Source organism: Williamsia sp. R60 (assembly GCF_054063855.1).
The window spans coordinates 1-115,343 of sequence record NZ_JBSSGR010000004.1; the positions used below are offsets into that span (position 1 = coordinate 1).

Annotated in this window: 102 protein-coding genes, 6 tRNA genes and 1 rRNA gene (1 of these 109 running past the window's edge); 75 read left to right on the forward strand and 34 right to left on the reverse strand. The window is 64.8% G+C overall.

Annotated features, from left to right (window positions below):
• Both rrf and glsA read left to right on the forward strand, forming a co-directional pair.
• Positions 1-89 (forward strand): 5S ribosomal RNA (gene rrf / locus ACVWY6_RS18910); the annotation flags it as partial.
• A 103-nt stretch (positions 90-192) separates the two neighbouring features.
• The gene (gene glsA / locus ACVWY6_RS18915; protein ID WP_457540228.1) at positions 193-1,587 is read left to right on the forward strand and encodes a glutaminase A; all 1,395 of its coding nucleotides are present in this window, start codon (positions 193-195) and stop codon (positions 1,585-1,587) included.
• Here the strand turns inward: glsA and ACVWY6_RS18920 are convergent.
• On the reverse strand, positions 1,584-2,084 hold the full coding sequence (locus tag ACVWY6_RS18920; protein WP_084248569.1) for an NUDIX domain-containing protein: 501 nt from the start codon (positions 2,082-2,084) through the stop codon (positions 1,584-1,586). The genes glsA and ACVWY6_RS18920 overlap by 4 nt on opposite strands.
• Positions 2,085-2,203: 119 nt before the next feature.
• Here ACVWY6_RS18920 and nucS point away from each other — a divergent pair, with 119 nt between their 5' ends.
• Positions 2,204-2,884 carry an endonuclease NucS gene (gene nucS / locus ACVWY6_RS18925; RefSeq protein ID WP_062801296.1) on the forward strand — a complete coding sequence of 227 codons (681 nt, stop codon included), beginning with the start codon at positions 2,204-2,206 and terminating at the stop codon, positions 2,882-2,884.
• 13 nt (positions 2,885-2,897) lie between these two features.
• On the forward strand, positions 2,898-3,140 hold the full coding sequence (locus ACVWY6_RS18930) for an ATP/GTP-binding protein (protein ID WP_457540231.1): 243 nt from the start codon (positions 2,898-2,900) through the stop codon (positions 3,138-3,140).
• A 54-nt stretch (positions 3,141-3,194) separates the two neighbouring features.
• Here ACVWY6_RS18930 and ACVWY6_RS18935 read toward each other — a convergent pair whose 3' ends face one another.
• Positions 3,195-4,235: a hypothetical protein gene (locus ACVWY6_RS18935; RefSeq protein ID WP_457540233.1), complete on the reverse strand. Its 1,041-nt coding sequence runs from the start codon at positions 4,233-4,235 to the stop codon at positions 3,195-3,197.
• A gap of 133 nt (positions 4,236-4,368) precedes the next feature.
• Positions 4,369-4,848 (reverse strand): methylmalonyl-CoA epimerase, encoded by a 480-nt coding sequence (mce, locus tag ACVWY6_RS18940; protein ID WP_030163870.1) that lies wholly within the window; start codon positions 4,846-4,848, stop codon positions 4,369-4,371.
• A 68-nt stretch (positions 4,849-4,916) separates the two neighbouring features.
• Between mce and ACVWY6_RS18945 the strand changes: the two genes are divergently transcribed.
• The 4 genes from ACVWY6_RS18945 to trxA all read left to right on the forward strand — a co-directional run bounded on the left by ACVWY6_RS18945 (position 4,917) and on the right by trxA (position 8,688).
• Complete coding sequence (locus ACVWY6_RS18945) at positions 4,917-6,104, forward strand: acetyl-CoA C-acetyltransferase (RefSeq protein ID WP_030163868.1); 1,188 nt, start codon at positions 4,917-4,919, stop codon at positions 6,102-6,104.
• Positions 6,101-6,436: a DUF3817 domain-containing protein gene (locus tag ACVWY6_RS18950; protein WP_116915606.1), complete on the forward strand. Its 336-nt coding sequence runs from the start codon at positions 6,101-6,103 to the stop codon at positions 6,434-6,436. The genes ACVWY6_RS18945 and ACVWY6_RS18950 overlap by 4 nt, the downstream gene beginning before the upstream one ends.
• A 50-nt stretch (positions 6,437-6,486) precedes the next feature.
• Positions 6,487-7,689, forward strand: a complete 1,203-nt coding sequence (locus ACVWY6_RS18955; RefSeq protein ID WP_457541141.1) for an MFS transporter — start codon at positions 6,487-6,489, stop codon at positions 7,687-7,689.
• A gap of 69 nt (positions 7,690-7,758) precedes the next feature.
• Positions 7,759-8,688: a thioredoxin gene (gene trxA / locus ACVWY6_RS18960; protein WP_062801275.1), complete on the forward strand. Its 930-nt coding sequence runs from the start codon at positions 7,759-7,761 to the stop codon at positions 8,686-8,688.
• A 66-nt stretch (positions 8,689-8,754) separates the two neighbouring features.
• On the opposite strand, the gene ACVWY6_RS18965 is transcribed toward trxA, so the two are convergent.
• From ACVWY6_RS18965 to ACVWY6_RS18990, 6 genes are all read right to left on the reverse strand, one after another.
• Positions 8,755-10,212, reverse strand: coding sequence for a hypothetical protein (locus tag ACVWY6_RS18965; protein WP_457540236.1), 1,458 nt, complete (start codon positions 10,210-10,212; stop codon positions 8,755-8,757).
• A 28-nt stretch (positions 10,213-10,240) separates the two neighbouring features.
• Entirely contained in the window at positions 10,241-12,469 is a 2,229-nt protein-coding gene (gene glgB, locus ACVWY6_RS18970; protein WP_457540238.1) for a 1,4-alpha-glucan branching protein GlgB, read from the reverse strand.
• The gene (locus tag ACVWY6_RS18975) at positions 12,466-14,472 is read right to left on the reverse strand and encodes a maltotransferase domain-containing protein (RefSeq protein WP_457541143.1); all 2,007 of its coding nucleotides are present in this window, start codon (positions 14,470-14,472) and stop codon (positions 12,466-12,468) included. The genes glgB and ACVWY6_RS18975 overlap by 4 nt, the downstream gene beginning before the upstream one ends.
• A gap of 105 nt (positions 14,473-14,577) precedes the next feature.
• The gene (locus ACVWY6_RS18980) at positions 14,578-16,656 is read right to left on the reverse strand and encodes an ATP-dependent DNA helicase (protein WP_457540240.1); all 2,079 of its coding nucleotides are present in this window, start codon (positions 16,654-16,656) and stop codon (positions 14,578-14,580) included.
• A gap of 43 nt (positions 16,657-16,699) precedes the next feature.
• The gene (locus ACVWY6_RS18985) at positions 16,700-17,296 is read right to left on the reverse strand and encodes an isochorismatase family protein (protein WP_247208436.1); all 597 of its coding nucleotides are present in this window, start codon (positions 17,294-17,296) and stop codon (positions 16,700-16,702) included.
• Positions 17,297-17,306: 10 nt separating this feature from the next.
• Entirely contained in the window at positions 17,307-18,608 is a 1,302-nt protein-coding gene (locus ACVWY6_RS18990; protein ID WP_062801268.1) for a nicotinate phosphoribosyltransferase, read from the reverse strand.
• Between the two features lie 33 nt (positions 18,609-18,641).
• On the opposite strand from ACVWY6_RS18990, the gene clpS reads away from it, so the two are divergent.
• The 11 genes from clpS to ACVWY6_RS19045 all read left to right on the forward strand — a co-directional run bounded on the left by clpS (position 18,642) and on the right by ACVWY6_RS19045 (position 26,257).
• Entirely contained in the window at positions 18,642-18,977 is a 336-nt protein-coding gene (clpS, locus tag ACVWY6_RS18995) for an ATP-dependent Clp protease adapter ClpS (RefSeq protein WP_099385040.1), read from the forward strand.
• A 5-nt stretch (positions 18,978-18,982) separates the two neighbouring features.
• Entirely contained in the window at positions 18,983-19,564 is a 582-nt protein-coding gene (aosR, locus tag ACVWY6_RS19000) for an oxidative stress transcriptional regulator AosR (RefSeq protein WP_457540241.1), read from the forward strand.
• 33 nt (positions 19,565-19,597) lie between these two features.
• A complete protein-coding gene (locus ACVWY6_RS19005) occupies positions 19,598-20,692 on the forward strand; it encodes a P1 family peptidase (protein WP_457540243.1) in 1,095 nt (364 codons plus the stop codon).
• Between the two features lie 25 nt (positions 20,693-20,717).
• On the forward strand, positions 20,718-21,128 hold the full coding sequence (locus ACVWY6_RS19010) for a Mov34/MPN/PAD-1 family protein (protein WP_457540245.1): 411 nt from the start codon (positions 20,718-20,720) through the stop codon (positions 21,126-21,128).
• 50 nt (positions 21,129-21,178) lie between these two features.
• Positions 21,179-21,451, forward strand: coding sequence for a MoaD/ThiS family protein (locus tag ACVWY6_RS19015; RefSeq protein WP_023960627.1), 273 nt, complete (start codon positions 21,179-21,181; stop codon positions 21,449-21,451).
• A 10-nt stretch (positions 21,452-21,461) separates the two neighbouring features.
• Positions 21,462-22,433, forward strand: coding sequence for a PLP-dependent cysteine synthase family protein (locus tag ACVWY6_RS19020; protein WP_457540247.1), 972 nt, complete (start codon positions 21,462-21,464; stop codon positions 22,431-22,433).
• A gap of 24 nt (positions 22,434-22,457) precedes the next feature.
• Positions 22,458-23,171 carry a rhomboid family intramembrane serine protease gene (locus tag ACVWY6_RS19025; protein WP_457540249.1) on the forward strand — a complete coding sequence of 238 codons (714 nt, stop codon included), beginning with the start codon at positions 22,458-22,460 and terminating at the stop codon, positions 23,169-23,171.
• The gene (gene murI / locus ACVWY6_RS19030) at positions 23,168-23,968 is read left to right on the forward strand and encodes a glutamate racemase (RefSeq protein ID WP_062801263.1); all 801 of its coding nucleotides are present in this window, start codon (positions 23,168-23,170) and stop codon (positions 23,966-23,968) included. The genes ACVWY6_RS19025 and murI overlap by 4 nt, the downstream gene beginning before the upstream one ends.
• Positions 23,969-24,016: 48 nt before the next feature.
• Entirely contained in the window at positions 24,017-24,781 is a 765-nt protein-coding gene (locus ACVWY6_RS19035; RefSeq protein ID WP_116915597.1) for a cyclic nucleotide-degrading phosphodiesterase, read from the forward strand.
• 73 nt (positions 24,782-24,854) lie between these two features.
• Positions 24,855-25,640 (forward strand): ribonuclease PH, encoded by a 786-nt coding sequence (gene rph / locus ACVWY6_RS19040; protein ID WP_030163832.1) that lies wholly within the window; start codon positions 24,855-24,857, stop codon positions 25,638-25,640.
• A complete protein-coding gene (locus ACVWY6_RS19045) occupies positions 25,640-26,257 on the forward strand; it encodes a non-canonical purine NTP pyrophosphatase (protein WP_457540251.1) in 618 nt (205 codons plus the stop codon). The genes rph and ACVWY6_RS19045 overlap by 1 nt, the downstream gene beginning before the upstream one ends.
• An 18-nt stretch (positions 26,258-26,275) precedes the next feature.
• Here the strand turns inward: ACVWY6_RS19045 and ACVWY6_RS19050 are convergent, their stop codons facing one another.
• Entirely contained in the window at positions 26,276-26,632 is a 357-nt protein-coding gene (locus tag ACVWY6_RS19050; protein ID WP_023960620.1) for a DUF3817 domain-containing protein, read from the reverse strand.
• Entirely contained in the window at positions 26,629-27,081 is a 453-nt protein-coding gene (locus ACVWY6_RS19055; protein ID WP_457540253.1) for a transcriptional regulator, read from the reverse strand. The genes ACVWY6_RS19050 and ACVWY6_RS19055 overlap by 4 nt, the downstream gene beginning before the upstream one ends.
• A 59-nt stretch (positions 27,082-27,140) precedes the next feature.
• Between ACVWY6_RS19055 and ACVWY6_RS19060 the strand changes: the two genes are divergently transcribed.
• From ACVWY6_RS19060 to ACVWY6_RS19080, 5 genes are all read left to right on the forward strand, one after another.
• A tRNA-Leu gene (locus ACVWY6_RS19060) sits at positions 27,141-27,225 on the forward strand.
• Positions 27,226-28,003: 778 nt separating this feature from the next.
• Positions 28,004-28,294, forward strand: coding sequence for a hypothetical protein (locus ACVWY6_RS19065; RefSeq protein ID WP_457540255.1), 291 nt, complete (start codon positions 28,004-28,006; stop codon positions 28,292-28,294).
• Between the two features lie 140 nt (positions 28,295-28,434).
• A complete protein-coding gene (locus ACVWY6_RS19070) occupies positions 28,435-28,761 on the forward strand; it encodes a hypothetical protein (RefSeq protein ID WP_030163825.1) in 327 nt (108 codons plus the stop codon).
• Positions 28,762-28,816: 55 nt separating this feature from the next.
• Positions 28,817-29,776, forward strand: a complete 960-nt coding sequence (locus ACVWY6_RS19075; protein ID WP_457540258.1) for a serine hydrolase — start codon at positions 28,817-28,819, stop codon at positions 29,774-29,776.
• 169 nt (positions 29,777-29,945) lie between these two features.
• Positions 29,946-30,113 (forward strand): hypothetical protein, encoded by a 168-nt coding sequence (locus ACVWY6_RS19080; protein WP_457540260.1) that lies wholly within the window; start codon positions 29,946-29,948, stop codon positions 30,111-30,113.
• Positions 30,114-30,220: 107 nt separating this feature from the next.
• Here the strand turns inward: ACVWY6_RS19080 and ACVWY6_RS19085 are convergent, their stop codons facing one another.
• On the reverse strand, positions 30,221-32,011 hold the full coding sequence (locus ACVWY6_RS19085) for an AMP-dependent synthetase/ligase (protein ID WP_062801250.1): 1,791 nt from the start codon (positions 32,009-32,011) through the stop codon (positions 30,221-30,223).
• Positions 32,012-32,198: 187 nt separating this feature from the next.
• On the opposite strand from ACVWY6_RS19085, the gene ACVWY6_RS19090 reads away from it, so the two are divergent.
• From ACVWY6_RS19090 to ACVWY6_RS19100, 3 genes are all read left to right on the forward strand, one after another.
• The gene (locus tag ACVWY6_RS19090; protein ID WP_031332837.1) at positions 32,199-33,977 is read left to right on the forward strand and encodes a DEAD/DEAH box helicase; all 1,779 of its coding nucleotides are present in this window, start codon (positions 32,199-32,201) and stop codon (positions 33,975-33,977) included.
• Positions 33,978-34,202: 225 nt separating this feature from the next.
• A complete protein-coding gene (locus tag ACVWY6_RS19095) occupies positions 34,203-34,544 on the forward strand; it encodes a rhodanese-like domain-containing protein (RefSeq protein ID WP_457540263.1) in 342 nt (113 codons plus the stop codon).
• Between the two features lie 127 nt (positions 34,545-34,671).
• The gene (locus ACVWY6_RS19100) at positions 34,672-38,835 is read left to right on the forward strand and encodes an AAA domain-containing protein (RefSeq protein ID WP_457540264.1); all 4,164 of its coding nucleotides are present in this window, start codon (positions 34,672-34,674) and stop codon (positions 38,833-38,835) included.
• Here the strand turns inward: ACVWY6_RS19100 and ACVWY6_RS19105 are convergent.
• Both ACVWY6_RS19105 and ACVWY6_RS19110 read right to left on the reverse strand, forming a co-directional pair.
• On the reverse strand, positions 38,832-39,602 hold the full coding sequence (locus ACVWY6_RS19105) for an SIR2 family NAD-dependent protein deacylase (protein ID WP_457540266.1): 771 nt from the start codon (positions 39,600-39,602) through the stop codon (positions 38,832-38,834). The two genes, ACVWY6_RS19100 and ACVWY6_RS19105, sit on opposite strands and share 4 nt — an antisense overlap.
• On the reverse strand, positions 39,595-40,029 hold the full coding sequence (locus tag ACVWY6_RS19110) for an HIT family protein (RefSeq protein ID WP_457540268.1): 435 nt from the start codon (positions 40,027-40,029) through the stop codon (positions 39,595-39,597). The genes ACVWY6_RS19105 and ACVWY6_RS19110 overlap by 8 nt, the downstream gene beginning before the upstream one ends.
• Before the next feature lie 456 nt (positions 40,030-40,485).
• On the opposite strand from ACVWY6_RS19110, the gene ACVWY6_RS19115 reads away from it, so the two are divergent.
• Complete coding sequence (locus ACVWY6_RS19115; RefSeq protein WP_457540269.1) at positions 40,486-49,707, forward strand: fatty acid synthase subunit beta domain-containing protein; 9,222 nt, start codon at positions 40,486-40,488, stop codon at positions 49,705-49,707.
• Positions 49,704-50,114 (forward strand): holo-ACP synthase AcpS, encoded by a 411-nt coding sequence (gene acpS / locus ACVWY6_RS19120; RefSeq protein ID WP_062797664.1) that lies wholly within the window; start codon positions 49,704-49,706, stop codon positions 50,112-50,114. The genes ACVWY6_RS19115 and acpS overlap by 4 nt, the downstream gene beginning before the upstream one ends.
• 16 nt (positions 50,115-50,130) lie before the next feature.
• Here acpS and ACVWY6_RS19125 read toward each other — a convergent pair whose 3' ends face one another.
• Positions 50,131-50,829 carry a TetR/AcrR family transcriptional regulator gene (locus ACVWY6_RS19125; protein WP_084248217.1) on the reverse strand — a complete coding sequence of 233 codons (699 nt, stop codon included), beginning with the start codon at positions 50,827-50,829 and terminating at the stop codon, positions 50,131-50,133.
• Between the two features lie 18 nt (positions 50,830-50,847).
• Entirely contained in the window at positions 50,848-51,321 is a 474-nt protein-coding gene (gene bcp, locus ACVWY6_RS19130) for a thioredoxin-dependent thiol peroxidase (RefSeq protein ID WP_023960487.1), read from the reverse strand.
• 144 nt (positions 51,322-51,465) lie between these two features.
• Here bcp and ACVWY6_RS19135 point away from each other — a divergent pair, with 144 nt between their 5' ends.
• A complete protein-coding gene (locus ACVWY6_RS19135; protein ID WP_099385042.1) occupies positions 51,466-51,687 on the forward strand; it encodes a DUF3618 domain-containing protein in 222 nt (73 codons plus the stop codon).
• A gap of 22 nt (positions 51,688-51,709) precedes the next feature.
• On the opposite strand, the gene ACVWY6_RS19140 is transcribed toward ACVWY6_RS19135, so the two are convergent.
• Positions 51,710-53,119, reverse strand: a complete 1,410-nt coding sequence (locus ACVWY6_RS19140; protein WP_457540272.1) for a chloride channel protein — start codon at positions 53,117-53,119, stop codon at positions 51,710-51,712.
• A gap of 148 nt (positions 53,120-53,267) precedes the next feature.
• A tRNA-Lys gene (locus ACVWY6_RS19145) sits at positions 53,268-53,340 on the reverse strand.
• A 235-nt stretch (positions 53,341-53,575) separates the two neighbouring features.
• Here ACVWY6_RS19145 and ACVWY6_RS19150 point away from each other — a divergent pair.
• Positions 53,576-54,754 (forward strand): L,D-transpeptidase, encoded by a 1,179-nt coding sequence (locus ACVWY6_RS19150; RefSeq protein WP_457540273.1) that lies wholly within the window; start codon positions 53,576-53,578, stop codon positions 54,752-54,754.
• Between the two features lie 466 nt (positions 54,755-55,220).
• Here ACVWY6_RS19150 and ACVWY6_RS19155 read toward each other — a convergent pair.
• The 7 genes from ACVWY6_RS19155 to ACVWY6_RS19185 all read right to left on the reverse strand — a co-directional run bounded on the left by ACVWY6_RS19155 (position 55,221) and on the right by ACVWY6_RS19185 (position 60,544).
• Positions 55,221-55,296, reverse strand: a tRNA-His gene (locus tag ACVWY6_RS19155).
• An 85-nt stretch (positions 55,297-55,381) separates the two neighbouring features.
• Positions 55,382-55,981 carry an oligoribonuclease gene (gene orn, locus ACVWY6_RS19160; RefSeq protein WP_023960479.1) on the reverse strand — a complete coding sequence of 200 codons (600 nt, stop codon included), beginning with the start codon at positions 55,979-55,981 and terminating at the stop codon, positions 55,382-55,384.
• Between the two features lie 63 nt (positions 55,982-56,044).
• Positions 56,045-56,848 carry a mycolate reductase gene (gene cmrA, locus ACVWY6_RS19165; RefSeq protein WP_457540276.1) on the reverse strand — a complete coding sequence of 268 codons (804 nt, stop codon included), beginning with the start codon at positions 56,846-56,848 and terminating at the stop codon, positions 56,045-56,047.
• A 27-nt stretch (positions 56,849-56,875) separates the two neighbouring features.
• Positions 56,876-57,382 (reverse strand): nitroreductase family deazaflavin-dependent oxidoreductase, encoded by a 507-nt coding sequence (locus ACVWY6_RS19170; protein WP_457540278.1) that lies wholly within the window; start codon positions 57,380-57,382, stop codon positions 56,876-56,878.
• A gap of 24 nt (positions 57,383-57,406) precedes the next feature.
• On the reverse strand, positions 57,407-59,452 hold the full coding sequence (locus ACVWY6_RS19175) for an oxidoreductase (protein ID WP_457540280.1): 2,046 nt from the start codon (positions 59,450-59,452) through the stop codon (positions 57,407-57,409).
• A gap of 41 nt (positions 59,453-59,493) precedes the next feature.
• The gene (locus ACVWY6_RS19180) at positions 59,494-60,051 is read right to left on the reverse strand and encodes a PadR family transcriptional regulator (RefSeq protein WP_030163788.1); all 558 of its coding nucleotides are present in this window, start codon (positions 60,049-60,051) and stop codon (positions 59,494-59,496) included.
• A 94-nt stretch (positions 60,052-60,145) separates the two neighbouring features.
• Positions 60,146-60,544: a DUF6188 family protein gene (locus ACVWY6_RS19185; RefSeq protein ID WP_457540283.1), complete on the reverse strand. Its 399-nt coding sequence runs from the start codon at positions 60,542-60,544 to the stop codon at positions 60,146-60,148.
• 101 nt (positions 60,545-60,645) lie between these two features.
• Between ACVWY6_RS19185 and ACVWY6_RS19190 the strand changes: the two genes are divergently transcribed.
• The 15 genes from ACVWY6_RS19190 (at position 60,646) to ACVWY6_RS19260 (ending at position 72,067) form a co-directional block, all read left to right on the forward strand.
• Positions 60,646-62,010 (forward strand): hypothetical protein, encoded by a 1,365-nt coding sequence (locus tag ACVWY6_RS19190; RefSeq protein ID WP_457540285.1) that lies wholly within the window; start codon positions 60,646-60,648, stop codon positions 62,008-62,010.
• A 197-nt stretch (positions 62,011-62,207) separates the two neighbouring features.
• On the forward strand, positions 62,208-63,308 hold the full coding sequence (locus ACVWY6_RS19195) for a tyrosine-type recombinase/integrase (RefSeq protein WP_457540287.1): 1,101 nt from the start codon (positions 62,208-62,210) through the stop codon (positions 63,306-63,308).
• Between the two features lie 234 nt (positions 63,309-63,542).
• Positions 63,543-63,731 carry a helix-turn-helix domain-containing protein gene (locus tag ACVWY6_RS19200; RefSeq protein ID WP_457540289.1) on the forward strand — a complete coding sequence of 63 codons (189 nt, stop codon included), beginning with the start codon at positions 63,543-63,545 and terminating at the stop codon, positions 63,729-63,731.
• 99 nt (positions 63,732-63,830) lie between these two features.
• On the forward strand, positions 63,831-65,090 hold the full coding sequence (locus ACVWY6_RS19205; protein WP_457540291.1) for a helicase RepA family protein: 1,260 nt from the start codon (positions 63,831-63,833) through the stop codon (positions 65,088-65,090).
• 243 nt (positions 65,091-65,333) lie between these two features.
• Complete coding sequence (locus ACVWY6_RS19210) at positions 65,334-65,567, forward strand: hypothetical protein (RefSeq protein ID WP_457540293.1); 234 nt, start codon at positions 65,334-65,336, stop codon at positions 65,565-65,567.
• A 285-nt stretch (positions 65,568-65,852) separates the two neighbouring features.
• Positions 65,853-66,119, forward strand: coding sequence for a hypothetical protein (locus ACVWY6_RS19215; protein WP_457540295.1), 267 nt, complete (start codon positions 65,853-65,855; stop codon positions 66,117-66,119).
• Positions 66,085-66,648, forward strand: a complete 564-nt coding sequence (locus ACVWY6_RS19220) for an HNH endonuclease signature motif containing protein (protein WP_457540297.1) — start codon at positions 66,085-66,087, stop codon at positions 66,646-66,648. The genes ACVWY6_RS19215 and ACVWY6_RS19220 overlap by 35 nt, the downstream gene beginning before the upstream one ends.
• Positions 66,645-68,120, forward strand: coding sequence for a terminase large subunit domain-containing protein (locus tag ACVWY6_RS19225; RefSeq protein ID WP_457540299.1), 1,476 nt, complete (start codon positions 66,645-66,647; stop codon positions 68,118-68,120). The genes ACVWY6_RS19220 and ACVWY6_RS19225 overlap by 4 nt, the downstream gene beginning before the upstream one ends.
• A gap of 12 nt (positions 68,121-68,132) precedes the next feature.
• Positions 68,133-69,488, forward strand: a complete 1,356-nt coding sequence (locus ACVWY6_RS19230) for a phage portal protein (RefSeq protein ID WP_457540301.1) — start codon at positions 68,133-68,135, stop codon at positions 69,486-69,488.
• Positions 69,485-70,003 carry a hypothetical protein gene (locus ACVWY6_RS19235; RefSeq protein WP_457540303.1) on the forward strand — a complete coding sequence of 173 codons (519 nt, stop codon included), beginning with the start codon at positions 69,485-69,487 and terminating at the stop codon, positions 70,001-70,003. Before ACVWY6_RS19230 ends, ACVWY6_RS19235 begins: the two co-directional genes overlap by 4 nt.
• 14 nt (positions 70,004-70,017) lie before the next feature.
• Complete coding sequence (locus ACVWY6_RS19240; protein ID WP_457540305.1) at positions 70,018-70,176, forward strand: hypothetical protein; 159 nt, start codon at positions 70,018-70,020, stop codon at positions 70,174-70,176.
• Between the two features lie 9 nt (positions 70,177-70,185).
• Positions 70,186-70,362, forward strand: coding sequence for a hypothetical protein (locus ACVWY6_RS19245; RefSeq protein WP_457540307.1), 177 nt, complete (start codon positions 70,186-70,188; stop codon positions 70,360-70,362).
• A gap of 137 nt (positions 70,363-70,499) precedes the next feature.
• Positions 70,500-71,330, forward strand: a complete 831-nt coding sequence (locus ACVWY6_RS19250; RefSeq protein WP_457540309.1) for a phage major capsid protein — start codon at positions 70,500-70,502, stop codon at positions 71,328-71,330.
• Positions 71,331-71,411: 81 nt separating this feature from the next.
• A complete protein-coding gene (locus ACVWY6_RS19255; protein ID WP_457540311.1) occupies positions 71,412-71,750 on the forward strand; it encodes a hypothetical protein in 339 nt (112 codons plus the stop codon).
• Positions 71,751-71,761: 11 nt separating this feature from the next.
• Positions 71,762-72,067, forward strand: a complete 306-nt coding sequence (locus ACVWY6_RS19260; protein ID WP_457540313.1) for a hypothetical protein — start codon at positions 71,762-71,764, stop codon at positions 72,065-72,067.
• Positions 72,068-72,190: 123 nt separating this feature from the next.
• On the opposite strand, the gene ACVWY6_RS19265 is transcribed toward ACVWY6_RS19260, so the two are convergent.
• Positions 72,191-72,264: transfer RNA gene (locus tag ACVWY6_RS19265), tRNA-Arg, on the reverse strand.
• A gap of 89 nt (positions 72,265-72,353) precedes the next feature.
• On the opposite strand from ACVWY6_RS19265, the gene ACVWY6_RS19270 reads away from it, so the two are divergent.
• The 5 genes from ACVWY6_RS19270 to ACVWY6_RS19290 all read left to right on the forward strand — a co-directional run bounded on the left by ACVWY6_RS19270 (position 72,354) and on the right by ACVWY6_RS19290 (position 82,488).
• Positions 72,354-74,480: a cytochrome c oxidase assembly protein gene (locus tag ACVWY6_RS19270; protein WP_457540314.1), complete on the forward strand. Its 2,127-nt coding sequence runs from the start codon at positions 72,354-72,356 to the stop codon at positions 74,478-74,480.
• A 141-nt stretch (positions 74,481-74,621) separates the two neighbouring features.
• Positions 74,622-75,065: a single-stranded DNA-binding protein gene (locus ACVWY6_RS19275; protein ID WP_062798492.1), complete on the forward strand. Its 444-nt coding sequence runs from the start codon at positions 74,622-74,624 to the stop codon at positions 75,063-75,065.
• A gap of 157 nt (positions 75,066-75,222) precedes the next feature.
• On the forward strand, positions 75,223-76,896 hold the full coding sequence (gene ettA / locus ACVWY6_RS19280) for an energy-dependent translational throttle protein EttA (RefSeq protein ID WP_030163760.1): 1,674 nt from the start codon (positions 75,223-75,225) through the stop codon (positions 76,894-76,896).
• Between the two features lie 52 nt (positions 76,897-76,948).
• On the forward strand, positions 76,949-81,796 hold the full coding sequence (locus tag ACVWY6_RS19285) for an NAD-glutamate dehydrogenase (RefSeq protein ID WP_457540317.1): 4,848 nt from the start codon (positions 76,949-76,951) through the stop codon (positions 81,794-81,796).
• Entirely contained in the window at positions 81,796-82,488 is a 693-nt protein-coding gene (locus ACVWY6_RS19290) for a hypothetical protein (protein WP_030163757.1), read from the forward strand. The genes ACVWY6_RS19285 and ACVWY6_RS19290 overlap by 1 nt, the downstream gene beginning before the upstream one ends.
• 15 nt (positions 82,489-82,503) lie before the next feature.
• On the opposite strand, the gene ACVWY6_RS19295 is transcribed toward ACVWY6_RS19290, so the two are convergent.
• Together ACVWY6_RS19295 and ACVWY6_RS19300 are read right to left on the reverse strand one after the other, a co-directional pair.
• Positions 82,504-84,087, reverse strand: coding sequence for a glycoside hydrolase family 13 protein (locus tag ACVWY6_RS19295; RefSeq protein ID WP_457541146.1), 1,584 nt, complete (start codon positions 84,085-84,087; stop codon positions 82,504-82,506).
• Between the two features lie 129 nt (positions 84,088-84,216).
• Positions 84,217-84,669: a globin gene (locus ACVWY6_RS19300; RefSeq protein WP_051721101.1), complete on the reverse strand. Its 453-nt coding sequence runs from the start codon at positions 84,667-84,669 to the stop codon at positions 84,217-84,219.
• Positions 84,670-84,823: 154 nt separating this feature from the next.
• Here ACVWY6_RS19300 and ACVWY6_RS19305 point away from each other — a divergent pair, with 154 nt between their 5' ends.
• The 3 genes from ACVWY6_RS19305 to ACVWY6_RS19315 all read left to right on the forward strand — a co-directional run bounded on the left by ACVWY6_RS19305 (position 84,824) and on the right by ACVWY6_RS19315 (position 86,300).
• On the forward strand, positions 84,824-85,495 hold the full coding sequence (locus ACVWY6_RS19305) for an HNH endonuclease (RefSeq protein WP_030163752.1): 672 nt from the start codon (positions 84,824-84,826) through the stop codon (positions 85,493-85,495).
• 93 nt (positions 85,496-85,588) lie between these two features.
• Positions 85,589-85,840, forward strand: coding sequence for an aa3-type cytochrome oxidase subunit CtaJ (gene ctaJ / locus ACVWY6_RS19310; RefSeq protein WP_023960425.1), 252 nt, complete (start codon positions 85,589-85,591; stop codon positions 85,838-85,840).
• Positions 85,827-86,300: a DUF5130 family protein gene (locus ACVWY6_RS19315; RefSeq protein WP_030163749.1), complete on the forward strand. Its 474-nt coding sequence runs from the start codon at positions 85,827-85,829 to the stop codon at positions 86,298-86,300. Before ctaJ ends, ACVWY6_RS19315 begins: the two co-directional genes overlap by 14 nt.
• Before the next feature lie 87 nt (positions 86,301-86,387).
• On the opposite strand, the gene pepN is transcribed toward ACVWY6_RS19315, so the two are convergent.
• Entirely contained in the window at positions 86,388-88,955 is a 2,568-nt protein-coding gene (gene pepN, locus ACVWY6_RS19320; RefSeq protein ID WP_457540321.1) for an aminopeptidase N, read from the reverse strand.
• 170 nt (positions 88,956-89,125) lie between these two features.
• On the opposite strand from pepN, the gene ACVWY6_RS19325 reads away from it, so the two are divergent.
• Complete coding sequence (locus ACVWY6_RS19325) at positions 89,126-89,737, forward strand: mycothiol-dependent nitroreductase Rv2466c family protein (RefSeq protein WP_062797686.1); 612 nt, start codon at positions 89,126-89,128, stop codon at positions 89,735-89,737.
• On the opposite strand, the gene ACVWY6_RS19330 is transcribed toward ACVWY6_RS19325, so the two are convergent.
• Complete coding sequence (locus ACVWY6_RS19330) at positions 89,725-90,771, reverse strand: M48 family metallopeptidase (protein ID WP_457541148.1); 1,047 nt, start codon at positions 90,769-90,771, stop codon at positions 89,725-89,727. The two genes, ACVWY6_RS19325 and ACVWY6_RS19330, sit on opposite strands and share 13 nt — an antisense overlap.
• A gap of 88 nt (positions 90,772-90,859) precedes the next feature.
• On the opposite strand from ACVWY6_RS19330, the gene ACVWY6_RS19335 reads away from it, so the two are divergent.
• The 4 genes from ACVWY6_RS19335 to sthA all read left to right on the forward strand — a co-directional run bounded on the left by ACVWY6_RS19335 (position 90,860) and on the right by sthA (position 94,601).
• Positions 90,860-91,333 (forward strand): ribose-5-phosphate isomerase, encoded by a 474-nt coding sequence (locus tag ACVWY6_RS19335; protein WP_030163741.1) that lies wholly within the window; start codon positions 90,860-90,862, stop codon positions 91,331-91,333.
• Positions 91,334-91,348: 15 nt separating this feature from the next.
• On the forward strand, positions 91,349-92,146 hold the full coding sequence (locus ACVWY6_RS19340) for an Fpg/Nei family DNA glycosylase (protein WP_457540324.1): 798 nt from the start codon (positions 91,349-91,351) through the stop codon (positions 92,144-92,146).
• Between the two features lie 64 nt (positions 92,147-92,210).
• Positions 92,211-93,059, forward strand: a complete 849-nt coding sequence (locus ACVWY6_RS19345; protein WP_457540326.1) for a PE-PPE domain-containing protein — start codon at positions 92,211-92,213, stop codon at positions 93,057-93,059.
• A gap of 105 nt (positions 93,060-93,164) precedes the next feature.
• Positions 93,165-94,601 carry a Si-specific NAD(P)(+) transhydrogenase gene (sthA, locus tag ACVWY6_RS19350; protein ID WP_437424538.1) on the forward strand — a complete coding sequence of 479 codons (1,437 nt, stop codon included), beginning with the start codon at positions 93,165-93,167 and terminating at the stop codon, positions 94,599-94,601.
• Positions 94,602-94,666: 65 nt separating this feature from the next.
• Here the strand turns inward: sthA and ACVWY6_RS19355 are convergent, their stop codons facing one another.
• A complete protein-coding gene (locus tag ACVWY6_RS19355; protein ID WP_457540328.1) occupies positions 94,667-95,344 on the reverse strand; it encodes a L,D-transpeptidase in 678 nt (225 codons plus the stop codon).
• 259 nt (positions 95,345-95,603) lie between these two features.
• Positions 95,604-95,677 (reverse strand) — tRNA-Gly (locus tag ACVWY6_RS19360).
• 180 nt (positions 95,678-95,857) lie between these two features.
• Here ACVWY6_RS19360 and ACVWY6_RS19365 point away from each other — a divergent pair.
• The 5 genes from ACVWY6_RS19365 to clpX all read left to right on the forward strand — a co-directional run bounded on the left by ACVWY6_RS19365 (position 95,858) and on the right by clpX (position 100,281).
• A tRNA-Pro gene (locus ACVWY6_RS19365) sits at positions 95,858-95,931 on the forward strand.
• 31 nt (positions 95,932-95,962) lie between these two features.
• A complete protein-coding gene (gene tig, locus ACVWY6_RS19370; RefSeq protein ID WP_030163732.1) occupies positions 95,963-97,327 on the forward strand; it encodes a trigger factor in 1,365 nt (454 codons plus the stop codon).
• A gap of 161 nt (positions 97,328-97,488) precedes the next feature.
• On the forward strand, positions 97,489-98,097 hold the full coding sequence (locus ACVWY6_RS19375; protein WP_023960405.1) for an ATP-dependent Clp protease proteolytic subunit: 609 nt from the start codon (positions 97,489-97,491) through the stop codon (positions 98,095-98,097).
• A gap of 73 nt (positions 98,098-98,170) precedes the next feature.
• The gene (locus tag ACVWY6_RS19380; RefSeq protein WP_023960403.1) at positions 98,171-98,800 is read left to right on the forward strand and encodes an ATP-dependent Clp protease proteolytic subunit; all 630 of its coding nucleotides are present in this window, start codon (positions 98,171-98,173) and stop codon (positions 98,798-98,800) included.
• A gap of 203 nt (positions 98,801-99,003) precedes the next feature.
• Entirely contained in the window at positions 99,004-100,281 is a 1,278-nt protein-coding gene (gene clpX / locus ACVWY6_RS19385) for an ATP-dependent Clp protease ATP-binding subunit ClpX (RefSeq protein WP_023960401.1), read from the forward strand.
• 9 nt (positions 100,282-100,290) lie between these two features.
• Here clpX and fdhD read toward each other — a convergent pair whose 3' ends face one another.
• Positions 100,291-101,112 carry a formate dehydrogenase accessory sulfurtransferase FdhD gene (fdhD, locus tag ACVWY6_RS19390; RefSeq protein WP_062797696.1) on the reverse strand — a complete coding sequence of 274 codons (822 nt, stop codon included), beginning with the start codon at positions 101,110-101,112 and terminating at the stop codon, positions 100,291-100,293.
• Between the two features lie 67 nt (positions 101,113-101,179).
• On the opposite strand from fdhD, the gene mobA reads away from it, so the two are divergent.
• The 11 genes from mobA to proB all read left to right on the forward strand — a co-directional run bounded on the left by mobA (position 101,180) and on the right by proB (position 114,595).
• Positions 101,180-101,809, forward strand: coding sequence for a molybdenum cofactor guanylyltransferase (gene mobA / locus ACVWY6_RS19395; RefSeq protein ID WP_457541150.1), 630 nt, complete (start codon positions 101,180-101,182; stop codon positions 101,807-101,809).
• Positions 101,810-101,861: 52 nt separating this feature from the next.
• Positions 101,862-104,537: a valine--tRNA ligase gene (locus tag ACVWY6_RS19400; RefSeq protein ID WP_457540332.1), complete on the forward strand. Its 2,676-nt coding sequence runs from the start codon at positions 101,862-101,864 to the stop codon at positions 104,535-104,537.
• Complete coding sequence (folC, locus tag ACVWY6_RS19405; RefSeq protein WP_030163724.1) at positions 104,534-105,946, forward strand: bifunctional tetrahydrofolate synthase/dihydrofolate synthase; 1,413 nt, start codon at positions 104,534-104,536, stop codon at positions 105,944-105,946. Before ACVWY6_RS19400 ends, folC begins: the two co-directional genes overlap by 4 nt.
• Positions 105,943-106,359: a DUF4233 domain-containing protein gene (locus ACVWY6_RS19410; RefSeq protein ID WP_030163723.1), complete on the forward strand. Its 417-nt coding sequence runs from the start codon at positions 105,943-105,945 to the stop codon at positions 106,357-106,359. The genes folC and ACVWY6_RS19410 overlap by 4 nt, the downstream gene beginning before the upstream one ends.
• 139 nt (positions 106,360-106,498) lie before the next feature.
• Positions 106,499-106,885 (forward strand): hypothetical protein, encoded by a 387-nt coding sequence (locus ACVWY6_RS19415; RefSeq protein WP_457540335.1) that lies wholly within the window; start codon positions 106,499-106,501, stop codon positions 106,883-106,885.
• A 35-nt stretch (positions 106,886-106,920) separates the two neighbouring features.
• The gene (gene ndk / locus ACVWY6_RS19420; RefSeq protein ID WP_030163720.1) at positions 106,921-107,334 is read left to right on the forward strand and encodes a nucleoside-diphosphate kinase; all 414 of its coding nucleotides are present in this window, start codon (positions 106,921-106,923) and stop codon (positions 107,332-107,334) included.
• 343 nt (positions 107,335-107,677) lie between these two features.
• On the forward strand, positions 107,678-111,154 hold the full coding sequence (locus ACVWY6_RS19425; protein ID WP_457540337.1) for an Rne/Rng family ribonuclease: 3,477 nt from the start codon (positions 107,678-107,680) through the stop codon (positions 111,152-111,154).
• Positions 111,155-111,327: 173 nt separating this feature from the next.
• The gene (gene rplU, locus ACVWY6_RS19430) at positions 111,328-111,639 is read left to right on the forward strand and encodes a 50S ribosomal protein L21 (RefSeq protein ID WP_023960383.1); all 312 of its coding nucleotides are present in this window, start codon (positions 111,328-111,330) and stop codon (positions 111,637-111,639) included.
• 31 nt (positions 111,640-111,670) lie between these two features.
• Positions 111,671-111,934: a 50S ribosomal protein L27 gene (gene rpmA, locus ACVWY6_RS19435; RefSeq protein ID WP_023960381.1), complete on the forward strand. Its 264-nt coding sequence runs from the start codon at positions 111,671-111,673 to the stop codon at positions 111,932-111,934.
• Positions 111,935-112,029: 95 nt separating this feature from the next.
• Positions 112,030-113,499, forward strand: coding sequence for a GTPase ObgE (obgE, locus tag ACVWY6_RS19440; protein ID WP_457540340.1), 1,470 nt, complete (start codon positions 112,030-112,032; stop codon positions 113,497-113,499).
• On the forward strand, positions 113,492-114,595 hold the full coding sequence (gene proB / locus ACVWY6_RS19445; protein WP_457540342.1) for a glutamate 5-kinase: 1,104 nt from the start codon (positions 113,492-113,494) through the stop codon (positions 114,593-114,595). The genes obgE and proB overlap by 8 nt, the downstream gene beginning before the upstream one ends.
• Here the strand turns inward: proB and ACVWY6_RS19450 are convergent.
• Positions 114,551-115,343, reverse strand: the 3' portion of a protein-coding gene (locus ACVWY6_RS19450) for a Sir2 family NAD-dependent protein deacetylase (RefSeq protein ID WP_457540344.1). The gene runs 122 nt beyond the window's last position; 793 of the gene's 915 nt are visible here — the last part of the coding sequence; the start codon falls outside the window, past its right edge — the gene reads right to left on this strand; it ends in the stop codon at positions 114,551-114,553. The two genes, proB and ACVWY6_RS19450, sit on opposite strands and share 45 nt — an antisense overlap.

The window sequence follows — 115,343 nt, forward strand, 5'->3', positions numbered from 1 at the left end:
CCGGCCCCATTCCGAACCCGGAAGCTAAGCCCTCCAGCGCCAATGGTACTGCACCCTAATCAGTGTGGGAGAGTAGGACACCGCCGAACACAACTTACTGAAGCCCCCCGCTAACGCGGGGGGCTTCAGTGCTTTCTGGGTAGATCGACGTCGAGCAGGCTCCGTGGAGGCGGTCTTTGCTTAGATGAGTCCATGGCATCCCTGGTCACCGGTCCGTCGCTGGTCGAGTCTTATCTCCAGCACATCCACAGTTCGTGCTACGCCGTCGGGGGCGGCGAGCTGGCGGATTACATCCCAGAACTGGCCCAGGTGGACCCGAATCGGTTCGGGCTGTCCCTGGCGCTGCATGATGGCTACGTCTACTCGATCGCCGACGCGGATATCGGTTTCACCATCCAGTCGGTGTCGAAACCGCTCACGTACGCGCTTGCGTTGACCCACAAGGGTTTTGATGCAGTCGACGAACGAATCGGTGTCGAACCGTCCGGTGAAGCGTTCAACGAGATCAGCGTGGATTCTCGTCGACGGCCGAGGAATCCGATGATCAATGCCGGGGCCATCCTCTCCGCTTCGCTGCTTCTGGAGACTCAACCGGACGTGGACAAGGCGTTCACCGAGCTACTCGAGTTCTACTCGGCGTGCGCAGGCAGGCAGCTCGCGCTCGACGCCTACGTCTACGCGTCCGAGATGCGAACCGGCGCACGCAACAGGGCGATCGCCTATATGTTGCAGAGTTTCGGCATGCTCCGGGCCGCGCCCGAGGACGCGATCGACCTGTACTTCAGGCAGTGCTCGTTGATCGTGACGACCGACGACCTCGCGACGATCGGGGGAACGCTTGCCAACGGCGGCGTCAATCCGCGTACGGGTCGACGGGCAGTAGGGCAGGCGGTTGTCCAGCGGGTCCTGAGTGTGATGACCACCTGCGGAATGTACGACGGAGCTGGCGACTGGGTGACCACCGTCGGACTTCCTGCGAAAAGCGGTGTCGGGGGCGGAATCATGGCTGTCTTGCCCGGACAGTTGGGGATCGGTGTCTACTCGCCTCTGCTCGATGAGCACGGCAACAGCGTCAGGGGAGTGAGCGCATGCAAGCGTTTGTCGTCCGACCTCGGTCTGCACATGTTCAACGTCGCTCGGGAGAGTCGGGTGACCATCCGGTCGTTCTATTCGGCACGCGAGATCGACATCGTGTCCGACAGGTCCGACCATGAACGGCGATATCTGAACGGGCAACGGGATCGCATCCGGATATACGAGCTCCAGGGTGACCTGACCTTCTCGGGCACGGAGAGCGTACTGAGGCGACTACGTGCTGCAGTCGCGGAGTTCGATGTCGCCATCCTGGACATGAGCCGCGTCGATCACGTGGACCAGGTATCCCGCTCGATGTTCTCCGGTGCCAGCGAGAACATCAACGGAGCCGCGCGGACGGCAGTGATCGTCGATCCCGACGGAGTCGTGGTACGGCGCAATGCGCACGTCGCCGAGCCGAGTCCTGGCGCGGAGTATGTGGTGACCACGATGAGAGAGGCAATCACGCGAGCGGAAGACTTCCTGCTGAAGGTCGCGGTCGACCGTACCTAGATGGTCGCGTCCCCGGAATCGTGCAGAGACAGCAACGTGAGTGCCGCGAGAGTCTGCCCATCGCAGATCTGGCCGGCTCTCACCGCTGTCCGGACCTCGGCGACCGTCCACCATCGCGCGTCCATGTCCTGCTCTTCGTGCTCTCGTGCGGCTTCTCCCGTGTGTAAGCCCTCGGCGAGAAACACCACTTGCCGCTGACTGCTGAATCCTGGCGCCACGTCCAACACACCGATCTGGGTGAGACTGTCGGCCACCAGACCTGTCTCTTCCGCCAGCTCGCGAACAGCCAGATCCGGCGGCGGAACGTGTGCTCGATCGGGTGCGGTACCCGCGGGGAACTCCCAACGTCGCGCCCCCACCGCGTACCGGAATTGTTCGACGAGAAAAAGCCGGTCGCCGTCCCGTGGGATCACCACAACGCCTGTCGGCTTGTCGACCACGCTGTAGATCCCAGGACTCCCGTCGGCTCGGAGTATCTGATCCTCTCTCAACGACATCCAGGGGTTGGCATAGATCTCCGAGGAGGAGACTCGTTTGATCGACACAAGGACCACAATATGGCCGACCCCGGCACGGCGTGGAGGACGTGCGCTCGTGCGCGCCTAAGGTGGACGTCGTGCGTCTAGTTATCGCGACATGCCAGGTGGACTATGTGGGCCGGTTGACAGCCCATCTGCCGATGGCCCGTCGACTCCTGCTGATCAAATCCGACGGCTCGGTGAGCATCCATGCCGACGACCGTGCGTACAAGCCACTCAACTGGATGAGCCCGCCGTGCTGGCTGGTGGAGGAAGATCCCGCCACCTCTGAAGGGCCGCGGCTGTGGGTGGTGACCAACAAAGCCGGTGAAGAGCTCCGGATCACCATCACCGACATCGAGCACGATTCCAGTCATGAACTGGGTGTCGACCCTGGTCTGGTGAAGGATGGCGTTGAGGCGCACCTGCAGGAGCTTCTGGCTGAGCATGTGGAGACGCTCGGCAGCGGGTACTCCCTGGTGCGGCGCGAGTACATGACCGCGATCGGGCCGGTCGATCTGCTGTGCCGGGACGCCGACGGTGTGTCGGTGGCAGTGGAGATCAAACGCCGCGGGGAAATCGATGGCGTCGAACAACTGACCCGCTATCTGGAGCTGATGAATCGCGACCCTCTACTGGCTCCCGTGCAAGGGGTGTTCGCTGCCCAGCAGATCAAGCCGCAAGCGCGGACGCTGGCAACCGATCGCGGAATACGCTGCGTCACACTCGATTACGACAAACTCCGGGGGACCGAGAGTACCGAGTTCCGGCTGTTCTAGGACGGGCGCAACGGTGCTGGAGCGGATCGAACCCGGGCCTGACGGCACCGACTATTACGTGCGGCCCATCTCCGGGCAACGTGCGGTCAAGGACTATCGCTGCCCACACTGCAGTCAGGTGATCTTCATGGGAACACCCCACGTGGTCGCGTGGCCGGTCGACGACTACGGCGGGCCAGATCGCATCGATGACCGCCGCCACTGGCACACCGGATGCTGGCGCAGACGCATCCACAGGCGGCGTCCAAACAGGTGAAGAGGAGTGGTCGGGAAAGTCACCTTGGCCCGACCTCGTCAGCCGTCGCGGTGATCAGCGGTAGGAGGCGCTGACCGTGTCGTTGTCGGCGGCCGCGGCCTCGTCTGTGTCGCCATCGTGCTCGGCTGCATCGATGGTGTCCGCGGGCACTTCCGAATCCCGTTCGCCGGCAGCTTTATTCGGCTGATCGAGCCGCGCGTTCTCGGACAGGTCCTTGTTGAGCAGGCCCTTGGTGTCCGGGTCGAGTAGTTGAGGCTCGTTCTCGACCTCGGCGAGTAGCTGTGGCACATCGTCGAGCTGACTTCGCACCTCGGCGAGTTGCGCCAGCATGCGAGCGCGCAGTGTTCGGATCTGCTCGGTGACTTCCTGTGCCCGAGTGATCCTTTCGGTGGCCGCCGAGGCCGCGCGTTGTCGGGTGCTCTCCGCTTCTGCTCGCGCGGTGTCCAAACGCTCTTTTGCCTCGGCCTTGCTGGTGGCTTCGAGCTGCTTCGCCTGCTCCAGGGCTTCCTTGCGGCGGGCGGCCATCGTGGTGTCGAAATCTTCTTGGATGCGCTCGCGATTGCTCTGCGCGCGGGCATCGAGTTCCTCGGCCTTGGCTTTGGCGTCGGCGAGGATGCGCGCCGCCTCCTCGTGCGCGGCATGCATGGTCGTCTCGTGCTCGGCGTTCATCGCCTCGCGACGCTCGTTCATCTCCTGCGTCTGCCTGGCAATCTCCTGGCGGTGCTCTTCGGCTTCTTGCCTGGCTATCGAGAGAGTCTCTGCCGCTTCGGCTTCCGATCGTGCCCGGATCTCCGACGCCTCGTCGGACGCAAGTCGCAACATGCTCGAGACGCGCTCGCTCATTCCCTGCACCGTGGTCGGGGGTACCGAGAGCTTGTTCACCTCACGGCGGAGCTCTTCGATCTCCTCGCGCGCGAGTTCCAAGTTGTCGGCAAGTTCGCGCGCATTCGCGGTGGCAGCGTCACGATCTGCGGCTATGACTCGCATCTCGGCGTCGAAACGACGAAAGAAGTCGATGACCTGATCACGGTCGTAACCGCGCATGACCGTGGCAAAAGGCAGTCCGGACGCAGATGTGGCCTCGTGAGATGGCATGGCCGCAATTTTACGCTGCACGGGCGCCAAAGCGGTTCAAGCCGGTGGACAGCATGAACTGTGTTACCGCACTGCAACGCTGGGCTACTGCCGGCCAGATGCACCAGCCGTGAAGGTGAGGAACGGGGCCGACTCAGTGAGCGGCTGCAGGCTCCACCAGTTCGAGGAGGACACCACCGGCATCCTTGGGATGGATGAAGTTGATGCGAGAGTTCGCGGTGCCGCGGCGGGGTGCGTCGTAGAGCACCCGCAACCCGTTGGCGACGAGCCGCCGGGTGACCTCTTCGACATCGGTGACGCGCACGGCCATCTGCTGCAAACCTGGGCCGTTACGGTCGATGAACTTGGCGATGGTGGACGTCTCGTCGATGGGGGAGAGCAGCTGGATCAGAGCGTGCGACTTCTCGGCGCCTGCAGGCCCGACCATCGCTTCGACGACGCCCTGGGCTTCGTTCGTCTCCTCGTGCAGGCACACCAGGCCCAGGTTGTCGAGATACCAGGCCTTGGCCGCCTCGAGGTCGGGGACGGCGATACCTACATGGTCGATCGCGGTGACCAGTTCGCCGATGGATGTCAGTACCGCTGACTGGGGGTTCTGTTCCGGAGCACTCATGGTCTAAAGGTAGCGTTGTGAGTGGTTGCGCCACCATTCAGCCAGCTTTGACGAGAGGTCAGAAGTAGATGTCGACATCGGTAATAGTATCCGGAGCCCGTACCCCGATCGGACGATTGATGGGTTCGCTCAAGGATTTCAGCGCAGTGGACCTGGGCGCGATCGCCATCCGCGGCGCCCTGGAAAAGGCCAAGGTTCCTGCCTCCGAGGTCGAGTACGTGATCATGGGTCAGGTCCTGGGTGCCGGAGCCGGGCAGATGCCCGCCAAGCAGACGGCCGTCAAAGCCGGTATCGGCTGGGACGTCCCGGCCCTGTCCATCAACAAGATGTGCCTGTCGGGCATCGACGCGATCGCACTGGCCGATCAACTGATCCGCGCCGGTGAGTTCGATTGCGTGGTGGCCGGTGGCCAGGAGTCGATGACCCAGGCGCCGCACATCCTCCCGGGTAGCCGTGGTGGGTTCAAGTACGGCAACACCGAGCTGGTCGACCACATGGCTTTCGACGGCCTCCACGATCCGTTCACCGATCAGCCGATGGGCGCGCTGACCGAGCAGCAGAACGACGTCGAGTCGTTCACCCGCGAACAGCAGGACGCGTACGCGGCAGAATCCCACCAGCGTGCGGCCGCGGCCTGGAAGAACGGCCTCTTCGCCGACGAGGTGGTCCCGGTGAGCATCCCGCAGCGCAAGGGCGATCCGATCGAGTTCGCCGAGGACGAGGGCATTCGCGCGGACACCACCGCAGATTCGCTCGCTCGGTTGCGTCCGGCGTTCCGTAAGGACGGCACGATCACCGCAGGCAACTCGTCGCAGATCTCGGACGGTGCCGCGGCGGTCGTGGTGATGAGCAAAGACAAGGCAACCGAGCTGGGACTGGAGTGGCTGGCCGAGATCGGGCCCCACGGCGTGGTCGCCGGACCGGATTCCACGCTGCAGCACCAGCCGTCGCGGGCCATCCTGAAAGCCTGTAAGCGTGCCGGCATCGAACCTGCCGACCTCGATCTCGTCGAGATCAACGAGGCGTTCGCCGCAGTGGGCCTGGCGGCCACCGCCGAGCTGGGGCTCAGTGACGACAAGGTCAACGTCAACGGCGGTGCGATCGCCTTCGGTCACCCGATCGGTGTGTCCGGCGCCCGGATCACCCTGCACCTTGCCTTCGAACTGGCCCGCCGCGGCGGCGGCACCGGGGTCGCAGCGCTCTGCGGAGCCGGCGGCCAGGGTGACGCTCTGATCATCAAGGTGCCCGCGAAATGATCTCCACCGACCTCACCGCAAAGATTTTCCGTGTCGTCGCCATCGCAGAGGCCGTGACCTGGCTGGCCCTGCTGATCGCCATGTTCTTCAAATGGGTCCTCGGCCATGAAGAGGCGGTCGCCATTCCGGGTATGACGCACGGGGTGGTCTTCGTGGCCTACATCGTGGTTGCCTTGTTCACCGCATGGCGCCTGCGGTGGAGCCTGGTCACGACCGGCCTGGCCCTCGTTGCGAGCATCCCGCCGTTCGGAACCCTGATCTTCGAGATCTGGGCGAAGCGGAACGGGCATCTCGACGGGACCGACGCCCCGACCCGGGCCGCCACCTCCTGACAACGCATACCGCCGCCACGGCGCACGCGTCACGTGCCGTGCGCGTGGCGGTGTCCGGCATCTTTGCCCTGAACGGCTTGTTGGCATCGATGTGGGTCGCCCACATCCCGGTGATCCAGGACCGGACGGGTGTCGACAACGCGACTCTCGGTGGGCTGTTGCTGGCGTTGGGCGCATCGGCGTTTGTCGGCATGCAGCTGCTCGGACCGCTGATCGACCGTTTCGGCTCGCGAGGACCCACTGTGATCAGCGCGATCGCGTTGGCTGTTGCGATCGTTCTGCCGGGGCTGGCCACCGGACCGATCACCCTCGCGGCGGCAATGGTGATGTTCGGATTCTGCAATGGTGCCCTCGATGTCTCCATGAACACGCAGGCCGTGCTCATCGAACGGATCTACGGCCGCCCGATCATGTCCTCGATCCACGGGTTCTTCTCGATCGGTGGACTGATCGGCTCAGGGGTGGTTGCCGCCACCCTGGCAGTGGACGTGCCCCTGCTGGCCACGTTGGGGACTTGCTGCGCATTGGCGATCTGTTGCGCTCTGCTGTTGTCGAACACCCTGATCACCGGCTACGCCGACGAAGAGCCAGGCGAACCCGGCGAGACAGAGAACGCCGCGGCGTCGCGGCGGCCGTGGGGAAGGATCGCCCTGCTGGCCGCGGTTGCTTTCGGTCTGATGCTGGCCGAAGGAACCGCCTACGACTGGAGTGCGCTGTACCTGGTGGAACGATACGACCAGCCCGAGGCCATCGGAGCAATCGCGTTCGGCGCGTTCAGCGCCACGATGGTGGTCGGGCGGTTCTCGGCGGACACGGTGAGTGCGCGGCTGGGGCCGGTTGCGGTGGTGCGCCTGGGGTCTGCGATCGCCATGGTCGGTATGACGTTGGTGATCTGTTCGCCGACACCGGTGCTCAGTGTCATCGGATGGGCGATCTTCGGCCTCGGAGTGGCAGGCGGGGTGCCGCAGCTGTTCACTGCGGCCGGCAACATCTCCAGCCGGTCCAGCGGCCAGACCATCTCACTGGTTGTCGGGTGCGGGTACGTCGGAATGCTGGCCGGACCCGCGGTGATCGGTCCGGTGAGCAGTTGGTTCTCTCTCGGCACCGCACTCTGGATCGCTGCAGCCGGCATGGCGTTCGCGTTCGTGGCGGCGCCGGTGGTCCGACCGCGTGCCGGTGACGCCGGGTCTGCGCAGAAACCTGCGTCCGCTGCTGGCGAACGCGGGCGGACCGGGGCACCACACGGTCTCTGACCGTGCCAGACTGGACGGGTGAGCAGACCGCAACCACGTCAACAGGCTGCTGCCCGAGCTGCAGCGGCGATGTCCGGGGCAGTGGACCTGTCCGTTCTCAAAGAGCGGGCCGATGCCCAACGCGCACAACCCAACCGGCCGGCGACGCCGCCTGCGTCGGGCCCGCCCACCTCGGCGTCACCAGCTCCGGCAGGCGGCGCCTTTCCTGCCGTCTATGACGTCACCGAAGCCGACTTCGAGTCCGATGTCGTCGCACGTTCGGAACAGGTGCTGGTACTCGTCGATCTCTGGGCAACCTGGTGTGGGCCGTGCAAACAACTCTCACCGACGCTCGAAGCCCTTGCCCAGCAGTCAGGGGGCAAGTGGGTGCTGGCCAAGGTCGACGTGGACGCCAATCCCCGCATCGCGCAGCTGTTCGGGGTCCAGTCGATCCCGACCGTGGTGGCAATCGCCGGTGGCCAGCCCGTGTCGGCATTCGCCGGCGCACAGCCGGCCGCCCAGATCCAGGGGTGGGTCGACGACATCCTGGCCAAGTACGAACACACCTTTACCGGAGCTCCGGCTGACGACTCCGATGAGCCGCAGCCCGAACCGGTCGATCCACGGATGGCCGCGGCCGAGGACAAGCTGAACAGTGGCGACATCGACGGTGCACTCGCCGACTACAAGGACATTGCTGCGTCCGAACCCGACAACGTCGAGGCCGCATCGCTTGTCCGCAACCTCGAGTTCGTAGCGAGGGCACAAAGCCACGATCCCGCGTCGCTCACGGACCTCGAGGCCGATGACGTCGATGGCCACCTGGCGGCCGCGGATGTCGAACTGTTGAATCAGCAGCCGGAGGCAGCCTTCGACCGCATCGTTGCGGTGATCGCGAAGACCGGTGGCGACGAACGGACCAGGGCAAGGACCCGACTACTGGAACTGTTCGAGCTGTTCGACCCGGCGGAACCGTTTGTGGTCGCGGCCCGGCGCAAGCTGGCAACCGCCCTGTACTGACCGGTCCTGTACTGACCGACCCCGCACCGACCCCTGACGGCCGATTCAGTAACGACCTGTCGAGACCTACGGGTCGTAGCGGGCGCAGCCCTTCTCGTCGCCGAAGTAACCGGCCGAGAAGGCCGCGATCCGTGAGAACCCGCTTGGCAACGACCGACCGGCCACATCGCTGGCGACTGCGCCACTCACGAGCAGACCCGACACCAATTCGTCGAGGTCACCTCCGCGCAGCGTGAACGTGCCGGAGTCCGCTGTCGATCGTGCCCACCGGCCGGTGAAACAGGCAGCCCGGGCGGCGGTCACCGGCTGGTCCAGCACTTGGCCTCGCGCGCGCTGTGTCGCAAGTGAATATCGGGAGGCGACAAGCGAATACGCACTGAAGTCCCCACCGATGAAGCTCGGCAGCCCCGACGGTCCGCTGGTTCCGTTGGTCGCGATCAGGGCTAGTTCGTCAGGGTCCATCGAGACGGTGTTGGTGTCCGGGCAGAACGCGACAGGCAGCGCGGCCTGTTGGTCGGACGTCCCGCTGCAAGGTTGCTCGATCTGGTCGGTGACCACCGACGGCCGGGCCGTGTCCGGCAGGTCGAAGAACGCCTCGACCGACTGCACCACCGACTCCAGGCCGGCTTCGGTGAACGGGGAGGTGTCGATGGCCCCGGCATTGTCGAACCTCGGTGGCATCTGGTCACGCAGGTCGTCGATCGTCAGTTCGGTGATCGCTGCGCACGTCGCCGGTCCAGACCGAAAACCCTTCTCGAACGCGAGGGCCCGCTCGAAGGCGGTGCCGTGATCGGACCGGCCGCGGCGGCTGTCGCGTGCGGAGATCAGTGCGGCCACGGCGGTGTTGAGCCCGTCCCCGGTGTTGATCTGAAGGAACTCGCCGTTGCCTTCGGCGATCCATCGGATGAAGTTCCCGGAGAGACAATCGGCCTGCTGCTCGCTGACGATGGGCGAGGTGTCCTTGTCGAAACCGCCGATCATCTGGATGTAGTGGCCGTATTCGTGCGCGATCACCGTGACAGGCGCCATCGGTCCGAATGCGTCCGCCAAAGCCGGCATCAGAACTCCGCGGTCCCAACCGATCTCATCGCGCGTGGGGCAGAAGGCCGCATTGACCTGACCGAAGGTCGGCTCGTTGCAGAACATCACCGACCGACTCTGGGGAGACTCGGCATCCCATGAGACGAAGGACAGGCCGGTTTTGAAACTCGTTTTGAAGGCGGGCTCGAATGCCTGCTTCCAATACGTCTCCAGGTCCGCCAGCGCGGCACCCATCAGGTCGTCGATCTCACCGTCGTCGCCCCCGCGGATGTCGAGCGCCGTGTCCGCCGCGTCATCACGGAGTCCGTTGGGGCCATCTGTGACGGGAAGCCCGGCGACGGTGAACGGGTCGGAGTACGCCGACACCGCTTCACCGCTGACCACCTGGCGCTCCTCGCGCGTCGCGCACGCCGAGACGAGCATCAGACAGGCCCCCACCAGCGCACCGATCAGAACCGGCGTTCGCCGGGAGCTATGGGCCACGACCAAACTCTAGCCGCGCCGATCCGTGCTAGTCGGTGGTGGCTGCCGGAGTGAGCCAGATGGCACCGTTCGCCGGAAGTGTCAGGCGAGCACAGGCCGGGCGGCCATGCCACGATTCTTCCTCGGCGATGACCTGCCCGAGGTTGCCTTCCCCGCTGCCGGCGTAGGACGGCGCATCGGTGTTCAGCACTTCGTCCCACGAACCCGTCAGCGGTAGTCCCACCCGGTAGTCGGTGCGAGTGGTGCCGGAGAAGTTGAACACGCAGGCCATCACCGAACCGTCGGATCCCCACCTCAGGAAACTGATGATGTTGCCCGCGGTGTCGTTGGCGTCGATCCAGGAATATCCATTGGGAGTGATGTCCTGGCTGTAGAGAGCAGGGTGACGTTTGTAGACGCTGTTGAGGTCGGAGACCAGCGACTGGACTCCGCTGTGCAGCTCACCTTCCCAGCCCTCGAGTTGCTCCCAGGCCAGGCTGCGTTCCTCCGACCACTCAGGGGTCTGTGCGAACTCCTGACCCATGAACAACAGTTGCTTGCCTGGGTGGGCCCACATGTACGCGAGCAGCGCGCGGACCCCTGCCGCCTTGGTCCTGGAATCTCCCGGCATCCGGGACCACAGTGTGCCTTTGCCGTGCACGACCTCGTCGTGGCTGATCGGCAGCACAAAGTTCTCGCTCCACGCGTACATGAGGGAGAAGGTGATCTCGTGGTGATGGAAGCTGCGGTGGATCTGGTCACGCCCGAGGAACCCGAGCGTGTCGTGCATCCATCCCATGTTCCACTTCATCGAGAAGCCGAGGCCACCGAGGTTGGTGGTGCGGGTGACGCCCGGCCACGACGTGGACTCCTCGGCGACGGTCACCACACCGGGGTGATGCTTGTGGACGGTCGCGTTCATCTCCTGGACGAACTGGACGGCCTCGAGGTTCTCACGGCCGCCGTGGACATTCGGCGTCCAGCCCCCTTCGGGCCTGGAGTAGTCGAGGTACAACATCGATGCGACGGCGTCCACCCGTAAGCCGTCGATGTGGAATTGGTCGAACCAGTAGAGCGCGTTGGCGACCAGGAAGTTACGGACCTCGTTGCGTCCGAAGTCGAACACGTACGTGCCCCAGTCGAGCTGCTCGCCTCGCTGAGGGTCGCCGTGCTCGTAGAGCGCGGTCCCGTCGAAGCGGGCCAATGCCCAGGCGTCCTTCGGGAAGTGGGCGGGCACCCAGTCCACGATCACGCCGATCCCGAGCGAATGCAGGTGGTCGACGAAGAACCGGAAGTCGTCAGGACTTCCGAAGCGGGACGTGGGAGCGTAGTACGAGGTGACCTGGTAGCCCCATGAACCGCCGAACGGGTGCTCGGAAACGGGCAGCAACTCGACGTGTGTGAAGCCGAGTTCCACGACGTACTCACCGAGTTGTTCGGCCAGTTCACGGTAGGTGAGGCCTTGTCTCCACGAGCCCAGATGGACCTCGTAGACGCTCATCGGTTCGATGGTGGCGTCGGACTCTTCACGCTGGGCGACCCATGTGTCGTCGGTCCATTCGAAGGACGTCTCGGGGATGACAGATGCGGTCTTGGGCGGGATCTCGGTCGCGCGGGCCATGGGGTCGGCCTTCTCGCGCACCACCCCGTCATTGCCGGTGATCCGGTACTTGTAGGTGGTACCCGGTCCGATGTCGGGGATGAACACCTCCCACACCCCACTGGACCCGAGGGACCGCATCGGCGCGGTGTGACCACGCCAGCCGTCGAAGCTCCCGATCACGGTGACGCCCTGGGCATTGGGTGCCCACACGGCAAAACTCGTCCCGGTCACCTCGCCGTCAGGTGTGGAGTACACACGTGATTGCGGCCCGAGGATCTCCCAGAGCCGCTCGTGGCGGCCTTCGGTGAAGAGATGGATGTCGAGTTCGCCGAGACTCGGCAGGAATCGGTACCCATCGGCGACCACGAACTCCCGGTCCGCCACACCCGATTCGTCCGCGGGATAGCTCACCCGATATCGGTAGTCGATCAGGTCGGTCAGCGGCACGGCCGCGACGAACAATCCCGATTCCTGGTGTGTCAGTGGGTAATCGACTCCACCGATGACGGCGCTCACCGACACGGCATCGGGTTTGAGCGTGCGCAGGATGGTGTGGTCACCGGCCGGATGTGCGCCCAGTAGACCGTGCGGATTGTGATGCGTACCCGACAGCAATCGATGCAGGTCATCGTCGGTCACAGCTGCGTCGGGGGCCTCGGAGGCGGCGGCGCTCATGACGGAGTCCGGAACGACAGGGCCGCGCGGGCCTCTTCGGGCATGGGGGGCAACGCGACCACGTGGGCCACCTGACGCCAGGGTTCGAGCCGAACGTAGTTGGCCTGACCCCAGTGGAAGTTCTCTCCGGTCACCTCGTCGACTCCGCTGAAGCGGTCCTGCCAGTCATAGCCGAGTGAGGGCATGTCCAGCCACAGGGTGGATTCTTCTGCTCCATAAGGATTGATGTTCACCACGACAACCACCGTATCCCCGGTTTTCGGATCGAACTTCGAATATGCGATCAGTGCGTCGTTGTCCACGTGGTGGAACTTGAGGTACCGCAGCTGTTGGAGCGCCGGATGCCGCCGGCGAATCTCGTTGAGCGAGCGAAGCCAGTTCTCCAACGACTCGCCCCGGCTCGCAGCACCTTTGTAATCCCGTGGCCGGAGCTGATATTTCTCCGAATCCAGGTATTCCTCGCTGCCCTCGCGTACCGCCTGGCCCTCATACAACTCGTAGCCGCTGTACACACCCCACGTCGGCGACAGCGTTGCCGCCAGCGCGGCACGTAACGCGAACATCCCGGGGCCGCCGTGCTGCAGACTTTCGTGCAGGATGTCGGGCGTGTTGACAAAGAGGTTGGGGCGGGCGATGTCGGCGTTCTCGGCCAGTTCGTTGCCGAACTCGGTCAACTCCCACTTGGCGGTCCGCCACGTGAAGTAGGTGTAGGACTGGGTGAACCCGAGTTTCGCCAGGCCGTAGAGGCGGGCGGGCCGGGTGAATGCCTCGGCCAGGAACAGCACGTCGGGGTCGCGCTTCTTCACCTCGATGATCAGCCACTCCCAGAAGTCTGGTGGCTTGGTGTGAGGGTTGTCGACCCGGAAGATCTTGACGCCCTGCGCAACCCAGTGCAACACCACCTTGAGGACGCCTCTGAATATCCCGTTGCGGTCGTCGTCGAAGTTCAGGGGGTAGATGTCCTGGTACTTCTTGGGAGGGTTCTCGGCGTAGCGAATGGTTCCATCGGGTTCGATCGTGAACCAGTCGGGGTGCTCGGTGGTCCACGGATGGTCCGGAGCGCATTGCAACGCCAGGTCGAGAGCCACCTCCATGCCGAGCTCCTCGGCGCGGTGGCGGAAGTAGTGGAAGTCGTCGAGGGACCCGAGGCGGGGATGGATGGCGTCGTGACCACCGTCTGCCGACCCGATGGCCCAGGGGGAACCGACATCCTCTGGTCCAGCGGTGACGGAGTTGTTCGGTCCCTTGCGATTCACCTCTCCGATCGGGTGGATCGGGGGCAGGTAGACCACATCGAACCCCATGTCGGCGATGCGGGGAAGGTCCTCGGCCGCAGTCAGGAACGTGCCGTGAACCGGATGTCCCTCGTTGTCCCATCCGCCGGTGGAACGAGGGAACAACTCGTACCAGGAGCCGAACAGTGCCCTGGTGCGGTCTACCCAGATCCGGTGGGTTCGGCTTTTGGTGATCAGTTCGCGAACGGGGTGATCGGTGAGCAATTGAGCCATCTCGACCGAGAGCGCCGGGCCGACACGATCGGGCAGAGCGGCATTGCCATCACGCAAGGATGCCGATGCGCCCGCGACGACGTCGCGATCACTCGGGGGGACGAGGTCGAGGGCCCGGTCCAGGAGGCGGGCCCCGCGCTCGATGTCGTTGGCAAGCTCCGCACTTCCCTGACCGGCGGCGAGCTTCTTGTCCATCGCGTCGCGCCAGGTGGTGAACGGATCACTCCATGCGTCGATGCGGTACGTCCAATATCCGATGCTGGTCGGACTGAAGACGGCGTTGAAGGTATCTGGTTCTGCTGCCGGGACCATCCGGACGTCGACGGTGCCGCCGCGGGCGGGACCTTCCACGTGCAGAGTGGCCGCCACCGCGTCATGGCCTTCGCGCCAGACTGTTGCGGTGACTGGAAAAGTCTCTCCGACAACCGCTTTCGCGGCAAACTGTCCAGAAGAGACTACCGGGGCAATGTCATCGATCCCGATGCGCCCTATCAATGAGTCCGCCACCTTTCGAGAGTGTTGTCGCCCAACGCTGTCATGTCGTCGCGTGCACCACCACCGTAGGCGACCCGGGCCCGATCGGCTCGGGCTCGGACACCCTCACCCGGCGCCGGCGCCCTGCAATCGGGTCAGTGCACCCCGTACCAGCTGGGCATCGGTGGTCCGCCAGAAAGGTGGTAACGACGCGAGTAGGTAGTTTCCATAGCGTGCCGTCGCCAAACGTGAGTCGAGCACGGCCACCACTCCTCGGTCGGACGTCGACCGGAGTAGACGGCCCGTACCCTGCGCCATCAGCAACGCCGCGTGGGTGGCAGCGATGGCCATGAAGCCGTTGCCTCCTCGAGCCGCGACCGCACGCTGACGCGCCATCAGCAGGGGATCGTCCGGTCGTGGGAAGGGGATCCGGTCGATGAGGACGAGGTTGAGTGACGGGCCTGGCACGTCTACTCCCTGCCACAACGAGAGAGTGCCGAACAGACAGGTCTTCTCGTCGGCGGCGAACTCTTTCACCAGCGCCCCCGTCGCGCCGTCGCCTTGGCAGAGGACCGGGAGCTCGATCCGGGTGCGGACGGCCTCGGCAGCCTCTTTGGCGGCGCGCATCGAAGAGAACAGCCCGAGCGTGCGGCCGCCTGCGGCGGTGATCAATTCCACCATCTCGTCGAGCGTGCGGGCGGAGATGCCGTCGCGGCCCGGTGCGGGCAGATGTTTTGCGACATACAGAATTGCGGCCTTCTGATGGTCGAAGGGGGAGCCGACGTCGAGCCCGTTCCACCGCATCTTCTTCTCGTCGGACGGCGGCGGCTTGCCGATTGCGGTGATGCTCTGAGCAGATTTGGTTGCCTCGGAGTCGACGTCGGATCCGGCATCGCCGCTGCGGTGTGGCGGCAATCCCCAGCCGGCCGCCAGTCCGTCGAATGAACCGCCGACGGTCAGTGTGGCCGATGTCAGGATCACCGTCGCCTTGGCGAACAGTGAGGCACGCAGCAGCCCGCCGACCGACAGGGGGGCCACCCTGAGCACGCGTTTGCGTTCACCTCGCACCAGGTCGTCCCCGACCCAGACGACGTCCAGGCGGCGCGATTCGTCGGGATCGTCGAACGCGGCCAGAATCCGCACGGCGGTGTCGTGCATCTCTTCCAGAGAGGTGAGCGCGGCCGAGCGGGCGGCACTGGCGTCGGCGTCCACCTCGCCACTTCGTTTGGCGGGCCCGATGGCGGTGTGCGCCTTCCACAGACGGTCACGCAACGACGCGAGCGCCAGCGGCGCGCCGTCGGGGAGCCCGCTCCATCTGCCGGGTTCGAGCTGTTCGAGGAGGGACTCGATCAACTCGCCGCTGCCCTCGATGTCGTCGGCGATCTCCTGGTCGATCAACTTCCCGCAGCGCCGGGCCACACCTGCGATGGAGGTGCCCGAGATCTCTGCGGTGGCCACAGCTGTGATCCGGTCGGCGAGTTCGTGGGCCTCGTCGACCACCACCACGTCGTGGTCGGGCAGGATCGTGGCCTGGCTCATCGCGTCGATGGCCAGCAGCGCGTGGTTGGTCACAACGAGATCGGCCGCGCCTGCCTTCGCCTTGGCCTTCTCGGCAAAGCAGTCGGCCCCGTACGAGCAATTGGTTGCTCCCAGGCACTCTCTCGCGCTGACGCTGACCTGTCGCCAGGCCCGGTCCGATACGCCGGGCTCGAGGTCGTCGCGGTCACCGGTATCGGTATCCGACGACCATTCGCGCACCCGGGTGACCTCGCGTCCCATCCGAGATGCGGTGAAAGCGTCGAAGAGTTCCCCGTCGGGTTCCTCGATGGTTCCGGCATGGATCTTGTTGAGGCACAGATAGTTTCCTCGGCCCTTGAGGATGGCGAACTCTGGTGCGCGGCCGAGGGGTTTGGTGAGCGCTTTTGCGGTGCGCGGGAGATCGCGGTCGACGAGCTGGCGTTGCAAGGCGATGGTCGCAGTCGACACCACCACCGTGTGCCCGGTGTCCACGGCATGGCCCAGCGACGGCACCAGGTAGGCGAGGGACTTACCGGTTCCGGTGCCGGCCTGGACGGCAAGGTGTTCCCCGGTGTCGATCGAATGTGCCACGGCCGAGGCCATTTTGAGCTGACCATCGCGTTTTGCGCCTCCGAGCGCCTGCACCGCGGAGGCGAGCAGTTCGGGTACCTCGGGTATGGACGTCACCGTGATCGTCCACGGCGGCTCAGGTCTGTGTCATGCCACCAGATCATGCGGGACGGTCCGCCGCGGACACACCGGTGATCACGCCGATGCCGGCCTCGGTCATCCGGGCAACGGCTGTCTTGGTTGTGTCCGGGCTGACTCCGGCGGTGTAGCGCAACAACACCCGTGTGGTGAATCCGGACGCCTGTGCGTCGAGCGCGGTCGCCACCACGCAGTGGTCGGTGGTCAGTCCCACGATGTCGACGGCGTTGATCTGCTTGTCTCTCAACCAGTCCGCCAATCCGGCACCGGAATCGTCGAATCCCTCGAACCCGGAGTACGCCGCGCTGTATTCACCCTTGCTGAACACGGCATCGAGTGTGTCGGTGGCAAGTGAGGGGTGGAAGTCCACTCCCGGTGTCCCCTTGACACAGTGCGGTGGCCAGCTGTCGACGAAGTCGGGGTTGTCGGAGAAGTGGTCGCCGGGGTCGATGTGATGGTCGCGGGTGGCCACGATGGCGTGGTATCCGTGGTCGCGGCTGATGTAAGCGGTCACGGCTGCGGCAACGGCACCGCCGCCTTTGACGGCAAGAGATCCGCCTTCACAGAAATCGTTCTGCACGTCGACGATGAGCAAGGCGGTGCGGATGGGTTCGCTCACATCATTCCCCTCACGGTGCGATGAATCGGGTCGGGATGGCGGGATCCCCATGCGAGAGTCCCAAACCTTCCCACGGAAGCGAGACCAGGCCTGCGGCGAGGTGGTCACGCGATTGGGTCAGTGACGGTAGGCCTTCCACCGGTTTGCCGCCCCTGACGAGTGGGATCTGAAGCGGGCGGGCGGGCAGATCGAGAGTCGGTTCAGAGCCACCGCTCGGGTAGATGACCTCCTCGACGATGGTGCCGGACTGTTTGGCGGTACGGACAGCGGTCTTGGCCCCGCCACGAGATTCCTTGTGACTGGCGCGTTTTGCGACCGGGAGTCCGTCGACCTCCACGAGCTTGTAGACCATACCTGCTGTCGGTGCACCGGATCCGGTGACCAGTGACGTGCCCACCCCGTAGACGTCGACCGGTTCGGCGCGTAGCGAAGCGATCGCGTATTCGTCGAGGTCTCCCGACACCACGATGCGTGTGCCGGTGGCACCTAGGTCGTCGAGTTGCTTGCGGACCTGGCGGGCGAGCACCCCGAGGTCGCCGGAGTCGATACGGACGCCACCGAGCTGAGGCCCGGCGACCTCGATCGCGTTGGCGACACCCTGCGTGATGTCGTACGTGTCCACCAGCAAGGTGGTGCCGACACCGAGTTTGGCGATCTGGGCCGCGAAGGCGGTCTTCTCGTCGGGCCCGTCCGCGGTGGTGTGCACCAGGGTGAACGAGTGTGCGCTGGTACCGGCGCTCGGTACACCGTGGCGGTGGGCGGCTTCGAGGTTCGACGTGGCCGAGAGCCCGGCCAGGTACGCGGCGCGCGACGCGGCGACGGCCGCCTCCTCGTGGGTGCGTCGTGACCCCATCTCGATGATGGGCCGTGACCCGGCCGCGGTGACCATCCGGGCGGCGGCCGACGCGATGGCGCTGTCGTGGTTGAGCACGGACAACGCCAACGTCTCGAGCATGACGGCTTCGGCGAACGTGCCGCGGACGGTGAGGATGGGCGAGCCGGGGAAGTAGAGCTCGCCCTCGGCGTATCCGTCGATGTCTCCGGAGAACCGATAGTCGGCGAGCCAGGAGAGCGTCTCGTCGTCGAGGAACTTCTCGACCACCGCAAGCTGTTCGGGTCCGAAGGTGAAGTTGGTGAGCTGGTCGATCAGACGGCCGGTACCTGCGACGACGCCGTAGCGACGCCCATCGGGCAGCCGCCGCGCGAAAACCTCGAAGGTGCACGTCCGATGGGCGCTCTGGTCGGCGAGTGCTGCGGCGACCATGGTGAGCTCATATTGATCGGTCAGCAGCGCTGTGTTCGAAGCGGTCACTATCGGTACCCTAGGGCCATGCGCGGACAGATGATGACCGCACCGCACCACTTCGGCCCTGTGTCGGCAGCGGGCGACGGTCAGCACGAGGCTACCCCGTCGAGTACCGCCGTCGCCGAACGTGACCAGGCAGTTGATCGGCCTTGGGTGACCATCGTGTGGGACGACCCGGTGAACCTGATGCGATACGTCACGTACGTGTTCCAGAAGCTGTTCGGATACAGCGAGACACGGGCGGCGGAGCTGATGATGCAGGTGCACACCGAGGGCAAGGCGGTCGTGTCGACCGGTGACCGCGACAAGGTCGAATTGGATGTCCAGAAGCTCCACGCGGCAGGTCTGTGGGCCACGATGCAGCGGGACAGCTGAGCCGCGTGCGCAATTGGAAGCGGCGTGGTTCCGGCGAACGGCTCCGGATCACCACTGAACTGGACTCTCACGAGTCGGATCTGATCGCGTCTCTGGTCACGTCGATGACCGAGTTGCTCGACGAACGGCAGTCGACGGCACCGTCCGACGAACTCACCGATCTCACCGGGATCGAGGCAGGACACTCCGAACCGCCGTCAGACGTGACGCTGGGGCGCCTGTTCCCAGATTTCCATCGACCCGACCAAGACGAGTCGACGTCGGTGGACGCGGTCACCGGCGATCTGAACGGCGCCCTGCGCAGTCTGCACGAACCGCACATCATCTCGGCGAAACAACAAGCGGCACAAGCAGTTCTGGACTCGTTGCCCGATGGCGGCGGACCGGTGTCGCTCACCGAGGCCGAGGCCGATCAGTGGCTCTCGGCGATCAACGACGTACGGCTCGCGCTCGGTGCGATGATCGGGATCAGCGAGTCGACTCCCGATCAGTTGCCCGAGGGTGATCCGATGGCTGCTCACCTCGACGTCTACCACTGGCTGACGGTTGTCCAGGAACTTCTTGTCGTCGCCCTGATCGGGAAATGATCTCGATGCCGGCCCGAACGTGAGGAACAAGCCATGATTCCGGGGCCGACCGACTCGATCGCCGACGTGCGCGGCGTACGAGTCGGACATCACCATCGGGTCGACGACGAGGTCAGCGTGGCCACCGAGGATCAGGCAGGCGAGGGCTGGGCCACGGGCACCACCGTCGTGCTGCTGCCGGACGGTGCAGTCGCGGCCGTCGATGTACGCGGCGGGGGGCCCGGCACTCGCGAAACCGACCTCCTCGATCCCACCAACACGGTGCAGCAAGCCCATGCCGTGGTCCTCACGGGCGGGAGCGCCTACGGTCTCGCCGCTGCCGACGGGGTGATGACCTTCCTGGAGAAGCAGGGCACGGGTCTGGTCATGGACACCCGCGGTTCGTTGGTCCCGATCGTTCCCGCCGCGGTGATCTTCGACCTCGCGGTGGGTGACTGGTCGGCGCGGCCGGATCGCGAGTTCGGGGAGCGGGCGGCCGCAGCGGCGAGCACCGATGTGACATCCGGTTCGGTGGGCGCAGGAGCCGGGGCGCGGGCCGGCGAACTGAAAGGTGGCGTCGGATCGGCGAGTGTCAGGATCACCAACGGGCCGGCCACGGGCATCACGGTGGCGGCGCTGGTGGTGGCGAATCCGGTCGGTGCAGTGATCGATCCGTCCACCGGTGTGCCCTGGGGTGCGGGTCCCTCAGAACTCGACTACTACGGGCTGCGTCCTCCCGCAATCGAGGAGATTGCTCAACTACGTTCGCTCACAACCAAATCGACGGCACTGAACACCACGATCGGGGTGATCGCCACCGATGCCGCTCTGGACCCGGCATCGGCCACACGGGTTGCGATGACAGCGCACGACGGTCTGGCACGAGCCATTCGGCCGGCGCACTCGCCGCTTGACGGGGACACATTGTTCGCTGTTGCCACCGGCGCGGTGACACCCACCCCGGGGGAGGGCGAGGCACCGGCGATCCCGATGGGGATGAACCAGCAAGCTGCCCTTGTATCGGTGATCGGGGAAGCGGCGGCCACTGCCGTTCAGCGGGCCATCGTCAAGGCTGTCCTGTCGGCTGATCCGGTTGCCGGAATACCGTCCTACCGCCAGACGTTGCCTTCAGCATTTGCACTTCGGTGACGGGTGCGTGACAACGGAGGTGAGAGTGCTCAACATCAGTCGATCGCTGGTGGACCAGATGGTGGCGCACGCCCGCGCCGACCATCCCGACGAGGCATGCGGGGTGATCGCCGGACCGGAGGGTTCGGACCGGCCCGAGCGGTTCATCGCGATGACAAACGCCGAGCGCAGCCCGACGTTCTACCGCTTCGACTCCGGGGAGCAGCTCAAGGTGTGGCGTGAGATGGATCGGGCCGACGAAGAGCCTGTGGTGATCTACCACTCGCACACTGCGACCGAGGCCTACCCGAGCCGAACCGACATCTCGTTCGCATCCGAACCGAACGCCCACTACGTGCTCGTCTCCACCCGCGACGCCGACAGCGAGGAGATCCGCAGTTACCGGATCGTTGACGGCTCGGTCACCGAAGAACAGATCACGATCGACGACCACTAGTCGTGTGCCACGACGCACACCACAGCTCGGCCACACAGAAGGAGTTCGCCATGGCAGTAACCGTTTCCATCCCGACAATCCTGCGTACGTACACCGACGGCAACAAGCGGGTCGAGTCCAGTGGGGCGACGCTCGGTGAGTTGATCGACAACCTCGATGCCAGCCACGAGGGGCTCAAGGACCGGCTGATCGCGTCCGGCAAACTCCACCGCTTCGTCAACGTCTACGTCAACGACGAGGACGTTCGTTTCTCCGGCGGCCTGGACACCTCCGTGGCGGACGGCGATGAGGTCACCATCCTGCCCGCGGTCGCCGGCGGCTGACCGTAACTCGATGACCCGTTACGAATCGCTGATCGACTCTGTCGGTGGCACCCCGCTCATCGGGTTGCAACGGCTGTCGCCGCGCTGGCACGCCGATGACAGCGGGCCGGCGATCCGGCTGTGGGCCAAGCTGGAGGACCGCAACCCGACCGGGTCGATCAAGGATCGACCGGCGTTGCGCATGATCGAGCAGGCCGAGACCGACGGCGCCCTCAAGCCGGGGGACACCATCCTGGAACCGACCAGCGGCAACACCGGCATCTCGCTCGCGATGGCCGCAAAACTTAAGGGCTACAAGCTCATCTGCGTGATGCCCGAGAACACGTCGATCGAACGACGTCAGCTGCTGACCATGTTCGGGGCGGAGATCATCTCCTCACCCGCGGCCGGCGGGTCGAACAAGGCCGTGGCGATGGCGAAGGAACTCGCGGTGGACAACCCCGATTGGGTGATGCTCTACCAATACGGCAATCCTGCGAATGCGCTCGCGCATTACGAGGGCACCGGTCCCGAGATCGTCGCCGACCTGCCGGAAATCACCCATTTTGTTGCCGGACTCGGCACCACCGGCACTCTGATGGGTGTCGGACGGTACCTGCGCGAGGCCCATCCCGAAGTCCAGATCGTGGCCGCCGAACCGCGTTACGGCGACGAGGTCTACGGACTTCGCAACATCGATGAGGGTTTTGTGCCCGAGTTGTACGACGAGACGATCCTGTCGATGCGGTATTCGGTCGACAGCCACAACGCCGTTCGCCGCGTCCGGGAGCTTATCGAGAGCGAAGGGATCTTCGCCGGTATCTCGACCGGAGCTATTCTGCACGCTGCCCTCGGCGTTGCGCGCAAGGCCGACAAGGCCGGTGAATGCGCAGACATCGCCTTTGTCGTGTGTGATGCCGGATGGAAGTATCTGTCGACGGGGGTCTACGAAGGTAGCCTCGACGAAGCAGGTGAAGGGCTCGAAGGCCATCTCTGGGCCTGATCATAGGACATCGATCGGAGACACATGACCGGATCACTCGGCCCGTACGGCGGTGCCGGTGGCGGACTCACGCCATCGGGGTCCGCCGAGGCCAAGCGAACCTCCTGGCCGTTGTGGCTGCGGTCCACGGTAGTCATCGTCGCGTTGACCGCCCTGCTGTACGTCGTCGAGGCGATCGACGCGGTGAGCGATCATGACCTGGACAGCGCGGGTATCGAGTCGCGTGAGACGGACGGTCTCTCGGGCATCGTGTTCTCTCCGTTCCTGCACGATGGGTGGGAACACCTGCTGGCCAACACGATTCCCGGAATGGTGCTCGGCTTCCTGGTTCTGATGGCCAAGCGGTTCATCGTCACCACACTCATCGTGTGGGTTGTGTCCGGTCTGGGCGTCTGGCTCTTCTCGCCGTCGTATGTCGTCACGGTCGGTGCCTCGGGCATCATCTTCGGCTGGCTCACCTACATCCTGGTTCGCGGGTTGTTCAACCGCGACATCTGGCAGATCTTGCTGGGCGTGGTGGTGTTCTTCGTCTACGGCGGTGTGCTGTGGGGTGTGGTCCCCGCCGACGGCCGCGTCTCCTGGCAGGGCCACCTCTTCGGGGCGATCGGCGGAGTGCTGGCCGCGTGGTATCTCTCCGGCAAGGACCGTAAACGCGATCACGCCACCGCGCCGACTCCCTACGGCGCCAACGGCTTGGGCGCCAACGGTTTCGGGAACAATCGGGGCACAGCCCTGTGAGCGCGGATGTGGACGCGCCGATCGGCATCTTCGATTCGGGGGTGGGCGGTCTCACCGTGGCGCGTGCGGTGATCGACCAGCTGCCGTCCGAGAACATCATCTACATCGGCGACACCGCCAACGGGCCCTACGGGCCGTTGACCATTCCCCAGATCCGCGCTCACGCACTCGCCATCGGTGACGAGTTGGTCGATCGCGGTGTCAAGGCTCTTGTCATCGCCTGCAACACCGCATCGGCCGCCTGCCTGCGTGATGCTCGCGAGCGCTACCCCGTGCCCGTCATCGAGGTTGTGCTGCCCGCCGTTCGCCGTGCGGTGGCGGCAACGCGATCGGGCCGCATCGGTGTCATCGGCACCGAGGCCACCATCGCGTCTCGTGCCTATGAGGACTCTTTCGCCGCTGCCCAGAACGCGGTGATCACCTCGGTGCCCTGCCCACGCTTCGTCGACTTCGTCGAACGGGGGATCACCAGCGGTCGGCAGGTTCTCGGCCTCGCCCAGGGATACCTCGAGCCGCTGGCCCAGGCGGGTGTCGACACGGTGGTGCTCGGCTGCACGCACTACCCGATGCTGTCGGGTGTCATCCAGCTGGCCGTGGGTGACGAGGTCACCCTGGTCTCGAGCGCGGAAGAAACCGCCAAAGATGTGTTGCGGGTGCTGACATCCACCGACCTCTTGCGGCCACCGTCCGACGTGCCCGCCGACCGCGTTTTTCAGGCCACCGGTGATCCCGAGATGTTCGCCCGGCTGGCCACACGTTTTCTCGGCCCGGCCATCGGCGCAGTTCAACACGCCTGATCGACCGTCCGCCGACGGCAAGGTGAGCCGGCGTGGCAGCATGGCTGCATGCGTTTGACCGTGCTGGGTTGTTCGGGCAGTTTGGCGGGCCCGGATTCGCCGGCGTCCGGATATCTGCTGACGGTTCCTGGCGGCCAGCCGGTGGTGATGGACTTCGGCCCCGGTGTCCTGGGTTCGTTGCAGCAGCATGCCGACCCCAACGAGGTCGCGGTGATGCTGAGTCATCTGCACGCCGACCATTGCCTTGATCTGCCCGGTCTGCTGGTGTGGCGCCGCTACAACCCGATTCCCGCCATCGGCAGGGGAACACTCATCGGACCTCCCGGAACAGCGGCCCGGATCGGCGCTGCATCATCGGAGTACCCGGGGAAGATCGACGACATCAGCGACACCTTCGAAGTGTCCACATGGACCGACCAGGAGGAGATCGAACTGGGTGGGATGAGGATCCTGGCCCGGAAGGTGAACCATCCACCTTCGACGTTCGGACTTCGGATCACCGGCCCAGGTGGCGAGGTACTGGCCTACAGCGGCGACACCGGCGTGTGCGATGAGCTCATCGAACTGGCCCAGGACGCCGATGTGTTCCTCTGTGAGGCGTCGTGGACCCACGATCCGGAGAACAGGCCGCCGAACCTGCATTTGTCCGGCAGGGAGGCAGGCGAGGCCGCGGCCAAGGCCGGCGTCAAGAGCCTTGCCCTGACCCATCTTCCACCGTGGACGTGGCCCGACGACATGCTTGCCGAGGCCCGCGAGGTGTACGACGGCCCGATCCGCGTTGTGCGTCGCGACGAGCAGATCGATATCGGCTGACGAACTTCCGGATGCTCGGACGAGATATCGGGCACCCGCCCACGGTGCCAGGTGGTGTCGATAGGGTGTCGGTGTGAGTAGACGCGCTGATGGCCGAGTAGACGACGAACTGCGGAAGGTCACCATCACCCGCGGATTCACCAACCACCCCGCTGGATCTGTGTTGGTGGAATTCGGACAGACCCGGGTGATGTGTACGGCCAGCGTCACCGAGGGCGTTCCGCGGTGGCGGCGCGGCTCGGGACTGGGCTGGCTGACCGCGGAGTACGCGATGTTGCCCGCCGCCACCCACGATCGGTCCGACCGCGAGTCGGTCAAGGGCAAGGTCGGCGGACGCACCCAGGAGATCAGTCGCCTGATCGGCCGGTCGCTGCGTGCATGTATCGACCTGGCGGCGTTGGGGGAGAACACCATTGCCCTCGACTGTGATGTGCTACAGGCTGACGGCGGCACCCGCACCGCGGCGATCACAGGCGCATACGTCGCGCTCTGCGACGCGGTCACCTATCTCAACGCCGCGGGCAAGCTGGCCGACCCCCAACCGATCTCGTGCGCGATCGCCGCGGTGAGTGTCGGCGTGGTGGATGGACGGGTGCGGATCGACCTTCCGTACGAAGAGGATTCGCGCGCCGAGGTGGACATGAACGTGGTCGCCACCGACACCGGCACCCTCGTCGAGATCCAGGGCACGGGCGAAGGTGCGACCTTCCCGCGATCGACCCTCGACCGCCTTCTCGACATGGCGATGCTCGGTACCGAGAAGATCTTCGAGGTCCAGCGCGAGGCTCTGGCCCTGCCGTATCCCGGCACGTTGCCCGAACCCGAGGTGTCCGGTAAGCGCAAGGCTTTCGGTAGCTGATGGCTCAGCGTCTCCTGGTCGCCAGCCGTAACAGCAAGAAGCTCGCCGAACTCAGACGAGTCCTCGAGCGTGCGGGCATCAGCGGTCTGGAGGTCGTCGGTCTGAACGAGGTGCCTGAGTACGACGAGGCACCCGAGACCGGCGCCACGTTCGAAGAGAATGCCCTCGCCAAGGCTCGGGACGGGTTTGACGCCACTGGATTGGCCTGCATCGCAGACGATTCGGGCATCGAGGTGGATGCCCTGCGTGGTATGCCCGGCGTGTTGTCCGCCCGGTGGTCGGGGCGCCACGGCGACGACGAGGCGAACACGTCACTGCTGCTCGGCCAGATGCGCGACGTACCCGCCGAGCGCCGAGGTGGGGCCTTTGTCTCCGCGTGCGCACTGGTGACGGCTAGCGGAGAGGTGGTGGTCCGCGGCGAATGGCGTGGCCGCATCATCGATGCGCCTCTGGGCGACAACGGTTTCGGCTATGACCCCGTTTTTGTACCCGATGACGAGGCGGCGGGCGGGCGGACAGCGGCCGAGCTGTCTGCATCCGAGAAGGACGCGCTCAGTCACCGCGGTCGTGCACTCACACAACTCGTGCCCGCTCTGCAGGAACTGGCACGGAGCTAGCCGCTCCTGGCCGGGGCCTCAGACCCCGAACTGTGCCTTGATCTCTTGAGTGCGCTTGTGTTCCACCCAGAACGACAGGAACGGGATGGTGCCGGCGATCAGGGTGTAGACGGCCTTGCCTAGAGGCCAGCGGACCTTGATACCGAGGTCGATGGCCATGATGAGGTACACGAAGTACACCCAACCGTGGACGATCGGCACGAAGTCGAGCGCATCGACGTCGAAGCCGTATTTGAGGACCAGTTCTGCCACGAGGAGCAGCAACCAGAGGCCGGTGACCCACGCCATCACCCGGTACCGAAGCAACGCGCCCTTGATCTTGCTCGGCGTCGCCGTGGTTGCAGGCGCGGTTTGTTCGGCCGGGGTCTCGGTCACTGATTGCTCCGTTGCGTGTTGTTCGTGTGCGGGTCGGTGTCGACCATCTCGGGGTCGGGGCCGGTTTGGCGCGGGTTGTTACCCGCGAGTTCGGCGAGTATCTGGTTGTACTCGGCCAGCTGATCGCTTTCAGGGCTGTCGTCCGCTGGGGGGCTGGCCGGTGCGGGCCGAGGCGGCAGGACTCCGTCTGGAATCTCCGTCATGCCCTTGTTCGATTGCAGCTTCAGGACTTCGACGGGGTCCGACTCGAGCACCACAAATCGGCGATACGCGTAGACCACGAATATGGCGAAGGCCGGCCACTGGAGTGCGTACCCCAGGTTCTGGCCAGTACCCGAGCTCGATTCGAAGCGATCCCACTGCCACCACGCCAGCGCGAGACATGCCAGCGCGGCGACGATCACCAGCACGATGAGTGCTGGTCGATGCCGGTGCTTGATGGGAGCCATATCTTGACGGTACCTAAGTACTGCAACGCGCTGGTCAGCCGGTACGCTGTGCTCTGCACGCGCGAGTGGCGGAATTGGCAGACGCGCTGGATTTAGGTTCCAGTGTCTACGGACGTGGGGGTTCAAGTCCCCCCTCGCGCACCATTCGAACATCCAGATAGTGCCCGTTTCCGGTGTCTCACCTGCAGTTGATCGGTCTTCGTGCGCGAGTCGCTGTGACTGTGTTCGAGCCGCTTTCCGCGCCGTTAGTGGGCAGGATGTGGGCACGCGACCGACTTTCGGTCTTCATTGAGCTCATCATTCTCGTCGCGTTCTGGGTCGCTGCCGTCGAGGTGTGCGCGGTTATAGTTCTGACTTGCGACTTGGACGAACTTTGCCTCCTCGAACCAGGACGAGCTAGTGACGATTGACCAGTGATCGCTTTGAACCATCAGACATGCGTCGTGTGTGTGCGTGGCTTGAGGCTCAGATCCGGTACGTCGCCGTGAGCAGCGATCTCTACAGTGCCGTACACCACGGCGACACCCACATACAGGTCGTGAAACCCACGCGCAAGCCAGGGGATTGGGATGGCGTCGTGATGGTTCCGGACTTCAAAAAGACCAACTGAGCTAGGCAGCGCCAGTCGCCAGGCCTGGCGCAGGAGTCAGCGTTATGGGCGGGTGCGTACAGCCCATTCTCGCTTGGTGAACTGGTGGCCACATCGGCTGCCCTGGCAATCGAGGCCACACACCGTCCGGTCTGCAGAGGCGCTACCAGGCGAACCGTCGCGGTAGGCGACGTCGGCCAGCATCACCGCCCCACAGTCGGGGCAGCGTTGGTTGCTCTGTACGTAGCCATGGTCGCTCATCTGATGCCCTTCCGCGCCCCTGCCTCTAGCTAACAGCAATCTGGTCGCAGATAGTTGATTTCGGACTTCTCGGTGTTAAACGTCTACCCGCCGGTGCTGGCGCTGGGCTACACCGGCATCCGGCGGGGTGAGGCAACAGGCTTGCGCGTCCGCGGTGTCAACACACTCCGCAAGCGCCTCGTCGTCCGGGACAACGCGGTCGAGGTTGACGGCATGATCATCGAGGGCACGACGAAGAGTCACCGCGAGCGCACCGTTCCGGTGCCGTCCTTTCCGATGGGTCGGATCTCGGCGCTGTGTGAGGGAAGGGCCGGGGCTGTCCGGAGTTTCGTACGCCAACGTCGGCGACAGCCGCGTGACTGAACGCAGATCCGCGGCGAGTTCGCCCGCGGCGTCTCCGTTGCCGATAGACAGGGCGGCTCCTCCATGTCCGAAATCCACGTCCACAGGTGACCGCCCCGCCGGGCTTGAGACTAGCACCGATTCGAACGTATGGTCGAACCATGAAGACGGCCGGAATCGGAGGAGACAGCGGGCAACCGCGCCGTCCGGCCTTTGTGAGGGTCGGGCATATGGCGGTGACGGTTGACCTGATCACGCTGTACGCCTACCAACCCCACCACTCGGGGTCCTATCACCCTGATGGACTCCAATTCCGGAAGAAGACGATGGGAGTGCTCACCGAGTGGGGCATGACCGAATGGGGCGAATGGTTCGGCAAGGTCACCTACACCATCCCGGCCAAGGGGAGAGAGGAGAAGGTGACCCATTGGGTTCCTGGATGGGCGCTTCGACCGGCGGAAGGGGTTGCCGGCGAACGTGATACATGAGCCCAGTCGTCGCGGGTGGCGGCCTTGGCTGAACCCGAGGACTCTGGAGTCCAGTATGTCTGCGCGTCCGTCGTCCCTGACCTCCACGCGGCCCGTTCGCATAGTCGTCGCGGTCGCGATGATCGCTGTTCAAATTGTTCTGACGGCATCTGTCGGTGCGTTTGTGTGTGGTGTGGGCAGCGCACGGGACGTGGACGGCCATACGCCGGTTGGATCTGCTGACCGCCGCGGTGTGGTCGGCGGCTTCGTCGGCAGGGCAGTGGCGGCTGCCGAAACCGTTGCGATGGCCCGGCCGGGGCTCGAATTGGGAATGGCGGTACTGGACACCGGCACCGGGGAGTCGTCGGGTTCGGCCAGTGCCGCGCCGATGTATGCGGCGTCGCTCACGAAGTTGGTTGTGGTGGTCGACATCGTCGAACGTCGCCGTGCTGAACAATTGCCCGTGGCCGACTCGGATGTCGCTCTGATCGAGCGTGCACTCGGTCTCAGCGATGACGTCGCGATGAACGAACTGTGGACACGGTTCGACGGGCAAGGCGCGGTGTCGCGGGTGAGTGAACGGCTCGGACTCACCGAAACCCAACCACCGCAGGATGCTTCGTACTGGGGCGAGATGGTCACGTCGGCTGCCGATGTCGTTCGGATCTACGTGCATGTATCGAAATTGCCGGAGCCGGACCGTCAGTTGATCCTGGGCGCGCTGGCATCGGCGCCGGGGGTGGCGGCCGACGGCTTCTCTCAAGACTTCGGTCTGCTCGCTCTCGGCGCGGTGAATGCGCCTGTGGTCAAGCAGGGGTGGATGTGTTGCTTCGAGCAGACGGCCTACCTCCACAGCGCCGGGTTCGTCGGACCCGATCACAGATTCGTGGTCGCACTGCTGAGCCGCCAACCCTACGAGGCGAGTTGGGCGACTTCGCGCGACGGCCTGACTGCCGTGGCGTCGGCGGTCGGGTCCGCGTTGTCTCTCGCAGACAACGACACGATGCAACTCGACCCACCCGGGCAGCTCCACTGATGTGTCCCACAGCGACAACATCTTTCGCACATGTCGTGACTGCCGCGGATTGAGCACCAGGCGTCGGCCAAGACTGTGGTGTGACGTCGATCGCCACCGGGAACGAAACCGCCGGCACGGATCGTTTGCCCCACAGACCGAAAAGTGCAGTCTTCGAAAGGTGTTTGTTGTGAGTCCGTTTCCGCCCCCGCCGCCATGGACGAGTGGATTCCGTGCACTCAACAGACCTGAGCCCGAACGGAAGAACAGTGGAGACGAGAACGGCGGCGACAAGTGGGAGTGGCTCATCCTCGCCGCGATCTTGGCGGTCGTCGTACTGGTGCTCATCCTGAAGTAGCCGTCGACACGTAACCCCCGGCTGCTCGGGCAGCCCGCACAACTTCCAAAAACAAACGAGCGGTTGGCACCTGTGGGTGCCAACCGCTCGCGTGGTTGTTGCTGCCGCTACTTGGTGTAGAGGCCCTCGATCTCGTCGGCGTGGGAGTCATGGATGACGTTGCGCTTGAGCTTGAGGGTGGGCGTCAACTCGCCCGTCTCGATGGTGAAGTCGTTCTCGATGATCCGGAACTTCTTGATGGCCTCGGCCTTTGACACCTGATCGTTTGCGGTCTTGATGGCCACATCGATGTCGGCGATCAACGTCTTGTTGTCGACGAGATCCGCGACCGCGGTGTCGGCGGGGAGGTTGTTGCGCTCGAGCCAACCGGGCAATGCTTCGGGGTCAAGGGTGACCAGAGCGGCGATGAAAGGCTTGTTGTCACCGACGACCAGGGCCTGACTGACCAGCGGATGCGCGCGGATCGCATCTTCCATCTGCGCGGGGGAGACGTTCTTGCCGCCGGCTGTGACGATGAGTTCCTTCTTGCGGCCGGTGATCGACAGGTAGCCGTCATCAAGCGTCCCGATGTCACCGGTGTGGAACCAGCCATCCTTGATGGCCTCGGCCGTGGCCTGCTCGTTCTTCCAGTACCCACCGAAGACCACTGGGCCCTTGAGCAGAACCTCGCCGTCGTCGGCAATGGCGACCGATTGTCCGTACACCGGACGGCCGACTGTTCCGATGCGTTGTGCGCCTTCGGCATTGACCGTGACGGCGGCGGTGGTCTCACTCAGGCCGTAGCCCTCGTAGATGGGGATCCCGATGCCACGGAAGAAGTGGCCGAGTCGGGCGCCGAGTGCGGCGCCGCCGGACACCGCGCTTGTGCACTCGCCACCGAGCGCCGCGCGGAGCTTGGAATAGACGAGCACATCGAAGACCTTGTGCTTGGCCTTGAGGACCAGCCCGGCTCCGCCGTTCTCCAGTGCCTTCGAGTATTCGATGGCGGTGTCGGTGGCAGCCCCGAAGATCTTGCCCTTGCCGCCGTCCTCGGCCTTCTGCTTGGCGCTGTTGTACACCTTTTCGAATACGCGGGGGACCGACAGGAGGTAGCTGGGCTTGAAGGCCGCGAGATCATCGAGGAGCGTCGGCCCCACCGTGGTGTGGCCGAGCTGAACGAGGTGCACGATCGAGGCGACCGAGATGATCCGGGCGAACACGTGCGCGAGCGGCAGGAACAGCAGGGTCGAACTGCCTTCGGACATCAGGTCGCCGAGCGTGACACGCACGCCGTGGCATTCGTGCAGGAAGTTCGCGTGGGTCAGTGCGACGCCCTTGGGCTTGCCCGTGGTTCCGGATGTGTAGACCAGAGTGGCGATGTCGCTCGACAGGGTGTTGGCGAGACGCTGATCGAGTTCGGAATCGTCAACGGATTCGCCACGGCGAACGAGCTCGTCGATGGCGCCTTCGTCGATCACCAGGATCTCTTTGAGGTCGGCACTGTCGGCGAGTACGGAGCTGTGTTGCTGCTTCTGGGCGGGTGTCTCGACCAACAGCAAGGAGGTCTCGGAGTTCTCCACGATGTACTGCACCTGCGAGGGGGCGGAGGTCTCGTAGATGGCGACCGTGGTTCCCGCGGCGCGCCACACGGCGTAGTCGAGGACAGTCCACTCGTAGCGGGTGGCCGAGCAGATCGAGACCCGGTCGCCGTGTTTGATGCCGGACGCGATCAGACCCTTGGCGACCTTGTCCACGAGGTCGGCGAACTCCTTTGTGGTGATCGGAGTCCAGGAGCCGTCGTCACCGCGACGCTTGAACAGCCCCTTGGTCGGTGACTCGTCGCGGTGCCGCAACATCGAGTCAACGATGGACGCCTTTTCCGGAACGACGAAGTCGGACGGCACTGAAACTTCTTGCACAAGGGCCTCCTGCGGCAGGGGAGTGTCGGAGAGGCGGGTAACCGAGGCACTCGGAACCCGTCAACTGTGGGTTAGGTTACCTTTCGAACCTACTCGTCAGTAGGGCACCCTGACAGCGATTCCCCTGCGGCGGGGTTTTGTCCTGCGAATAACGGATTTGAGCTGTTCACGGCTACAGTAGGTAGTAATGACAGACAGTATTGATGGGCCCCCCGTGCGTGACGCGGCCCTTTTAAGCGAAGACACCGTTACGTTCGCCGACCTCGGGATGGATCCCCGAGTGTTGCAGGCACTCACGGACGTGGGCTACGAGACCCCCTCTCCGATCCAGGCGGCAACCATTCCGCCTCTGCTCGAAGGTCGCGACGTGGTCGGTCTGGCGCAGACCGGCACCGGCAAGACCGCCGCATTCGCCGTCCCGATTCTTTCGGGAATCGACTCGTCGGCGCGCAAACCGAAGGCGCTCATCCTGGCTCCGACGCGTGAACTCGCGCTGCAGGTGGCCGAGGCGTTCGGCCGCTACTCGGCACATCTGCCCGGTGTGAAGGTGCTGCCGATCTATGGCGGTCAGAGCTACACCGTGCAGCTGTCGGGACTTCGCCGTGGCGCACAGATCATCGTCGGAACGCCTGGCCGTGTCATCGACCACCTCGACAAGGGCACCCTCGACATCTCCGAGTTGGACTACCTCGTCCTCGATGAGGCCGACGAGATGCTGAACATGGGTTTCGCCGAAGACGTCGAGCGCATCCTGCGCGATACGCCGGAGTCCAAGCAGGTGGCGTTGTTCTCGGCCACCATGCCCAAGACGATCGGCCGGCTGTCGCAGAAGTACCTCAAGAATCCGGTCGAGGTCACGATGAAGGCCAAGACCGGTACCGCGTCGAACATCACGCAGCGGTATCTCCAGGTCTCTCACCAGCGCAAATTGGACGCGCTGACCCGTGTCCTCGAGGTCGAGCAGTTCGACGCGATGATCGTGTTCGTACGCACCAAGCAAGCCACCGAAGACCTGGCCGAGCGGCTGCGGTCGCGTGGGTTCTCCGCAGCTGCCATCAACGGCGACATCGCCCAGGCGCAGCGTGAGCGCACCATCGCGCAGCTGAAGAACGGGCAGGTCGACATCCTCGTGGCCACCGACGTGGCTGCGCGCGGTCTCGACGTCGACCGGATCTCGCACGTCTTGAATTACGACATCCCGCACGACACCGAGGCGTACGTGCACCGGATCGGGCGCACCGGCCGGGCGGGTCGATCGGGCACTGCACTGTTGTTCGTCTCACCCCGTGAGCGGCATCTGCTCCGGGCCATCGAGAAGGCCACCCGTCAGCCACTCGACGAGATCGGGTTGCCCAGCGTGGACGATGTCAACGCGCAGCGGGTCACCAAGTTCGCCGAATCGATCACCCAGAATCTGAGTTCGGACAACCTCGACCTCTTCCGCAAGCTGATCGAGGACTACGCCCGCGAGAACGACGTGACGATGGCTGACATCGCCGCCGCGCTGGCTCTCGAGACGCGGGACGGCGGGTTCCTGATGTCGCCGGATCCGCCCGCAGGCGAGCGCAAGGAACGCGACCGCAAGGAGCGTTCGGAGCGCTCCGGTCGCGGCGGTGACGTGGAGTTCGCGACGTACCGTCTCGCAGTCGGCCGGCAGAACAACGTGACCCCGGGAGCGATTGTGGGTGCCATCGCCAACGAGGGTGGCTTGTCCCGCGGCGACTTCGGTCACATCAGCATCCGCAACGACCACTCACTCGTCGAACTGCCCCGCAACCTGGATCGCGAGACGCTGACACGGCTTCGCGGCACGCGGATCAGCGGGGTGCCCATCGGCATCAAGAAGGACGACGGCGCACCGCGTCAGCAACGTTCTTCCTCGTCCTCCGCGCGCGGCGGTAGTGGAAAGTCGTTCAGCCGTGACCGTCGCGGATCGCAGAAGGTCGCCGGCCGCGCTCGGCCCTGACAATCGCTGATCACACGCCTGACCTGCTTGTCTCACTCGCCTACACCATGACCTGTGAGCTGCGCAAATCTCGACTGGAACATCACGTCGACGGCCAGTAATATCCGGCATCGGCATGACCTCTGCGGGAATCATGTTCAATTCCCGGCCACCCTCTCGTAACGCCTGCGTTGCGGGCGGCGACGTATCAGAGGGACGAGAAGCAGAAAGCATTAGGAAACGGTGATGAGTCCAGTAGCGATGGCTGATCCGATCTCGGCACAAGACGCGGCCGAGCATCGTGATCGCGGCGAAGCAGTTGTAGTCGACATGCGGCCTCAGGTGGTCCGGCACCAGGGCAGTCTGCCCGGAGCTGTGGTGGTGGAGCCGAACGAGCTCACCACCGCATTCAGTCCCGACTCCGACAAGCGAATACCTGCCATCCGCGGGCTGGACACCGAAATCGATGTGGTCTCGGTCAATTCCCAAGCTGCCCGCATCGCCCAGCAGATCGCCGCGATGGGGTACACCAACGTCCACTATGTCGACGGTGGATTCAGGGCGCTGCAGTCAGCCCTCCCGCGCTGACCGTTCGCTTTACATGCCACCGAGATCTGTCTGGGGCAAACGATGCTCAAATTGTGAAGCTCGTGACCGCAACGGGTAGCGTTCACGTGAACAAGAGTGTCAACCTGAGGCTGAACTCGAGGACGTGATGACCGAATCGGTGCCCGGCGACGAGCGGCGTGCGCGAGTGCTGCGCCTGCTGCAGTTCCTGCACGAGCTGATTCGCGCCAAATCCACGGTCATCCGTGATGTGTCGGACCACGCTGCGACGGTCTGGCTCGGAGACGATCACAACATCCCGATCATCCGTGACGCCGCAGTCGGCCAGGTGATCGTGGAGATCGCTCGCGACAACACCTTGCAGAGCAGCGGATACGACGCGCTGGCCCAGGCCATCGACGAACTCGCTGAACGCCCCGAGTCGCTCGAACTGGTCATCGCGTCCGGACTGCTCACCGTGCAATCACCGGTATCGATCCGCGAGCACCTTGTCACTCAGGCGGTCGTCGCCGAACACGATCACGCCGCGGGCATCATCCGGGTGACACTCGCGGGCGAATCGCAACCCGAGTTGCACGCAGGACACCTTCTCACCGGTGTCGACGGTTTTGACCTGGCTGGTTCGGCCGACCTGGCCGAGCAACTCGCGACCACGCGGTCCCCGGTCGCCGATTCCATCGAAAAGTTCTTCAGCAAATGGCGTCGCGCGGTGGTCGGCGACCCGGCGTCGGTCTCGGTCGACCTCGCGCCCGCCCTGGTGCTGCGCCGTCGTGGGTCAGCACCGCTTCTCGACTACTACGAGGCCATGATGGCCGCCGTTCGCGACGAAAAGAACGACATCCCGATCGGCCTGGCGCAACTGGTCGAGCCTGTCGAAGCCTCCGAGCGTGTGCTGCGATTGCACGAGAGCGGCGCGATGTCGGCGGAGGAACTGGTCGAGGACGCTCTGTACCCGTTGCCGTCGAATGTCGAGCAACGAGACATCCTGGCTCAGCTGGGACTCGACAGTGGTGTTGTGGTCGAGGGCCCACCCGGCACCGGCAAGACTCACACGATCGCCAACCTGATGTCTGCACTGCTGGCCAAAGGTCAGCGCGTGTTGGTGGTCTCGGAGAAGGCTCAGGCGCTGCATGTCTTGCGGGACAAATTGCCCGCCGAATTGCAGGAACTCGCGGTATCGATCACCGACGTGACCAAGGACGGTTCGCAGTCGCTCATCGACAGCGTGGAAGCGATCGCGAACCGCAAGGGCAGTTTCCAGTCCCGGGTCGCCACGAGCGAGATCAAGAACGTGCGGTCCAAACGGGATCAGGCGCGGGCCAAGCGGGAGCAGATCCTTCGCGAGATCTGGCAACTGCGCGAGTCGGAGACAGAGAAGCACGAGTGGGTTGCCGCTGGGTACAGCGGGACGGCGGCCGAGATCGTCCGTCAGTGCAATGACGTTGCCGCGGAATACGATTGGCTTCCCGGGCCATTGCACAGCGCCATCTCGCCGCTGGAACCGAACGAGTTCGAACGGCTCCTGGACCTCCTCCGCAAGCGTGGCAAGAACTGGTCTGACCGACTGGCTCAGCATCTGCCCGACCTAGATGACGTGCTGCCCGACACCGTCGAGCTCGAACGGATCTGCACGCGCGTCCGTGACCGTCCGTCGGAGGAAATGGTCGGCAGCGGTTCGCTTCTGGCGATTCTCGCCGACGTCGACAGCGCCCGCCTGCTCCGGGTGAAGACTCGATGCGACCGGCTCGGTGCTGCCGTCCGTGAGGTGCGCACCTTCCCGCCGCATCTGCAGCAGATGGCGCAACGGCTGCTCTCTGGCGAGGCGTCGTACCTGTGGAACAGGGTGACGGCGCTGTCCGAGGTGATCGACGACGCGACCGAACGCGACAAGAGGATCGGCACCCACACGGTCGAAGCGACCGGCGCGAACACCGGTGACTCGTCGGTGTTCGAGAAAGCTGCCGACTACCTCGATGCGGGCGGTCAGTGGCGCGGTCGCTTCCGGAAGGCGCCCGAGCAGAAAGCGGTCGAAGAGCTGCCGGGACAGTATCTGGTGGACGGCCGGCCTCCTACCGACGCCGCGTCGATGCGCCTGGTCGCCGACCACCTCGGTGTACTGGACGCCGTCGCACGCGTACAGGCGATCCTGGCCGAGGTGAACGTACCCATGGACACCACCGGTACCCGGTCGGTACAGCTCGGCCGACTGGTACAGCTCGACGGTCAGCTCGCCTGGGTGTCCGAATTGCTCACCGGTCGCGACCAATTGGTTCGGGAACTCAACGCGATCAGTCCCGGGGGTCCGCGACCGAAGAGCATCGACGAGGTCGAAGAGGTCGCCCGGCAGGCCGGTGCCATCGCCGCCGCCAACGACGGCACGTTGGCCCGTCGCGAACTCGACGACATCGCCCGCGCGCTCTCCACCGAGATCGAGAAGGGCCCCTCGCCTGAAGGCGATGCGCTTCTGGCTGCGGTGCGTGCCGCCGACCCCGACGCCATCCTGGAAACCCGTCGCGCCTGGCACACCGCGAGTGCCGAGCGGGAAAGCCAGGGCGCGCTGGATCTGCTGGAGCTACGGCTCAAGCAGAAGGCGCCCGCTCTGGTGAAGCTTCTCGAGGAAACAGCAGACGACCCGGTCTGGGACGAGCGACTGGCCGAGCTGGACGCCGCGTGGTCGTGGCGCCGGGCCTATCAGTGGGCGCAGGACCGCAGCGACCCCCAACGGGAGACGCGGCTCGAAGCAGACCTCGACGAGGTCGAGGCAGACATCACCCACTTCACCGCCCGGCTCGCCGCCGCCTGTGCCTGGCGTGAATGTCTCGAGCACATGACGGTGAGTCAGGTGCAGGCACTGCAGTCCTACCGCGATCACATCACGAACATCGGCAAGGGTTCGGGCAAGCACGCCGAGCGGTTCAGGCTCGCGGCCCGATCTGCCATGGCGCAGGCACAGACCGCAGTCCCGGCGTGGATCATGCCGATTTCTCAGGTCCTCAGTTCCGTTGCGCCGGCGCAGAATTCGTTCGACGTGGTCATCGTGGACGAAGCGAGCCAGGCGGACATTTCGAGTCTGTTCCTGCTGTGGCTGGCGCCGCGGGTGATCGTGGTGGGCGACGATCGCCAATGTGCACCCGGAGGTTTCGGTGGTTCCGGGATGGACGAGGTGTTCACCAAACTCGACACCTACCTGCCGGACATCCCGCAGTACATGCGGGACAGTCTCACGCCGCGGTCGAGTCTGTTCTCGATGCTCCGGACGCGATTCGGACATGTGGTCCGGCTTCGCGAGCACTTCCGGTCGATGCCCGAGATCATCGAGTTCTCCAGCCGGCAGTTCTACCCCGATTCGCCACTGATCCCGGTACGTCAATTCGGTGCGGACCGTCTGGCGCCGTTGCGTACCCACTTCGTCGAAGGCGCACGCAGTGCAGGATCGAACTCGTCGCTGGTCAATGCCGACGAGGCCGGTGCATTGGTGGGACTGCTGGCCGGATGCATCGAGGACCCGCGGTACGACGGGATGTCATTCGGGGTGGTGGTGCTGCAGGGCCAACGTCAGGTGGAGCTGATCTCGCAGGCCCTCCGTGAGGCGCTGGATCCGCAGGTCTGGCGTGACCGCAATCTGCGCGTCGGAACACCCCCGGACTTCCAGGGAGACGAACGGCACGTCATCTTCTTGTCGATGGTGGTCTGTCCCGACACCAACGTGAACGCGTTGACGCGCAGCGAATCCCAGCGACGCATCAACGTCGCGGCGTCACGGGCCATGGAGCAACTCTGGCTTGTGCATTCTGTGCAACCCGATGACCTCAAGACCAACGATCTCCGGTACTCGCTGCTGACCTACATGCAGAAAACCGAAGGCGCGCTGGTGGATCCGGTCCCGGCCAACGTCAGCACCACCTCTCGTACCGAACCGTTCGATTCGCTGTTCGAGCAGCAGATCTTTGTCGAACTGGTGGATCGCGGGTACTACGTGAACCCCAAGGTGGTGGTGAACAACCGGACGATCGATCTGGTGGTCACCGGTAGCGAAGCACGGCTGGCCGTGGAGTGCGACGGCGACGAGTTCACCAGCACCCCGGAGCAGGCCCGCGCAGACATGGAACGTGAACGGGAGCTCCGCCGGTGCGGATGGCGTTTCTGGAGGGTTCGCGAGTCGGAGTACCTGCTCGACCCGATACATGCCCTCGACGGTCTGTGGGACGAACTCGAACGGCGAGGGGTGCAGCCGAACTCGGTCGGTCCGGACTTGGCGGGCCAGGAGTCTGCTGAGCCCTGGACGCCGGTGACCTTGTCCGGCGCGGACTAGGCGTCGTCTGCGATCACGTTCAGTAGCGCGGGCAGCCCGACCGCCGCGGTGGTCTGAAGGAAATGGGTGACGTTGCGGCTCAACGGCGTTGGCTCAGGGTTGATCTCGATCACCGGTATTCCCGCGGCCAGTGCGCGTTCGGGGAGTGATGCTGCCGGATACACCATGTTCGACGTGCCCACCACGATGAGGAGATCGCAACCGGCACTCGCGTCTGCGGCACGCTCCCACGCGTCCTGGGGCAGCGACTCGCCGAACCAGACCACTCCGGGTCGGACAGGGGAGAGGCAATTGGGGCAGATGGGCGGCTCCACCCGAAGGGACTCGGTGGCGGTGTCAGGATCGGCGTCGGTACCGGCGTAGGGCAGTCCACAATGCGAGCACCGGGGTTCGAAGAGGCTGCCATGCAGATGGGCGGTCACTTCGCTGCCGGCCCGTTCGTGTAGGTCGTCGACGTTCTGGGTGACCACCATCACCGTTCTGCGCCGTGCCCACTCGGCCACCGCATGATGCCCGGGGTTGGGAAACGCACGCCGCACGAGATGAGCACGCCATTGGTACCAAGCCCACACGAGAGCTGGGTCGTCCGACCACGCTTCCGGGGTTGCCAGCGTAGTCGGGTCGAAACGCTCCCACAGGCCCGTTTCGACGTCGCGGAACGTCGGCACATCACTCTCTGCGGACATCCCCGCGCCGGAGCACACGGTCACCCATTCGGCGCCTCGCACCAACGCCACCAGATCGCTGTCCAGGTGGAGGTCACTCATCGGCGGCGCGGTCTTTCAGCTGTGCGCGCAAGATGGCCGCAGTCCCGGGAAGATCGTTGTCCCGCCTGGTCAGGAGGCCTTTTGCCAGGGTCAACTTGTCGCCGTAATGCCTCGGGACCACATGCAGATGTGAATGGAACACGGTCTGGAATGCGGCGCGACCATCGTTGACCAGCAAGTTCACGCCGTCGGCGGCAATCGCGGATGCTCGCTGAGCGGCTGCCACGAGCTGGCCGGCCCGGAACAGTCTGGCGCCCTGTTCGGGTTCGAGTTCCGAGAGGTCGGCGGCGTGGCGCTTGGGCACCAGCAGAGTGTGGCCGGGCCGGACCGGGCGGATGTCGAGGAACCCCAAGATCTCGGAGTCCTCGTAGACGACGTGGGCCGGGGACGTCCTGGCGACGATGGCGCAGAAGATGCACTCGTTCATGCGCCAAGCCTAGTGGGCGCGCAAGAGTCGGCCAATTCGATTGTAACAATTCAATAACGACTTGAATTGGCTGCTCAGCGCCCGGGTGAGCGCTCGTTCGGGGCGTCTGAGCAGGTGTTTGGCGGCAGGTCGGCACAAAGGGCGGAAGCGGCGATGTGGCGGCCTCGGGGGTTACTCGCCGGTATACCCACGGGTCACATTGAAACATGAGGAAAACCTCATTTTCGTGTGCAAACATGGTCATCGTGCGCATCAGGAGACCGCGGCATCGACGCCGTGCGTCCAGGGATGAAAAGGAGTGCGTCGCAGCGTGATTCGAGAATCGGATCACCGCGACCGCCAACGGGTGGACTCCAGACGTCCACGCGCCGCCACAGACATCGAGTGGCCGACGAAGACCTACCGCGGTGTCACGCCCGCCGACCGACGAACACCACAGCTACATGAGGGAGCCTCGTGACGATTCACCAGTTCCGCACCGGATCCGAAGAAAACTCAGCGTGGGCCGCACGCCCCGACGGAATCCTGATCGACCGACTGCGAGAAGGTGAGCCGTACGCGGTCAGCTTCGGGGGACAAGGTGGACCCTGGCTGCCGATTCTTGCCGAACTGGTCATCGACGCAGACCTCGACCGCAGCATCGCGAACATCGTCGATGCCGCCGAGCGGCTCATCGAGCCGGTCGCCGACCGCCTCGCCGCGGTCCGGCCCGACGGCTTCCATCCACTCAGTTGGGTGCACGCACACAACGCCGAAGAATCGGTACCTGCCGACCATGCTCTCGCCGCGGCGCCGGTGTCGGTGCCGGGCATCCTGCTTGCTCAGCTGGCGGCCATCAGTGCCACTCGCAAGCAGGGACTCGATCTCGGCGAGCTGGCCCCTGTTGCGGCGATCGGACACTCGCAAGGCGTGCTGGGCACCGAGGCGATCAAGGCCGCAGCCGAGGACGGCGGTCTGGGCGACGGCGCACTACTGGCCGTAGCGCATCTCATCGGCGCGGCGGGTGCTTTCATCGCCCGTCGACGAGGCCTCACCTCCGACGCTGCCGGGAGCCCGATGCTGTCGGTCGCGCAGGTCGATCCGGCCCGCATCCAGACACTCGTCGACGACTACGCGTTGACGCTGCGCGAATCGGACCGTGAATCGGCGCCTGTGCTCTCGATCGTCAACGGACGACGCTCCGTGGTCCTCTCAGGAGCTCCGCGCCACCTGTCGGCATTCGTCAGCCAGTGCGAGACGCTCGCCGCCGCAGAAGCCGCCGAACGCAAGAAGAAGACGACCGGCGGCACCGCCTTCGCGCCGGTCTTCGATCCGCTGTCGGTGTCGATCGCCTTCCACCATCCGGCGCTCGAGGCCGCCTGTGATCTCGTCGCCGACTGGGCTGCCGTGTGCGGCATCGACCCCGTGGCCGCACGACGACTCGCCGCGGCAGTACTGGTCGACAAGGTCGACTGGGTCGACGCCCTCGACGACGTCGTCAGTGCCGGCGCCAAGTGGATCCTCGACCTGGGCCCCGGCGACGTCGCCACCCGGCTGAGCGTTCCCGTGGTCCGCGGGCAGGGCGTCGGCCTGATCTCGGTGAGCCAACGCGGTGGGCAGCGCAACCTGTTCGCGCCCGGAGGCATCCCCGATGTCCAGCGCCCGTGGAGTACTTACAGCCCCAAGATCGTTCAGCTTCCCAACGGTCGCCACGTGGTGGAGACCGCGTTCACCCGTCTCACCGGGCGATCGCCGATGCTCCTCGCCGGAATGACGCCGACAACGGTCGACCCCGCGATCGTGGCCGCGGCCGCCAATGCCGGACACTGGGCCGAGCTGGCCGGTGGCGGGCAGGTGACCGAGGGCATCTTCGCCGACAACGTCGCCAAGCTGACCGAACTCCTCGAGCCGGGCCGTCAGGCGCAGTTCAACACCCTCTTCCTCGACCCCTACCTGTGGAAGCTGCAGATCGGCGGCAAACGCCTCGTGCAGAAGGCACGTGCAAACGGCGCGCCGATCGACGGTGTCATCGTCTCGGCTGGCATCCCGGAGCTCGACGAGGCCGTGGCGCTGGTGTCCGAACTCGCCGACGCGCAGATCCCGTTCATCTCGTTCAAGCCCGGCACCATCGGACAGATCCGTTCGGTGATCCGCATTGCTGCCGAGGTACCGCACTACCCGGTGATCGTCCAGATCGAGGGGGGCCGCGCAGGAGGCCATCACTCCTGGGAGGATCTCGACGACCTCCTCCTGGCCACCTACGCCGAGCTGCGCGCCCGCCCCAACGTGGTCATCTGCGTCGGCGGCGGAATCGGGACAGCCGAGCGGGCCAGCGAATACCTCACCGGAGTCTGGTCAGCGGCCCACGACTACCCGCTCATGCCGCTCGACGGCATCCTGATCGGCACCGCCGCCATGGCCACCAAGGAGGCGACCACGTCGCCGGCGGTCAAAGAACTCCTGGTCAACACCCCGGGCTGCGACGAGTGGATCGGCGCAGGCTACGCAACAGCCGGAATGGCCTCGGGCCGAAGCCAGCTCGGCGCCGACATCCACGAGGTCGACAACGCGGCGTCGCGATGTGGCCGACTGCTCGACGAGGTGGCCGGTGACGAAGAGGCCGTGCAGGCTCGTCGCGACGAGATCATCGAGGCGCTCACCGGAACGGCGAAGCCGTACTTCGGCGATGTGGCGCAGATGACCTACCGCCAGTGGCTCGAGCGTTATGTCGAGCTCGCCGTGGGTGAGGCCACCGGGGCAGCGACATGGGCCGACGTCACATGGCGTCAGCGCTTCATCGAGATGCTGCAGCGCGCAGAAGCTCGTCTCAACGATGCCGACCGCGGTCAGATCCCGACGCTGTTCGGTCACACGTCGGCCACCGACAATGCCGGTGCAGCCATCGATGCGCTGGTCGCGGTGTACCCGGCTGCCGACACCGACGTTCTGCACCCGGCCGACCTGATCTTCTTCCTCGACCTGTGCCGTACGCCCGGCAAGCCGGTCAACTTCGTCCCGGTCATCGACAAAGACGTGCGTCGCTGGTGGCGCAGCGACTCCCTGTGGCAGGCCCACGATCCGCGCTACGGCGCAGACGAGGTGTGCATCATCCCGGGACCTGTCGCCGTCGCAGGCATCACCCGCGTCGACGAACCGGTCGGCGAGTTGCTCGACCGCTTCGAAGCCCAGGTGGTCACCGATCTCCACGGCATCGGCGTAGAGCCCTTCTCGGTCAGCGCGCGACTTCGTGCGGGCCTGGTCGACGTGGAAGGCGTGCTCGGCACCGTCGTCGAGTCGCTGAGCGTGCAGTGGTCCGGGCGCCTCGTCGCAAATCCTGTTGCTTTGCTTGGTGACCGGGATGCGTGGGAGTTCCCCTCCACCGAGCGTGGTGAGCACGAACCGACCGGGGCCGTCCTCGAGCGCACCTCCGACGGAGTCGTCCTGACCGTGCCGATCGGCACGGCCACCGTTGCCATCCCGATGACCGTCGACGAGTCGATCCTCGACGGTGGGTCACCCAAGGTCACCATCGAAGGCGCCGCAGGCGCGATGCGCCAGATCCTGGCGGTCGCAGCCGGTGGATCCCTGGCGTCGGTGACCGATGGCGCCGCCACACGCACCGTCACGTGGGACCCGGACCTGGTCGCCGACCACGCCGCGGTCACCGCGTACACCCTTCCCGAGCATCTGAGTGCTTCGGTCCCGCAAGGCGTCACCGGGTTCGCCAACCCCGACACGCTGGTCGGATTGTGCTGGCCCGCCGTCTTCAGTGTCATCGGATCAGCGACGACCCAGTCCGGCGAGCCTGTGGTCGAAGGCCTGCTCGATCTGGTCCACCTCGATCATGTTGCGTCCACCGTCGGCGAACTGCCGCGCGTGGCAACAGATTTGACGGTCACCGCAGCGCTGTCGGGTGTTGTCGACACCGACCTGGGCCGTGTGGTCACCGTGGTGGTCACCATCTCCGACGCCGACCGCCAGATTGCCGAGATGACCGAACGGTTCGCCGTACGCGGACGCACCGGCGACGGCGAGTTGACCGATCCGAGCCGGGCCGGTGGTGCACTGAGCGCCAAGTCAGGCGAGGCGACCCGCAAGAAGATCCGCGAAGTCACCATCGCAACCCCGTCGCGGATGCACGGATTCGCCCTCGTCTCAGGCGATCACAACCCTATTCACACCGACATGTCGGCAGCGAAGATGGCCGGTCTGGGCAGCCCTATCGCTCACGGCATGTGGCTGTCCGCGGCTGCACAGCACGTCGTGACCGCCACAGACGCCAAGAACCCCATCCCGGTGCCTCGCGCACTGCTCGGCTGGACCGCTCGTTTCCTGGGCATGGTTCGCCCCGGTGACGAGGTCACCATCCGCGTCGACCGCGTCGGTATGGACGCCGGCCGCGACGTCATCGAGGTCAGCGCGAAGGTCGGCGACCTGCTCGTGATGAACGCCACCGGCCTCCTCGCGCCTGCCAAGACCGTCTACGCGTTCCCCGGGCAGGGCATCCAGAGCAAGGGCATGGGACTCGACGCACGGTCGCGTTCCAAGGCTGCCCGCAAGGTCTGGGACCGGGCGGACAAGCACACCAGGGATGCTCTCGGCTTCTCGATCCTGGCCGTGGTCCGCGACAACCCGACCACACTCTCGGCAGGCGGCACCACCTACCACCACCCTGACGGGGTGCTGTTCCTGACGCAGTTCACACAGGTGGCCATGGCCACTCTGGGCGTCGCGCAGATCGCCGAACTCAAGGAGTCGGGCGGTTTCGTCGAGAACGCCATCACCTGTGGTCATTCGGTGGGCGAGTACAACGCGCTCGCCGCGTGCGCCGGGGTGCTGCCGTTGGAGGCTGTCCTCGAGGTCGTGTTCCAGCGTGGCGAGGCCATGCACCACCTGGTCCCGCGAGATGCGAAGGGCCGCAGCGATTACCGCATGGCCGCGATCCGGCCGAGTCAGTTCGGACTGGCCGACGCCGATGTCATGGACTGGGTCTCGCAGGTCGGCGAACGCGCCGGTGAGTTCCTGGAGGTCGTGAACCTCAACCTGCTCGGCTCGCAATACGCGATCGCAGGCACGGTCCGAGGACTCGAGGTGCTGGAGGAGGAGATCGAAGAACTCCGTGCCAAGGCGGGCGGCAAGCGCTCGTTCATCCTGGTTCCCGGGATCGACGTCCCGTTCCACTCCACCGTGTTGCGTGCGGGTGTGCCCGACTTCCGGCATCGTCTGCAGGACCTGCTTCCCGAGCACATCGACCCCGACATCCTCGTGGGCCGATACGTACCGAACCTGGTCCCACGCATGTTCAACCTGGGCCGCGACTTCGTCCAGGAGATCGCCGACCTGGTGCCGTCCGAACCGCTCGACGATGTGCTGGCCGACTGGGACACCTGGAGTGCCAAGCCCGGTGAGCTGACTCGCGTGCTGCTGATCGAGCTGCTCGCGTGGCAGTTCGCCAGCCCTGTGCGCTGGATCGAAACACAGGACCTGCTGTTCACCCCGGTCGAGCGTGGCGGAGCCGGAGTGGAGCGGTTCGTCGAGGTCGGCGTGAAGTCGGCTCCGACACTCAGTGGCCTCGCCGGCAACACCCTCAAGCTGGACGACTACCTTCAGTCCGCCGTTCAGGTGCTCAACATCGAGCGTGACTCCGACGTCATCCTGGCGAAGGACAGCGCACCGGATGTGGAGGAAGACGAAGCACCTGCCGTCGAGGCATCAGCTGCCGCAGCGGCGCCTGCCGCCGAAACAGCGGTCGCGGCACCGGCTCCCGTCGCGGCCCCCGCGGATTCGGGTCCCCGTCCCGAGGACATCTCGTTCGGCCCGTCCGACGCGGTCGACGCTGTCATCGCGCTGTGGACAAAGATCCGCATCGATCAGATCGGCGCTGCGGACACCATCGAGGCACTGTGTGACGGTGTGTCATCTCGACGCAACCAGTTGCTTCTCGACATCGGCGGCGAACTGGGCCTCGGTGCCATCGACGGCGCCGCAGAGGCCGAGATGCCCGCGCTCGCTTCGACGGTGAACGCACTGGCCCGCGGCTACAAGCCGCTCGGTTCGGTGCTCACCGACGCCGTCGGCGACCAGATCCGCAAGGTGTTCGGACCGGTTGGCAAGCGCGCGTCGTACATCGAAGACCGCGTCACCTCGGTGTGGCAACTCGGCCCCGGCTGGGCGCTGCACACCAGCGTTGCGGTCGCTCTCGGTAGCCGCGACGGCGTCAGCGTCCGCGGTGGCGACTTGGGCGACCTGGTCTCGGAGGCGCCTTCGAACGCCGACGGCATCGACGCCCTGATCGATGCTGCGGTCGCGAAAGTCGGCTCCAACAAGGGCATCTCGGTGAGCAAGCCTGCCGTCGGCGGGGGCGGCGGAGGCGGAATGGTCGACGCTGCAGCTCTCGGAGAGCTCACCGAGCAGTTCACCGGGCGCACCGGCGCTCTGGCCTCGGCCGCGCAGACCATCCTGCAGAAGCTCGGTCTGGCGGACGAGCCCGAGCTCGCGGCACCTGCCGAGGACAACACCGCGGTGCTCGAACGTGTCAGCGCCGAACTGGGTTCGGATTGGCTGCGTGTGGTGGCCCCGGCATTCGACGAGCGCCGCGCGGTGCTCATCGACGACCGATGGGCCAGTGCTCGCGAGGACCTGGCACGGCTGTGGCTCGAGGACGAGCACGTCATCGACAACGAGTTCTACGACATCAGCGGCAAGTTTGTCGGCGCGGGCGAGACCGTCTGCCATCAGGCCACCTGGTGGCAGGGCAAGGCGCTCGCGAACGGACACCAGGTGCACGCCCGGGTCTACGCGCAGATCGCCCACGCGGCCGAAGATCCGCAACCTGAGACCTACGCCGACGACATCGCCGTGGTGACCGGAGCCAGCAAGGGGTCGATCGCTGCCGCAGTGGTCGAGCAACTGCTCGCCGGCGGGGCCACCGTGGTCGCGACGACCTCGCGCCTCGACGACAACCGGCTGGCGTTCTTCAAGTCGCTCTACCGTCGCAGTGCCCGCGGAGACGCGGCGCTCTGGGTTGTCCCGGCGAACCTGTCGTCGTACACCGACGTCGACGAGCTGGTCGAGTGGATCGGTAGCGAGCAGACCGAGAACCTCGGCGGCAAGACCGGAGTGCTCAAGCCGGCGCTCAAGCCGACTCTGCTGTTCCCGTTCGCCGCACCGCGGGTCGCCGGCGACCTCACCGACGCGGGCGGCCGCGCCGAACTGGAGATGAAGGTGTTGCTCTGGTCGGTGGAGCGGCTGATCGCCGGTCTCGGCGACATCGCGGCTGACCATCATCTGGCGGCTCGGCTGCATGTGGTGCTGCCAGGCTCGCCGAACCGCGGAATGTTCGGTGGCGACGGCGCTTATGGCGAGTCCAAGGCCGCGCTCGACGCACTGGTGAAGCGCTGGGCCGCGGAGGATTCGTGGAACTCCAAGGTCACCTTGGCGCACGCGCTGATCGGATGGGTCACGGGCACCGGGCTGATGGGCCACAACGATGGACTCGTCGAGGCTGTCGAGGCCGCAGGTGTGAAGACCTGGTCGACCCACGAGATGGCCACCGAGCTGCTCACGGCGGTGACGCCCGAGAGTCGGGTCCAGGCCAGGACCGAACCGTTGCAACTCGACCTGACCGGGGGACTCGCCGACGCCACGCTCGACATGAAGGCGCTGGCACAGGCCCAGGCTGATGCGCTGGCCGCAGTTAGCGACGAGGACGAGTCCGACGAGCCGACACTGGCCGCACTGCCTGCCCCGGCCCGAGCGCCCGAGTCGACCACCCCTGCATGGGGCAAGATCGACGCGCGCCCGGAGGACCTGGTCGTGATCGTGGGTGCCGGGGAACTCGGACCGTACGGCAGTGCACGGACCCGGTTCGAGATGGAGGTCGAAGACGAACTGTCGGCGGCCGGCGTTCTCGAATTGGCGTGGAGCACAGGCCTGATCACGTGGGAGGCCACACCGAAGCCCGGTTGGTACGACGCCGAGTCGGGCGACCCGGTCGCCGAGTCGGAGATCGCTGATCGCTACCACGACGCTGTGGTCGAACGCTGCGGCATCCGCCGGTACGCCGACGACGGCGACATGATCGACAACTCGTCACCGTTGCTGACCTCGGTGTACCTCGACAACGATCTGACCTTCTCGGTGGCGTCGGAGGGGGAGGCACGCTCCTTCCTCTCGGCTGCGCCGGACAAGACCAAGATCAAGGTCGACCCGGACAGTGGCGAATGGCAGGTGACACGTCAGGCGGGCACCGAGATCCGCGTACCGCGTCGATTCAAGCTCACCCGCACCGTGGGTGGCCAGATCCCGACCGGGTTCGATCCCACCCGCTGGGGTGTGTCGGCCGACATGGCCGAGTCGATCGATCGGGTTGCGCTGTGGAACCTGATCGCCACTGTCGACGCCTTCCTCGCTTCCGGTTTCGAACCGTCGGAATTGATGCGGTGGGTGCATCCAGGCCTGGTTGCCAACACCCAGGGCACCGGCATGGGCGGCATGACGTCGATGCGATCGCTGTACCTCGACACCTTCACCGGTGAGGCCAAGGCGAACGACATCCTGCAGGAGGCACTGCCGAACGTTGTTGCAGCACACGTGGTCCAGTCGTACATCGGTAGCTATGGCGCGATGATCCACCCGGTGGCCGCCTGCGCCACCGCGGCGGTGTCGGTCGAAGAAGGTGTCGACAAGATCAAGTTGGGCAAGGCGTTGTTCGCGGTCGCCGGTGGGTTCGACGACCTCGGTATCGAGGGCATCGTCGGGTTCGGCGACATGTCGGCCACCGCCGAGACGGCCACGATGGAGGCCAAGGGCATCGATGCCCGCAGGTTCTCCCGAGCCAACGACCGTCGTCGCGGCGGATTCGTCGAGTCGCAGGGTGGCGGAACGATTCTGCTGGCCCGCGGTGACGTGGCCGCTGAGATGGGTCTGCCGGTTCTCGGTGTGGTCGGATGGGCGCAGAGCTTCGGTGACGGCGTACACACGTCCATCCCGGCCCCCGGCATCGGTGCACTCGGAGCCGCTCGCGGACACCAGGATTCAGGTATCGCCCGGTCGCTCCGTCAGCTCGGTGTCAGTCCGGACGACGTGGCTCTGGTGTCCAAGCACGACACGTCCACCAAGGCCAACGACCCCAACGAGGCGAACCTCCATGAGAGGCTTGCCGAGGCGATCGGTCGTAGCGACGGTGCGCCGTTGTTCGTGGTGTCGCAGAAGTCGCTGACGGGCCACTCCAAGGGCGGCGCGGCAGCCTTCCAGCTGATCGGTCTGTGCCAGGTGTTGCGCGACGGCGTCATCCCTCCCAACCGCAGCCTCGACTGCGTCGACGAGGTGATGGCCGAGCACAAGCATCTGGTGTGGCCGACCGAACCGTTGCGATTCGGCGAGAGGTTCGCCCTCAAGGCCGGCCTCTTGACGAGCCTGGGCTTCGGGCACGTGTCCGGCCTCATCGCCGTGGTGCACCCGGAAGCCTTTGTGGCCTCGCTTGATCCGGCTGAGCGTGAGCGTTACCGCGCTGCGGCAACCGAACGTGCGCGGCTGGGCCAGCAGCGTCTGCTCGAGGCCATGTGCGGCGGCAAGCCCGCCTACCAGCGGCCCCCGAACCGCCGGTTCGACGACAGCTCCTACGAGGGCGATCAGGAAGCGGCAATGCTGCTCGACGCGGAGGCTCGTCTGTCGGCGAACGGAACCTACGGCGGATGACGGTCATCGGAGTGGGGATCGACCTCGTGTCGATCCCCGGCTTCGCCGAGCAGTTGAAACAGCCCGGCACCACATTCGCAGATCGGTTCACGGTGGGAGAGCGGCGTGATGCCGCCTCGGGCACCGGGGACGAGGCGAGGCATCTCGCGGCCCGGTGGGCGGCGAAGGAAGCGGTGATCAAGGCATGGTCGGTGAGTCGCTTCGCGCGCTCGCCCCTGCTCCCGCTGATCCGGCACGGCGACATCGAGGTCGTCACGGATGCCTGGGGTCGGCCGGCCATTCGACTGGGCGGTGAAATCGGTACGCACCTGGCAGGAACAGTGGTGCACATCTCGCTGACCCATGACGGCGACATGGCGGGTGCGGTCGCGGTGATCGAAGAGGCTCCGCAGTCGCAGACTCAGTAGTGCCTGCGTCTGTGAATCACCGTGCGTTGCGGTTGTTCTCGGGATCTTCCAGTAGCATGTAGCGTCCCAGCATGCGCTTGAGTTCGGTGACCGTCGCGGAGTGGTTCTGACCTTCTTGCACCGAGAAGCTGAGCAGCGAGTACGCCGTGTGCACCAGGAGTTCGGACATCAGCGCCCGGCGCCTGCGATCCGGGGTCAGTGGGGCGATGATCCGCGCGACCAATTCCGCCAGCGCACGCTCGTGCACGGTGGCAGTGGCACGAGTGGCAGGCGTCGACTGCACAGCGAGCCACACCGCGCGGCGGGACGGATCGTCGTGCCACAGCTGCGCCAGGTGATCGATGAACTTCTCCAGTAGGCGAGGCCAGTCCAGAGACGGAACCTCCGCGGCGAATCTGGCCAGTTCGCTCTGTACCCCGGCAGCGTCTTCTCGATCGAGTTCGCAGACCACGACGTACTTGTTCGCGAAGTACTGATAAAGCGTCCCGATCGGGACGTCGGCGCGCTGCGCGATGTGCTCACACGTCAGCGACTCGAAGCCCACCTCGATCAGCAGGTCGCGCGCAGCGGCAAGCATCGCATCGAACCGCAGTTGGCTGCGTTGCTGCGTGGGCCGTTTGCGCGGAACGAGTGGTTCGGAACTGAGCAACCGAGAGACACCGGTCTTGAGGGCGCCGGAATCCCCGGTGCCGGTACCGGACTGCCGCTGGGCCATGGCCACAGGTCGCTTCGGCTAGACCGAGAGGTCGCGGCGAAGTTTCGCCACGTGCCCTGTGGCGCGCACGTTGTACTGTGCCACAGCGATTTTGCCCTCGGCATCCACCAGGAAGGTGGATCGGATCACTCCGGTGACGGTTTTGCCGTACATCTTCTTCTCACCGAAGGCACCCCAGGCCGTGAGGACTGCCTTATCCGGGTCGGACAGAAGCGGGAACGTCAGCTCCTCCGCATCGCGGAACTTGGCCAGTTTTGCGGGCTTGTCCGGAGAAATGCCGATCACCTCGACACCCGCGTCGTTCAGCTCGCCCAAGTTGTCACGGAAGTCGCAGGCCTGCTTGGTGCAGCCCGGAGTGCTGGCAGCGGGGTAGAAATAGACGATCACCTGACGTCCCCGATAGTCGTCGAGCGAGACAGTGTTCCCGTCGGCGTCCGGCAGGGAAAAGCCTGGGGCCTTGTCGCCCACTGCGAGTCGTGTGTTCTCAGTCATCGGGTTCAGGCTAGCCGAGGACGCAATCCGTGTGGCGGAACACTGGCAACCCGGACTGTGAACTACCGTAGAGCCCGAGAACTGACCGGCCGCTCCGCGCCTTCGTACGAGCGCGGGGAGTGGACTTCACCGATGGAGGACCTTGTGGGACGCGATACCGACGACATCGAGCGCGAGATCGAACGGGCCCGCGACGAACTCGCCGAGACCCTGGACGCCCTTGCGACTCGCGCCAATCCCCAGCGGCTGGCCGAAGATGCCAAGGCCACCGCGCTCGTGACCCTCCAGAAGCCGGCGGTTGCGGGAACGTTGATCGCGGTCGGAGTCGTTGTGGTCGCGATCGTCATCAAGAAGATCGTCTCCTGAGCATCTGACTGACTGAGCAGCTTCAGTCGAGCGGCCGGGACCCCGACCGCTCGACCGAAGCCGCTTCCCGGTCCTCGCGCTGAGCGCGATAGATCGAGTCCCCGCTCCGCAACACCAGCAGGTAGGCGATACCCACGGCGACCATCCCGCCGGGGAGCAGGGTGTAGCCGCCGGTCATCTCGGCCACCATCAGCATCACCGCTACGGGCACCCGGGCGATGGCGCCGAAGCAGGCCATCATCGCGACGATGACAAACGCCGCCGGCGCCTCGGGGACGCCGGGCGCGAACGGCTCCATCAGTCGCCACAGCGCAGCGCCGACGAACGCGCCGATCACCATGCCCGGGCCGAAGATGCCTCCGGCACCTCCGGATCCGATCGACAACGAGGTCGCGAGGATTTTGGCGAAGGGGAGTGCCAGCACGATCCACAGCGGCATCGAGGCCAGTGTCTCCGCGCTCATCGCTTCCTGCACCCAGCCGTACCCGCTGCCCAGTATCTCGGGCATCGCCAGGGCGAGCAGGCCCACCAGGAGACCGCCGACGGCGGGTTTGACGATCCGGTTGCCGGGCAAGCGGGCGAACACGCTGACTGTGCCGTAGAAGAAGCGGCTGTACAGAATTCCCACGCCGCCCGCGAGTAGTCCGATCACGGCGAACCAGATGAGCTGCGTGGGTGTCTCGAATCTGTAGTCGTCGGCCACGAATCCGAACAGCGGCTCGTAGCCCTCGACCGAGCCGAACACGCTGTAGGCGGTGACAGACGAGATCAACCCGGGGATGAGCGTCCGGAACTCGAAGTCGTTGCGGTACAAAATGGCTCCCGACAGCACCGCGCCACCCAGAGGGGCTCCGAAGATTGCCCCGATGCCTGAGCCGATCCCGATCGCTACCGCGATTCGGCCGTCGTCGTCGGTCAGATTCAGCCATCGCGTGAACAGCGACCCGAATCCTGCGGAGATCTGTGCTGCCGGTCCTTCCCGGCCCGCAGATCCGCCGGAGCCGATGGTCAACGCGCTCGCGACCATCTTCACCCCCACCGCCCGCATCCGGATGCTGCGCGGACCGGAATGGACGGCCTCTATCGCGGCATCGGTGCCATGCCCTTCTGCCTCCGGTGCGAACCGTGCGACGAGAACGGCCGAAGCAAGCGCGCCGCCAGCGACGACGAGGGGGATTGCCCAGGGCCGACTGAAACCGTCTGAGTGGCCCGTGTCGCCGTCGCGCCCGGCCTGGGGAGGTTCGTAGCCGCCTAGGCCTTCCAGGAGGAGTCGGCCGGCCAGCTCGAGCATTTCGAAGAAGACCACCGCGCCGAGTCCGGCGACCACGCCGATGGAGATGCCCAAGACCAGCCACCTGACGGCATAGCTCGAACGTTCGAGTCGGCTACCGATTCTGGCGCCGAGCGCTACGACAGCAGCCCCTCGCGTCATTGGGATGACAGTAATGGGAAGAGCGTGTCCAGGTGTGACAGTTGACGATCGGTCACGTGCGACCGGTCAGGTTGCTGTCGATTGTTCAAATGATCTTTGGCCGTTGCGGCCTGTGCACGAATTGAAGTGGTGCAGTCAATCCGAGAAGTGCGCCATCAGGGACTCGAACCCCGAACCCGCTGATTAAGAGTCAGCTGCTCTGCCAATTGAGCTAATGGCGCGCGTTGTTGCGACTTGGAACGTTAGCAGGCCTCACGCGGAAAACGAAAATCGCGTGGTCGCAAAGGTGAAAACGGTCGGTTTTGACCGCTCGTCGCGTTTCCTGTCCGTCACACATTGCCCGTAGACTCTCCTCAGTTGGTTGGTGCCCACTCGTGGGCTTGAGGGGATGTTTGGAGTGTGATGGGGTTCACGCAGACCTCGGTAGGACAAGGGGCTCGAAAGTCCACTGTTTTCATGGTTTTCCTGATCGCACTCGCCGCGGTGATGTCGGCGTGTGCCTCCGATGCCCCAACGCCCAAGTACAGCGATCAGGTTGTCAGCACCACACCGTTCGACGACCTCCTGCAGCCGGCGGTGAAGATCACCGGTTTCGCGGACAAGCCCGTGGTCGACGGTGATGTGGGGTTCTCGCCCGGCGCACCCGTGAAGGTCACCGCGAGCGATGGGCGTCTCACCGACGTCCAGATCACCAACTCGGCGGGCGCACCGGTGCCGGGCACGCTGTCGCCTGACAAGAAGAGCTGGACCGTGGCCCCCGGGTCGTTCGGTTACAACAAGACCTACACGCTGACCGCTGACGCCAAGGGCATCGGTGGAAGCACGAAGGCAACCACCTCGTTCACCACGAGTTCGCCCAACAACCTCACCCAGGCCTATCTGCTGCCAGAGGACAATTCGACTGTCGGCGTAGGGATGCCGGTCTCCATCCGATTCGATGAGGCGATCCCCAACCGCAAGGCTGCGCAGGACGCGATCACGGTCCGTACCGACCCACCTACCGAGGGTGGCTTCTACTGGCTCAGTGACACCGAACTACGTTGGCGCCCGGCGCAATTCTGGAAGCCCGGCACAAAGGTCGATGTCGCGGTCAACACGTACGGCATCGATCTGGGTGACGGTCTCTTCGGCCAAGAGAACCTGAAGACCAACTTCACGATCGGTCGCGAGCTCATCGCCACCGCCGATGACAACACCAAGACCATCACCATCACGGAGAACGGCAAGGTCATCAAGACGATGCCGACGTCGATGGGCAAGGATTCGACGCCCACCGACAACGGCACGTACATCATCGGTGATCGTCTCGACCGCATCGTGATGGATTCGTCCACCTACGGTGTCCCCGTCAATTCCCCGGCCGGGTACCGGCTGGATGTCGACTACGCCACCCAGATGTCGTGGAGCGGTATCTACATCCACTCCGCGCCGTGGTCGGTGTACGCGCAGGGCAGCGAGAACACGAGTCACGGATGTCTGAACGTCAGTCCGGAGAACGCTCTGTGGTGGGTTCAGAACTCGTTGCGAGGCGACGTCGTCACCGTGAAGAACACTGTGGGTCCTGAGCTGTCGGGTACCGACGGCCTCGGTGACTGGAACATCCCGTGGGAGACCTGGAAGCAGGGCAACGCCTGAGGCTCAACGCGTCCCCGTTATGGGGACGTCGGGGGTCTACTGCGGGTTGTGAGCCAGAGCCAGGCCTAGAAGTCGCTTCGCGCGGGGAGTAGTCCAACTGCGTCGTCGGAGCCGCGAGGCCCAGGCCCAGCGGTGGCTCGCACTTGGTGATGGTCGCGTGTGCACCACGGACCAAAAGACGCCGGCCCTGTCCTCCTCAGGGCAACTCGTACGTGAGAGGCCGACCCGCGGCCTCCTCGACCTTCTCCGGGCCCGTACTCGTCGCGCTGTGACGTCCAGCGAGGGTCAAGGCAGCCACACGCCACTGAGTTGTCCTGGTGGCCAGTCTGTGTGGTGAGGCGAGCCGAGAATCAATAGCGCGGCGAAGATATGGCCGCCCGATGGTGCGACGTCGGCAGCGGTCGAGAACTGCTGGAAATACAAAGGCCGGTGCTTGCGCGATCAGCGCTCACACCGGCCCTCGTGTTGGGGTGGACGACGGGACTCGAACCCGCGACAGCCAGAATCACAATCTGGTGCTCTACCAACTGAACTACGCCCACCATCGGTTCCGCGTTAGCGGAACCAGGGACTTACTCTAGCGGCTCGCCGGTCCGGAATTCCAATCGGTTACCCGGCCTGTCGCCATCAGGCCGGACCGAGCGTTTTGGTCACTTCCTCGATGGCCGACGATTCGGGCCCAGGAGGGGCGACAAACGCTGTTGCCCGGTAGTACTTGAGCTCCCGAATCGATTCCCGGATATCGGCCAACGCACGGTGTGCCAGGCCCTTCTCTGGCTGCCCGAAGTAGATGCGCGGGTACCACCGGCGGCACAGCTCTTTGATGGAACTGACGTCGACCATCCGGTAGTGCAGGTACGCGTCGAGTTCGGGCATGTCCCGGGCGATGAAGCCGCGGTCGGTGGCGATCGAGTTGCCGGCAAGGGGTACTGCGCCGGCGGTGTCGATGTGCTTGCGCAGGTAGTCGAGGACCTGCTTCTGCGCCTGCTCGATGGTCACGGTGGACGCACGCACTTCTTCGGTGAGTCCGGATGCTGCATGCATCTTCTTCACCACCGCAGGCATGGCCGCCAGGGCGTCGTCGTCGGCGTGGATGACCACGTCGACGCCGTCACCGATGATGTTGAGTTCGCTGTCGGTGATCAGGGCTGCGATCTCGATGAGCTTGTCGCTGCGCAATTGCAGCCCGGTCATCTCGCAGTCGATCCACACAAGTTTGTCTTGCACCCCACAACCCTAGTTGAGCGGTTCGTGGCGTCATGCCCTGACCTGCGCCCGCCCGGGGCGGACCTAGTCGCCGAGCTTGCGGTAGAACGAGCCGACGATCGGTGCCGTGAACTTTCGGGGGGTGTAGCCACCGGCAACCGACATCGCCTTGGATAGCGCCCCGGGGACCACGCGCATCTTGTTTCGCTCCAGGGCGTCGAGGCTGAGTTTCGCCACTGACTCGCTCGAGTTCCACATGAAGTCGGGGACCACACGATCGACGATGCTTGCCTCTTCGGGCGTCGGAGTGTGGGTACGCACAGGTCCCGGCGCCAGCAGAGTCACGTGCACACCTTGGTCTGCCACCTCACCCCGGACTGATTCGGAGAGGGTGTTCACAAACGCCTTGGTTGCCGCATAGGTGGCGTTGTTCGGGATCGGCATGTTGCCCGCCGCCGAACCGACCATGAGGATCCCGCCGGCTTTGCGTTGCACCATCTGCGGCAGAGCCGCGAGTGTGAGGTCGTGCACGGCAACGGTATTGAGCCTCACCTGTGCTCGCTCGTATTCTTGGTCCAGCTCGGACAACGGTCCGAAGGTGGCGATGCCCGCGTTGTTGCACAAGATGGAGATCTCACGGTCGCGGAGCTCGTTGCAGAGGGTGTCGGTCGCGGTCGGATCAGAGAGGTCGGTCGCACGCACCTCCGCCTCGACACCGAACGTCGCGCGCAACTCGGTCGCGGTGGCGGTCAGGATTTCCTCGCGGCGGGCAACCAAGATCAGGGAGTGCCCGCGTCGGGCGAGCTCGGTCGCGAGTGCTGCGCCGATACCCGACGATGCGCCGGTGACGACTGCCCTGGCTGACGGTGTCGGATGGGGGATAGGCATGGCGCCGATCGTATCGGGAGGATGCCTTCAGGTGGCCGACAGCCGGAACATGCGGATGTCTCGCGAGGTCTTGCTGCGATAGATCGCGTAATTGCGCGCCACTTTTTCGAACTCGCGATAGAGGCGTTCCTTCTCGCTGCCCTCGACAAGCGTGGCAGTCGCCGCGATCTCGGTTCCGTCGATGTTCACCGACGCCGCGGGGTTCGCGAGGAGGTTCGCGGTCCAGGCGGGATGGTGGGCCTGTCCGAAGTTGGACCCGACCACGTAGAGGTCCGGGTCCTCGCGGTAGTAGAGAAGGGGCGATACCCGGTGTTGCCCGCTCTTCGCGCCGATGGTCGTCAGCAACATGGTGGGGGCCCCGACCGGACCGGCGATGGTGAACCGTCCTCTGCTACGGATCAGAAGTCGCCGGTCCAGCGGAATCATCTTGCGTGCCAACCACGTTCCGGGTGAGGTGGCCGCCACTGCGAACATGACCCGGTTCAGCGGCGAGCTTTTCGAGCCCCAACGCCTGTCGGGAAATGGTGCGGTCACGGCTTCACCCCTCGTGGTTTGGCTTCAGACGATACTTTCGGCGACCTCGGTGCCCTGGCGGATCGCCCGTTTCGCGTCGAGTTCAGCGGCCACATCGGCGCCGCCGATGACGTGGGTGCTCACACCCGCGACGGTCAGCGGGTCGACGAGCTCGCGCACCGACTCCTGACCGGCACACACGACCACGGTCTCGACGTCGAGCACACGCGTGGTGCGCTCGCCGCCTTCCTCTTTGGGAGCGAAACTCAGGTGCAGACCTTCATCGTCGATCTTGTCGTAACTGGCGCCGGAGATCTGTTCGACGCCTTTCATCTTGACAGTGGCACGGTGCACCCAGCCTGAGGTCTTGCCCAGCGTTTTACCCTGTCGTCCCGGTTTGCGCTGCACGAGATACACGGTGCGGGCAGCAGGGGTGGGACGTGGTTTGCCGACAAACCCCGGCACGCCCAGGTCGTCGGTGATGCCCCACTCTTCTGCCCATTCCTTGACGTTCAGCGTGGGGGAGTCGTCGACGGTGAGAAATTCGGTGAGGTCGAAGCCGATACCGCCGGCCCCGATGACAGCAACGGTCTTTCCGATTGTCTTGTGGCCGAGCACAGCCTCCGCGTACGACATCACCTTGGGGTGGTCGATACCGGGGATGTCGGGCATGCGCGGAGTGACGCCGGTCGCCACGACGACATCGTCGAACTTCTCGTCGATCAGTTCTTCAGCGCTGACCCAGGTGTTCAGGTGGACATGCACACCGGTCGCCTCGAGCTGGGCTGTGAAGTATCGGATGGTCTCGGAGAACTCTTCTTTCCCGGGAATCCGCGCTGCGATCGAGAATTGGCCGCCGATGTGCTCTCCCGCCTCGTACAGGTGCACCTCGTGCCCCCGCTGTGCGGCGGAGACTGCCGCCGAGAGCCCGGCGGGTCCAGCACCCACCACGGCGACGCGCTTGGACTTACGGGTGGTGCCGAGCGTCAGCGTTGTCTCGCGTCCTGCGCGGGGATTGACCAGGCATGACACCTTCTTGCCGACGAACGCGTGGTCGAGGCACGCCTGATTGCAGGCGATGCACGTGTTGATCTCGGCGGCCCGCCCGGCCTCCGCCTTGTTGGCGAACTCGGGGTCGGCCAGTAGAGGACGCGCCATCGAGATGGCATCGACTCGTCCACCCTCGAGGATCTGCTCGCCGAGTTCGGGGGTGTTGATGCGATTGGATGCGATGAGCGGAATCGACACCTCTTCGCGCAGGCGCTCGGTGTAGCTGACAAATGCACCGCGGGGAACGGACGTCACGATGGTGGGTACCTGCGCTTCGTGCCACCCGATGTCGGTGTTGATCGCGTCGACACCGTGCTCTTCGAGTTTGCGTGCCAGCAAGGCGATCTCGTCCCACGTCTGGCCGTCTTTGACGAGATCGGCAATGGACTGGCGCATGATCACCATGAAGTCGGGGCCAACTCGTTTACGGATCTCTTTGACGATCTCCACGACGATGCGCTGGCGGTTTTCGGTGCTACCGCCCCATTTGTCGGTGCGGTCATTGGTGCGCTTGCACAGGAAGGTGTTGAGCAGGTAGCCCTCGCCGCCCATGATCTCGATACCGTCGTAACCTGCTTCGCGAGCAAGCTTCGCGCAGCGCCCGTACGACCAGATCGCATGTTTGATGAGGGCATCGTTCATCTTGATCGGCTGAAATGGGTGCACCGGCGACTTTTCCCAGCTGACACTGAACTTCACCGGTGTGTACCCGTACCGGCCGGCGTACAGCACCTGCATCGCGATTTTGCCGCCCTCTTTGTGCACCGCACTGGTGAGGCGTCGGTGGCGGATCACGTCGAGCTTGTTGGTGAGTTTGCCCGCGAACGGCGACAGCAGGCCCGCACGGGTCGGTGCGATTCCTCCGGTGATGATCAGTGCCGCACCGCCTTTGGCTCGTTCGGCGTAGTAGGCGGCGAGCTTGTCGACGTCCCAGAGGCGATCCTCCAGACCGGTGTGCATGGAGCCCATGATGACGCGGTTCTTGAGTTCGACCTTGTTGATGGTCAACGGCTCGAACAGCTTTGGGTACGGGTTGGTCATGGGTGGAACCTTTCTTGTCACGGGGGCTGGCCGCGACGCTTTCAGTTGCTGGGTGGTTCGTCGAGCTGAGCGCTCAACGCGCCGATCACTTCGTCACACCACTCGATGAACCCGATCTCGATACGCACTCCGCCGCGCAAGACCAGGTATTGCTTGAGCTTGCGGAAGTTGAGGGCGTCGGGGTCGGGGTAGTCGTTCTTCTCGAATTCCTGGTAGAGCCTCAGCCTGCCTTCGTGCAGGTCGCGATGGCGCTTCAGTTCTGCGATGAGTCCGGGTAGGTTGCCGAACTCGGCGGCCCTGATCTTGACGCCCAGTTCGTCGCGTAGCTGCTGAGGTTCGGTGGGGGAGCTGACCCACTCCCTCAGCGCCACACGCCCTTTGGCTGACAGCGTGTAGACCTTTTTGTCCGGTCGGCCGTCTTGCGCAACGGATTCGAAGCTCACCAGACCGTCGGTGTGTAGCTTTTTGAGCGTCCGATAGATCTGCTGATGTGTGGCCGACCAGAAATGGCCAATAGACCGGGTGAACTGTTGCCCGATTTCGTAACCGGTGCCCGGACGCTCGGCAAGCGAGGTCATGATCGCGTGTTCGAGTGCCACGTCAGCACCATACCTGTGCAACTGCGCGCTATGCAACAGTGTTCATATGCCAGTTTCTACTAGGTCTAGACTGCGAAACAGGCGCTGCTGCCGTTCAGTGGGCGGCGTGATGGTGCTCGATCACGCGGATTTCACCGGACCGCTCGCACGTTGCGTACCCCTGCCGTTTCGCGAACAGCTCCCACGACGGCCCTTCCGGGTCCGCCGGAACGTCGATGCTGCTGCCGTCGCCGAACTCCATGTGCAGGTCCCCGTCGTCAGTGCATTCGGCCACCGAGCATCTGCTGCCCAGCATGGTGAACAAGGGACGTTGCTCGGGGATCACGTTGGCCGGATCGATGTCGTCGTGGTCGATCCCTCGTCCTCCGATGGGTGGTGAGGTCAGTGAGAAAGGCGACCACAGCACCAGCTCGCAGTGACCGTCGAAGAAGAACGTCAAGTTGTCGTCGAATGTGAGTCGTTCGACGTGATGGCCTTGTATCCACAGGTGCACGGCTACCTCCAAGTGGTTTACGTCACAATTGACTGTCGCGCACATACGCGAGTTAGGCAAGAAGAACGCCGGTCAGCAGTTGCTCGTGACAGTGTCGATTCGTGACTGAGCTGGATGACGATCTGAAGGCATTGCAACGCGATATACGCAATGCGGTGCGTGGAGCACCCGGTGGGATCGACGAAAGACAACGGCGACGACTCGACGAGCTCGTCGCACACGTCCGGCAACACTCACCGTATTTCGGCCGACTCTACCGGGATCTTCCCTGGTCCGGCGCGACCATCACGGACTTGCCGATCACGTCGAAAACCGAGCTGATGGACTCCTTCGACGAATGGGTGACCGATCCGCGGGTGACTCTGGATGGCGTACAGAAGTTTGTCGGCGACCAGGCCTCGGCAGGTTCGGCTTTCCTCGGCGACTACCTAGTGACGACCACGTCGGGCACCACCGGGCATGTCGGCTATTTCGTCACCGAGGAGTTCGCATTTCGTGTCACGCGGGCACTGGGGACGCGGGAACGCAGGATGTCTGTGGTCGAGACCGCGCGGTTCCTCCGACGTGGCCGCCGCACCGCCGTGATCGCGGCGACGAGCGGTCACCACATGGCGCGGGCTCTGCTCGCCCGTCAGCAGGTCCAGGCCGGAGAAAGGCAGTTGGCGAGATTGCTTCCGGTGGACACCCCCATCGGTGAGCTCGTCGACCAGCTCAACGCCTTCGATCCCGCTGTGCTGAGCGGTTATTCGAGCACGTTGCTGCTTCTCGCCGAAGAACAGGCTCGACGACGATTGCACCTCAGGCCGGTCATCGTGCGCCCGATTGCCGAGGGGATGACCCCAGAGATGGCGAAGCGACTTCGTGATGCCTGGCAGGCGCCGGTGGTCAACAGTTACGGGGCCAACGAATGCATGTTCATCGCACGCGAATGCGGCCTGGGCTGGCAACACCTGAACGCCGACTGGGTTGTTCTCGAACCGATCGACCGAGACGGGAGACCCACGGCCCCCGGCGTCGCATCACACTCGGTGTTGCTGACGACCCTGTTCCGTCGGGTGCAACCGATCATCCGGTACCAGTTGGGCGACAGCATCACCATGAAATCGGATGCCTGTGAGTGCGGCAACCGCCTTCCGGCGTTTCGGGTGTCCGGCCGCGTCGCCGAGTTCCTGCATGTCGAATCGTCGGGCGGGGTGAGGGAGTTCGCTCCCTCGGAGATCGGCGCTGCACTCGGTGCCGTGACCCGTTGGGCCCAGTACCAATTCGTGCGGGAGGCTGCGACCAGGGTCGGAGTGCGTGTTCGCCCGGTCGCAGGTGATGACCGTGCGGTGGTCGCTGCGGAGATGGTGGCCGGACTGACGACATTCTTCGTCGAGCGGGGCGTTCCGGAAGTGACGGTCTTCGACACCGGAGAATTGCCGCGGCAGAGCCCGGGGGGCAAATATCTGCGAGTGGTGTCGCAGTGAACATACGACATCAGATCTCGGTGCCCCCGGCAGGACTCGAACCTGATATCCATCTCGGCAGCCTCGGTCTCCACACCAGCGCGTTTGTGGCGAAAGCCCAGGTGATACGACATGCCGAGTGGTTGACATAGCGGACACAAACGGCATGAATGTAGGCTCATCTTGCACGCAAGTTGCACGGATGAGAGGGCATCGGCATGGCAGGCAAGCGCACCAAACGGGGATTCGGCCGTCTCCGGAAGCTCAAGTCACTTCGGTGGCAGGCGGCCTACACCGGCCCTGACGGTGTGGTCTACAAGGCCGCGGCCACCTTCCCGGCCGAGATAGATGCCGAGGGTTGGCTTGCCGCCGAGCGCCGGAAGATGGATCTGGGGACCTGGAGACCGCCGACCGCCGAGGCCGTCCGGGGGACCACCGTCAAGGCCTATTCCGAACAATGGCTTGCCCAGAGGGACCTCAAGCCCCGGACGCGTGCCCTGTACTCCGATCTCCTCCGGCTCCACATCAATCCAGGCCTGGGGGATGCCGAGCTGTCCACCGTCACGCCGGGACAGATCCGGGCCTGGCACGCGGGCCTGCAGACGGGGCCGACGCGCAAAACCCACGCCTACCAACTCATCCATGCCATCTTCCGGACGGCCGTCACTGATGAGGTGATCGACGCCAACCCGTGTCGCCTGGAGAATGCGATGCACACCAAGCGCAAGCGGGAGCCGGTGATTCTGGACGCCAAGGAACTCACCGCGCTGGCCTCGGCCATGGGGGAGCAGTGGGGTACGTCCGTCCTCCTCATGGGGTGGTGTGGACTTCGCCGGGGGGAGTTGTTTGAACTCCGGCGCGGGGACGTGAACCTCGGGGCCGGGACCGTGGCAGTGTCGCGGGCCGTGACCTACCGGGACGGCCAGTGGAGTGTGGACACCCCCAAAACGGCCGCCGGGACCCGGACGGTGGTCATCCCTCCGCACATCCTCCCAGTCTTGAAGCGGCACCTGGCCCGGTATGTGGGCAAGCGATCCGATGCCCTCCTGTTCGCCACGGAGGCCGGGGGACATGTGGGTGAGTGGGACTACCGCAAGGTGTTCGGACCGGCCAAGGCCAAGATCGAGAAGCCGGATCTACGCGTGCATGACCTTCGACACGCGGGGGCCGTCCTGGCCGCCCAGAGTGGTGCAACAGTTGCCGAACTCATGCACCGCATCGGCCACACCACTCCGGCCATGGCGATGACGTACCAGCACGTCGCGGCCAATCGGGACGCTGAAATCGCCCGCCGGATGAGTGAGTTGGCCGGAGGGTAGGCGGCCCCATCTGTGTTGACCTTGTTGGTTAACAACGACTTTCGTGTTTCGGGCAGGTGTTGCATAAGTGGACATGGCGGCCTAGAGTTCCCTTCATCGCTTTCCGCGATTGGGCTGGAAGCCTCGGAGAAGACAAGGTTCACCGCAGCGCAGCGCCATAGAATGGCCCAGGGCAACCCTTGGGGCCACGGAGTGATTCCTACACCACTTTCGTGATCCCAGGAGTTCCTAACCATGGCCGCAAAATCGCGCGCTCGCACTCACTACCTTTCCCTCCAGGACATTGCCGACGAACTCGGCATCTCCGATCGCACCGTCCGCCGGTGGGTGGCCTCCGGCCAACTCAAGGCCGTTCGCCCATCTCCCCGTGTGATCCGCGTCGAAGCCTCCGAGCTGGACCGGTTCCTCGCCTCGGCCGCGTGACCCGTTCTGACACCAACCCGAGAGATTCAATTCCTCAATGTCAGAACGGATTTAAAAGTTGACTAACTCATTCGCAACCCTCACCCGGGCGGTGGGCCGATGACCGCCGACAACATCGTGGAGATGACGCCGGAGCGGCGCGCAGCCTACGAGAAGACCGCAGCCAACCATGCGAACCGGTACGCGGAGAAACAGGAGCGCAACCGGCGGGCCGCCAAACGGACGATTGACGCCGAGGAGCGGGCCGCCGAGGCAGCCGGAGTTGCCGAGCGTATCGAATCCCTCTGGTTGGAGCGTGATGATCTAGACAACCTTCCAGGCCCCGAGCCGCTCCTGGGAACGCTCCTGTTCCGTAAGTCGCTGGTGGTCCTGGCCGGTGCTCCCGGTAGCTTCAAATCCTTTGTGGCCCTTGACTGGGCGGCATCGGTGGCCACGGGAAAACCGTGGCAGGGTCACGCGTCCGAGCGGGGAACGGTCCTCTATCTGGTCGGTGAGGGTGACGCCGGATTCCCCAAGCGGATCCGGGCCTGGGAGTTGGCGCACAACAAGGGGGCAAAGGCCCCAATCAAGTCGTTCCCCAGGCCGATGGCGCTCCACAAACCGGAGGATCCCGAGACCAAGGGAATGGTGGCCTCCATCGTCCGGCGGACACCGGACCTGGTGGTGATCGACACCCTGGCGCGCTACACGCCTGGGATGAACGAGAACTCGGCCGAGGACATGGGCCGGTTCATCCAGGTGGCCAGCAGGATCAAGGACGAGACCGGCGCGTGTGTGCTGGTCATCCACCACACCACCAAGGACGGTGGCGTGGAGCGCGGCTCCTCGGCCCTACGGGGTGCCTCGGACGGCCTCCTCATGATGGAGACCCCGAACAAGTCCCGCCGCACGGTCACGCTGGTGGTGGACCGGGCCAAAGACGAGGCATCCGGCGGGCCGGGGATCAAGCTGGCCCTGGAGCGGGTAGAGACCCCGAAGGGCTCATCCCTGGTCATTCCGCGGGTGGATCCGTTCTCCATCGGCGTGACCCCCGAGCCCCCAGCGTCGATGCCAACGGCCAAGTCCTCCACCAAAATCAAGGTCCTGTGGAACCTCTACGTCCATATGCGTGAGACCTCAAACGGGTGGACCGAGGCCCAGATCCGGGCATTGGTCAAGGACTCACCGCTCAACCTTGGCAAAAGCGAGAGGCAGCGGTGGTCCGAGGCCTGGGGAGCGATCACCAAGGACAACCACGTCATCCAGGCCGCCGGATCCAGGTGGGAGTTGGACACGGTCTTGGTCGAAAACGAACTCGGATTCAATGCCGAGGCCGAGACCTATTACCGCCGATACGTGCTCGAAGAGAATGCCTCCTGAGGCCGTCCGGATGGCCCGTCCGGGTCTGTCCGGTGTGATCTGGACCACACCGTCCGGATGTCCTGTCCGGATCTTGTCCGGCCTGTCCGGGTTGGGCTGTTTATCCAGGCCAGAGCGATTTCCAGCCCGGACAGACCCCGGACAGAGGTCATTGTGTCCGCCTTGGTGTCCGGGTCGGTGTCTTTAGCACCGACAAGGCGGACGGACCCCAAAAACAACACAGAAAACACACCCACCAACCCGATGAAGGAGGACACCCCGTTGAACGCGATCAAGGAGTCCATCCACATGACCATCAAACGAATACGGGCCTCGGTAACCAACACGGGCGGCTTCGGCCCCCGCGTCCAGTCCCGTGAGACATCCAAGGCATCGACGGCCCGCCAGCTCGGTGTTACCAAACCCAAACCCACGACCAAACGAGGTAAGGCATTGGCCGCCGAGATCATCGCCGAGGAGGCCCGTCGTGGAGCGTGACGTGGTCGCACTACTGGAATGGATCATCCGCGGTACCAACGATCTACGCGGGGCCGCGTGTACCGCGTGCCCGGACTTGTTCAACACCGCCATCCCCTCACCGTTCCTGGGCCACACCAATGCCAGCCGGTGGGCCTTGGTTCAGGCCACGTGCAAAACGTGCCCAGCAAGGGCCGCCTGTTGGGCCTGGGCGGCCCAGACACCCAACTCCGGGGCCAGTGGACCAACGGCCGCAACCCTCATCAATCCGTTCGGCCCACCGAGAAACAGGAAGAGGACAGCAGCATGAACCGACTCACGACCGACGACATGAGGGACGCGGTGGCATTCATGCGTGCCACCGCCATCGGTGACCAGGAGGGCCGTATGGCCATCGCCCGCAACTGTGACCCGGCGCGGATGGTGGACTGTCTCGCATCGTTCGCGCTCGGACTGGCATCGGAGGCCGTGGAGGGTGGACCGGCCGAGTGGCTGGACATGCTCACCGCCAACGTCGATGTCATCGCGGGCATGGTCGATGAGGGCAAAGGGGGTGATCCCTGTGCCACTTAGACCATGTACCGAGTGCGGTGAACCCCATGAGGGGACCGGACGATGTGACCCGTGCCGACGTGCGGCCGACACCGCACGCGAGAGACCAGCCTCCCGTGCCCATCAGGGAACCGCTCGGTGGACTCGGCTCTCCACCCGGCTCCGGGCGTTGGCCCCGTTCTGCGAGACGTGCGGATCCACCAAGTCCCTGGAGGTGGACCACATCCTCCCGGTGCTGGAGTTCCCTGAGCTGGTCTACGTGATGGAGAACCTCCGGGTCCTGTGCCGGGTGTGCAACCGGTCCCGTGGGCATCGGTGGACCGACGCCGAGGCATGGATGATCCTCCAGCGGCTCCAGGAGGCCTACGACCGCACGCGCCGGTCCACGTACCGCCACGCACTCCTGGCCGCCGAGCGTGCCGTCCAGCCCCAGGGGGGACACCCCCTTGACCTGCCACGACAGCCTCGGCAGGTAGCCGCAATACGCGTTACACACCGCGGAGCTTCATCTCAGATTGTGAGACACTCGGATCAGGAGGTGGGAACGTGAAGGCTGGACCGAAGGCCGCGGTGGACGAGACCGCGCTACCGTTCCGATCCCGCAAGACCGGCGCGGCACGGTTCGCCGCGTTCACCGCCAAGTTCATCAAGACCCCAAAGGGTACGGGGGCCTTGAAGCAAATGAGGTTGCGCCAGTGGCAGATTGAGCTAGTGGCCTCGGTGCTGGACCCCGTGATCCAACCCCGTACGGCCGGGTGGATGCTCCCCCGCGGGCAAGGCAAGTCCACCCTGGTGGCGGCCCTGGGTCTCTATGACCTGTTCTGCGGTCCCGAGGGTGCGGTGGTGTGCGTTGTCGCGGTAGATGAGCGCCAGGCCGGGATCGTGTTCAACATCGCTCGGCGAATGGTGGAGCTGGACCCCGAGCTGTCGGCCCGATGCCAGGTGTTCAAGGAGAAGCTGGTCATTCCCGGACGGGATGCTCAATTCCATTGCCTACCGGCCGAACCCAAGCGTCTGGAGGGTTTGGACTACACCCTGGCCATCCTGGATGAGGGTGGCGTGGTGAGCCGTGATTCGTATGAGGTCCTCACCTTGGCCCAGGGCAAGCGGGAGAAATCGTCTCTGGTGGTCATCGGGACACCCGGACCCAACCCCCACGACAATGTCCTGGCCGACCTGCGGCAGTACGCGGCCGAGCATCCCGAGGACTCCTCCCTTGCGTGGAGGGAGTTCTCCGCCGATGAGTTCATCGACCACCCCGTGGACTGTCGGCACTGCTGGCGACTGGCCAACCCGGCCCTCGGGGACTACCTCCATGAGGACGCGCTGGTGGCATTGCTGCCACCCAAAACCCGTGAGGCCACGTTCCGGCGCGCCCGGTTGTGTCAGTTCGCCTCGGAGACCGATGGCGAGTTCCTGCCCAGGAACGTGTGGGACGGGCTCTCTACGGGCCTGGGAGTCCCAGACGGGGCCGAGGTGGTCCTATCCCTGGACGGGTCGTTCTCCGACGACACCACCGCGGTCCTGGTGGGCACCGTGTCCGCCGATCCCCACTTTGACGTGGTCGATGTGTGGGAACGGCCGGCCGGGGATGAGTCCTACCGGATCCCAGTGGCCGAGGTAGAGGAGACCATCCGCCAGGCCTGTAAGCGGTGGAAGGTCCTGGAGATCATCGCCGACCCGTTCCGCTGGACTAGGACCCTCCAGGCCTTGGAAGCCGAGGGTCTGCCCATCGTGGAGTTCCCACACTCCCCGTCCCGGCTGACCGCTGCGACCGGGGACCTCTACTCCGCGGCCACCAACTCCCGAATGAGCCACTCCGGGGATCCGCGGCTCTCGGCCCACATCTCGGCCGCGGTGATCGTGGAGGACGGCCGCGGGATGAGGTTGGCCAAGGCCTCCCGGCGTCGGAACGCCCGCAAGATCGACCTGGCCGCGTGCCTGGTTATGGCCCATAGTCGCGCCACCTGGCGCGCAACTCGTAAACCCAAGCGTCGCCGGGTGAGATCCTTTGCGGCATAAGGAGATAGAACAGTGACAAACGAACCATCGAACCACGAACTGGACCAGGCCCTCAATGTGAGGGCTCCCGCCCTCTACCGGCTCGGCCAGTATTACGCCGGAGAACAACCACTCGCGTACCTCTCACCCGAGGCCCGCAAGTCCATCGGCCAGCGATTCGACAGGATCGCGGTCAACCTTCCCCGGCTGGCCGTCCAGGCCATCGCGGAACGGCTTCGGGTCACCGGGTTCACCGACGCGGACGGCAAGCGGGACGCGGACCTCTGGGCGGCCTGGGTGCGGTCCGACCTGGACCAGACATCCCCCGCGGCCCATCGTGAGGCCTTGGCCATGGGCGGGTCGGCCGTGATCGTCTGGGCCAACGCGGCTGGTAAGGCGGTGGCATCGGTGGAGTCCGGCCGCCAGGTGGCCGTCTACCGGGACGCTGGGAGCGGTGAGACCCTGGCCGCCATCAAGAGGTGGACCGAACTCAAACCCGATGGGACCGAGGGACAGACCCGATGGGTGGTGTACCGACCGGATCGGATCGAGCACCTCATTGGCGACGGTGCGAGCGTCACGGCGGCCCGCGTCACCCAGACGGTGGACAACCCGCTCCTGGCCGTCCCGGTCGTGCCCTTGTCCAACGCGGACCGGCCGATGGACGCGTTCGGGATCTCGGAGTTCATCGACCTCATCCCGGTGGTCGATGGCCTCAACAAAATCACCGCGGACATGCTCACGGCATCCGAATACGGGGCCAGGCCTCGGCGGTGGGCAACCGGTCTGGAACTGGAGGAGCGGCCGGTCACCGACGATGACGGCAACCCGGTCCTGGACGATGAGGGGGAGCCAGTCGTGGAGGCGGTCAACCCGATCTCCGAGACCTCCCGCCTCATGGTCAATGAGGCCGCCGAGGGCAAGTTCGGCCAGCTCCCCGGCGCGGATCTCGGTGGATACGACACCGCCGTGTCGGTGTTGCTCCAGCAGGCCTCGGCGGTCTCGGGTCTCCCCGGCCATTACCTGGGGATCAACGCCTCGGTCCCGGCGTCGGCCGACGCCATCCGGGCCGCGGAGGCTGCTCTCACGGCCCGCGCCGAGGCCCGCCAGGCCGTATTCGGGCGGGCCTGGGAGCAGGTCGGCCGGTTGATCCTGGCCGTGGAAAAGGGCGGAGAGGTCACCGACTACACACCCCGCGTCCAGTGGGCCGACCCCTCAACCCGGTCGGCCGCGGCCGAGGCCGACGCCATCACCAAGTTGCACGCGGCCGGGATCATCACCACCGCCGAGGCCCGGACCCGGCTGGGCATCGACAACCCCGAGGCCGGTCCGACATCGGCCCCGGCATCAACCAACACCCCCGCCCTCAAGGAGGCACCAGCAGCATGACCACCATCGACACGGACAAAGAGACCCCCGAGACCCCGGAAACACCCGCGCCGGATGTACCCGAGGCCCCCGAAACGCCGACCCAGGAGGACCCAAACGTCACTGTGACGGATACCCCCGAGGGTTCAGATCCCCAGGGAGACACCGGACCCGCGGCATCGGAGACCCCAGAGGCATCGGAGGAGCCCGCCGGAGACCCCGACACATTTGACCGCGCCTACGTAGCGGGCCTCCGCAAGGAGTCCGCCGGATACCGGACACAACTCCGGGAGGTCCAGGAGCAACTCCACCGGGCCATGGTGGAGAAGTCCGGCGCGCTGGCCGACCCAGCGGATCTGCCTTTCGACGCGGACCACCTCCAGGATCCCGAGGCCCTCACCGCGGCCATTCAGGAACTTCTGGCCGCCAAGCCACACCTCAAAGCGCGTCGATTTGTCGGGGACGTAGGGCAAGGTAATCGTGAGTCCGCAACCGCGGGCGTCGATCTGCTCGGCATCCTGCGAAGCCGAGCGTGAAGTAGGAGCGAAACGTGGCAGAGAACGACGACGACAAGATTCGGGCAAAGTGGGAGACCGCGGTAAAGCATGTCCTGGACAAGCTTGCAGCGGAGAGCGCCGCAAGCCGGGTCAAGGAGCTGGCGGAGGCGTACTCCCTGCTCGCCGCTTCTCCTGCGCGATACGACGACTGAGGTGGCGAGTTGAAACCGATCAAGCACCACATCCCGGACGAAGGTCACGTGACGATCGAGGCGATTGATTCTGTGAACCGCCGTATTGAGCGCGGGGACGCTGACGCAGACGTAATTCACAGTGCGCTGACATCGCTCTTTGGAATTGTCGGCCAACTCGAAGCGGCGCGGCGCAAGGAAAGCTGACCGGACAATTGCTACACCGGGCCTTATCTCATATAGTGGGATGAGGCCCGGTGCCGTTTTCTGCTCCATCCGCTAGGTGAGCCAGGTGCTCCAGACGCGAATCCCTTTGATTCCCTCAATGTCTGGAGACAATTCTCATGGTTGAAACAACCGCTACCAATGGCGCGCTCCTCAAGGAACAGGTAGCCAGCCTCCTGGTCCAGCCTCTGGAGGCGGCCTCGGTCGTCCTGGCCGCTGGCCCGAAGATCTTTGACTCCTCGGAGCCGCTGCGCATCCCCCGCGTGAACGCCGGAACCGGCGTCGGTTGGGTCGGTGAGTCCCAGTTGATCCCCGAGGCCGATGTGTCGTTCGGGGAGATCACCCTCATGCCGTCCACCCTCAAGTCGATTAAGACCCTCATTCGATTCTCGAACGAGCTGGCCCGCCAGTCCGTCGTTGGCCTGGACGCAGTACTCCGGCAACGTCTGGTCACCGACGTGGCGAACAAGCTGGACGACGCCCTCCTCGAGGGTGACGGAGCCTCCAACACCGTCCGGGGCCTCATCAACCAAACCGGGGTCTCCACCGCGGTCCTGGACACCGATGAACCGGACAGCCTCCTGGACGCCATGGCCGTGGCCGCCAGCCATGAGGTGACACCCACCCACTGGTTCATCTCCGGCGCGGACTACTACGCCCTGTCCAAGATCAAGGACGCGGACGGCCGCTACCTCATCCAGCCGGACCTCACCGCCGAGGGCAAGAAGACCCTGTTCGGTACCCAGGTGGTGGTCACCAACAAACTGGCGACCGGCAAGGCGGCCCTGGTCGATATGACCAACGTGGCCGTGGTTCGGGATCTCCAGCCCTCGGTCACCGTCCTGTCCGAGCGTTACGCGGACTATGACGAACAGGCCATCCGCGTGGTCACCCGCTACGACCTCGGTCTGCTCCACCCCGAGGCCGTCACGGTCCTCACTGCGGCCTGATAGGTCCCCCAATCGTGGCCGATGCCCTTGAGTTTCCAGTCAACTCTCAAGGGCATCGGCCGCCCCTCGTAGGAGGCCGAGATGGCAGCACCATTTGAGACCCCGGTTACCGGGCCAGATCTGGTCAAGTGGCTTGGGCAACCGACAACCGACACCGAACTCCTGGCCCAGGCCGTCCAGGCCATCACCATGGCCACGTCCATGGTGGCCGCGTACACCCGAGATCGACACCTGGCGTCGGTGGCCGGGAAGTTCCAGCCGGGTATCAACGCTGTGGTCTTGATGGCCTCGGCGAGGATGCTGGCCAACCCCGAGGGCCTCAAGTACGCCACCGGTGTGGTCACATTCAATGAATCGTTCCAGGGGTTCACCCTGGCCGAGCGGATGACCTTGGACCGCTACCGCCGTAAGGCCGCGTAATGCCGCGGCTCATGTTGCGAGACACGGTGACCCTCAAGGTCGGCGGTGGCTATGACGAGAACGGGTCACCGATCCCGACCACCAACGTCAACATCCGGGCCGAGATCGCTCCCGTGTCTGGTGATGTCCAGTTCCAACGCGCACGTGACACTAAGACCACCACGTTCCGGCTCATCTGTCGGGATGATCGGATTGGGTCCGTCTCCACGGTGGTGTGGCGAACGGTCACGTACACCCTGGAGGGCAAGGCCATGCCGTACCGGATCGGCGGCCGGACACATCACTGGGAGGTGTCGATGTCCAGCACAGTCGGATGATCGCACTACTTGGCCGAGGCCTCGGAAAGGTGCTCACGCACCTGACCGGGGCCTTTGTAGTGGACAAATTGCACGGAACTTGCACGGCTCGGGCTTGAAAGCCTGTGACCTGCACAAACTAGGTGCCCCCGGCAGGACTCGAACCTGCGACCTAGAGATTAGAAGGCTCTTGCTCTATCCACCTGAGCTACGGAGGCGTGCCGACTTGTCGGCGCAGGCGAGTATATCGGCCGGTGCAATCGCGGGCGGACGCAGCTCACACCCGCGTGGTGCCTACCCTGGTGGGATGAGTACGACTACAGCCGATTCGATCGACATCCGCCGCAGCGGGGCGGCGAGCATCGGCTGGGTTCTGTCCTGGGTCGCGGCGGCTGTGGCCATCGCGGTCACGGCCATCTCGGCGAGCGTTGTGCTCGATCTGGCCGGAGTCGGTGATCCCGGCGCCCTGACCCGGTACGGGCTGCCCACCGTCCAGACGATCGGGGAGGTCGGCGCCGTCGTGGCTGTGGGCGGCACGCTGTTCGCGGCGTTCTTCGTCCCCCCGCAATCGGATGGGGTACTGGACGTCGGCGGCTACCGAGCCATCCGATTCGCCGCGGTCGGGGCCCTGGTGTGGGCGATCGCCGCATTGCTGATGATCCCGCTCACCGTGTCGGACACCTCGGGTTTCCCGCTGTCGGAAACGATGTCCATCGACCGTTTGATCACCGCGCTCGACCAGATCGCCGATGCCCGTTCCTGGCTCTGGACCGCGATCTTCGCGTTGATCTGCGCCGTCGTAGCCCGCATCGCCCTGCGCTGGACCTGGACGCTGATCGCATTGCCGCTGGCTCTGCTGACACTCATGCCCACCGCTCTTGCCGGGCACTCGTCAACCGGCGGCAGCCACGACTACGCCACCAACAGTCTCATCCTGCACATCGTGGGTGCCTGTCTGTGGATGGGTGGACTCTTCGCGGTCCTCGTCTATGCGCGCGGAGGCGGTCGCCACACGGCCCTGGCAGTCCGGCGATACTCGCGCATCGCGTTCTGGTGTTTTGTTGTCGTCGGTGCCAGCGGAGTGATCAATGCGTTGATCCGAGTGCACCTCGACCAGTTGTTCACCGAGACATACGGCCAACTCGTTGTGGCGAAGACCGTCGCGCTGGTTGTACTCGGCGGCTTCGGGGCCTGGCACCGACGCCACACGATCTCGACATTGTCGGCGACGGAGAACCGGACACCCTTGATCCGGTTCGCCCTGGCCGAGTTGTTCGTCTTTGCGGCGACCTTCGGCCTCGCGGTCGGACTGTCGCGCACGCCGCCACCGGCCAACGTCAACCCGGCCGATATGCCGGCCACCGAATTGATCCTGGGCTACCGACTGGATGAAGCGCCGACCATCGGGCGGATATTCGTCGACTGGCGCTTCGATCTGCTGTTCGGCACGCTCGCCATCGTCATGGCGGTTGTGTACCTGCGAGGGGTGTACCGGCTGCGCAAACGTGGCGATGCGTGGCCTATCGGTCGCACAATCGCCTGGATGCTGGGGTGCGCCGCATTCCTCTTCGCCACGTCGTCGGGCCTCGGAAAATATGCGCCGGCGCTGTTCAGCGTCCACATGGTGGCGCACATGATGTTGTCGATGCTGGTGCCGGTGCTATTGGTTCTCGGCGGCCCGGTGACACTGGCGTTGCGCGCCATACCGCCCGCGGGCAGGACTGCTCCTCCGGGGCCGCGCGAGTGGATTCTCGCCGTCCTGCACAGCCCGTACTCGCGGTTCCTCACCCACCCGCTGGTCGCGTCGGTGCTGTTCGTCGGCAGCTACTACGTGCTGTATCTCGGCGGCCTGTTCGAGATGCTGGCCGAATATCACGCAGCGCACGTGGCGATGAACTTGCACTTCCTGGTCAGTGGCTACCTCTTCTACTGGGTGGTCATCGGCATCGACCCGTCGCCGAGGACCCTGTCACCGGTGGCAAAACTCGCCATGGTCTTCGGGTCGCTCCCGTTCCACGCCTTCTTCGGTGTCGCCCTGATGAGCACCGATAACGTCATCGCACGGTCGTATTACAACAGCCTTCTGCTGCCGTGGAATCCCGATCTGCTGAGTGACCAGCGGCTTGGTGGGGGCATCGCCTGGGCGGCCGGCGAGATACCGCTGGTGCTGGTGATGTTGGCGCTGCTGGTGCAGTGGAGCCGACAGGACCAACGTCAGGCGACTCGGTTCGACCGACGGGAAGATCGCGACCACGATTCGGAGTTGGCGAGCTACAACGCGATGCTCGCCCAGCTGGCCGGTCAGCCAGGTGGGCCGGGTCAGGCCGGGGCGAAGGCGACAAACGCAGTAGCGGACGACCACGACGTCGAGACGGACGGCGACGAGGTTGTCGACGTGGACGCGAGCGAGACAGGTCCTGGCGCCCGTAAGTGACGTTTTTTGCGCCGGTTGTCCACAGCACTGAAATGGTCCACAGGTAGGTGCTCGAGACCCACTGACGTGTCCGCTCGATGGCACATGCTGAACCCACAGAGATCCGCGCCGTTCTTCGGCGCACATCATGAGGGGGAGAACATGTACGAGACCTACACCACCGTGATCGGGACCGCGATCACGAACCCACGTCGCCGACAGACCGCGGCCGGCGAAGATGTGCTGTCGTTCCGGATGGTGTGCAACCCCAGACGCGTTGACAAACGAAGTGGCGAATGGGTGGACGGGCCCGCGTTGTACCTGACTGTCAGTTGCTGGCGCCGACTCATCGACGGGGTCGCGCCGGTGGTCGCCAAAGGCCGGCCGATCATCGCGCACGGTCAGCTCAAGACAAATGAATACGTGTCAGAAAACGGCGAACGGCGGTCGGACCTGGAAATGACCGCAACGGCGGTCGGGCTCGATCTGACCCGCTGCCGGGTCGCGTACGAGGGATCGTCAAGGGTGACGAGATCCACCGATGCGCCCCAGACCGGGGTGACCGCGCCGACAACAGGCGATTCGGGCGAGGCGGCTGCGGCTTGAGCTGCCTCGGTGCCGCGCAGTACGCCGAGAAGGGTCGCCGCGACCGACCGGAGATCACCGACCCACTACGCTGGTGATGTTGCGGACGGCCTTCTCGGCGGCCGACCGGCGAGAAACCGCGGTGGACACCTGCGAGCACAGTGAGAGAGGCCAGAGCGTGCCAGAATTTATCTACACAATGAAGAAGGTGCGTAAAGCGCACGGCGACAAGGTGATTCTCGATGACGTCACCATGTCCTTCTACCCAGGCGCCAAGATCGGTGTGGTCGGGCCCAACGGCGCCGGCAAGTCGTCGATCCTGAAGATCATGGCGGGCATCGATCAACCGTCCAATGGCGAGGCGTTCCTCGATCCCAATGCGACCGTCGGCATCCTCATGCAGGAGCCCAAGCTCAACGAAGAGAAGACGGTTCGGCAGAACGTCGAAGAAGGCATGGGCCTGATCAAGGAGCAGCTCGACCGCTTCAACGAGATCGCCGAGCTCATGGCCACCGACTACTCCGACGAGCTCATGGAAGAAATGGGCAAGCTGCAGGAGGCGCTCGACCACGGCGATGCGTGGGACCTCGACTCCCAGCTCGAGCAGGCGATGGACGCACTGCGGTGCCCGCCGGCCGACGAGCCGGTCACCCATCTGTCCGGTGGTGAGCGTCGCCGCGTCGCGCTGTGCAAGCTGCTGCTGCAAAAACCCGACCTGCTGCTCCTCGACGAGCCGACCAACCACCTCGACGCAGAGAGTGTGCTCTGGCTCGAGCAGTACCTGGCGGCGTACCACGGCGCCGTCTTGGCCGTCACCCACGACCGGTACTTCCTCGATCACGTTGCGCAGTGGATCTGTGAGGTCGACCGCGGCAAGCTGCACCCCTACGAGGGCAACTACTCCACCTACTTGGAGAAGAAGGCCGAGCGTCTCGAGGTCCAGGGCAAGAAGGACCAGAAGCTCCAACGCCGCCTCAAGGAGGAACTCGCCTGGGTGCGGTCGGGCTCCAAGGCGCGCCAGACCAAGAACAAGGCCCGTCTCGGCCGTTACGAAGAGATGGCTGCCGAGGCCGACAAGATGCGCAAGCTCGACTTCGAAGAGATCCAGATCCCGACCCCGCCGCGCCTCGGTGACGTAGTGGTCGAGGTCAAGAACCTCGACAAGGGCTTCGACGGCCGCGTGCTGATCAAGGACCTGTCGTTCACGCTGCCGCGCAACGGAATCGTCGGCGTCATCGGCCCCAACGGTGTCGGTAAGACAACTCTGTTCAAGACGATCGTCGGACTCGAAGAACCCGATTCCGGCATCGTCAAGGTCGGCGAGACGGTCAAACTGAGCTACGTCGACCAGAACCGCTCGAACATCGATCCGAAAAAGAACGTGTGGGAGGTCGTGTCCGAAGGACAGGATTTCATCACCGTCGGCCAGAACGAGATGCCCTCGCGCGCCTATGTCAGTGCATTCGGCTTCAAGGGTCCTGATCAGCAGAAGAAGGCAGAAGTGCTCTCCGGTGGTGAGCGCAACCGTCTGAACCTGGCCCTGACTCTCAAAGAGGGCGGCAACCTGATCCTGCTCGACGAGCCGACGAACGACCTCGACGTGGAGACGCTCGGTTCGCTGGAAAACGCACTCGAGCTGTTCCCGGGTTGTGCGGTGGTCATCTCGCACGACCGGTGGTTCCTCGACCGCACCTGTACCCACATCCTGGCGTGGGAAGGCAACGTCGAAGAAGGCAAGTGGTTCTGGTTCGAAGGCAACTTCGAGGCCTACGAGGCGAACAAGATCGAGCGCCTCGGCGCGGACGCGGCCCGACCGCATTCGGTCACCCACCGAAAGTTGACGCGCGACTAGAGTTGTTTCATCGCCCACCGCGGTATCCGCAGAACTCCGAGAGTGACGGCTCATGACCGGATCAACGAAAACGGACCTGGCGGATTCGCGGGGCGACGATTCCTCGGGAGCGATCAAAGCGCTTCTGCCGCAGGCTGTGGCCGCCTATTTCCACGGGCCGGGCAGTGTCGACGAGACCACGTGGGACGAGCTGGGGCCGGAGCAACGGTCCCAGCTCAGCGCCCACGTGACCATCGCCTACACGCGGGCGGACGGCGTTGCGGTCACCGACGTCGCGTTCGACGGCAGCGCGGTGTCGGTGTCGATGGTCACCGATGACATGCCGTTGCTGGTCGAATCGGTGGTCGCAGCACTCGAGGCCTCAGGACTGATGGTGGTCCGCATCGACCATCCGATCATGCTCGTCGTCCGCGACGACCGCGGCGAGCTGCGAGAGATAGTCGATTCCGACAAGCCCAGCGACACGGTCCGAACCGGCCAGCAGGTCGAATCGTGGATCCATGTCGATGCCGTTCCACGGGTGTCGCCCATCGACATCGATGTGGTGAGAACCGAACTCGACACCGTGATCGCCCGCATCGCCGATGTGCACGACGACCGCGCGCCGATGCTCGATCTGCTGACCGGGCTGGCCGACACCTACTCGTCCTATCTGACGACAACCCTTCCCGACGGGCTCGACCGGGGTGCGGGAGAAGATTTCGCGCGTCTGTTGCGGTGGTTGGCGGAGAACAACTTCACCCCGTTCGGTTACCTGCATTGCGACGGGGCGGGGCCCGATCGCACGCCGCTCCGATCCTCGGGCCTCGGCGTATGGCGCACCGCAGAGGTCGAGCACAAGGCGACCCAGGGGGCGGGTGCAGTCACCGTTCAGCAGCTGTACCTCCCGACGCGCATCCAGCGATCCAACTTTCCGAGTTTGATCCAGATCGACGACTACGACGACTACGACGACAACGGCCACCGTGTCGGCGAGCACGTCTTCGTAGGCAGGTTCACGCCCACCGCATTACACGAGAACATCTTCGACATCCCCGTGTTGGACACCAAGGTGGGTGAGGTGCTGGCGGCCGCCGAGGTCGAGGCCGAGTCGTACACCGGTATGGCGATGCTCGAACTCCTGCAGACGTTCCCGCGGTCAGAGCTGTTCTCCCTGCAGGCCGGCGAGCTCGCCCGAACACTCACCGAAGTGCTCGAGGCGGTCCCCAATCGCCAGCTTCGGGTGTTCCTGCGTCCGGACCCGGCTGGCGAGATCGTCTCTGCCCTGGTCTATCTGCCGAGAGACCGTTACACCACGCGGTTACGTGAGACATTGCAGAACGAGCTGCTGAGTGAGTTGGGCGGCGACGCACTGGAATACACGGCAAGGGTCAGCGAATCGCCCTTGGCTCTTCTACATGTGGCGATGCGCATCTCCTCGCCCGCGTGCGCCGAGCTAGGGGATTTGGCCGTCGGATCACCGGGTCAGGTGGCCATCCAGGACAGACTCATCGCAGCTGCGCGAGGCTGGGATGAACGGCTGAGGCAGGTGGCGGCCAACAGCTCCGGAGTCGCCGGCCCGGAGGTGGTCGCGTTTTACGCCGCAACCCTTCCTGACAGTTACAAGGACATCCGGGCCCCGTCGGAGGCCTATACCGATATCGATGTGGTGCAGGGCCTCGACGACGGAGCGTTCGAGGTGCGGCTGCACCGTCCGGTCGGCGAAAGCGCTGAATCCGCGGAAAAGAGCCCGGCGCAACAACATTGGCGGTTCGCCTTCTATCTGTGCGGCCGGTCGGCGACCCTTACCGAGGTGTTGCCCGTGCTACACAGCCTCGGCGTCAACGTTCTCGACGAACGGCCGTATGAACTACGACGTCCTGACGGCCAGACGTGCCACATCTACGAGTTCAGTCTTTCGCTCGCCGAGGGTATGGCGGTCGACGAACAGACCACCGACGACGTCGAACATCGGTTCACCGACGCATTCGCACAGATCTGGCGCGGCGATGCCGAGGTGGACGACTTCAACGAACTCGTGTTCCGCTGCGGCCTGACATGGCGTGAAGCGGCAGTGTTGCGTGCCTACTCCAAATATCTGCGTCAGTGCGGTTCGTCCTACAGCAACAATCACGTTGCGTCGGTTCTGGGCGCACACCCGGCGATCACCAAGGCGCTCGTCGAGTTGTTCGCGGCGTCGTTCGATCCCGACACAGCTGACGATGACCGGCGGTCAGAGGTGCTCGACAGTCTGTCGGCCGACGTCGGGTCGATCATCAGCCTCGACGTCGATCGCATCATCAGTGCCTACATCTCGGTGATCTCGGCGACCGTGCGTACCAATTACTACGTCGCCGCTGAACATGGTTCTACGCGGAATGTCCTCGCTTTCAAGTTGCGTCCCAGAGACATTCCGCAGACGCCGGAACCACGTCCGCTGTATGAGATCTACGTCTACTCTCCCCGGGTGGAGGGCGTCCACCTGAGATTCGGGTCGGTGGCTCGCGGCGGATTGCGTTGGTCGGATCGGCGTGAGGACTTCCGGACCGAGATCCTCGGGTTGGTCAAGGCGCAGGCAGTGAAGAACGCGGTCATCGTGCCGGTTGGTTCCAAAGGCGGATTCGTGGTCAAGCGGCCGCCGTTACCGACGGGCGACCCCACCGCGGATCGGGACGCCTACCGTGCAGAAGGAGTGGAGTGCTACCGCCACTTCATCTCAGGACTGCTCGACCTCACCGACAACATCGACCAGAAATCGGGGGACGTCACCGCGCCCACCCGGGTGGTACGCCGCGACGACGACGATCCCTACCTGGTGGTGGCCGCGGACAAGGGCACCGCCACGTTCTCCGACATCGCCAACGATGTTGCGGGGCAATACGGTTTCTGGCTCGGGGACGCGTTCGCCTCCGGCGGTTCGGCCGGATATGACCACAAGGCGATGGGCATCACGGCCAGAGGCGCCTGGGAGGCGGTCAAACGTCACTTCCGAGAGATGGGCGTCGACACCCAGACCGAGGACTTCACGGTGGTGGGCATCGGCGACATGAGCGGCGATGTCTTCGGTAACGGCATGTTGCTGTCAGGGCACATTCGATTGACCGCGGCGTTCGACCACCGTCACATCTTCATCGATCCAGACCCCGATGCGGCGAAGTCGTTCGCCGAACGGCAGCGGTTGTTCGAACTGCCGCGTTCGTCGTGGGCCGATTACAACACCGAGTTGATCAGCGAAGGTGGCGGCGTGTGGTCGCGCGACCGCAAGTCCATCGATATCAGCCCTCAGATCGCGAGGGCCCTGGGAGTGCCCGAAGACGTCTCGACGCTCTCGCCCCCGGAGCTGATCCGCGCCATCTTGCTCGCTCCCGCCGATCTGCTGTGGAACGGCGGCATCGGAACGTATGTGAAGGCCAGCACCCAGTCGCATGAAGCGGTGGGCGACAAGGCGAACGACGCGATCCGCGTGGACGGGAACGAGCTGCGCGTCAAGGTCGTCGGCGAGGGCGGCAACCTCGGAGTCACCGAACTGGGCCGCATCGAGTTCGATCTGAGCGGTGGACGCATCAACACCGATGCGATGGACAATTCGGCCGGCGTCGATTGCTCCGATCACGAGGTGAACATCAAGATCCTGCTCGACTCCCAGGTGTCGGCCGGTGAATTGGCTGCTGAGGATCGAAACCCGTTGCTGGAGTCCATGACCGAAGAAGTCGGCGACCTCGTGCTGGCCGACAACGTGTCACAGAACGCCGAGCTGGGGACCAGTCGATCGCAGGCGGCCGAGTCGGCCGAGGTCTACGCGAGGTTGCTCAAGGAGCTCGCCGGCCGTGGGGTCAACCTGAAGCTCGAGGCCCTCCCTCGCCCGGCCGAGCTGATCAAGCGCGGTGAGTCCACCGGGCGTCACGGCCTGACGTCGCCGGAGCTTGCGACGTTGATGGCGCACGTGAAGTTGGCGCTCAAGTCCGACATGCTCGACGGTGACCTGCCGGACAATGACGTCTTCTCACCGCGTCTGATGACGTATTTCCCTGTGCCGCTGCGAGCGCGGTTCGCCGAAGGGATTGCCACCCACCCGCTGCGTCGCGAGATCGTCACGACGGCGGTGGTGAACGACCTCGTGGACAACGCGGGAATCACCCATGTGTTCCGTCTGTGTGAGGGGAGCGGATCCACGTCGCTCGACGTGGTGCGCTCATTTCAGGCGGTCACGCAGATATTCGGTTTGCACGGGTTGTGGCAGGACATCGCGTCGGCGCCCTGTTCTGTCCCGACCACCGACGCCATGATCACCTACGCGCGACGGCTGCTCTTTCGCGCGTCGCGCTGGATGATCGCCGGTCGGCCGCAACCTCTTGCGATGGCAGCCGAGGTGACGCGCTACGCCGCACTTGTCGCCGAACTGTCGCCCCAGTTGCCGGGTTGGCTTCGTGGCAGTTCCGCCGAGGGGGTCGAGCGTCGCGCCCAGCGCTTGCGCGACGACGGTGTGCCCGCCGAGATCGCCGAGGCCGTCGCCGTCAGCCTGCACCGGTTCTGCCTTCTCGACATCATCGACGCGGCCGAGATATCGGACCGAGAGCCTGCCGAGGTGGGGGAGTTGTACTTCGAGGTGATGGATCATCTCGGCGTCGAGGATCTGTTGACCGCGGTGTCCGACCTGGACCGCAAAGACCGCTGGCACTCCCTGGCCCGGCTGGCGTTGCGGGACGACCTGCACAGCACGCTGCGATCTCTCTGCCTGGTGATCCTGGACTCGGCCGAGCCCGACGAGTCACCTGCAGAAAAGATCGCCGACTGGGAACTCAGCAACTCCTCGCGCCTCGCCCGCGTGCGGACGACCCTGTCCGACATCGCCGAATTGGGCGAACTCGATCTCGCGACGCTGTCGGTGGCGGCTCGTCAGCTCAGGAGTTCGATCCGCTGATGGCGACGTTGACCCTGGCGGCCCGCGACCGCACCGATCTGGCCGTGTTCGCCGGCCGGGCTCTGCGCGCCGACGATGTCGCGGTTCTCCGCATCAAGAAGCGTCCCGATGGCCTGCTGGGAATCTGGGTGAACACCGGCTTCGATGTGTTGGCCACCCGGGTGGTCGCGGGATCCATCGAGGGTGACGACGCGGTCTGCGGCGCAACCGAATTGCGCACCGCGCTGAGGCGAGAGGCGGACAACCCGGAGACCGCGTCGGTCGACACCGGATTCCCTCTCGACAGCGCGTGGCGCGGTGCCCTGCCCGCCGTCGACGGATTCGTCCACGTCGATGACGTTCCGGCCCGGGTACTGATACAGCTCTCGCGTACCGGGGCGGAGGTGGCCCGCACCCAAGGCAGCGGCCATGGACCGCCGACCTCACTGCTCGACCAGCAAGTGCTCGACGTGACAGGGGAGACGACAGAGGAGGTCGTCAACGTATCGATGCGGTCGATCTTTGCGCTGACGGCAATGGGTTTCGTGCGGCAGGCCGACAACCACGACGTCACCGAGACGTCGGACCTCGAACTCATCGACGCCGACGAAGTTGTGCGAGTGCGTTGCACCCCGGTGTGGGCACGACTCGACGCCCGATTCGGGTCGGTCTATCAGCGGCGCACGATGGCGTTTTCGCTCCAGGTCAACTGAACCCGGCGGGTTGGCTCAGACCAGCCACGCCGCGGCGTTCGGTGGGAGCTTCCCGTCGACCAGGGGGCTGCTACTGAGCAGTAGTTCTCCGGGCGGTAGTCCGATCGGGTCCGGCCCAGCGTTGAGAGCACACACCAGCTTGCCGAGCGACCGGCGAAACGCCAGGCATCCGGGAGGCGCGCCGTACCATTCGATGCTCTCTCCGGCGAACTCTGGACGGGTTTTACGCAGTTCGATCGCCAGCCGGTAGAGCGACAGCGTCGACTCCAGATCTTCGAGTTGCGACTCGACGGTGAGGGTCGACCACTCCGGCGGGATCGGCAACCAGGTCTTGGTGTTGCTGGAGAACGCGAAGGGGGGTGTCTCGCCTTCCCATGGCAGGGGAATTCGACAGCCGTCTCGACCACGCTCGGTACGGCCGGAGCGTTCCCACACCGGATCCTGTAGCGCCTCATCCGGCAGCTCGGCATTCGGCAACCCGAGTTCGGCGCCGTTGTAGATGAATGCCGCACCCGGCAAGGCCAGCTCGACGAGGATCATCGCGCGTGCGCGGTCGAGCCCGGCGCGCGGATCGGTGTCGTCGGCGTACCTGGTGACCTCGCGCTCCACATCGTGGTTCGACAACGTCCAGGTGGGGGTGCCGGACACCGTTGCGACGGCTTCGAGGGAATGTTCGACGGCTTCGCGGATCTCCTCGGAATCGAAACCCACCTTTGCCAGGCGGAAGTTGAAGCCGAGGTGGAGTTCGTCGGGGCGCACGTACTCGGCGAATCGGGTGTTGTCCTTCACCCAGATCTCGCCGACGGTCATCGCATCGGGGTAGTCGTCTAGCACTCCGCGGATCCGGCGGTGGATGTCGTGCACACCGTCGTTGTTGAACCGCGGATCGTCGTCGTCGTTGGTGAGCAGGCCGAAAGCTTCGTGGTCCATGTCCGGGAGGCCGTCGGGTTTGGCCATGCCGTGTGCCACATCGATCCGGAATCCGTCCACTCCACGGTCGAGCCAGAACCGCAGCGTGCGCTCGAGATCGGCGAACACCTCTGGGTTGTCCCAGTTCAAATCGGGTTGTTCGGGTGCGAACAGATGCAGATACCACTGTCCGGGCTCGCCGTCGCGTCCGGTGGTGCGTGTCCATGCCGGGCCGCCGAAAACGCTGGGCCAGTTGTTGGGCGGCTCGTCGCCGTTCTCTCCCTTGCCGTCGCGGAAGATGTAGCGTTCGCGCGCCGGGCTCCCGGGCTCGGCGGAGAGGGCTTCGACGAACCAAGCGTGCTGGTCGCTGGTGTGATTGGGCACCAGATCCATGGTGATCTTGATGCCCCGCCCGTGTGCCTCGGCGATGAGCAGGTCGAGGGCTTCGAGACCGCCGAACAGCGGGTCGACATCGCGCGGATCGGACACGTCGTAGCCGTGGTCGGCCATCGGTGACTTCATGACGGGGCTCAGCCAGATGGCGTCGATGCCCAGCAGTTCGAGGTAGCCGAGCTTGTCGATGACACCGGCCAGATCGCCGACGCCGTCTCCGTTGTTGTCCGAGAACGAGCGCGGATAGATCTGGTAGAAAACCGCGTTCTGCCACCACAGTGGATAGTCCGACTGCACATGCTGCTGAACCTGGTGTGGCGCACCGGTTTCAGCGGCGGAAAGATCGTTCTTCTCGTCACTCACCCGCATCATCTTGCCTCACGATCGTTGTTTGCCCGCGATCACGGGGCCGCTCCGCGAGCCAGGTCAGATAGGTGTATTCACCATGGATTGAGCCGCCATCTCCATGTATTCGGTGAGCGCCTGCCGGTGAGGCGGGTCGAGCCGGGTGGAGTCGATGGAGGCGATGGCTGTGTGCATGCATCTGAGCCAGGCGTCCCGTTCGAGGGGGCCGACACGGAAGGGGTTGTGTCGCATCCGCAGCCGGGGATGCCCGCGCTCGTCGGAGTAGGTGCGGGGCCCGCCCCAGTATTGGATGAGGAACATACGCATTCGGCGTTCTGCCGGGCCCAGGTCTTCCTCGGGGTACAGGGGCCGGAGGATCTCGTCGGCTGCCACTTCCCGATAGAAGCGCGCCACGAGGTCGACGAACGTCTGCTCGCCGCCCACCGCGTCGTAGAACGTGCGGACCGGCTCCGTCTGCGTGGAACCGGCGTCGCCGGCCGGGTCCGTCTGCGATGAATCAGTCACGGGAACCATTGTTCCAGAGCCGGGCCCACACGCGCATATCCCGCGATACGCAGAGTTCACGCAAAAGACCAGCTGCAGCTGGTCTTATTGTCGTGCATTTCTGCCATATCCGTGTTGAACTGAATCGTTCCCATCGAGGTCGGTTGGTTGGCCGGGAGGTTAGATGTCGCGTACGAAGTCGCAGCGGGAAAAGGTCCACGCGGGGTCTGAACGCGTGCCCCATCACCCCGGTAACTCGTCTGTGACCACCTTGACGCCGGGGTCTCGCGGCACCTCGGTGGACGCCATCGGCGGGCCGCCTGCGCGGATGAACACACGGTGGGGAAAACACCGGGTACTCCTTCTCAATGCCACCTACGAACCCCTCGCGGCGATCTCGATACGCAGGGCGATAGTCCTGGTGCTGCGCGAACGGGCCGACGTCATCCACGAGGATGGTGCCGGCCCTCTCATTCATTCGGCAGAAATGGCGCTCGCGGTGCCGTCTGTGATCCGGCTCCGCAACTACGTGCGGGTGCCGTACCGGGCGGTGGTCCCGATGACCAGAGCAGCATTGATGCAGCGCGATCGATCACGCTGCGGCTATTGCGGCGGTAAGGCGGACACGATCGACCACGTCGTCCCCAGGAGCCGCGGGGGTACCCACACGTGGGACAACTGCGTCGCGTGCTGCGCGTCCTGTAACCACAAGAAGGCGGATCGGCTGCTCGGCGAACTCGGTTGGACCCTCAAGGCAACTCTGAGCGCACCCAAGGGGCGTCATTGGCGTCTTCTCGCCACCGTCAAGGACTTCGACCCCGCGTGGTCGCGGTACCTCGACTCGGGTGCTGCGTAAGAGTCCGACGCGCCACTGCGACCTCGGCGAGGCGTCCGGGAGCGGCGTCCGCTAAGTTCTCAGATGAAAGACGACTGCTGAAGGGCGGATGTGGTGGAAGACCTGATTGTGGCGATCGGTTTACCGGTCGTCATCCTCACTATTATCTCGGTTGTGCTGGTGGTCGGTGCGATGACCCTCACTTTTGGCGTCAAGTACCCGAAGGTGCAGCCCTACACGATCGACCAGAAGTGGGAGCACGAACCGCTGCTGTTCAGCGCCACCGACGTCACACCGGTTGCGCCCGGCTACCACGGGCATGGACATGACGATCTGATCGGAGGCTCGGCAAGTGGCAAGTGGTGAAATCGTAAGGGCGAACATCGACCCTGACACCCTCCCCATGGGTGCCACGGTGACCGGTAGCGGGCGCGTCTCGGCTGCCCGGTTCCCCGGCGCCGCACCGGCCACGCCGCCGTTTCGGCGTGACGAGCTGGTTGCGCTCGACGATGCATTGTCGGACGCCACGGATCGGACGGGCATCCGTTTCTCGATCTACATCGGTGACCTCGGACCCGACGCGTTCGCAGGCGCCTCGGCGGTGCTGCCGAGCGTGCCCGAACCCGAACACGCAGCGTTGATCGCGGTCTCGCCGAACACCAAGGATGTTGTGGTCATCTCGGGCCGGGAAGTCGCTCCGCGGCTCAACGACCGGGTTGCTCAGCTGGGCGTGACCGCCGCGATCGCAGGTATCCGCGCGGGCGATCTCGTCGACGGACTGATCTCGGCGGTCCGAGTCATCGCTTCGGCGGTCACCATCCGCTGATCTGATACCTACACAAGGGCGGGGCAACCACTGTGGTTGCCCCGCCCTTGTGATGTCTGGCCGTGTTGTCCGGCCTGTGTGACCGTCTCAGCTCTTGTCGAACTCCCGTGCGCGCAGGGCCCGGGCCACGGTGTCACGGCCTTCGGAGATCAGTCGACGCAGGGCCGGGGGATGGTCAGCGGACAGCAGCTCGTCGGCCAGTGCCAACCCGTTCTCGTCGGCGGCCCAGTTGGGGTACAGACCGACAACCACCGTCTGGGCTACCTCACTGGAGCGTCGCTGCCACACCTGTGGGACCGCGTCGAAGTACTTCTGGGTGTACAGCGCAAGCAACTCGCCCTGCCCCGGACGCACAAAGCCGGCGATCACGGACCGACCCAGAGTGTTCGAGAGGGTGTTGTCCTCGACCGCCTTGGACCAGGCGTCGGCCTTCGCCTCGGCGAGGGGACGGGCTGCCCGGGCCTTGGCAGCCTGCCGGCCGCCTGCCGAGGTGTTGTCTCGTTCGAGTTCTGCATCGATGACAGGTGTCGTCGACGGATCGGTGTCGATGGCACCGGCAGTCGCGAGGGCGTTCACGATGGACCAGCGCAGGTCGGTGTCGACGGTGAGACCGGGTAGCCCTTGATCGGCGGGGTCCGAATCGAGGAGCGACTGCACGATCTCTGCCTGTCCGGGCCCCAGGACGCCAGAGAGCAGCGTGTTGACGAAGGCCAATTGATGGTCAGAGCCCGGTTCGGCAGCGCGCGCGAGTTCCAGCAGCCGCGCGCTGAAACCCGGCCAGCCTTCCGACTTCGCCCAGTGCGGGTCCGCGTAGGCGTCGATCGCGGTCTGCGCCTGCAACAGGACTCGTTGCACCACACCGATTTCGGTCTCCGAGCCGATACCCTCCTGGACCAGGGCCACGAACTCGCGTGCTCGCATCTCTGCCTGGCGAGTCATCTCCCACGCTGCCGACCACACAAGTGTGCGCGGCATCGATTCACTGATGTCGCCCAATCGGCTGGTCGCCGTCGCCAGTGAGTCGGGATCCAGCCGCACCGAGCAGTACGTGAGGTCGTCGTCGTTGAGCAGGATCAGCCGGCCGCGATCAACGCCGATGAGGTCGTCGACCGCCGTGCGGCCACCCTCGACATCGAGTTCCACTCGCTTGGTCCGTACCAGCTTCCCGTCGACGTCGTCGTAAATGCCGACGGCCAGTCGGTGCGTGCGGGTCTCGCCGGCGCCCGGCGCGGCGCCATCCTGGATGATCTCGAAGCGGGTGAATGCGCCGGCGTCGTCGAGGTCGAAGTCGGGCCGCATCACGTTGATGCCGGTGGTCTTCAACCACTGCGATCCCCAGTCGGAAAGGTCACGGCCAGAAGACTTCTCGAGTGCCCCGAGAAGATCGCCGAACGTCGCGTTCCCGAACTTGTGGGCCTGGAAGTAGTCGCGGAGACCGGCGAGGAAGTGGTCGAGGCCGACGTACGCGACAAGCTGCTTGAGTACCGAAGCGCCTTTGGCGTAGGTGATTCCGTCGAAGTTCACCTCGACGGCGGCGATGTCGGGGATGTCGGCTGCCACCGGGTGTGTCGACGGCAACTGATCCTGTCGATACGCCCACGACTTCTCGACGTTGGCGAACGTGGTCCAGGCGTTCTTGTACTCGGTGGCCTCGGACTGGCACAGCACCGAAGCGAATGTCGCGAACGATTCGTTGAGCCACAGGTCATCCCACCACTGCATGGTGACGAGATCGCCGAACCACATGTGGGCCATCTCGTGCAGCACGGTCTCGGCGCGCCGCTCGTACAGATATTTCGTGACCTTCGAACGAAAGACATAGTCCTCGAGGAACGTGACCGCGCCCGCATTCTCCATCGCGCCCGCATTGAACTCGGGAACGAAGAGCTGGTCGTACTTGCCGAACGAATAAGGAATGCCGAAGTTCTTGTGATAGAACTCGAATCCTTGTTTGGTCTCGGTGAACAGTCGCTCGGAATCCATGAACTCGGCCAGCGACGATCGGCAGAAGATCCCGAGGTCGATGGTGCCGTGCTCATCGGTGTACGAGTCGGTCCACTGCGCGTAGGGACCCGCGATGAGAGCCACCAGGTATGTGCTCAGCAGGGGCGTCGTGGCGAAAGTGTGCTTGCCGGGCGCTGTCTCGGTTCCCGCGCCGTTGGAGATCACCTTCCAGTCCGCGGGCGCGGTCACCGTCACGTCGAACGTCGACTTCATGTCAGGCTGATCGAAGCACGCGAACATGCGTTTGGCGTCGGCCGTCTCGAACTGTGAGTAGAGGTATACGGAGTCGTCGGTGGGGTCGACGAATCGGTGCAAACCCTCACCGGTGTGTGAATAGACACAGTCGGCGACGACTTCGAGTGTGTTCTGTTCCGCCAGTTGGGGAAGCGCGATCCCGTCCTCTTCGGTGTAGGCCGACAGGTCCACCGACTCCCCGTTCAGGGTGGCACTGTGCACCTTCTCGGCGATGAGGTCGACAAATGACGACGACCCGGGTTCGGCCGAGAATGCGATGGTGACCGATGAACGGAACGTCTTCTCGCCCGGTTTGCCCGATCCGTCCGTGAGGTCGAGGTCGATCGCGTAGTTGGAGACCGAGATGTTCGCCGAGCGCTCGCTCGCAAGATCACGGGTCAAGTTTGGTGCCGCCACGTTGCCTCGCCTTTCCGATTGCCATTTGTGTACTCACCCACCGTATGGCCTGTCCGTGTGGGGACGCGCGACCACGTGGCGGGAATGCGAGCGGACACCGGTTGTTGTCACCTGCAGGTGGTTAATCTGCTGACGAACCGACTGTCCCCTGATGAAGGAGTGATCTGCGCATGACCGACTCGACTGATCGTGTTGACTTCTGGTTCGACCCGTTGTGCCCCTGGTGCTGGATCACCTCGCGCTGGATCCTCGAGGTGGAGAAGGTTCGCACCATCGAGACCAGTTTCCACATCATGAGTCTGGCGGTGCTGAACGAGGGCAAGGACATTCCCGATGAGTACCGCGAGGGGCTCAAACAAGCGTGGCGCCCCGTGCGGGTGATCGCCGCGGCGCAGGCCGAGCGCGGCGACGAGATCCTGGCGCCGCTGTACACCGCCATGGGCACACTCATCCACAACAAGGGCAACAAAGACTTCGACTCGGTGATCGCCGAATCGCTGGCCGAGGTGGGCCTTCCCGCGGAATTGGCGGCGGCCGCCGACGAGACGACCTTCGACGACGCGATCCGTAAGAGTCATCACGCCGGCATGGACAAGGTGGGAGACGACGTGGGAACACCGACGATCCACATCAACGATGTCGCCTTCTTCGGCCCCGTACTCTCGCGGATCCCACGTGGGGAAGATGCGGGCAGGGTGTGGGACGGTGCGGTGGCGCTCTCGAGCTACCCGCACTTCTTCGAACTCAAGCGCAGCAGGAACGAAGACCCTCAGTTCGACTGAGGCGCAGGTCCCTCCTGGCGGGGCTGTTGGTCGATGTCGTCCTTCGGGAGGCCGGCCGACGGCCCCGCCGGTGTGTGGAATGGGGGATATCCAGGGGGACCATGCACCACAAGCGGGTGAGGCCCGGGCGGTGGCAGCATCTGCACATGTCCGCTGCCGATGCCCCGGACGAGATGTTTCGGACGAAAGAACATCCGGCCGGGCGCGGTCCGGTTACGCAGGGCGGCGGCGCGCCAGGTCAGCACGGGATGGCTGGAGCGCAGGTTTGTCAGCCAGGTGAAAAAGCCTTTCTCGTGGGTCGCCCGATCGGCGAACTCATCGAAGTCCACCGAGGTCAACATGTACTTGCCCGCGGCGAGCACGCCGATTGCGCCTGGCGAACCCGACGGCTGGTTGTAGTACCCGTGGTTGTCGGCCGTGTACTCCATCGATCTCGACAGGGCCTGCCCGAGAATCGGGATGTTCATCCCTACGATCGACCCGAGTTGACGCCAGTAGGACACGTGGCCGGCGGCGATGTGCCCGACCTCGTGGCCGATGATGAAGCGCAGCGACTCGGGGCTGCGGGCCTGACCTCCGATCTCGAAAAGATCTGAGTACACCACCACGAAGCGCCGGAAACCATGACCGGACGCGTAGGCGTTGATGGTTCCGTTGCCGAGGACCACGTAGGCGTCGGGTACGTGTTCGAGCCCGAAACGGCGCGCGGCCTCGACCACCATCTGGTACCCCTCCGGGAACTGGGTGGGGCTCATCTTCACTCCGTTGACGCGCGGCATCGCGTACGTGAGGCCGCGGATCAGATACAGCAACAGCGGCGCGACGAGGATCAGGATGAACCAGGTGTCGAGCGAACCGCTGGCCACGAGCACAACACCGATCACGTATGCGCCCACACCGATGACGAGGATGAGGACCAGCATCGGGATCTCCCACGGATGGCGCCGCGGCTGACCGGCGTATGGCGCGGGCGCCAGCCAGTGGGTGACGGGCTGCGGCGGCGCCGGAAACTGCGGTGGATACACGAGACCAATCTAGGGGAATGCGGCTCATGCGATGGTGACCGTGAACGATCTGTGGTCGGGCACAGATCCGGTGGTGGACTCTGACAGACTGTTCGCCATGCGCGTGTATCTAGGTGGCGACCATGCCGGCTTCGAACTCAAAGGCCAGATCTCTGAACACCTCACGTCCGGTGGGCACGAGGTGATCGACTGCGGGGCGCACGAATACGACGCCGTGGACGACTACCCGGCGTTCTGCGTGGAGGCCGCCCGCCGCACCGTCGCAGACGAGGGGAGCCTCGGCATCGTCCTCGGCGGCAGTGGAAACGGCGAGCAGATCGCGGCGAACAAGGTTCCCGGTGCCCGATGTGCGCTGGCCTGGAGCGTGGAGACCGCCCAGCTGGCGCGGCAGCACAACAACGCTCAGCTGATCGGCATCGGCGGCCGCATGCACAGCAAAGAAGAGGCCTTGGCGATCGTGGATGCCTTCGTCACCACGGAGTGGTCCGGCGAAGAACGTCATCAGCGTCGGATCGACATTCTCTCCGAATACGAGCGCACCGGCACCCCACCGGCCCTGCCTGCCGACTGACCGCAGGGTCGGGCCGTGCCGGAAGGGCATACGCTGCACCGTCTGGCGCGACTGCACCAGCGGAAGTTCGCCAGGCAGACGGTCACTGTCACCAGCCCACAGGGCAGATTCGCCGCCGCAGCAGCCCGACTCGACGGCCAGGTGTTCTCCCGGGCAGAGGCTTGGGGCAAGCACCTGGTCCATCGGTACGCCGGTGGAGAACTGGTGCACATCCATCTCGGTCTGTACGGGTCGTTCTCCGACGGTCCCTCTCCGTTGCCGCCGCCGGTCGGCCAGGTCCGGATGCGGATGGAGACCGACGAGTACGGAACCGACCTTCGCGGGCCCACCGCCTGCGAACTGTTCACGCCGGCCGATCTCGCTGCGCTGACGTCTCGGCTCGGACCGGACCCTCTGCGCAAAGATGCGGACCCGGAACAGGCATGGAACGCGATAGCGAAGTCACGCAAGCCAATTGGTGCACTGCTGATGGATCAAAAGGTGTTGGCCGGGGTGGGGAACGTCTACCGGGCCGAAGTGCTGTTCCGTGCATCGATCAACCCGTTCCGCGCTGGTAACGATGTGTCCCGCGACGAATGGGATGCGGTATGGGCGGACCTGGTGACCTTGATGACTGTGGGAGTCCGGCGAGGCAAGATCCACGTCATCCGGCTTGAAGACGATCACGGCGCACCGTCGTACGGTCCCGGCCGACCCCGGACGTACGTGTACCGCCGTACCGGTGAACCCTGCCGCATCTGTGGCACGCCGATCCTGATGACCGACATGGCCGCACGCAAGGTCTACTGGTGCCCGGTCTGCCAAGCCGACTGAGCGTCGCGGACCCGAATTGGTGTCGACACAGCAAGGCCTCAGGTTGACCCGGCACGATGGGGCGATGACCACTGTGACGATCCTGGCGGTCGGGGGTACGGGCGAGACCCATCGGAAGGACCCTCGTACGGCGGTGTCCGGAATGCTGGCCCAGGTGACAGATCGACTCGATGAGCGGTTCGACTGCCGGTGGGTCCGATACCCGGCCAGTTACGGACCCGTGCCGCGACGCAACGGGATCAGTTATCGGGACAGTGTTGCTGCCGGTGTCGACAACTTACGCGCCGAAATGGCACGGGCGTCCGGGCCGGTGATGCTGATCGGCTACTCGCAGGGGGCGGTGGTCATCCGGCAGTTGCTGGCGACCACACACGCAGATGTGGCCGCTGTCGGTTTTGTCGCCGATCCGTATCAGCCGCCGGGCGTGGTCGCGGGCTGCGATGGTTTCGGTTTGGCCGGTCACGGACCGGACCTGCCCGAGGGGCTGCCGGCGCTCTGGATCGGCCATCCGGGTGACGTGATCTGTAACGCAAGCGACGATTCGGTACTGCGCGACCTTGCCGATCTGACCGCTACGTTCTCGACGAGAGATGTACGGGGCTGGTTCGCCGGGTTGTGGCACATACTGCGCAGCAACAGTTTTCAGAACGCGGCGAGGACATCGCTGCATCCTCGTCAGTGGCGGCGGGACCTCCGGCGACTGCGTGTGCTGGCAATCGAGTTGGCAGGTTATCTTCCGACGCGGGTGCGTCTCGGGAGGCTGGTCATCGCCAATCGGCGAGGTGGACGCCACATCGCCTACGGGTTCGAGCCGTTCGATCCCGACGGGCTCACCGGGTGCGAGATGCTGAGTCGTTGGCTTCAGGTCCAGGCCACTTTCTTGCCGGACACCGTTCGTCACGACGTCGCCTGACTGCCACCCGGGGACCCTCCGCCATAACAATTCACTCGTCTGAAATGTGCAGGGGTCCGAGGTGGGTGACACTGATCCCGACGTATCAACGCTGGGAGAAGTCACGTGGACCATTACGACCTTGTTGTCATCGGCTCCGGCCCGGCTGGGCAGAAGGCTGCCATTGCCGCCGCCAAACTCGGTAAACGTGCGGCGGTGATCGAACGGCGCAACATGGTGGGCGGGGTGTGCATCAACACCGGCACCATCCCGTCGAAGACGTTGCGCGAAGCCGTCCTCTACCTCACCGGCCTGAACCAGCGTGAACTGTACGGCCAGTCGTATCGGCTGAAGACCGACATCACCGTGGGCGATCTGTCGGCCCGCACCGCCCACGTCGTCGGTAAGGAAATCGACGTCATCCAGAATCAGTTGTCGCGCAACAGGGTTGCATTGTTGCTCGGTAGCGCGGCCTTTATCGGTCCGAACGAGATCGAGATCACCACCGGCGACGGCGACCACAAGAACGTGACGTTCGACCACGCCGTGATCGCAGTCGGTACCCGTCCTGCCCGTCCCGACACGGTCGAGTTCGACGGCGTGACCATCGTCGACTCCGACCAGATACTCGGGATGGACCGGGTTCCGACGTCCATGGTGGTGGTGGGCGCAGGGGTCATCGGCATCGAATACGCGTCGATGTTCGCCGCGCTGGGCACCAAGGTCACCGTGGTGGAGCAGCGTTCGAGCATGCTGGACTTCTGTGACCGTGAGGTGGTCGAGGCCTTGCAGTATCAGATGCGTGACCGCGGCGTCACATTCCGTTTCGGCGAAACCGTGCAGATGGTCGAAAAGCACAAATCGGGCAGTGTGACCGTTCTGGCGTCGGGCAAGAAGATCCCGTCCGACACGGTGCTCTACTCGGCGGGACGTCAAGGTGTCACCGACGAACTCAACGTGGCCGCAGCGGGTCTCGAGGCCGACAAACGTGGCCGCTTGACGGTCGACGGCAGCTTCCGGACAACGGTGAGCCACATATATGCGGTGGGAGATGTGATCGGCTTCCCGGCACTTGCCGCGACCGCGATGGAACAGGGGCGGCGCGCAGCGTACGACGCGTTCGGGGAGCCGGTCGGCGAGACCGATTCATCAAAGCACCCGATCGGCATCTACTCGATCCCCGAGATCAGTTACGTCGGCAAGACCGAAGACCAACTGACCGCGGCGAACGTTCCGTTCGAGGTGGGCGTCGCCCGATACCGCGAACTCGCGCGCGGGACCATCATGGGCGACGCGTACGGGATGTTGAAGCTCCTCGTCGATGCCCAGGACCGAAGCATTTTGGGGGTGCACGTATTCGGTTCCAACGCAGCCGAATTGGTCCACATCGGCCAGACGGTCATGGGTTGCGGTGGCACCATCGACTACCTCGTCGACGCGGTCTTCAACTACCCGACCCTCGCCGAGGGATACAAGGTTGCCGCTCTGGATGCGGTGAACAAGATGCGAGCCATAGCGCGTGTCACGGGCGTTGGCAACGGGTACGAGCTGGGCGCGGAGTAACAGCCGGCACAACAAAACCGGCGCCGAGAATGTTTTCGGCGCCGGTTTGTCGGAATCAGAAAGGTCTAGCTGCCGGGGACGTACTGTCCGCCGATGGTGCCCTGCACCACGATCGGGGTGCCCTCGGGGAAGTTCTCGTACACGAACTGCGCATTTTCCGGACTCAGGTTGATGCAGCCGTGGCTCACGTTGGTGTTGCCCTGCTGAGCGACCGACCATGGCGCGCCGTGGATGAAGATGCCGTCCCACGACATGCGGATCGCCCACTCGACGTAGGTGCGGTAGCCGTTGGGGGAGTCGACCGGAACGCCGTACGTGGACGAGTCCATGTACATGTCCCGGTACTTCTCCTTGGTGTAGTAGGTGCCGTTCGGTGTCGGGTTCTCGTTCGAACCCATCGAGATCGGCATCTTGCGTACGACCTTGCCGTCGTGCCAGACGGTGAGTTCGTGCGTGGCGTCGTCGGCGAGGGCGACCCAACCGGTTTGGGTGGCGACCGGGGGAGCAGGCTCTGCGGGCGGCGCGGGCGCGGGTTCCGGGATCGGTTCCGGCGCGGGCGGCTGCGGAGCGGGAGTGTAGATGCCCGGAATGGTCGGCAGCGGCACGCCGGGTAGGCCCGGAATGGTCGGAGCCGGCTGCGCGATTGCGGTGGCCGGAATCATCAGCGCCATGACGATCACGCCGACAACGGCGGTCAGGAGGCGGATGACGCTGCGCCCGGAGGCGAACTTACTGGTCGACACTAGTTGGACCCTAACTTCGGCGACAGGCTTATACGCTCCCCGAAAGCGCGGATTAATAGTTGCACGCGTAGGACGGCCAGCCAAACGCAAAAGGCCTAGTTGTGGCGCGTGTCTACCGGTGTGGCACAAGTGAATGTGCCGTGCCTCACTTGCACTCACGCGGGCCTCGACCACGCGGCGGCGGCGGCGCGTTCGCCAAACCTGGCGCTCGAACGACAGAAGCCCTCGTCAGCAACGTGCTGACCAGGGCTTCCGAGGGTGGAGCGGGTGACGGGAATCGAACCCGCGTAGCTAGTTTGGAAGACTAGGGCTCTACCATTGAGCTACACCCGCGTGCACACGATTTCGGCGGGATCGCCACCGTCGTCGTCTGCGAAAAGGACTGTACCGCCTCCGGCCCGCGGATCGAAAATCGCCTCGCCGCCATCACCGGTTTAGGTGGAGACCGACACGGCACGTAGTATTTGCGTTCGGTTCCGCAGGCGGTGACAGACCCCTGCGGACGGACCTACACGGGATGTGGCGCAGCTTGGTAGCGCATCCGCTTTGGGAGCGGAGGGTCGCAGGTTCGAATCCTGTCATCCCGACTCACGTGAGAAGGCAAGACAAGGGAGTCAAGTGAAGAGCACCGTCGAGCAGATCAGCCCGACGCGGGTCAAACTCAACGTCGAGGTCCCGTTCGCGGAACTCGAACCGGATTTCGCCCGCACCTACAAGACGCTGGCCCGCGACATCCGGATCCCCGGATTCCGGCCCGGCAAGGCCCCGGCCAAACTGATCGAGGCCCGAGTCGGCCGCGACGCAGTGCTCGCCCAGGTCGTCAACGAGGCGATCCCGGGCAAGTACAGCGAGGCCGTCGCCGAGACGGAGATCAAGGCGATCGGTCAGCCCGAGATCGACCTCTCCGAACTCGCGTACGGCGAGAGCATCACGTTCACCGCCGAGGTCGACGTGCGCCCGGACATCGATCTGCCCGACTACTCGACCCTCGAGGTCGAGGTCGAACCGGTCAAGGTCGACGACGAGGCTGTGGATGAGCAGTTGCAGTCCCTGCGCGCTCGTTTCGGCACCCTGACCGGTGTGGACCGGCCCGTCGCCGACGGCGACTTCGTGTCGATCGACCTCTCCGCCACGATCGACGGCAAAGAGGTCGAAGAGGCAGCCACGAGCGGTCTGTCGCACGAGGTGGGCTCCGGTGAGCTCATCGACGGACTCGACGAGGCCCTCATCGGTCTGAAGGCCGGCGAAGAGAAGACCTTCACCAGCACTCTGGTCGCCGGTGAGCACAGCGGCGATCAGGCCGAGGTCACCGTCAAGGTCCTCACCGTCAAGGAACGCGAGCTGCCCGAGGTCGACGACGAGTTCGCCCAGTTGGCGAGCGAGTTCGACACCGTGGACGAGCTGAAGGCGGATCTGCGTGAGCGTGTCGCACGGTCGAAGAAGATGGAGCAGGCCAACGCGATCAGCGAGGCGCTAGTCGCCAAACTGACAGAGTCGGTCGAGATCCCCCTTCCGGAGGCAGTCGTCACCGCCGAGGTCGACGGACAGGTTCACCAGGTGGTGCACAGCCTCGGACATGACGAGGCGGCGTTCGAGCAACTGCTCGAGGCGCAGGGCACCACCCGCGAGAAGTTCGAGGCCGAGACACGCGAGGCGGCCGAGAAGTCGGTCAAGACCCAGCTGTTGCTCGACGCCATCGCCGACCAGCAGGACACCGAGGTCGGCCAGGACGAGCTGATGCAGCAGATCATGTTCCAGGCGCAGCGCTACGGCATGCAGCCGGCGGAGTTCGCGCAGCAGCTGCAGCAGGCCAATCAGGTGGGCGCGGTGTACGCCGAGGTCCGCCGGAGCAAGGCGCTGTCGTCGATCGTGCACCTGGTGACCGTCAAGGACACCGAGGGCGAGACCGTCGACACCGAAGAGTTCTTCGGTGTGCCGACGTCCGACGAGGACGCCGACACGTCGGCATCCGATGAGTCGTAGCTGGTAAAACGCCAGCACAATTTCTGCTGTCAGCGAATAGGGGCGACGCCGGGCCATCGGCGTCGTCCCTATTCGTTAGGGTCGAAGACAGCAATCAAATGACTGTGAGTCCGTTGAACGAAAACCCCGGAAGTCTTTCCGGGACGTCGAAGGTAGGTACCGTGACTGAGCCGAAGATCCACACGCCCGCGCTCTCCGGAGCAACCGCGAGTTCAGGTGTGGCCGGACTGAATCTGACCGACTCGGTGTTCGAGCGTCTGCTCCGTGAGCGCATCATCTTCCTGGGCACCCAGGTCGACGACGATATCGCCAACCGTTTGTGCGCGCAGATCCTGCTGCTCTCGGCCGAGGATCCGACCAAGGACATCAACCTGTACATCAACTCGCCGGGCGGATCGGTGACTGCAGGCATGGCGATCTTCGACACCATGCAGCTCGCCCCGTGTGACATCTCCACCTACGCGATGGGTATGGCGGCCTCGATGGGCCAGTTCCTGCTCGCCGCGGGCACCAAGGGTAAACGTCACGCTCTCCCGCATGCGCGGATCATGATGCACCAGCCGTCGGCCGGAATCGGCGGAACAGCGGCGGACATCGCGATCCAGGCCGAGCAGTTCGCGCTCACCAAGAAAGAGATGAACAAGCTCAACGCCGAGTTCTCCGGTCAGACACTGGAACAGATCGAAGCAGACGCCGATCGCGACAAGTGGTTCACCGCCGAGCAGGCCAAGGAATACGGGCTGGTCGATCACGTGATCACGCGCGCCTGACCACTTCCATGGTCGAGCTCCGCTCCGCTTCGTCTCCGGCCCGTCGCAACCTCATCGGAAAGTAATGAGAACCATGAACAATCTTTCACCCCAGTCGCGGTACATCCTGCCCTCGTTCATCGAGCACACGCCGAACGGCGCTCGCGAGTACAACCCCTACGCCAAGCTCTTCGAAGAGCGAATCGTGTTCCTGGGCACGCCGATCGACGAGACGGTTGCCAACGACATCATGGCCCAGCTGCTGGTGCTCGAGTCGCAGGACCCTGACCGCGACATCATCATGTACGTCAATTCGCCCGGCGGCAGCGTGCCGGCGATGCTGGCCATCTACGACACCATGCAGTACGTGCACTGCGACATCGCGACCGTCTGCCTCGGCGAGGCGGCATCGGCCGCGGCCATCGTCCTGGCCGCCGGAACACCGGGTAAGCGTGCGGCGCTGCCCAACGCCACCGTTCTGATCCACCAGCCCCGCACCGGCGGTGCATACCAGGGCCAGGTGTCCGACCTCGAGATCCAGGCGGCCGAGATCGAGCGGATCCGTAAGCGGCTCGACGACATCCTCGCCGAACACACCGGGCAGCCGGCGGACAAGATCCGTAAGGACACCGACCGCGACAACATCCTGACCGCGCAAGCGGCCAAAGAGTACGGGATCATCGACGAGGTCTTCGAGTACCGGAAGAAGTCAGGAAAGAAGTAACGCCGCGCTCGGCCCGCCGTCCTCGGCGGCGGGCAAGAGCGGTCGTGGGCAGGCAAAAAGGCCCGCGACATTTGGCTTTATCGGTCGAAGTTCCGCCGACGTACGGGTACGGTCGTGGTTACTGTGCTCCGCATGGGCTGGGGCGGACCACCGGACTTCACGTCTTTGGAGCATCAGGGTAAGGGAAGTAGGTACAGCAACAGATGGCACGTATCGGAGATGGTGGCGATCTGCTGAAATGTTCTTTCTGCGGAAAGAGCCAAAAACAGGTCAAGAAGCTGATCGCTGGACCCGGTGTGTACATCTGCGATGAGTGCATCGACCTGTGCAACGAGATCATCGAGGAAGAGCTGGCCGAGACCAGCGATGTCAAACTCGACGAACTCCCCAAGCCCATGGAGATCCGGGATTTCCTGGAGAACTACGTCATCGGTCAGGACACCGCCAAGCGCACCCTGGCCGTCGCGGTCTACAACCACTACAAGCGCATCCAGGCCGGCGACCGCAAGGACTCGCGCGGCATGGAGCCCGTGGAGCTCGCGAAGTCGAACATCCTGATGCTCGGTCCGACGGGCTGTGGAAAGACCTACCTCGCGCAGACCCTGGCGAAGATGCTGAACGTTCCGTTCGCCATCGCCGACGCCACGGCGCTCACCGAGGCCGGCTACGTGGGCGAGGATGTCGAGAACATCCTGCTCAAGCTCATCCAGGCGGCCGACTACGACGTCAAGCGGGCCGAGACCGGCATCATCTACATCGATGAGGTCGACAAGATCGCCCGCAAGAGCGAGAACCCGTCGATCACGCGGGACGTCTCGGGTGAAGGCGTGCAGCAGGCATTGCTCAAGATCCTCGAGGGCACGCAGGCCTCGGTACCTCCGCAGGGCGGCCGCAAGCACCCCCATCAAGAGTTCATCCAGATCGACACCACAAACGTGCTCTTTATCGTGGCCGGCGCATTCGCCGGACTCGACAAGATCGTGTCGGATCGAATCGGTAAGCGCGGCATCGGATTCGGCACGGAGGTCGCCAAGAACGACGACGACAGTGCTGACCACTTCGCCGAGGTCATGCCCGAGGATCTGATCAAGTTCGGCCTGATCCCCGAGTTCATCGGCCGACTGCCGGTGATCGCATCGGTGACCAACCTCGACAAGGAATCCCTCGTCAGCATCCTGTCGCAGCCGAAGAACGCGCTCGTCAAGCAGTACGCGCGACTCTTCGACATGGACGGCGTGGAACTCGAGTTCACCGAGGAAGCGCTCGAGGCCATCGCGGATCAGGCGATCCACCGTGGCACCGGTGCTCGTGGTCTTCGGGCCATCATGGAAGAGGTCCTGCTCCCGGTGATGTACGACATCCCGAGCCGCGATGATGTCGCGAAGGTAGTTGTCACGGGAGAAACCGTGCGCGACAACGTTCTTCCCACCATCGTTCCCCGCAAGCCGCGGCGCGACGAACGGCGCGACAAGAGCGCCTGAGCCGCTGGGCTATTCGAGAACTCGGTGACCGGCCGAGTACACGTTCATCGATTCTCCGCGGAGGAATCCGACGATCGTCAGGTCGTTGTCGTTGCCCAGATCCACCGCCAGTGACGATGGCGCGGACACCGCCGCGAGTATCGGTACCCCGGCCATGACGGCTTTCTGCGCGAGCTCGAAAGACGCGCGGCCGGACACCATCAGCACCGTTGCCCGCAGTGGCAGCAATCGTTGTGTCACAGCCCATCCGATCACCTTGTCGACGGCGTTGTGGCGACCTACGTCTTCGCGAACCGCGAGAAGTTCGCCGTCGGTGGTGAACAGCGCGGCTCCGTGTACTCCGCCGGTCGCGTCGAACGTCTTCTGCAGCGACCTCAACTGCTCTGGCATGGTGAAGAGCGTGTCGACGTCCACGGTCGAGGGATCGTCCTCCAGCCGGTAGTTGGATGCCAGTCGAACAGCGTCGAGGGATGCCTTTCCGCACACACCGCACGATGAGGTGGTGTAGAAATTTCGCGTCGAACCCGCGGGAAGCGGCCGGTCGTCGCGCAGGCTGACGTCGAGCACGTTGTAGGTGTTGCGGCCTTGGTCGTCGACGCCGTCGCAATATCGGATGGCGCTGATGTCGTCCGCGCCGTCGATGAGTCCCTCGGTCATCAGGAAGCCGTGTGTGAGGTCGATGTCGGACCCAGGTGTGCGCATCGTGACCGAGAGCGCTTCTCCGCCAACACGAATCTCGAGGGGTTCCTCGACCGCGAGCGAGTCGGCCCGCGAATCGGTGTTGCCCGGCCGGATCCGGCGGACCCGCGTACGACTGGTCACTCGTCCCATGACGACCATCATCACCCTGTGCTCCCGTTTTCGCCCACGCGCCCCCGTGCTCGCGTTAACTGTCTCCATGGAGCATGAGCGAGTAGGCGCAGTTGTCCTGGCCGGTGGCGCATCCAAGCGGATGGGCAGCGACAAGGCGGCACTGGAATGGAACGGCGAATCGATGCTCGGCCGGATCACCCGGATCGTGGGGGAGCGATGCGACCCGGTTCTGGTGCTGGCCCCGGAGGGCTCGCCCGCCTATCAGGGCTTGCGGGCCGGCCACGACGGTGTCGACGGCACCGCTGACAGCAGCTCCGTGGACGTCACATGGGTGACCGGTGAGGCCGAAGGCGCCGGCCCGCTCGGTGGTCTCGCCACCGGATTGGCCGCAGCCGCCGAACGTGGCCGCGACATCGTCTTCGTCTGCGCCACCGACATGCCCCTTGTCACCGCTGAGATGGTCGATGAACTGCTGCGCGGGCTCACCGACGCCGATGATGCCGCCATCGCCGTCGACTCGCAGCGGGCTCACCCACTGGCCGGGGTGTACCGCACCCGTGCGGCGGCCACGCTGGACGAGTTGGTGCAGGGTGGCGAACGCCGGATGCTGGCCGCAGTGGACGCTCTGCGAATCAACCGGGTGACGCTGAGCGATCCGACATGGTTGACCAACGTCAACGCCCCCGAAGACCTGCACCGATTGCGTGTTCCCTGAGCAGGAGACCTGCACTTTCGTCTCTTCACCACCGACTGCCTAGAATTGGCCGGTGACCGAATCGTCCCAGCACTCCGACAGCACTCCCGAAGCCCTGCCCAAGACCTGGGACCCCGGCGTACACGAGGGACGGCTGTACCGGAACTGGGTAGAGGCCGGATACTTCACCGCGGACCCGTCCAGCGACAAGCCGCCGTTCTCCATCGTCCTGCCGCCACCGAACGTGACCGGTTCGCTGCACATGGGACACGCCCTCGACCACGTCCTGATGGACGCCATGTGCCGTCGTCGGCGGATGCAGGGATACGAGGTGCTCTGGCTCCCGGGTATGGACCATGCCGGTATCGCGACGCAGACCCTGGTCGAGCGTCAGCTGACGGGGCAGGGCATCGACAAGAACGACATCGGGCGTGACGAGTTCATCGACCGGGTGTGGAAGTGGAAGGCAGAATCCGGCGGCGCGATCGGTGCCCAGATGCGCAGTCTCGGCGACGGCGTTGACTGGAGCCGTGAACGTTTCACCATGGACGACGGACTGTCCCGGGCCGTGCAGACCGTGTTCAAGAAGATGTTCGACGAGGGTTTGATCTACCGCGCCGAGCGACTCGTGAACTGGTCGCCCGTGTTGCAGACCGCGATCAGCGACATCGAGGTGAAGTACTCCGACGTCGAAGGCGAGCTCGTCAGCTTCAGGTACGGCTCCCTCGACGACAACGAGCCCCACATCGTCGTGGCGACCACGCGAATGGAGACCATGCTCGGTGACACCGCGATCGCGGTGCATCCGGACGACGAGCGTTACAAACACCTGGTCGGCACCGAACTGGACCACCCATTTGTCGATCGCCGCATCCCGGTTGTCGCGGACGACTATGTCGATCCCGAATTCGGAAGTGGCGCAGTCAAGATCACGCCCGCGCATGACCCGAACGACTTCGCACTCGGAGCGCGACACAACCTGCCGATGCCGACGATGATGGACGAGTCGGGTCGAGTCGCGGGTACCGGAACGCAATTCGACGGCCTCGATCGCGCCGAGGCACGGGTCAAGGTCCGTGAGGTGCTGGCCGAACAGGGTCGCATCGTCAAGGAGGTGCGCCCTTATCTGCACAGCGTCGGTCACTCCGAACGAAGCGGCGAACCAATCGAGCCGCGTCTGAGCATGCAGTGGTGGGTGCGGGTGGAGTCGCTGGCCAAGGCAGCCGGCGACGCGGTACGCAACGGCGACACGGTGATCCACCCTGCTTCGCTCGAACCGCGCTGGTTCGCATGGGTCGATGACATGCACGACTGGTGCATCTCGCGCCAGCTGTGGTGGGGGCATCGGATCCCGGTCTGGTACGGCCCGGACGGCGACATGGTGTGCGTGGGCCCAGGGGAGTCGGCGCCGGAAGGGTACGTGCAGGACAACGACGTCCTCGACACCTGGTTCTCGTCCGGACTGTGGCCCTTCTCCACCATGGGGTGGCCCGAGGAGAGCGCCGAGCTGGCCAAGTTCTATCCCACGTCCGTGCTGGTCACCGGGTACGACATCCTGTTCTTCTGGGTCGCCCGGATGATGATGTTCGGTACGTACGTCGCCGGGGCCATCGGCGAGCAGATCGGCGCGGACGCTCCGGTCCCGTTCCGGAACGTCTTTTTGCACGGCCTCGTTCGCGATGAGCACGGCAGCAAGATGTCGAAGTCCAAGGGCAACGGGATCGACCCGCTGGACTGGGTGAACCAATACGGTGCCGATGCACTGCGGTTCACACTCGCTCGAGGTGCGAACCCCGGCGGCGACCTGTCCGTCGGCGACGATCTCGCGCAGTCCTCGCGCAACTTCGCCACCAAGTTGTTCAACGCCACCAAGTTCGCGTTGATGAACGGGGCGAAGGTCGGGGAGCTGCCGCCGCGTGCAGATCTGACCGACGCAGATCGGTGGATTCTCGGGCGGCTCGACGAGGTGCATGCCGAGGCGGACGCGGGTTTCGAGGCCTACGAGTTCTCCAAGGCCTGTGAGGCGCTGTACCACTTCGCCTGGGACGAGGTGTGCGACTGGTACCTCGAACTGGCCAAGGTGCAATTCGCTCGCGAAGACGAAACCGTCTCGGCCACAACAAAGATCGTTCTCGGAACCGTGCTCGATTCTCTGCTGCGAATGCTGCATCCGGTGATGCCGTTCGTCACCGAGGTCCTGTGGCAGACCTTGACCGGCGGCGAATCCGTGGTCATAGCCGACTGGCCCACCGCATCAGGTGAACCGGTCGATCGCGACGCACACCACCGCATCGAGGACACCCAGCGACTGATCACCGAGATCCGCCGGTTCCGTAGCGACCAGGGACTTAAGCCGTCGCAGCGAGTCGCGGCCGAACTGATCGGACTCGAACCCGCAGACCTCGTCGCACAACGCGACTACATCGACTCACTGGCACGACTGAGCAGAGCGGAGCCGGGCTTCGCGGCGACCGCGACCATCGAGGTGCGACTGCGGGCGACGACGGTCACGGTGCAGATCGACACCTCCGGCACGATCGATGTGGCTGCGGAGAAGCGTCGTCTGGAGAAGGAGTTGGCCGCAGCGGAGAAGGAGCTGGCCACCACCACCGCGAAGCTGGCCAACGAGCAGTTCATGGCCAAGGCGCCCGACCACGTGAAGGCGAAGATCGAGACCCGGGCGCAGGTGGCCGAAGAAGAGATCGTCCGCATCAAGGCCAAACTGGCCGAACTGGATTCGCGGTCGTGACGGGCCCCCAGGTGCCGACCGCGGAGGACCTCGCCGAACTCGGTGAGGTGGAGGCGCAGCTCGACACCCGCTGGCCCGAGACGAAGATCGAACCGAGCTTGGCCAGGATCTCCGCTCTGATGGATCTGCTCGGGTCGCCGCAACACGGCTATCCGGCGATCCACGTGGCCGGAACGAACGGGAAGACCTCGGTCACGAGGATGATCGACGCGCTGCTCACCGCTCTCCATCGGCGTACCGGCCGCATCACCAGTCCGCACCTGCAGTTGGCCACCGAACGCATCTCCATCGATGGGGAGCCGATCTCACCGCGTGTCTACGTGGACACCTACCGAGAACTCGAGCCCTACATCGACATGATCGACGATCGGTCGCTCGCGGCCGACGGCCCGCGGATGAGCAAGTTCGAGGTCCTCACCGCGATGGCCTACACAGCCTTCGCCGAGGCGCCGGTGGATGTCGCGGTGGTCGAGACAGGCATGGGCGGCAGGTGGGATGCCACCAACGTGATCAACGCTTCGGTGGCCGTGATCACCCCGATCGCGATGGACCACAGTGACTATCTGGGTGACACCCTCACGGCCATCGCGGGGGAGAAGGCCGGGATCATCAAGAAAGCCCCGGATGCACTGGTGCCGACCGACCCGGTGACCGTGCTCGCCGTCCAGCAGCCCGAGGTGGCCGACGTGCTCCTGCGCGCCGCGGTCGAGGCCGACAACTTCGTGGCCCGTGAGGGCTCGGAGTTCGCAGTCCTCGAACGCCGGACCGCGGTGGGCGGACAGATGCTCACACTGCAGGGCCTCGGCGGCGAATACTCCGAACTGTTCCTGCCGCTGCACGGAGCCCATCAGGCGTCGAACGCGGCGCTCGCACTCGCGGCGGTCGAGGCCTTCTTCGGCGCCGGTGCGGACCGGCAACTCGACATCGAGGCGGTGCGCGCCGGCTTTGCCGCAGTCACCAGTCCCGGACGGTTGGAACGGGTTCGTTCGGCGCCGACTGTCTTCCTCGATGCGGCGCACAACCCGCACGGTGCCGCTGCGCTCGCGGCGGCATTGGACGAAGAATTCGACTTCCGGCGGCTGATCGGCGTCATCAGCGTGATGGCGGACAAGGACGTCGCAGGATTACTCGCCGCTTTCGAGCCGGTGTTCGACGCCATCGTGCTCACCCACAACGGTTCCCCGCGGGCGATGGACCCGGAACAACTGGCCGACGTGGCCATCACTATCTTCGGCGAGGATCGGGTTCAGGTTCGCGGCTTCCTGCCCGATGCGGTCGAGACCGCCATCGAACTGGCCGAGGAGAACCTCGACGAGGCCGAGGGCATGTCGGGAACCGGCGTGGTGATCACCGGCTCGGTGGTGACGGCGGGCGCTGCTCGCACCCTCTTCGGCAAGGACCCGGCATGAGCCCTCAAAACCCTGACCCACCAGCGCGATTCACGCCGCCGACGGTCGATCCGTGGCGTGGTCTACGGGGTGTGATGGCCGGAACGCTCATCCTGGAAGCAATAGTGGTGATGCTGGCATTTCCGATCGTCGTCCGGGTCGGCGGTGGACTGACGGCGTGGTCGGCTGTGTATCTCGGTGTGCTGACGCTCGCTCTCATCCTGGGTTCGGGGCTGCAGGGCAGAAGCTGGGCGCTTCCGTATGACCTTGCGCTGCAAGTGATCACCGTGGCCGGGTGGATCGTCCACTGGTCCATCGGGGCCGTCGGTGTGGTGTTCCTGCTGGTGTGGTTGTACATCGCCTACATCAAGCGGGACGTTCGTCTTCGAATGGAACGCGGCTTGCTGAACGGGCAAGAGCCGATCACCGACTGACGCAGGTCAAATCGTGTTGTCCGGTAACGATTTTTGTTGTTGCCGGAACGTGACCTGAAAACTCGCATTTCGGGTTCCGTGGAGCCATCGACGCTGACAAGATCGCACACACACGTAACCGTCGAAAGGCCCATCTTTTATGTCTCGTCTCGCATCCGTTCCTGCCGTACTCGCAGCCGGCGCCGCCTGCATCGTCGCGGGGACTGCACTCGGTGCGGGCTCGGCATCGGCTGTCGCGGGCCCACCCATGCCGGTGGGTGGCAGTCAGTTCAGTTACACCGCGACCCATGCTCTGACTCAGCGGGCCGCGGACATGGACCTGCCGGAGTTCGTGGCGTCGCTCCCGGTGCCCGCCGAGTACAAGCTGGCGAACCTGGCACTGGCCGCGCGTTTCGACGTCGCGGTACAAGAGGCGCTTGCGTCGCCGGGCGGCTGTATCCAGGTGGTCATCGATCCGGCGCCCACCACGGGTGGCGTGTTCAGCTACGGGTTCTTCGGAGTCGACGGCGCGTACTGCCAGCCGTAGGGCAGTGCCCTCGACCGGCGGGCTAGGCTGACCGGGTGACTGAACGGACTCTGGTACTCATCAAGCCCGACGGTGTGAAGCGCGGCCTGGTCGGCGACATCATCGGCCGCATCGAGCGCAAGGGCTTGACCCTGGTGGCTCTGGAACTCAAGACCGTCAGCGACGACGTCGCTGCGGGACACTACGCGGAGCACGAGGGCAAGCCCTTCTATCCTTCGCTGCTCGAATTCATCACGTCGGGCCCCCTGGTCGCGGCAGTGCTCGAGGGCCCGCGCGCCGTGGCTGCCTTCCGGCAGATCGCCGGCGGAACCGATCCGGTCGAGAAGGCCGTTCCCGGGACGATCCGCGGGGACTATGCGCTCAGCACCCAGTTCAATCTTGTCCACGGGTCGGACTCGCCCGATTCGGCCGAGCGCGAAATCGGTCTCTGGTTCCCTGACCTCGGCTGATCGGACTCGCTGTCGGCCTGTGTGCCGGCGATGTCGGAGGTCTGGACCGCCGGGCCACAGTTGTGTGGGATACTGACAGAGGTTGTCGAGCCCTCGCGGGCGTCGACTGCCAGATGATCAGTTCGGGTGCTCGGTCCCCACTCATGTGGTTTTCACATGGCGTGGTGTGGACATCGTGGCGCTCGACATCAGTCAGTCATCACGCCAGGCATCGCCGGTGAACGCGGGGTCATCCCCGCCGACATAGGGCGAAGCGAGACCTACAATCCCGGCGCAGTCCGGGTAAATAGCACAGCCCTCGCGTGGCCGCGTTTATCCGCGCCCGGGGGCTTGAGGAGAATACGTGGCCGACACGCAGTCGCCGGACGAACTGAACAGCACAGGTTCGGCGCAAGAATTCCCGCACAAACTACGAGTGCACGCGCTGGCCAGGATTCTTGGCCTCAGCAGCCGCGAGGTGCTCGCGCACCTCGCCGAGCTGGGCATCGCGGCTCGCAGCCCACAGTCGAGCATCGTGCGCAGCACTGCCATCGCGGTACGCGACCGGATCAATCCGCCACCCGCCGACGAGTCGGTGGAGGGCGACGATGCCATCACCGCCGATGTCGACGCCCCGCCGGCCGACCCCCAGCCGGCCGACGTGCCGGTCGAGACCGAGCCCTCGGCGGAGGTATCGGCTGCGCCTGTCGCCGAGCCGACACCAGAGGATGTCTCCCCACCCGAGGACGCCGAGGTCGCTGCGGCGGCAACTGCACCCAGTGAGGACGCGCCGGCCGAGGCCGAGCCCGCTGACAAGGCGCCGGAGTCGGCACCACGCGAGAGGTCGATTCCCAGTCTCTTCTCCGCGGTGGAAGAGGAGCAGCCTCGGCACACGCCGACGACCTCTGCCGGGGCCGGGGCAGGATCGCCGCTCTTCCTGTCGGCAGAACAATCAGCTCCCATCCCGCAGAGCGCCAAGGACTCGGTCGACGCGGACGCCGACACCGATACCGACGATTCGGACGACGAGAGCGAGTCGGGTTCGCGGAAACGGCGTCGCGGTCGTCGTGGTCGCGGTCGTGGACGCGGTGACCAGGCCGGCGGTGACTTCGGCGACGACGATTCGGACACGGACGCCACCGATTCGGCCGGAGAGCCGGCGCGGGAGACCCAGGACGGCGCCTCGGCAGACTCTGACGACGCCTCCGACACCGACGACGAAGCCGCCAAGCCCGAGACGAAATCGGGGAACAGGCGAAAGCGGAGTAGGCCGAAGAAAGCCCGGCCCGACTCCGAAGGCGACAACGAGCAGGGCCCAGACGGCTTGGCGTCCGACGCTCTCGCCGACGAGACGGCCGGCGGCGATGACGACGACTCCGACCAGTCGGCCGAATCGGACTCCTCGGACTCCTCGGACTCCGACGATCAGGACGACTCGGGCGACGGCACCTCGGCAAATCGCCGGCGTCGTCGCAGGCGCCGCCGCAAAGGCGGAGAGGGCGACGAACCGCTGCCTGCCGACGACCCGCCCAACACGGTGGTGCACGAACGCGAGCCACGGAACAAGTCGCGCGGTCGCGATGAGGTGCAGGGCATCTCCGGGTCCACCCGTCTCGAGGCCAAGCGCCAGCGACGCCGTGATGGCCGCGACGCGGGACGGCGTCGTCCGCCCATCCTGAGTGAGTCGGAATTCCTGGCCCGCCGCGAAGCGGTCGACCGGGTGATGGTTGTGCGCGAACGCTCGGGTGTGGCCGCAACGGTCACTCATGGGGACGCGCACTCCGACGGCAACGTCGATTCCTCGAATCAGCAGACCCGCGATTACACCCAGGTTGCGGTGCTGGAAGACGGCGTACTGGTCGAGCACTTCGTGACCACGTCCAACTCCTCGTCGATGGTGGGCAACATCTACCTCGGTCGGGTGCAGAATGTCCTGCCCGGCATGGAAGCTGCCTTCGTCGACATCGGACGGGGACGCAACGGCGTCCTCTACGCCGGTGAGGTGAACTGGGACGCAGCCGGTCTCGATGGCGGATCACGCAAGATCGAACAGGCCCTGCGTCCCGGTGACCAGGTTCTGGTCCAGGTCAGTAAGGACCCGGTCGGGCACAAGGGTGCCCGTTTGACCACGCAGATCTCCCTGGCCGGCCGGTACCTGGTGTACGTGCCGGGCGGCGGCTCCACCGGGATCAGCCGCAAGCTTCCCGACACCGAGCGCAAACGCCTCAAGCAGATCCTCGGCAAGATCGTTCCCGACGACGCCGGTGTGATCATCCGCACCGCGTCCGAAGGTGTCTCGGCCGAAGAGTTGACGGCCGACATCGAACGTCTGCAACAGCAGTGGGAAACCATCAACGCGGCCACCTCGGCGGCCGGTAGCTCGAAATCCGGTGCGCCGCAGACGTTGTACGAAGAGCCGGACCTTCTCGTGAAGGTGGTCCGTGACCTCTTCAACGAAGACTTCAAGAAGCTCATCGTCGAGGGCAACGGTGCCTGGAACCAGGTGGAGAACTACGTCCGAGGCGTCGCACCCGACCTGCTCGACCGCACCGAGCGATTCGAGAAGGCCCACGCCGATGCGCCTGACGTGTTCGACGTGCACCGGATCGACGAGCAGTTGGCAAAGGCATTGGACCGCAAGGTGTGGTTGCCCTCCGGTGGAACGCTGATCATCGAGCACACCGAGGCGATGACCGTCGTCGACGTGAACACAGGCAAGTTCACCGGCTCGGGCGGAAACCTCGAAGAGACGGTGACCCGCAACAACCTCGAGGCTGCCGAAGAGATCGTCCGGCAGATGAGGTTGCGCGACATCGGCGGCATGATCATCGTCGACTTCATCGACATGGTCCTCGAGTCGAACCGAGACCTGGTCCTGCGCAGGCTCACCGAGGCATTGGGCCGCGATCGCACCCGCCATCAGGTGTCGGAGGTGACGTCGCTCGGCTTGGTGCAGATGACGCGAAAGCGCCTCGGAACCGGTTTGCTCGAAGCATTCTCGACCACCTGCACCTGCTGTAACGGGCGCGGCATCGTCGTGCACGCCAACCCGGTCGAGATCTCGTCCGGCGACGATCAGGCAGGCCGCGGCGACAACACCAAGAGGGCGCGGCGCAACCGTCGTGGTGGCAAAGCGGATCAGCCCGCAGCTGTCGAGAGCAAACCGGCTGCCCACAGTCCCGCCGAGCACCCGATGTTCCGGGCGATGGCCAGCCACACGCCCGATTCCGAGACACCCGAAACGGAGACCGATTTCGAGGTCACGGAGACGGGTTCGGAGCAGTCCGGCATCGCTGCTACCCGCACCGAGGCCGGCACCGAGGAGACCACGTCCACGATGTCCGCGTCTGCGGCCGTCGAGGACACGGCTGCAGGGTCGGCGAAGGTTCACGGTGATCCCGCTCCGGCCATCACGTCATCGGACGCAGACCGGTCGGCGTCGGCTGCCCCCAAGAAGTCCGCGAAGTCCGAGAAATCCCAGAAGCCCGAGGAATCCCAGAAGCCCGAGAAGTCGGGCACATCCGAGACCGCGAGCCCCGTGGACGAAACGGCACACAACCCGGCAACCCAGGCGGCCGGTGACACGCAGCAGAGCACCGCTGACGAATCCGGACAAACACCGCAGAGTGCCCCGCCAAAACGGCGACGCGCAGTGCGGCGCAAGCCGGCGGCACCCACCACGGCGACCGATCCCGCTGTCATCGCCGAGGTCATCGCCTCACCGGTGACCACCTCGGGGCCGGTCGGGACCTCCGCGTCCACCGAGCCGGCTGTGGCGGTACGGCGCACGCCGCGACGGCGCGCAGCCGGACGACCTGCAGGTCCGCCGGTGGAGGAGTGAGGATTGCGGGTCGTACCGGGTCAGTTTGACCCGGCCCGCCACACTCCCGTAACCTGGATCAGTCGCCATTCGGCGGACGGATTGCGCTGTGCTCGGAAAGACGGCGCCCGGCCGGATCGGCAACGGGCAAGAGCCCGAACAACACACGACAGACAGTAAGAGGTAGCTCTCCGATGGCAACGTACGCGATCGTCAAGACCGGCGGTAAGCAGTACAAGGTCGCTGAAGGCGATCTGGTGAAGGTCGAGAAGATCGACAGTGAACTCGGCGCGACCGTCTCACTTCCCGTGACGCTTGTCGTCGACGGTGCCGATCTGACCACGGACGCCGACAAGTTGGCGAAGATCTCGGTGACAGGTGAGGTCGTCGAGCACGTCAAGGGTCCGAAGATCCGCATCCACAAGTTCAAGAACAAGACCGGCTACCACAAGCGTCAGGGTCACCGTCAGAAGTTGACGGTCCTCAAGGTCACCGGCATCAAGTAAGCACGCCCCCACACTTTTCAGGAGAACTGTCATGGCACATAAGAAGGGTGCATCCAGCTCGCGCAACGGGCGCGACTCGAATGCTCAGCGACTCGGTGTGAAGCGCTTCGGCGGCCAGCAGGTGAGCGCCGGTGAGATCCTGGTCCGCCAGCGCGGTACACACTTTCACCCCGGCGTTAACGTCGGTCGTGGCGGCGACGACACGCTGTTCGCCCTGGCTCCCGGTGCTGTGGAGTTCGGCAGCAAGCGTGGCCGCAAGACCGTGAACATCGTTCCGGAGCCTGCGCAGGCCTGATCCGGCGCAATGCAATCCAGCTCCTAAGGGGCGGGCAGGATCACCAGATCCCGCCCGCCCCTTAGAAAATTCCAAACTCTCTCACAGGTGGTTCCATGTCCAGATTTGTTGACCGCGTGACGATTCACGCAACGGCGGGCAACGGTGGTCATGGCTGCTCATCGGTGCACCGCGAGAAGTTCAAACCCCTCGGCGGACCCGATGGCGGCAACGGTGGCAACGGTGGCGATGTCACCCTCGTGGTCGACCCGCAGGTTCACACCCTGCTCGACTTCCACTTCCATCCGCACGCGAAGGCCGGTAACGGCCGGCCCGGTGCGGGTGCCAACCGTGACGGCGCAAACGGGGAACCACTGGTTCTCCCTGTCCCTGACGGCACCATGGTGCTCGACCGCGACGGTCGGCTCCTGGCCGACATGGTCGGTGCGGGAACCACTTTCGCTGCGGCGTCCGGTGGACGCGGAGGTCTCGGTAACGCCTCGCTGGCGTCCAAGGCGCGTAAGGCGCCTGGCTTCGCTCTGCTGGGGGAGGAAGGCGAGATCCGCGAGCTCGTCCTCGAACTCAAATCGGTCGCCGATGTCGGCCTCGTGGGTTTCCCGTCCGCAGGCAAATCGTCTCTCGTCTCGGTGCTCTCGGCGGCCAAGCCGAAGATCGCCGATTACCCTTTCACCACGCTCCAGCCGAACCTTGGTGTGGTGAACAGTGGTTCAGATGTCTTCACCGTCGCGGACGTTCCTGGGCTGATTCCGGGAGCGTCTGCCGGTCGCGGTCTGGGGTTGGAGTTCCTCCGTCACCTCGAACGCTGTGCGGTGCTTGCGCACGTGGTCGATTGCGCCACTCTCGAGCCCGGTCGAGACCCGGTGTCGGACATCGACGCGCTGGAGGCCGAGTTGGCCGCGTATCAGCCCGCTCTGCAGGCAGACACCGGTCTCGGGCATCTCGCCGACCGGCCTCGCGTGGTCATCCTGAACAAGACCGACGTGCCCGACGCGGCCGAACTCGCCGAGATGGTCACTCCTGAACTGCAAGAACGTGGCTGGCCGGTGTACGCGATCTCTGCCGTCTCCCACAAGGGCCTCAAGGAACTCACCTACGCACTGGCCGACATGGTGCGCCAGTACCGCATCGACCATCCGAAACCGGTTGCCAGGCGCCCGGTGATCCGCCCGATCCCCACCGACGACAACGGTTTCTCGGTGATCGCCGATCCTGATCAGCCCGGCGGTTTCATCGTGCGTGGTACGCGGCCGGAGCGCTGGATCAAGCAAACGCAGTTCGAGAACGACGAAGCCGTCGGATATCTCGCCGACCGACTCAACCGGCTCGGTGTCGAGGCGGAACTGGTCAAGCAAGGCGCCGAGCCCGGCTGCCCGGTCACCATCGGTGACGTGTCCTTCGAGTGGGAACCGCAGACGCCTGTCGCAGAGGACTTCCCCATGAGCGGGCGCGGCACCGATATCCGTCTGGATCGACCGGAGCGCATCGGTGCCTCCGAGCGCAAGATCGCACGACGGCTGCGGCGTGGCCTCGATGTGGATGCCGAGGATCCGGACGAACGTGGCTAGTGTTACCCGGCAACAGATTTCGGGAGCTCGCAGCGTTGTGGTCAAGATCGGCTCCTCGGCTCTGACCGAGTTGGCGACCGGCCTGGACTCAGGCCGTCTCGATGCCCTCGCCGATGCGATCGAAGCGCGGATGCAGGCCGGTTCGGATGTCATCGTGGTGTCGTCCGGCGCAATCGGAGCGGGTATCGCGCCGTTGGGTCTCAGGAGCCGGCCGAAGGATCTGGCCACCAAGCAGGCCGCGGCCAGCGTCGGTCAGCTGGCCCTCGCGCACGCATGGAACACGTCGTTCGCCCGATACGGTCGCACCGTCGGGCAAGTTCTGCTGACGGCCCATGACATCTCGCTGCGTGCACACCACGCCAATGCGCAGCGCACCCTCGATCGATTGCGGTCTCTCGGCGCGGTCGCGATCGTCAACGAGAACGACACCGTGGCAACCAACGAGATCCGCTTCGGCGACAACGATCGGCTGGCGGCTCTGGTCGCTCACCTGGCGGGCGCTGATGCGCTGGTCCTTCTGTCCGATGTCGACGGTCTCTACGACGGGGATCCCCGCAAGGGCAACGCCTCCATGATCTCCGAGGTCGACGGCCCCGAGGACCTCGACGGTGTGATCGCCGGCACCGGTGGCGCCCTGGGGACCGGCGGCATGGCATCGAAGTTGTCGGCTGCCCGCCTCGCCGCGGATGCCGGGTTGCCGGTGCTGCTGGCAGCGGCGGCCGATGCTGCCGCAGCGCTGACCGATGCCTCGGTCGGTACTGCGTTTGCGCCTCGACCGCAACGACTTTCGGCGCGCAAGTTCTGGGTGCGGCACGCCGCAGAAGCCAGTGGACGTCTGGTGCTCGATGACGGGGCGGTGCAGGCCGTTGCCACCGCGCGCCGTTCACTGCTGTCGGCCGGTATCACCGCGGTGTCGGGCCGGTTCTATGGTGGCGACGTGGTCGATCTGACGGATAAGTCCGGCCACACGATGGCCAGGGGGGTCGTGGCGTACGACGCTACCGAGGTTGCGCAGATGGTGGGCAAGTCGAAGGCCGATCTGCCCCCTGATCTACGACGGCCGGTGGTTCACGCCGACGATCTCGTCGCGGTCTGACTCCAGCCAACCGGTCAGCACCTCCGAGCACGAACCGTCGATCTTCATGGTCGCGCACTCGTCGCCGCGAGTGTGTCCCCGGTTGACGATGGCGATCGGTTTGCCGGTACGCCTGGCGTGCCGAACAAATCTCAGCCCACTCATCACCGTCAGGGATGACCCCAGGACGAGTACCGCATCGGCGTCATCGACCATCGAATAGCCTTGCTGCACAACTGCTTTCGGGACGCTTTCGCCGAAGTAGACGATGTCTGGTTTGAGTATTCCGCCGCAGTCCGGACAGTCGAGCATCGCGAAGTCGGTGGTGTCCTCCACAACCACATCGGCGTCAGGGGCCACCTCGATGGCGCCGCGGCCACGAATCCTGCTGACGAACTCGGCATTTGCCGGCTCCAGGAGTTCGGCAAGCCTGTGCCGGGAGACCCGGTGTTCGCAGTCGAGGCAACGAACACGCCCGTAGCTGCCGTGGAGTTCGAGCACGGCGCGGTTGCCGGCCTTGAGGTGGAGCATGTCGACGTTCTGCGTGATCACGCCGCTCACCTTGCCCCGGCGTTCCAAGGCGGCGAGTGCGCGGTGGCCCGCGTTGGGAACGGCCGCGTCCATGTGACGCCAGCCGAGGTGATTACGTGCCCAGTAGTGGCGGCGGAAGTCGCCCGAACTCAAGAACATCTCGATGGTCATCGGTGTCCGTGGGGGAGTTCCGGGGCTGCGGTAGTCCGGTATCCCTGAATCCGTCGACATCCCGGCC

Bases quoted from the DNA above. Each gene is read 5' to 3' on its own strand.
- glsA (WP_457540228.1), top strand. From the start codon at position 193: ATGGCATCCCTGGTCACCGGTCCGTCGCTGGTCGAGTCTTATCTCCAG.
- ACVWY6_RS18920 (WP_084248569.1), bottom strand. From the start codon at position 2,084: ATGTCGTTGAGAGAGGATCAGATACTCCGAGCCGACGGGAGTCCTGGG.
- ACVWY6_RS18935 (WP_457540233.1), bottom strand. From the start codon at position 4,235: ATGCCATCTCACGAGGCCACATCTGCGTCCGGACTGCCTTTTGCCACG.
- mce (WP_030163870.1), bottom strand. From the start codon at position 4,848: ATGAGTGCTCCGGAACAGAACCCCCAGTCAGCGGTACTGACATCCATC.
- ACVWY6_RS18945 (WP_030163868.1), top strand. From the start codon at position 4,917: ATGTCGACATCGGTAATAGTATCCGGAGCCCGTACCCCGATCGGACGA.
- ACVWY6_RS18950 (WP_116915606.1), top strand. From the start codon at position 6,101: ATGATCTCCACCGACCTCACCGCAAAGATTTTCCGTGTCGTCGCCATC.
- trxA (WP_062801275.1), top strand. From the start codon at position 7,759: ATGTCCGGGGCAGTGGACCTGTCCGTTCTCAAAGAGCGGGCCGATGCC.
- glgB (WP_457540238.1), bottom strand. From the start codon at position 12,469: ATGAGCGCCGCCGCCTCCGAGGCCCCCGACGCAGCTGTGACCGACGAT.
- clpS (WP_099385040.1), top strand. From the start codon at position 18,642: ATGACCGCACCGCACCACTTCGGCCCTGTGTCGGCAGCGGGCGACGGT.
- ACVWY6_RS19005 (WP_457540243.1), top strand. From the start codon at position 19,598: ATGATTCCGGGGCCGACCGACTCGATCGCCGACGTGCGCGGCGTACGA.
- ACVWY6_RS19015 (WP_023960627.1), top strand. From the start codon at position 21,179: ATGGCAGTAACCGTTTCCATCCCGACAATCCTGCGTACGTACACCGAC.
- ACVWY6_RS19020 (WP_457540247.1), top strand. From the start codon at position 21,462: ATGACCCGTTACGAATCGCTGATCGACTCTGTCGGTGGCACCCCGCTC.
- ACVWY6_RS19025 (WP_457540249.1), top strand. From the start codon at position 22,458: ATGACCGGATCACTCGGCCCGTACGGCGGTGCCGGTGGCGGACTCACG.
- ACVWY6_RS19035 (WP_116915597.1), top strand. From the start codon at position 24,017: ATGCGTTTGACCGTGCTGGGTTGTTCGGGCAGTTTGGCGGGCCCGGAT.
- ACVWY6_RS19045 (WP_457540251.1), top strand. From the start codon at position 25,640: ATGGCTCAGCGTCTCCTGGTCGCCAGCCGTAACAGCAAGAAGCTCGCC.
- ACVWY6_RS19055 (WP_457540253.1), bottom strand. From the start codon at position 27,081: ATGGCTCCCATCAAGCACCGGCATCGACCAGCACTCATCGTGCTGGTG.
- ACVWY6_RS19070 (WP_030163825.1), top strand. From the start codon at position 28,435: ATGAAGACGGCCGGAATCGGAGGAGACAGCGGGCAACCGCGCCGTCCG.
- ACVWY6_RS19075 (WP_457540258.1), top strand. From the start codon at position 28,817: ATGTCTGCGCGTCCGTCGTCCCTGACCTCCACGCGGCCCGTTCGCATA.
- ACVWY6_RS19090 (WP_031332837.1), top strand. From the start codon at position 32,199: ATGACAGACAGTATTGATGGGCCCCCCGTGCGTGACGCGGCCCTTTTA.
- ACVWY6_RS19095 (WP_457540263.1), top strand. From the start codon at position 34,203: ATGAGTCCAGTAGCGATGGCTGATCCGATCTCGGCACAAGACGCGGCC.
- ACVWY6_RS19100 (WP_457540264.1), top strand. From the start codon at position 34,672: ATGACCGAATCGGTGCCCGGCGACGAGCGGCGTGCGCGAGTGCTGCGC.
- ACVWY6_RS19105 (WP_457540266.1), bottom strand. From the start codon at position 39,602: ATGAGTGACCTCCACCTGGACAGCGATCTGGTGGCGTTGGTGCGAGGC.
- ACVWY6_RS19110 (WP_457540268.1), bottom strand. From the start codon at position 40,029: ATGAACGAGTGCATCTTCTGCGCCATCGTCGCCAGGACGTCCCCGGCC.
- acpS (WP_062797664.1), top strand. From the start codon at position 49,704: ATGACGGTCATCGGAGTGGGGATCGACCTCGTGTCGATCCCCGGCTTC.
- ACVWY6_RS19125 (WP_084248217.1), bottom strand. From the start codon at position 50,829: ATGGCCCAGCGGCAGTCCGGTACCGGCACCGGGGATTCCGGCGCCCTC.
- bcp (WP_023960487.1), bottom strand. From the start codon at position 51,321: ATGACTGAGAACACACGACTCGCAGTGGGCGACAAGGCCCCAGGCTTT.
- ACVWY6_RS19140 (WP_457540272.1), bottom strand. From the start codon at position 53,119: ATGACGCGAGGGGCTGCTGTCGTAGCGCTCGGCGCCAGAATCGGTAGC.
- ACVWY6_RS19150 (WP_457540273.1), top strand. From the start codon at position 53,576: ATGGTTTTCCTGATCGCACTCGCCGCGGTGATGTCGGCGTGTGCCTCC.
- cmrA (WP_457540276.1), bottom strand. From the start codon at position 56,848: ATGCCTATCCCCCATCCGACACCGTCAGCCAGGGCAGTCGTCACCGGC.
- ACVWY6_RS19175 (WP_457540280.1), bottom strand. From the start codon at position 59,452: ATGACCAACCCGTACCCAAAGCTGTTCGAGCCGTTGACCATCAACAAG.
- ACVWY6_RS19195 (WP_457540287.1), top strand. From the start codon at position 62,208: ATGGCAGGCAAGCGCACCAAACGGGGATTCGGCCGTCTCCGGAAGCTC.
- ACVWY6_RS19200 (WP_457540289.1), top strand. From the start codon at position 63,543: ATGGCCGCAAAATCGCGCGCTCGCACTCACTACCTTTCCCTCCAGGAC.
- ACVWY6_RS19205 (WP_457540291.1), top strand. From the start codon at position 63,831: ATGACCGCCGACAACATCGTGGAGATGACGCCGGAGCGGCGCGCAGCC.
- ACVWY6_RS19210 (WP_457540293.1), top strand. From the start codon at position 65,334: ATGAAGGAGGACACCCCGTTGAACGCGATCAAGGAGTCCATCCACATG.
- ACVWY6_RS19215 (WP_457540295.1), top strand. From the start codon at position 65,853: ATGAACCGACTCACGACCGACGACATGAGGGACGCGGTGGCATTCATG.
- ACVWY6_RS19220 (WP_457540297.1), top strand. From the start codon at position 66,085: ATGAGGGCAAAGGGGGTGATCCCTGTGCCACTTAGACCATGTACCGAG.
- ACVWY6_RS19235 (WP_457540303.1), top strand. From the start codon at position 69,485: ATGACCACCATCGACACGGACAAAGAGACCCCCGAGACCCCGGAAACA.
- ACVWY6_RS19250 (WP_457540309.1), top strand. From the start codon at position 70,500: ATGGTTGAAACAACCGCTACCAATGGCGCGCTCCTCAAGGAACAGGTA.
- ACVWY6_RS19255 (WP_457540311.1), top strand. From the start codon at position 71,412: ATGGCAGCACCATTTGAGACCCCGGTTACCGGGCCAGATCTGGTCAAG.
- ACVWY6_RS19260 (WP_457540313.1), top strand. From the start codon at position 71,762: ATGTTGCGAGACACGGTGACCCTCAAGGTCGGCGGTGGCTATGACGAG.
- ACVWY6_RS19270 (WP_457540314.1), top strand. From the start codon at position 72,354: ATGAGTACGACTACAGCCGATTCGATCGACATCCGCCGCAGCGGGGCG.
- ACVWY6_RS19275 (WP_062798492.1), top strand. From the start codon at position 74,622: ATGTACGAGACCTACACCACCGTGATCGGGACCGCGATCACGAACCCA.
- ACVWY6_RS19285 (WP_457540317.1), top strand. From the start codon at position 76,949: ATGACCGGATCAACGAAAACGGACCTGGCGGATTCGCGGGGCGACGAT.
- ACVWY6_RS19290 (WP_030163757.1), top strand. From the start codon at position 81,796: ATGGCGACGTTGACCCTGGCGGCCCGCGACCGCACCGATCTGGCCGTG.
- ACVWY6_RS19300 (WP_051721101.1), bottom strand. From the start codon at position 84,669: ATGGTTCCCGTGACTGATTCATCGCAGACGGACCCGGCCGGCGACGCC.
- ACVWY6_RS19305 (WP_030163752.1), top strand. From the start codon at position 84,824: ATGTCGCGTACGAAGTCGCAGCGGGAAAAGGTCCACGCGGGGTCTGAA.
- ACVWY6_RS19325 (WP_062797686.1), top strand. From the start codon at position 89,126: ATGACCGACTCGACTGATCGTGTTGACTTCTGGTTCGACCCGTTGTGC.
- ACVWY6_RS19335 (WP_030163741.1), top strand. From the start codon at position 90,860: ATGCGCGTGTATCTAGGTGGCGACCATGCCGGCTTCGAACTCAAAGGC.
- ACVWY6_RS19345 (WP_457540326.1), top strand. From the start codon at position 92,211: ATGACCACTGTGACGATCCTGGCGGTCGGGGGTACGGGCGAGACCCAT.
- ACVWY6_RS19380 (WP_023960403.1), top strand. From the start codon at position 98,171: ATGAACAATCTTTCACCCCAGTCGCGGTACATCCTGCCCTCGTTCATC.
- clpX (WP_023960401.1), top strand. From the start codon at position 99,004: ATGGCACGTATCGGAGATGGTGGCGATCTGCTGAAATGTTCTTTCTGC.
- fdhD (WP_062797696.1), bottom strand. From the start codon at position 101,112: ATGGGACGAGTGACCAGTCGTACGCGGGTCCGCCGGATCCGGCCGGGC.
- mobA (WP_457541150.1), top strand. From the start codon at position 101,180: ATGGAGCATGAGCGAGTAGGCGCAGTTGTCCTGGCCGGTGGCGCATCC.
- ACVWY6_RS19410 (WP_030163723.1), top strand. From the start codon at position 105,943: ATGAGCCCTCAAAACCCTGACCCACCAGCGCGATTCACGCCGCCGACG.
- ACVWY6_RS19415 (WP_457540335.1), top strand. From the start codon at position 106,499: ATGTCTCGTCTCGCATCCGTTCCTGCCGTACTCGCAGCCGGCGCCGCC.
- rplU (WP_023960383.1), top strand. From the start codon at position 111,328: ATGGCAACGTACGCGATCGTCAAGACCGGCGGTAAGCAGTACAAGGTC.
- rpmA (WP_023960381.1), top strand. From the start codon at position 111,671: ATGGCACATAAGAAGGGTGCATCCAGCTCGCGCAACGGGCGCGACTCG.
- obgE (WP_457540340.1), top strand. From the start codon at position 112,030: ATGTCCAGATTTGTTGACCGCGTGACGATTCACGCAACGGCGGGCAAC.